We start from the raw sequence: 113,314 nt of genomic DNA on the forward strand, positions 1-113,314 counted from the left end.
CGCGAGCCAAAACATTTTGACCGAAACCTTGAGGCTTCTAACCGCAGGGACTGCGGGGATCGCCTAATCAATAACGGGCGGTTACGCCCGTGTTCTTAGGAATCCCCCACTTCAAATTTCTGCAAGGAAATTAAGTGGGGGTAGTTCAATCTATATGTTGAATCCTCTTTGGAAAGACTGGCCAAAACCGCTGGAGCCAGATGAATCCCTTAAAATAAAAGCTCTGTTAAACTTAGCTGTTGATTGCAGCTAGCAGGCATTCGCTCATCCAGGGACGTGCAGTGAGCCTCCTCCTCGCTTCGCGACTGCGGGGTCTCACCTGTCCCGTTGCTCTCAAGCTCCCGGTCTCACGCCTTCCGTCCCAATCAACATGTGTTAAAAGATCAACACACAATGCCGAAATAAAAAAAGGAATACCTGTCAGGCATCCCTCTTTCAGTGTTTTTTTACTTTTTGCCATGACCCTGAAAAGCGTCCTGTTCCTCTCTTAGGCCATCCGTTGTCAGAGAATTTTCTGCTCCGGCTGTCTCTTTATCCGAAAGGTCCCTCATGTTCTGCTGATATTCTCTTTCACCCGATACAGGACTGTTGAGCGCTTCATCCTCCTGTTCCTGAGCTGCTACGGTCCGTCTGGCATACGGGAGAGCTTCAAGGCGTTCGAACGGTATTTCCTTGCCTGTTTCCTCACAGATTCCGTACGTGCCCTCATCCATGCGCTCTAATGCGCCATTAATTTCATTAAGAACATCTTCATCTATTTCATTGAAAGTCTGCTGCCGCTCTCTGTCATATACTTCAGTCCCCTGATCTGCGGGATGGTTTTCCAGGCCTCCTGAAATCTCACCCGTTGATTCACTTAGAGACTGGTCGAGCTGCTCATCATCCGGCTTTTCTTCAATTTCGTTTTTCATATCCAGCAGCTGCTGCTTCAGCTGGTTCATCTGTTCTTTTGACAATGCCATATTATCCACTCCTTTGTCTGTATGAAGAATTTACCCTTTTTTCCCGTTATAAAACAAAGAAGACGGCTGAGGCAGGATTTGGCTGCTGCTTGCAGAGCGCCGCTCCTGTCTACAGGTGCAGGGAATCAACCTCATTCATTGACAAAGGGCTTCAAATCCCCTTTTAGATTCGGCAGCTGATTTCTCCTGTCAGAGGAGCGTTGTCCTTAAATACAGCCCCCAAAAAAGAGAGGCTGCAGGCCTCTCTGATTTGTGATCTATTTGGCAGTCTGCTCCTCCTTTTCATAAATTGGGACCCAGCCTTCTTTTGTTACAAAAATTCTGACCGCTACTACTTTTCTGTCCTCCTGAAGCGTAAAATAATGGCGAATATTTTCCGGTACAGAGATCAGGTCGCCAGGAGACAGTTCTACATTAAAAAAGGAGCCGTCCTTAGCCTGGATAATAAATACACCATGTCCGCTGACAATAAACCTTACTTCATCATCCGTATGATGGTGCTCCTGCTGAAAATTCTGCAGCAGCTGGTCCAGGTTCGGGTTGCTGTCGGAAAGGGAGATGATGTCCTGGGCCTGATAGCCTCGTCTTTGCGAGATGTCCTTGATTTCCGTCTCAAACGCTTGAAGGATTCCCGCTTTTTCTTCTTCGGTCAAATCATATTTTTCTTTCAGAGAAGCGGGAAGCTTACTTATATCCCACTGCTCATAGATTACTTCCTGCTCTGCCAAAAACGCTGCGACCTGGTCCTGATTGCTGATCCGCTCTTCCGTGCTTTGAAAATAAAGATTTGCCATGATTGTTTCCTCCTCTTATTATTGAAAATTTCTGCACTGCAGAAGTTTAACGTGATAGGAAAATAAAAATTCACACGCTTCCAAATATTTTTTTGCTTCAAATGCATCTCTGCCCCATACGGTAATGCCATGATTTCGGATCAGAACTGCGCCGGCATCTTCACGCACATGCTTTCCAAACTCCTTGGCCAATGCGGGTATATCCGCATAGTTTGGAATAATCGGTACGGTAAAGGATGCATCCTCATCCCAGAGCCCGAATGCTTTAATAATTTCCTGGCCTGTAAAAGTAACATAGCCTCTCTCCGCATAAAGTTCTGAAATGATATTGTTGTCAATCGTATGAACATGGAGACTGCAGCCAGCTTCTGTACGGCTGTAGACTTCTGTATGAAGGAGCGTTTCCGCTGATGGCCTTAAATCTGTTTCCTCTGCCGGCTGGCCGTGCTGATCTACAAGGAGAAAATCCTCTGCTGTTTCCTTGCGCTTATCCTTTCCGCTCGCGGTCACATAGAAGGTTAAAGGATTGCTTCCCGCTTTAATGGCCAGATTTCCGCTTGTGGCAGGAAACCAGTCCCTCTGCGCGAGCTCCCTCTTCACCTCTGCAAGCTCCCTCCAGCATGAATCCAGCTGTGTTCTCATACGGTCACCTTCCTTTTCTCAAGTATGCGGATGACATCAAAAAAGGTTTCAAACGGTTCATAGGGCAGAGCCAGTTCGCGTGCTTGATCGAGCAGATAGTCCCTCGCGATCACAAGGTCCGCCATCTTTGCAGCCTCCAGGTCCGTGACCGAATCACCGATCACGATGATCTCTTCTCCTGCTTCAGCCAGCTGGCGGATGACGGATGGTTTGCAGCAGCCGCATTCATTTTCACAGCTGTTCACGCACGGATGCGGCCATAAAATCTGAATCCGTTCTCCTGAAAAATCTGCGCTGTTGCAGTAAATCCGTTCCCTGCCTGTTTTGCCTTCCAGGAGCGGATGAACAAAAAAATCCATTCCGCCGCTGACGATGTAATAGTCCAACTCTTCTTTTTCCACATACGCTGCAAATTCTGTAAATCCGTCTCTGATTTCTGCCTGCTTTAGTATATAGGAGACAATTCCCGGTTTTTTCGAGGATGGGAGCAGGTTGAACATTGCTCCTACCCCTTCTTTGACAGACATGGTCCGGTTCAGCACCTGATCCTTTAAATAGATCCATTCCTGCGGTGCAAATTGCTTCATAATTTCAATAATGTTGTCATTCTTTGTGATGGTTCCGTCAAAATCACAAAATATCTTCATCTGGCAGCCTCGTACTGGCCCCACAGAGCGAGGGCAATTCTCAGCTGTTCATCCTTCTCTGCCTGTTCATCAAGAGAGAGGCCGGATAAGACTGCGTCCGCCGCAGAACTGAATGCGGCAGCACCGGCTGATGTGCCATTCGGGTGTCCATGAATCCCCCCGCCTGCGTTAATCACACAATCGGTTCCAAAATCCTTCATGAGGATTGGTACGAGGCCAGGGTGGATCCCGGCAGACGGCACCGGAAATGCCTCTCTGAATGGGGAATAGTCTGACTTGCACTCCCCGGCAATCGCAAGCGCCTCGGATTTTTCAAGGGCGACACTGCCATAAGGAGAAGGAAACAGAGAAAAATCGGCTCCGGCCAGCCGCACCAATTTTCCGAGGATCAGAGAATAAGCGACACCATAATGACCGGATGCTCCGAAGGCTCCGCTTACCGCTGGATGGGCCATAACCGGCACCGTTATCTCCGGGTCCTCTGCAAGTGCCTGAAGGACATCCAATCCATATGCATGGACATTGAAAAGCAGGGCAGATGCACCCGCTTCCGAAGCGCGCCTGGCTTTATCGCGAAGCTCATACGTTCTTCCGGTCAAATTGACGGCATACAAGGCTTTCCTTCCAGTCTCGTTTTCAATCTGATCGAGGACCGCTCTGCCCATCCGCACTCTTTCAAAGAAAGGCGCCTGGTCATTTTCGAAAAGGATTTCATCGTCTTTTACAAGGTCCATGCCGCCGGCCAGCTGTTCAGCCAGCTGATCCTTGAGGAAGGCGGTATCTTTGCCGATCACTCCTTTAAAAATACTCATCAGGAGCGGACGGTCATAAATGTTCAGCTTTTCCCTGATTCCTTTTATCCCGAATTTGGGCCCCGGAAAGTGCTGTGCGAACCCACTGGAAAATTCAAGATCGGTCAGCTTTACTTCTCCATCCAGCGACAGCTTCCCAAATACAGTAGTCAAGACAGCGGGCAGATCCGCACTGAAGTTAGCAGCCGGGTAAGCAATTCTGATAAGTCCCTTTGTCCGTTTCCCTCCAAAATACGCGTTCGTTTTCTCATCCTCTTCCAGCTTTTCAACAGAAAGGACAGTTCCTTTATGCTTTTTCAGCTGTTCCTTTTCAAGCTGCGGAAGATCTGTCCACGAACCGATCGTTAAACCGAGGGCGATTCCTTCCGCCTTTTTTTCAAGATCTTCCTTTTGGTCATGCACCAGGTACGTTGCAATTACTTCGCTCACATTTACTCCCTCACTTTTTAAACCAATTAAAAAGCCTCTTCATCGTGAGAGAAGAGGCTGTGCATAGCAATGCTTACAGTATCTTATCTCTCAGCTTTTCCGCTGCAAGATTTAGCACCGTGCCTGAACCACATTGGTTCGGGTCGGTTGCCGGGCTTCATAGGGCCAGTCCCTCCGCCTGCTCTTGATAAGGATGTGTTTAACCTGCTTCGTGCAGGCTAAATATTCAATTAATTTGGATTATTACAGGAATTCTGCCGGCTGTCAATCCTTTTTATCCTGTCAATTTGCTGAAGCTGTAAAAATCCCAAGCTTCGAAATCCTCTCTGCTGCCTCTTGAATACGGGTTTCGTCCGTGAGAAGCGCCGTTCTGAGATATCCTTCTCCATATTGTCCGAACCCGCTGCCCGGCGCCATTACAACATGTGCTTTTTCGAGGAGCAAATCAGAAAATTCCTGGGACGTATAGCCTTTCGGAACCGGAAGCCAGGCGAAAAAGCTGCCTTTAGGCGCTTTAAGCTCCCACCCTATTTCTTTGAACGACTGAACAAGAACGTTTCTCCTGTTTTCATACATCTCCGAAAGTCTCCGTACACTTTCCCCTTCATCCAGCAGCGCTGCAGCTGCAGCGTCCTGTACAGCCCCGAACACACTGACATACATATGATCCTGAAACAGGTTAAGGGCTTCAATTACGGAAGGGTTGCCAGCTGCAAATCCTACACGCCAGCCGGCCATATTAAACGTTTTCGACAGGGTGTAAATTTCGATTCCCACGTCCTTCGCTCCGGGAGTCTGCAGGAAACTAACCGGTTTTTCACCGTCAAAGCCAATCGCTCCATAAGCAAAATCATGCACAGTGCAAATATGATGTGCTTTTGCGAACTCGACGGTTTCCTCGAAAAAAGCTTTCGAGGCCGCTGCACCTGTCGGATTGTTCGGATAGTTTAAAAACATCAGCTTGGAACGGTCCAACACCGCACGGTCCAGCTGACGGTAATCGGGAAGGTAGTGATTTTCCTCGAGCAGCGGCATCAGATGCATGTTTGCACCTGCCATTTCCACTCCCGACCAGTAATCCGGGTAACCGGGGTCCGGGACCAAAGCGGTCTCGCCGGGATTGAGTAGGCACTGCGGCAGTTCTACTAAACCTGCCTTCCCTCCGAAAAGAACGGCAATCTCCGTTTCCGGATCAAGAGTGACCCCATACTCGCGCTTATAAAAAGCGGCTGCAGCTTCCTTTAGCGAAGCTTTGCCCCTGAATGGAGAATATTTATGATTTTCCGGCTGCTCTGCAGCCTCCTGTAAAGCTTTGATGATATGAGGCGGGGTTGGCTGGTCAGGGTTTCCCTGGCCAAGATTAATGATGTCATGTCCCTCTTGAACTTTTTGCGCCGCTTTAAGCGAGAGAGCGGCAAAAAACTGTTCCGGAAGACGGCTCAGCAATCGGGATGGCTCAAAATGCGTCATTTTTTCACCTTCTCTAAAAATTCTTGAAATTACAGTCCCAAATCATATAGTGTTATAGACAAATTGTAAAGCAAAATCTTGTAAAAGAAAGAGGACCTACCATGAAAATCAGCTGCATCCAGTTTGATCTGGCATTTGGAAATCCTGAAGAAAATAAACGCCGCGCTGCAGAGGGGATCAGTCAGGCGGCAAAGGAAAAGCCTGATATTGTGATCCTTCCTGAGCTTTGGAACACCGGCTATGATTTGGCAAGACTTGATGATATAGCCGATCCTGAAGCAAAGGACTCAAGGCTGTTCCTTTCCAATCTCGCTAAACAGCATAATCTGAATCTCGTAGCCGGATCTGTTGCTAAAAAGACGGGCAGCAGCGTAACCAATACGATGCTCATCTTCAACCGGGAAGGAAAAGAGATCCATGAGTACAGCAAGCTGCACTTGTTTAAGCTTATGGATGAACATCATTACCTGACGGGCGGAAGTGAGAGCGGGCTATTCGAGCTTGAGGGCACAGTATGCGCAGGATTTATCTGCTATGATATCCGGTTTCCGGAATGGATGCGCGATCATGCTGCCAACGGTGCGGAAATACTGTTCGTAGCTGCCGAGTGGCCACTCCCCCGGCTCGGGCACTGGCGTTCGCTGCTAATCGCACGTGCGATTGAGAACCAGGCATTCGTCGTTGCATGCAACCGTTCCGGTTCTGACCCGAAAAATGAATTTGCGGGGCATTCCCTTATCATTGATCCATGGGGAAACATTCTGGCGGAAGCTGGAAAAGAGGAAGAAATTCTTACCGCAGAGATCGATTTGAATGAGATTGCAGCCATCCGCCGGCAGATTCCTGTATTTCAGGACAGACGTCCGGAATACTATCAGTCCTTTATCAAAAAGCTCCGCTGATCTTTTGCTAAAGCATTCTGTTCGTAAGACTACGAGTTCAATAGCAGCATGACAGCCGGGACCCCGCAGTCGAGTAGCTGGAGAATTCACCCAATTTCCGCCAGCTGAAATCAGCAGCAGTGAATTATTAAGCCAAAAAAAAATGATTGACAGCCTCCTTCTTAAGCTGGTAACATTTGCATCAAGTGATTGCGAACAAACAAAACATTCAAAAAACTCTTATCGAGAGTTGGGAGAGGGAATTGGCCCGTTGACCCCAACAGCAACCGACCGTAAAACCATTGTGAAATGGGGCGCAGCAACAGGCGCCGGAGTACAGGACTCCATAGGGCACGGTGCTAAATCCGCCGGAAAGCAATATTCTTTCCGGGAGATAAGAGGTGTGGAGATGACTCTTCAAGCCTCTTTCTCAAAAAGAAAGAGGCTTTTTCATGTTCATTTTTACCTTCAGGAGGGATTCAATATGGCGTTGGCCAGCTCATCACTTTACGAACCGTTAAACGAAAGCTCTGCTGCTGCACTTGCCGCAAGACTTGGATTATTCGAAACGAACAGCGTGCTTCAATGCGAAGAAATCGGAGACGGAAACTTAAACCTTGTGTTCCGGATTACAGATTCTAAGTCAGGGCATTCCCTTATTTTGAAGCAAGCCCTTCCGTACGCTAAAGTCATTGGAGAATCCTGGCCGCTAACCCTTGACCGGGCGAGAATCGAGAGCAGTGCGCTCGTGAAACAGGCTGAGCTTGCTCCGGGACTCGTCCCGGAAGTGTGCTATTCAGATCAGACACTTGCTGTCACTGTTATGGAAGACCTTTCCCATCTGCAGATTGCCAGAAAAGCGCTGATCGAGAAAAAAAACCTTCCGCATCTGGCCGGGCAGATTGGCTCATTCATGGCGAGAACGCTATTTTATACAAGTGACTTTGCCTTAAAGCCGCATGCGAAAAAGCAGCTTGTCCTGCAGTATATGAACCCTGATTTATGCAAAATCACGGAAGACCTGGTGTTTACCGATCCATTCTTCGACCATGATTCAAACGATTTTGAGCCTGAGCTGCGTCCTGCTGCAGAAGCATTGTGGGCAGACAGTGAAGTAAAGCTTCATGCTGCAAAGCTTAAGAAGAAATTTTTGACTGAAGCAGATGCCCTTCTGCATGGTGATTTGCATACTGGAAGTATCTTTGTAAGCGAAGAAGAAACGAAAGTCATCGATCCTGAGTTTGCATTTTTCGGGCCGATTGGTTTTGATCCGGGACAGTTTATCGGCAACTTGCTTTTAAACGCTCTTTCACGTGAAGAAGAGGATCAGGATGTGATTTTTGAAGCCATCGAAAAGACATGGTATACATTCTCTGCAACCTTCGCTGCCTCTTGGAAACAGGACAGCCGTGAACGCTTCTCAGAAGTGGACGGCTATCTGGATCATACCCTCGGCCAGATTTTTGAAGATGCGATCGGATTTGCCGGGTGCGAGGTCATCCGCCGGACGATCGGGCTCGCCCATGTGGAAGACCTTGACGGAATCGAACCTTACGAAAAAAGAATACAAGTAAAAACCAGCGCACTGGAGCTTGGGAGAAAACTGATTAAGCAGCGGCATAACCTAACGGAGCCGGGTCAGCTGAAACGGTTTTTCCGCCATGCGATCCTGCGCTGACAGGAGGACACTGACTCATGACACAGCGCAGCTTTACCATTCCCCGTTCAGTTGAATGGAAGGAAACACATATACTATTGCTTGATCAGCAGAAGCTGCCGGCACTATCAGAATACATCGAACTATACAGGATTGAGGATGTATGGGAAGCGATCAAAACGCTCAAGGTCAGAGGCGCTCCGGCCATCGGCATCACCGCGGCATTCGGGCTGGCTCTATCCGCATCCCAATACGAAGAAGACAGTCTTACTGAATTTAAGGAACGGCTGCAAGAAGAGAAAGATTACCTTGCCGGCTCCAGACCGACAGCCGTCAATCTTACTTGGGCATTGAACCGGCTGGCTTCTGCCTGCAAAGGAGTTCAATCTGTAAATGAAGCTAAAACAGTCCTCATCCACGAAGCCATCCAAATCCAGGTGGAGGATGAAGAAACGTGCAGACAAATCGGCGCGCACGGCCTTAAGCTTTTCAGCCGCAACGAACGGATCATGACGATCTGTAACGCCGGCTCCATTGCCACAGCACGCTATGGTACAGCACTTGCGCCATTTTACCTCGCCCAGGAACAGGACTTTCCACTTCAAGTATACGCCTGCGAGACACGGCCGGTATTCCAGGGGGCCAGACTGACCGCCTGGGAGCTCATGCAGGCCGGAGTGGACGTTACTTTGATTACCGACAGCATGGCTGCGTTCACGATCCAGCAAAAAGGCATCTCGGCCATTATTACAGGCGCGGACCGTATCGCACGGAACGGGGACACAGCCAACAAAATCGGCACGTTCAACCTCGCCCTCCTCGCCAGAGCATTCGGGATTCCTTTTTACATCGCTGCTCCCCTCTCCACCTTCGATTTCAGCATCGAAACCGGAGCGGAAATACCGATTGAAGAACGGGATCCGGAAGAAATAACGTTCGCTGCAGGAACCCGTATCGCTCCAGAGGGTGTTGCCGTATACAACCCTGCCTTTGATGTAACGCCTGCCGAATTCATCACCGGCATCATAACAGAAAAAGGCGTCATTTCCGGTAACTACCAAGACGTAATATCCGGACTGTTTGCCCAAACTGCCGCAAACTGAAAAAAGCCGCGAATCTGCGGCTTTTTTAATGAATTTCGATTTCATGAAGGCAGTCCCGGATGCGTTTTTTTATATATTTGATGAAAGCAGTCCTATTTTCGGCTTTTTTAAATAAATTTCGTACAGGCAGTCCCGGTTTTTTCAATAATTTACTGCAAATCCGATCCTGATGGCTGTCTGGAATCCGGTTTCGTGCAGACAAATCTTTTTTATCTTCGAATTGTACGTTTTATCTCCGAAACTATTTTTTTATCTCCGAAACCGGGGCGTTATCTTCGAAATTCTGAATTTATCATCGAAAATCGCAGCATATCGATTATTTGGGAAGAATCGGCATTTTTCGGAGACGCGGCAGGCTAATTTGTCCCCTGCTCGATGGCTGCCCAAAGTTCCTTCGGGTTCAGCTCGTAAATACTGTTATCCCGGTACATGATTCCATTTACGATAAATTCGCGTCTAATCGTGGCAAAATCCTCATGAAAAAGTTTAATTGCTTCATTGAGTTCTTTCTCTGGATACTTGCGGCCGGGGGAAAAACTCTGTGCTATGTAATAAAGAACCATGAGCTTTCGCTTACGCTGAGACGGTATCGTTTTAAGCTTCCCTTCTTTATCAAGGTAATTATGGACAATTTTCATCTGCTCTCCTGTCAGCTCTTTCACGCGGACTTCCTCCCCGGGCTGGATTAATCGAATGATGTCACCAGCATAATTTTCTATTACCTTTTCTTTCAGATAGTAATAAATCGTGTTCTTCTCGCGCTTCTGATCGACGGCATTAATTTCTTTCAGTTTGCTGATATGATGAGTAATGGTCGGCGGAGTCAGTCCAAGAATTCCCGCCAAAGCCTGGCCATGCTTCGGGCCTCCAGCCAAAATGGCGATAATGCGCAAACGTGTAGGATCTCCAAGGGCTTTATGAAATTGTACAAGCCGGTTCAGCTGCATATCCACATCTCCTGTTTAGATACTTATCTAATTAGATGATATTCTAATCTCCTAAACCTGTCAATACCTGTTAATTTATATTGTGGTCGGTTTACTGCCGCTTCTATCCCGCTCAGGAATACACTCGGGAATGATGTGAGGCAAAGTTCTTTACTTCCCGCATTCCGTTCACTGTCCGTGGACTCAGCGCCTGCTTCTATACGTGTGCCAGCTTAACAGCGAATCCCGTCTTCAGCTATCCTTTTTCCGCCAAACCTGCTATTTTATTTGCTTCATAATTTCGTTCGCCTGCTGTTTAGTGACCAGATTCAACTTTGTAAAAACAGCTGTATATCCTGCAATCCTCGCTGTTCTTCCTGCTTTAAACATAAATGCCACCCCTTTCTTTCCTCAAGGAAACTTTTTTACCTTTGATAAATTCTATGTCGCTTGAGCAATTTTGTGACAAGCAAAAGAAAAACCGGATGGTTTCATCCGGTTTGGCTGGTTAGATTTTGTAGGCGATTTTTTCAAGATCGAGCATTACTGCTTTGAGATCGGTTTGTGTTCCTGCATAGCCCGTCAGTGAGCGGTTTTTGCCGATGACCCGGTGGCAGGGGATAAGGATTGGAAGCTTGTTTGCTTTATTGGCCTGTCCGACGGCCCGGACTGCTTTTGGACTTCCTGCTGCTTCGGCTATCTCTGCATAGCTAAGTGAGGCCCCATACGGAATAGCACGGAGCGCTTCCCATACTTTCATCTGAAAAGCAGTTCCTTGCGTTTTTAGAGGAAGCTCAAATTCTTTTCTTTTCCCGCTGAAATATTCCTGAATTTGTATTTTTGCTTCTTCAAGAACTTCTGCAGGCCGGCCGCCATCCTCAAAGACGGCTTCAGATGTGCCCGGAAGGTTTACCTTCGTGATTGATTCTCCATCTGATTCTACGGTAATCAACCCAAGCGGTGTTTCTATATGAATTTTATTCATGTATCTGTTCCTCCGGATCCGGCGGGCAGGGTAATGTAAAAAGTGGTTCCTTTTCCTACCTCGCTTTCGACAGTAACCTGTCCGCAGTGTTCTTCAATGATTTTATAGCTGACCATCAGGCCCAGTCCGGTTCCCCGGTCTTTTGTTGTGTAAAAGGGCTCTCCTAGACGTTTTAATTTATCCTCCGGAATGCCATTCCCTTCATCGCTGATCTGGATGCAGAGGTTTTGTGAATCCTTCATTTTTAAAATGGTTTTAACCATGCCGCCGTTTGGCATCACTTCAATTGCATTCTTTAAAATATTGATGAAGACTTGCTTCATTTGATTTGGTTCGCAGTATATGGATGGAATTTCCCCTGATTCGCGAAGCTCCAGCTGGACATTTGAGAAGATTGCCTGGGCGTTAAGAAGCTCCATTGTTTCCTTCATGATTTTTACGATTGAATTTTGTTCAAAATGCACAGCCTGGGGCTTAGCCAGCACGAGAAATTCTGTGATAATGGATTCGATTCGTGTCAGCTCTGATTTTATCACATTAAAATACATACTGAAATCATCTTTGACACTGCCTTCCAGAAGCTGAATGAATCCTTTAAGGGCAGTCATCGGGTTTCTGATCTCATGAGCGATTCCAGCAGCAAGCTCCCCCACCACATTCAGTGTATCTGATTTCCTGAGCCTGTCTTCAAGCTCCTTTCTCTCGGTGACATCGCGGAATATAGCCAGATGCATATTTTCGTTTAGGTTCAGTTTGATTGAAAAGTCGAGCACTCTTTTATGGCCGTGTCTGGATAGAAAGGTGATTTCCTCTTTTCTTTCCGCTTCTTCCTGGTAATCAAGCAGGAAATCAAAAGGCAGCTCGTTTTCATCCCGAAAAAGCAAAGAATGAAGATTGCACTCCTTCATTTGTTCATGGGTCATGTCAAAAATTTTAGCGGAAACAGGATTGGCAGCCAGGATGTTGTACTCGCTGTCGAAAAGGACGATCCCTTCCATCGCTCCATTAAAGATTTCGCGGAATTTTTCCTCACTTTGGCGGAGCTCCTTTTCCATGCGGATCCGGTCGCTGACATTGCGCAGAATGGTCAAATGCTGGCCCCCGAACACGTTCGCCTTAGAAGTGAACTCCAGCTCCTTGCATTGTCCATTAGGCATATGAAACCGGAGTTCACGCCGGATTGAGCCTGTCTTCACATAATGCTTAAAGGCCGATAAATACCTTGGATCCTCTGGATCGAGAAAGTCTGTAATCGTGCTTTTCAGCAAGCCTTCCATTGGCATTTCAAAAATTTTCGCAGCCCATTCATTCGCCTTAATGATTTTCCCGCTGTGATCCCAGATGACAATTGCATCCATCGCATTTTCGAATACTTCCCTGAAGCGGGCTTCACTTTTATTCAGTTTCGATTCCATTGTCCTTTTATCCGTAATGTCTCTCATAATCGCCATGAAATACCCATTCATTACATTTGCAGTCGTAGTGAACTCGAAGATCTTTCTTGTCCCGCTTTTAAGCCTTACCGGAAGGTCGCCTTTCGCCTTCTCCGATTTAGCCAGCAGAGACCATGAATTCTCTATTTTGAAGCTGTTGTCTTTGTCTATAAAGTCCTTCAGCCGGTAGGACGACAGCTGGTTTTTCTGCAGCTCGAAGCTCTGGCAGAAGGAGGTATTCGCATCCACAAGCCGGCCATGTGCATCATAGATCACGATTCCATCCGGAGCACGGTGGAATAGATCCTGAAACATTTTTTCATTAATGGATCGTTCTCTCTCAAGCAGCTTTTTTGAAGATACGTCCCTCATGATGGACAGATCATAGTCCCCAAAGGCTTTTCTCTTCGCTGAAAATTCAATAAATTTAAGCTGGCCGTTTTTCAGCTTGATGACAATCTCTTCACTCAAAACTCCTTTTTCGGTGAGAATGCCGCGCTGTCTAACCATTTCCTCATGAGGGAAAAGAGCCAGATAATCGTACAGCGAATGCTGCAGCAGCACCTCACGCTCTTCTGCAAACAATAAACAGGCTGCTTCATTTGCATCGATAAAATTCATTTCCTGGTCAAAAATAATGATGGCATCGAGCGCCTGGTTAAAAATGATTTTATGCTTTTCAAGTTCTTTATTTAAATCGGCATTTTCGTTTTTCAGCCGGTTCAATTCGGATTTCAGCCGGGCAATTTGCGCCTCTTCTGTTAATGGACCCATTTCCCCTTACACTCCTTCAACCTTTTTCCATATCCCATACATTAATTTCTACAATAACCTCCATTGTCCTTCCGGATTTAGCTGTTTTAAGACAGAATAAGGAGAATCTTTCCTGTTCTCATGTTTTCTACATATTTCTCATCTATGTAACAAACTCATTAAGTTATGCTGACAAATGGAACGGAAGGCTCCATCGCACCGTTTATTTGTTTTACACTCATCAGGCATGGGTAAAATTATCTTACAGGAAATTGAAATTCTGCAGATGAAAATTGAAATTTTACAGGCAGGTGATCTGAATTGAAAACGAGGGACAGCTATTTCGATAATGCAAAGTTTCTGTTAATCATCCTTGTTGTATTCGGGCATCTCATTCGTTCATTTATTGATAACAATGAAGTCATGCTCCACATTTATAAATTTATTTACACCTTTCACATGCCCGCTTTCATACTGGTCTCCGGTTATTTTGCGAAAGGCTTCAAAAAGAAAGGCTATGTAGGCAAGATCGCCAAAAAGCTGATCGTTCCTTATTTAATTTTCCAGGGGATCTATTCCGTTTACTACTACTTGATTGAAAAGCAGGATAAACTGGAGCTTAATCCGCTCGATCCGCAGTGGTCACTATGGTTTCTGCTCAGCCTGTTCTTCTGGAACCTGATGCTGTTTGCCTTTACTAAATTAAACTGGAAGGCTGCACTGGGGCTTTCATTCCTGCTTGGGATCGCGATTGGATACGCCGACTTCGCCGGCAACTTTTTGAGCATCGGCAGAACGTTTGTATTCTTCCCGCTCTTTTTGCTTGGTTTTTATATGAAGAGAGAGCATTTCTATATGCTCACTTCTGCTAAGGGACGGAGCCTGTCCGTACTTGTTCTTGCGGTTACATTCAGTATGTATTTCTTCCTCGAGTTTGATTTTGAATGGCTGTTTGGCTCTAAGCCTTATTCAGAGTTTGGAGAAGTGCTTGCTGCGGGGGCATTGATCAGGATGACGTTTTACATCATGACAGTGGCTGCCACGCTTAGTTTCCTGGCTATTGTTCCTACTAGAGAGTCATTCTTTACCTCATGGGGAACCAGAACGTTCTACGTCTATCTGCTTCACGGATTTATCATTAATGGAATACGGAACAGTCCGGCAGAAGAGGTTCTCCAGGATTACCAAAGCATCGCGATCTATGCTCTGGCGGCCATTATTTTCACGTTTATTCTATCATCCAATGCTGTAAAAACCGTAACAGAGCCGATCGTTGAGCTAAAGGCGACCAGCCTGAAAAGGAAACTGAAAGCGATACAGCAAACGTAAACCGGTTCATAAAGAGCCGGTTTTTTTCATGAAAAACGGTTTCGCTTTAATGGAATGTGTTAAAATGATTAATGCTTTATGCGCAGGCTGATCGAGCCTTCGCCTACTCTTTAAAAAAAGTGGTGTAAAAAAATGAACATTGTGCTCAGCACGTTAAATGCAAAATACATTCATACAAGTTTGTCGATCCGCTATCTAAAAGCTTATGCCCAGCCTGAATTCACTCCTCAGCTGGCCGAATATACCATTAAAGATCCCGCCATTAACATTGTGAGCGACCTGATGAAGCGGAATCCGGATGTCATTGGCTTCAGCTGCTATATTTGGAACATAGAAGAGACGATTAAAGTGATTGGGATGCTGAAGAAAATCCGGCCTGAATTAGTGATTGTGCTCGGAGGGCCCGAGGTTGCCTATGATGCAGCGGAATGGATGGAGAGGATACCCGGAGCGGATTATATCGTTCTCGGTGAAGGAGAACAAACCTTCAAGCAGCTCCTGCAGGCTATTGAGCAGAATTTGCCGGTCAGTACGGTTAAAGGGGTTGTTTACCGGGAAGATGGAAAAACACGGGTGCAGCCTCAGGGAAATAAGCTCGTTTTAAAAGAGCTTCCATCTCCGTACCGGTTTGAGGAGGACTTGGAAAGCCTTTCTAAAAGGGTCACCTACATCGAAACGAGCAGAGGCTGTCCTTTCAGCTGTCAATTTTGCCTTTCTTCCATTGAAGTTGGAGTTCGTTATTTTGACCGCGAAAAGATAAAGGATGATATTCGCTTTCTGATGGCAAATGGGGCTAAAACCATTAAGTTCGTAGACCGTACGTTCAACATCAGCCGAAGCTACGCGATGGAAATGTTCCAGTTCCTGATCGATGAACACCGTCCGGGGACCGTTTTCCAATTTGAAATAACGGCGGATATTATGAGGCCTGAGGTGATTCAGTTTCTGAACGATCATGCTCCTGTAGGCTTGTTCCGTTTTGAAATCGGTGTTCAGTCGACCAATGATGAGACGAATGACCTCGTGATGAGGCGGCAGAATTTCTCCAAGCTCGCCAGAACTGTAACGATGGTAAAAGACGGCGGGAAAATTGAACAGCATTTGGATTTGATTGCAGGACTGCCTGAAGAGGATTATGATTCCTTTAAGAAAACGTTCAATGATGTTTTTGCGATGAGGCCTGAAGAATTGCAGCTCGGCTTTTTAAAAATGCTCCGCGGAACCGGACTTCGCCTTAGAGCGGATCAGCACGATTATGTGTATATGGACCACTCTCCATATGAAATCCTGAAAAACAATGTGCTGAGCTTTGATGATATATCCAGAATCAAGCAGGTCGAGGATGTTCTAGAGAAGTACTGGAATGACCACCGGATGAATGAAACGATCGAATACCTCGTCCGTCACGTCTTCCCAAGTCCGTTCGATTTCTTCCAGGATTTTGGGACTTATTGGGATGAACAGGGCTGGAGCCGCATCGGACATCAGCTCGAGGATCTGTTCAAGCGTCTGCACAGCTTTATAAAAGCTGCTGCCCCTGAGCATCTGGAGACTGCTGCAGGCTTCATGACCTACGATTTCCTCAAAAATCAGCGCCATAAACCGAGGAAAGCATTATGGGAAGAAGAAGTTCTTTCAAAAGATCACCGGGAACGTTTCTATAAGGAGATCTTAGAGAGACCGGCTGTTCTTGGTGAAAGCTTCACTCTGAAAAAGTGGACTGAAAAGGAGCTGTACAAGCACACCATAGTGGAAAAGCTGCCGTTTGATCTCGCTGCCTACAAAATGGATGGTGTATTCATTTCGAATCCGACATGGGTCCTTTTCCATTACGACCCCGCCTCTGTTACACATGTGTATACAACGAATGAAAGCCCGGATCAGACCCGGGCTGTCTAAAGGTGAGAGCTATGCTCTCACTTTTTCTTTTTGCTGCAAGCAGATTGCTGTTTAAGTTCTTCTTTCAATTCATAAATTTTCCCTTGGTTCGCATCTCCGAATTCACTGCCGAATTCTTCTTCAAGCAAACCAGGATCCATTGGCTTTTTGTGATTTTGCATATCCTTGCTTTTCATATGCTTCCGGCTCATCGCTCATTCTCCGACTGGCCCTGCATTCCTTTTTTTGAATTGCGGTTTGCATACTTTTTAGGGTTTTCATGATTGTACTCTGCAGCAAATTCTGTTTTTGCCATGCTTTCAGACGGTGTGCTGTTGTTTTTTAATGCCTGGTGGTTTGCCGCTTTTCTTTTCATAAAAAATCCCCCCGAAAGTTGTTTGCGGGATAATCCCGCATTACTAGTCTGCTGCAGGGCGCCGGGGTTCATTCTTCCAGATTTTTAGTGCTCCTGGTGTTCATAGGCAATCAGGACAATCTCTTCACCTGTCCGGCTCCTGAAGTCTTCTTCAAATTGCTTGAGCCTGCTTAATTCATCTGACGTTAATTCTGCGACCGGAAACTGCTGATTTTCCAACATGGATCCCTCCCTTCCTTTCCATTGTTGCCTTGGAGAGAAAAAATATGAAAAAGCCCGGCATTAATGCCGGACCTTTTGAAAAGCTCTGTTAAACTTGGCTGTTGATTGCAGCTAGAAGGCGTTCGCTCCAATCAACAGGTGTGAAAAATCAACACTATGCTTTAACAAAGCCTTTTTGAGAAATATTCCAAGGTTCACAATGTTTATTAGAATGGTCCCCAGCAAAGTTATCCGATAATAATCCGTTCTGTCGGATACTTATAATTCGGTTCTTTGTCTCTTTTACCGAGCATCAGAAGAAAGGTCACCATGCCAATTCTTCCTGTAAACATCAGGACGATAATGATCAGCTTTCCAGGGGTGCTCAGGTCAGCAGTGATCCCCAGGGAAAGGCCAGTCGTTCCAAAAGCGGATGAAACCTCGAAAAGAATTTCAAGCATCGAGAACGGTTCGATCGCCATCAGGATAACTGTTGAGAAAAAGCAGATCATCATAGCCAAAATGGTGACTACGAGTGACTTTGTCACATCTGTATGATGCACTTCTCTTTTGAATACTTTTATCGACTTGTTCCCGCGTGCAAAGTGATAGATGAACAGAACATTAAGGGCAAGGGTTGTCGTCCGTATCCCCCCGCCAACAGAGCTCGGTGATGCCCCTATTACCATAAGGAAGCACATAAACAGGAGAGTGGCTTCACTGAATTCCGCTACGTCCATTGTTACCAGACCTCCGCTCCTCGTAGTCGAGGATTGGAACAGAGCGTAGAAAAACGCCTCATGCCAGGATTTCCCTTTTAAAAAATGCTGCGCTTCCAGCAGGATGATCCCAATTGTTCCAAACACGATCAACCCTAAAAAGGTAAGGGAAGTAAGCTTGGAAAACAGGGTAAACCGGTGTTTTTCTTTGTGGAGCAAATAGGCTTTCACTTCAATTAAAACCGGGAAACCGATCGCCCCAAGCGTAAGCAGGAGAATGTTAATGAACTGAATGAAATAGTCCTGCGCGAATGGTTTAAGCGATTCACCCGTAATATCAAAGCCCGCATTAGTCGTAGCACTGACAGAGGCAAAAAAGCCGTGAAGAAACGCATCTTCCCATGCCGGAAAATATTTCAGCATATAAGTGCCGAGGATTAATCCGCCAATCACCTCAATGGCGAGGATCAGGATCAGGATCTGTTTAAGAAGGTTCACAAGGCCAGACAGATTCGATTGATTTTGGTCTGTCATAATGAGCTTGCGCTCTTTTAGACCGATCCTTCTTCTTAACACAAGCCAGATGAATGTGCTGAGTGTCATAATGCCAATCCCGCCAAACTGAAAAATAAAGGCAAGGATGAAGATTCCCGGAGTTGTGAATGTATCGCTGATTGAAATCGTTGTAAGACCGGTTACGCTCACGGCACTGACAGAGGTGAATAACGCATCAATAAATGTCCATGGAGCTTCAGGGTTCCGGGCAAACGGAAGACTTAGAAGCACGATGGATACACTGACAGCAATGAAATAATAAGTAACGATAATTTTAGCAGGCGACAGCCTTTGTTTTCTAAAATATTCAGCAGCTCTCATAGCAAACATCCTTCTAGTTTAATCGGCTTGTTCTATCGTAAAGAATATTTCTCCATAAAAAAAGACTTCCGGTATAAGTTTTTTAATCTTTTTCTGTAAAACGTTTACATAACTGAAAATTTACTTTACAATATGTCACATAGTTATGAGTCTAAATGCCTGTGATTTCTACAAAAACTGACCGAACGGAGCCGAAAGTGATGTTTTTTCAGAAAAATTCCTCAATTGGCCGGAAATATGGCCTAGTCTTCTTCTCCTGTTTGACCCTTATTATTATGGCCTTTGTTTTTATTTTATTTTCCTTATCCTCAGCACTTCAAACAGCCGAAAACGCTCAGCAGAAATCGAATGACGCATTAAAATCAGCTGCAGCCGCCGGAATTTTCAAGCAGAAATATATAGTCATCACCGACTACATAACAAAAGGTGATCCCGCCAGTGAAAAAGCATACGGGGACGAATCGAAAAAGATAAACGGTGTTCTCCGGGAGCTTGACACAGATCGTGAGAATAAAGAGCAAACCGTTCTTATCAGAGCCGCTGCTGCAATGAACAAAGAATTGGATGCTTATTTTGAAAATGAAATCCAGCCGGAAATAAAAGATGCAATGGGCAGCGGAAATGCTGTAGATCCGCTAAAGCAAATTGAATTGCAGAACAGAGCAGCAGTCATAAGGGATGTCGGAATTGAAAAGCTGTCTGCTCTTGAACAGATGCTGTCTGTGGAGCGAACAGCCATGGTAAGAGGAGCAGAGAAAAATTCACAGAAGCAGATTCTGCTATCCTGTGCAATAATAGCTGTTTCTATTATCCTTTCCCTGATCTTGCTGACCATCGTAAGCCGCCGCATCCGCCGGCAGCTTACAATGGCGGTCAATATGTGCCGGGAACTCGCACGCGGGAACCTGATGACTGAGGATCTGGAAATCCGTTCGAAGGATGAATCTGCCGAAATTGCCAAGGCGATGAACACGCTAAAAAGAGAATTGAAAACTTCGATTGCCGGCATCTTTACCCTTTCTGAAAAAGTAAGAAGCATGTCTGTTCACTTAAAGGAGAATGCCGGAACAACTTCTTACGGCACAGAGCAAATCACCGATTCCATTCTACAAGTGGCGTCCGGTTCAGAAAAACAGCTGCAAAGCATAGAGTACGCCTCAGACTCCGCTCACTCAATCGCTGGACAGCTTGCGATTGCAGCAGCACAATCCAGGGAGGCAGCAAGCCTGAGCACCGCCTCTTCCAAAAAGATGGAGCAGGGAAGCCTGCAGGCAAAGCATGTGATGAACCAAATGGAAGCCATACTTGAACGCGTGGAAAAACTGGAACAGACCATTCATGCACTTTCTCATAAATCAGCAGCCATTACGGCAATCACAACGATGATCTCAAGTATTTCTGAACAGACAAACCTGCTTGCGCTCAACGCTGCCATTGAAGCAGCAAGGGCCGGAGAGCATGGGAAAGGTTTTGGGGTCGTCGCCTCAGAAGTGCGCAAGCTTGCAGAACAAACGGCCAGAGCAGCCGAGAGCATTCAGGAAATTCTTCTCACAACGAAAGAAGAAACTGCAAATGCAGAAAAGCTTATGACAGAAAGTTCATCGGCGATTGTAAAAGGCAATCAGCTCGTTCTTGAAGTAGAGGAATCATTCACCGCTATCGTAAAGGATATGGAAAAGCTCGAGGACAAGAGCCGTGAAGTTGAAGCTGCTGTTGCTGCAGCCGGGCAAAAGATGGATGGATTGAATGATTCGACAGGCAGGATTAAGGCCGTCAGCAGGCTTACGAATGAACATATTGAACAAATGGCCGCTGCTACCGAAGAACAAAGTGCGGTCATGCAGGAGATGCTCGATTCCGCCCAGACACTTGCCGAACTCGCAATCGAATTTCGTGATTCGTTTTCAGCTTATCGGATTTAGCCTTCGGCGCCGATGCATTCTTTCTGTTTATTTGGGAGAGTTGCCAGGACAGCTATAAATTGAAAAGAAGCCGGCACGAGGTGCCGGCTTCCTTCGATTGATCAGCGCTGCTCAAGCTTAGCAATCCGGTCCTGAAGATCCGGATGGGTAGAGAACAGAGAGCGTTTGCGTTTTGAATTAATTTTCAATGTGGCTAGCGATGAGTCATCATCTCTTGTGCGCTGTGTATAATGCTGAAGGCTTCTGAGCGCATGGATCATCTTATCTTTACCTGCGAAGTCGGCCCCGCCGCGGTCAGCGTGATATTCACGGTAGCGGGAAAATGCAAACACGACCAGGCTGCCGAGGATTGAAAAGAGGATCTGGAATACGAGGATGGCGATAAAATGGACAACGCCAGCCAATTCTTCACGTACAAACCTTGAAACAGCCCAAGCAGCAATACGGGCGAGGAATACGACGAACGTATTGACGACACCCTGCAGCAAGGTCATAGTCACCATGTCACCGTTCACTATATGAGCAATCTCATGGGCGATGACTCCGTCAATCGCGTCTTCATCCATTTCTTCAAGAAGACCGGTTGAGACAGCTACAAGTGAGCGGCTCTTGGAAGGACCTGTTGCAAAAGCATTTACTTCCGGAGAGCGGTAAATCCCGACTTCAGGCATTTTTCTCATCCCTGCAGTGCGTGCCAGACGATGCACCCGCTCCACAAGGTCACGTTCGATTGGAGATAGAGAGCTGTCAGGCTTTAATACCTGAACTCCCATCATCGTTTTTGCCATCCACCGTGAAATGGCTAGAGAAAACAGAGATCCGGTAAAACCAACGACCGCACTGAATGCAAGCAGGGTCGTGAGATCGATTCCACCCTGAGCCGTCATATAATTGCCAACGCCCAGCACTGATAGGACAATCCCAATCGTTGTAATGACCAGAATGTTGGTTAATATGAATAATCCGATTCGTTTAAACATTTTTCACCTCATAGTTTCAAGTTCATATGAACTTATTATACAATAATTATAATTCCCTTGTTATTGTATGACAAGCAATAGGAATTATGATGATTTTGCCAATGTGCTCATTAAAGAGGTGTGAGATGAGAGAACTTAAATTAACCAGGCTAGAATTAACAAGCCTTCTGCATGCAATTGATCTAAAAAACAAAAGGGAACTTGAAAATCTGGTCAGCAGCTGGAACCGGATTCCTTTCACTTCCCTCCCTGATTTTATTAACAGGGCGCTGAAATCAGAAGGAGTGCTGAACGGATTTTCAACGAATGATATTGTTTCGCTCGGGAATCTGTGCGAACTTACTTCCTTCAAGCCAACGTCTATTCAGAATTGGATCAAACGGGATGTGAAGGATCTGATCGGACCACCTGAATCAGGGAAAAAATACTCCCTGGACCAGGCTGTGCTGCTGCTTATTGTCAGAGATTTAAAATCCACTTACGACTTCAGTACAATCCGCGAAATGCTGAACCGTCTGTTCAATACCATTTCCGACCGCGCAGATGATTTGATCAATCCTGTAGATTTTTATGAAGCCTACTCCGTGGTCCTTGATAAGCTGATGTGCGAGTCCTTTCAATTCCCTCCGGCGGCGGATCTTGAACGAAAGATTGAAATGGAAGCTGAAATTGTCAGATCGGCTTTTCCTTCCTTAACGGACAACGCATGGGAAAAGATCAAACCGGTGCTTGTTTTGACTGTGTTTTCCGTGCTTTATTCACATCTCCTGACAAGGGCAGCCCAGTATAAAGAGAACTTTTTTCCTGATTCATGAGTTTCGCTTTGGTCTGGTCTGCAGATAGAGATCCAGGTCGCCGCTCCGCCCGCTGATGATGTGTTCGCAGATTATTTTCGACAGAACCATACTGTAAACCGTTCCATTGTCTCCGTATCCCATCAGGAAATAGCTTCCGGGCCAATCTTCATACATTCCGATGACAGGCATGCCGTCATGGGTGCCCCCGTAAAGCGCGCCTAAATAATATTCGGCTTTTGCATCGTATTCGGGGAAAAGCTTTTTCAGCTCGCTGAGCAGCTGATTTTTTTTCGTGACCAACACTGCGTCCCGCTCCTCGGGAATATTGGTTGTTTCATCCAGGCCGCCGATAATGATCCTCCGGTCAGGGGTAGTCCTTAAATAAATATACGGCCTTGCAGTCTCCCAGATCAGGCTCTGCTTATGCCACCCATTGAAATCCTTCAGCTGGTTTGTGACAATTGCATATGAACTGTTCATCACGGCATTTTTCTCTTTTTTCAGCTCGATGTTTTCATATCCTCCGCATAAAATAGCATGGCGCGCTGTAATGGTGCGGCCTTTTGAAGTATGAAACATATGCTTGTCTTTACCGGGCTTCATACCTGTAATAGCTGTATTTTCAAAGCAGTTCACTTTGGAACCGCAGCTCTGTATAAGCCCGTGCAGCAATTTATAAGGGTTGCACTCCGCATCATTTAAATAATAGATGGCGGCTTCTTTTGTAAAAGGATAGTGTGCAGCGATTTTATCTGAATCCCAATATTCACACGAAAAACCGTGTTTTTTCAAATAGCCGTATTCTTTTTTGAGTGTGTCTGTGTCTTTTGCATAACTTGCATAGTACAGGCTATCCCGCCTTTTGAATTCCGGATCAACCGGGAGCTGGGCGGATACCTCCTCGAGCTCACTAATGGCTTCCTCACATAGCTTAAGATGACGGACGGCGGTCTTTTCACCAAAGCTGCGGATCAGCTCTGTGAATGTTTTGTCCCCCGCGTATTGAATAAGGGATGTGTTGGTGGAGGTGCTCCCTTCCCCAAAAGTCCGCTTGTCAGCAATGGTTACATTGAGTCCTGCCTTTGCAAGACGGTAAGCACACTGAGCACCGGAACTCCCCCCTCCCACAATCAGAACATCGGTGTCGTGGTCTTCCTCTAATGCCGGATAATGGTTTGGGACAGTATACGTCTCAGGCCAATAAAATTTCCCATATTGAAGATTCATGGACATTCCCCTTTATATTCAGCTGATTGATCTTCTAAAGATCTGGAATGCGCGTGATGCATTTTTATTAGCATTCTCAATAAACGCACCAGCTATAAGCAAAATGAGAAATACCTTCCATGAATAGATTCATCCTTTCGATCAACAATAGGACTACAGCTATGATGGCTGGTGAACTGGAGAAAGGAGGAGAAATATATGGCACGCACGAACAAATTGCTCGTTCCGGGCGCAGAACAGGCCCTGAATCAGTTTAAAATGGAAGTGGCACAGGAATTCGGGGTTTCTCTTGGAAAAGATACAACAGCCCGTTCTAACGGCTCTGTAGGCGGAGAAATGACGAAGCGTCTTATTGCCCAGGCTCAAGGGCAGCATGGAAAAACCGAATAAAACATGAATCAGCCGCCGTGCATTCGCGCACAGCGGCTTTTTATTATGTATTTTATGTATTTGCCTGCAGCCCTCATCTGCTGCCGTACGAGTCGCAATCAGCAGGCAGTTCAGCTTCTGTTCAGGCTTGAGCTTTACTCTGCCGCTCTTTTCAGCAGGAAGCTTGATTCTTTCTGTTCCGGCTGCGAAACTGACGGTTATTTTGAAGGGCGGGACTCAGTCTGGTCCCCTTCCTTTTCCGGAGAAGGCAGTTCTCCCTGGCTCTCTTCCAGATCTGAAGAAGGCAGTTCTCCCTGGCTCTCTTCCTTTTCTGAAGCAGGAAGTTCACTCTGATCCTCTTCCCTATTTGAAGCAGGAAGGTCAGCCTGGTCCTCTTCCGGCGGAGGTGTCTTATTGCTCTTACCGGTTATCCCGCCGGAATCCTTCCTTTCTGTATCCCGCAGCCACTCTGCATACAGGCTGCGGTTCACATCCCCTTTTTCCAGCCTGAAATAGCTCTTCTCGAATTTGCGGTTTGAATTTTCTTTGTCTCTACCGGATTCATTCGGCCTTGAGGGTTTCTCTTTTTTTTTAGGTTCTTCGCTTTCGTATTCCCTGTTTTCCTCTTCGCGGTCTTCTGCTCTGTCATGATCACCGTCTTCGGAATCTTCTTGTTTACCTGGACGGTTTTTCTCATCCTTTGATCCGGTATCCGGCTTAGCATTACCATGAGGCTCTCCAGAACGCCTTTCGTCCCGGGCAGGCGGAGCATCCCGCTCAGGCGGAACTACAGGAGGCTGCTTGCCTTTTTTCTCCATTTCTTTCAATGCATCCGGATCCGGCTCCTGATCCTTTTCCTGAGGCTCCTGATCGCAGTCAGCACATGTATCCTCTTTTTCTTTTGAAGGAACACCAGGTTCTTCCTCTGGTTTCTTAGCAGGGTCCTGCTTCTCAGGCTGTTCCTGCGGGGTTCTTTCTTCCTGTTCAGGGGCAGCTGGTTTATCATTCCCTGAAGGCGGATGATTCCTGATATAGGTTCCTGTGGAAACCCCTTCAGATTTCGCCTTATTTCTCGTATCCATATCCGATTCTGCTGTCTCGACCGTAAGCGGACTTGTTTTAAGTGAGGTTTTGATTAACTGCACCCTGCTTAAAAGGTTCTGCTCAAAAACCTTATCATTTTTCCGGTCAATAATGGTTGTAATCAACACTTCTTTTCCATCTTTAACATATCCCATAGACTGGCTTTGGCTTATGATGCTTTGGACGACAGACTGAAATCCCTCCCCGCTCCAGTCGGGAAAAGTGGCAAGCAGCTTTTCACCGTCTTCATTCAGCGGATCAAGCTTCACAACTTCCATGTCTCCATTGATCGCAAGCTCAAAGCTGGGATTGATATCGATCGTCATATAGGCATACACTTTGTCTGAATTAAAAACCGGATACAGGCTGAAGAAAATTAAAATAATAGCAACGGCTGTAATAAATCCGATCCTTAATTGCTGAAGCACAGACAATCCGCGTCTTAAATAGGAGGAAACCCGGCTGGTCTCAGCCGCCTCAAAGGTGATTTCCTGCCCTAACTGATAGCGGCTGTCAGCATTTCTCGTTTTCACAAAGTGCCCGTCTGTAGTCAGGACAACAGCAACGTTATCCTTCAGATCGATGATGACCCCTCGTTTCATGCTTCAAGCACTCCTTTAATATAATCCTTTAAATAAAGATAGTCCCCAGTCAATATAATTGCCATGGCAATTATGTATTTACGGTTTCTTTCCACTGTCTTCCGGCTTACTGATACAAGCTTTTCCAGCTGCTTGACCGGAAGCTGCTTTTTTTGAAAAAGGATTTTCACCAATTCTTCATTTTCTGCAAGGATCTGGGCAACTTGAATAGCATTCTGCCTTGCATCTACATGTTTGGGGGAATGGTCAATTAAATCTGCAAGGGTCAGATGAAATTCCTTCAGAATTTGCTGAAAGTGAAGGATTTCTTCTTTTCTATGTTCCTGTTCAACAAGCTTTTGATACTCGTCTATGGACAGATCGGCCTCGATCCTGCTCTGGGAGGCTTCACCTTCCTCATGCTCCTGCATATCCATATTGATCGTCTGGGCGTTCCTTGCTTCTTTCCGGATATAATCGATCACTTTTCTTTTAATAATCAATTCCGCAAAAGCAAGCAGAGAATTCCCCCGCTCTTTTGAATATTTTTCAATCGCTTCGTTAAAAGCAATCAAACCAATGCTGAACTCATCGTCAGTCTCATCTATGTACCTCTTGCACACAGAGGAAACAGTTTTAGCTATAAAAGGTTTATACTGGTCAATCAGTTTATTTTGCAAATCCAAATCTCCATTTTGGATTTTGAACACACTGTCTTCAAGGGTATTTTTTTTCCTGCCAAATTTAAATAATAGGCTGAGCAACGGTTTCACCTCAGTTTCTCCCAATCATACTGCGTTAATCATAGCTAAATTATGATATGAGCGCAAAGGAAGAAATTTGGAATTGTCTATATAGACCGCACCATGCCTGCATTCAGTCCTTTTTCACATTCCCTCCAGAGAGAATAAAATGCTGATTTTTTGGGTGTATCACCCTCAAATACAGTGTTCATAAGGGTTCAACACTGCTTCTGTCATCATTTTGTAACCTGTACGCAACATTAAACCGCGAACATGCCCCTTCTTGCAAACCACTAAAAAAGACCAAATTACCCATTACTAATAAACCATTATTATTTGATTGAGATCAGCCGCTCTCCCACCTCCTACTAAAGCTTTCGCTGTTCTGTCTGGATTTGAGGGGTGAGAAGGAAAAAAATACTGAAATAAGTATATATACCCAAAATAACATTTCCCGCCTCCCCGCTCCCTCACTCCCCTTAACAAAGAAAAGCATGCTTTGTCATGATTTTGTAACGAAAGTAAAATATCCTCTACATTTAAGGGCTATTTTCCACTTCCGGCTTTTTAAAAAAAGGTCGGCCCGGTGGCTAAAGTCCTTCCCTGTACTTTCTGCTTCTATTTATGTTTATAGAGATCGTTCCCTGCCTTTGCAGGCTGCCAGGAGGGTAAGTCAGCAATTACTGTTTGAAAGTCAGCAATTATTCCTTTAAAGTCAGCAATTACTCCTTCAAAGTCAGCAATTACTCCTCTAAAGTCAGCAATTATTCCTTTAAAGTCAGCAATTACTCCTTCAAAGTCAGCAATTCCCCTACAAAGTCAGCAATTACTCCTTCAAAGTCAGCAATTCCCCTACAAAGTCAGCAATTACTCCTTCAAAGTCAGCAATTACTCCTTCAAAGTCAGCAATTACTCCTTCAAAGTCAGCAATTACTCCTTCAAAGTCAGCAATTCCCCTACAAAGTCAGCAATTATTACTTTAAAGTCAGCAATTCCCCTACAAAGTCAGCAATTACCCTTCAATGTCCATAGTTCCTCCTTATAAGTCAGCATTCACTCTTCTAATCTCAGCTACTGATCTCTGACTGACCCCTTTTTTAAATTCAGCCATTCTTTCCATGCCATAAAAAGTGCTCAGCACCCAGCAATCAGGCTGTTATGATCAACTACGGCCGCGGATGCGGAGAAATGGTGTTTCAGCAATCTGTCCTGTCAATGACGGGTCTATCAAGCTCCCATCGAGTCCTTCTGCCATTCTCATCCGCGGTGCAGCTCAACATTAGGACTGGCTTCTTTCCGAGTGAATCAGCTTCATTTCCCCTTTTATGATCTGTATCCGGCTGGATGATCCCAGAAAGGTAAAACCCGCTCCAATAAAAAAAACCTGCCGGGGGCAGGTTTTTGGTTATTTATTCGTTTTCGGCTTTCTTCAGTGGCGTTTCATCTGCTTCTTCGTTGGACTCATCTTTTGACAGGAACCAGCCTGCAACGGCAATTCCGACAAGAACTGTCCAGAAGATCCCTTTCCATAGAGGGGACTCTATGAAATGTTTGGAGATTAAAGCGATGTCTTTATGAGCGAGTGTATATAATGCCAGCTTGACCCCTACCCATCCTACAATGGCAAATGCAGCGGATTCAAGGTTAGGCCGTTTTTTCAGAAGTCTGACGAAAGCATTTGCTGCAAACCTCATGATGATAACTCCGATTAAACCTCCGGCAAAGATAATGATAAATTGTCCTCCATCGATTCCTCCGATTTCCGGAAGTCCGCTTGGAGAAAGGGTTACAGCCAGTGCTACTGCTGCAAGGATTGAGTCAACAGCGAATGCAAGATCCGCGAGTTCTACTTTAAGGACAGTTCCCCAGAACCCGGACTGCTTTTTCGGATTGCCGACACCGTCGTCATCTTTTTTAAGTATATGCCTTTTTACAAGGTGATTGATTGAGATGTAAAGAAGGTACAATGCTCCAATTGCCTGCACTTGCCATACATTAACGAGGAAGGAAATGGCAAATAGTGCTCCAAACCTTAATACGACTGCTCCTGCAAGTCCATAAAACAATGCTTTTTTCCGCTGGTCTTCCGGCAGATGTTTAACCATTACAGCCATAACCAGTGCATTATCGGCTGCCAGAATCCCTTCCAGCACAATCAGAATAAGTAATACCCATCCATACTCCAGTAATAATGATGCGTCCATTCTTCTCCTCCTAATAGGTTTTCTCCTCCCAGAAAATCCCATTAGAACAAAACAGACCTTTGCCGCTAATGGGCAAAGGTCTTGCTTAACATGCGAACATTCATGTCAACAAAGCCGATGGAAGTCACTCCATGTAATGACGACTTTGTTCTCAAGCCGCCAGCGGCATTGAGTAGCTACTCCCCTTTGACTGAGAGAAAATATATTATTTACAAATTAATAGTATAGGATACTCAGAGACTTGTCAAACAAAAGCCTGCAGAGTTCTAAAAAGAGGACAACTTCTCATAGGATGGAATGAAAGAGGGGGTGCCATCCAGATGACATGGCTAGAAGCAGCCATTTTGGGGCTGATCCAGGGACTTACTGAATTTTTGCCGATCAGCAGTACAGGACACTTGTATATCGGCCGGAAGATGTTTGGCCTTCAGGACGCGGGAATGTTTTTGGATACCATGCTCCATATTGGCACATTCATCGCCTTAATTGTTTTTTATAAAGATACGTTGTGGAAGATGCTGAAAAAACCGTTTAGCAGGGTTACGCTGCTTCTGTTTGCCGGAACGGTTCCTGCCGTACTTGCAGGATTATTGTTTAAAGATTTTTTTGATGGTCTGTCCAAATCAGGGATCACGATAGGATGGGAATTTCTGTTCACGGCGTTTTTCCTCTTTTTTGCAGAACGCATAGGAAAAGGAAGGAAGCAGCTCGAGGAAATCAGCATTCCGGATGCCTTGTGGATCGGTTCCTTTCAGGCACTTGCGATATTCCCTGCTGTTTCCCGGTCAGGGCTTACCATCGCAGGAGCTTTACTGAGAGGGATTGATAAAGAAACAGCAGCTTACTTTTCTTTTCTGCTATCTATACCCGCTGTGTTTGGAGCACTGCTGTTTCAGCTTAAGGACCTCGCTGAATACTCCGGTCCAGGCATCAGCTTTCTCTCGATGTTTTCAGCTACCGTATCGGCAGCCTTTTTCGGATACCTCGCTGTAGCCTTTATGATTTCTTTTGTAAAAAAGCATTCGATGAAATGGTTTGCGCTCTATGTTTTTGTGCTTGGAACAGCCATTTTACTCCTGCAGGGAGCCGGAATTTTTTAAAGGCGGGATACATAGGGTCCAGCAGCAGGCTTTAAGACAAAGTGATGAGCGAAAACGGTTATGCACACAATAAAGCCCATGAGACACGGGATCTCATGGGCTCTTAACCGTTACTTTGAATGCTTCATGATCGTTCTGAACGCCTGTGCTGCCTGCTTCCAGTTTTTTTCTGTTCCGTACACTGTCTGAAAGAGTGCCTTGAACGGCTTATATTTGCCGCGATACGGGAACCATTGGATCTCCGTGCCTTTTTTTCCCGGATCCGTCATGACTGATTTTTCGTGGCAGAAAATCCGGATTCCGTTTTCTCCATGATAGCTGCCGATTCCGCTTTGCTTCACTCCTCCGAATGGAAGATTCGGATTCATGACCGTCAGCATGACATCGTTGACGGACGCATTCCCCGTTACAATCCGTGATACGACGCGTTCCGCTCTTTCAAGATCCGATGACCAGACACTTGCATTCAATCCGTAAATGGTTCCATTTGCAAGTTCCACCGCTTCCTCTTCTGTATCAAACGGCATAATCGGCATGACCGGACCAAACGTTTCTTCCTGCATAATCTTCATATCCTGCTTCACATCGATCAGAAGAATCGGCCTGATATACATGCTGTCCTCTTCCATTTCTTCCGGAAGGTTCCCGGCCATCAGCTTGGCTCCATTATTGAGCGCATCTGCTACATGCTCCCGGACGGTTTGGATCTGACGGGGATCGGTCATCGTCCCGATGTCATCGTTTAGTGAGCTGCCTTGCTTTAGTGATACAGTCAGTTCCTGTACCTTGCGCACAAATGACGGATACACGGAACGCTGGACATAGACTCTCTCCGTGCTCATGCACACCTGTCCGCTGTTCGTAAACGATCCCCATACCGCCGCTTTCGCTGCCCGGTCAAGATTTGCATCTTCAAAAACGATTAATGGATCTTTTCCCCCGAGCTCAAGGGTAGTCGGGATTAGATCCTTTGCTGCCTGCTCTTGAATCACCTTGCCCGTTTTAACGGAACCGGTAAAAAAGATGTAATCGGGCTTTTCTTTCACGAGCGCTTCTCCAAGTTCCTTCCCGCCTTGGGCAACCTGCACAAGGTGTGGAGGAAAGCCTGCTTCCTTAAACAGCAGTTCGATCAGCTTGCCGGTGAGCGGAGTTACTTCGGAAGGTTTGAGAACTGCAGCATTCCCTCCTGCGAGTGCACTGAGTACGGGAACCATTGCAAGCTGGAGCGGATAGTTCCAAGGGGAAATGATCAGGATGGTGCCTCTGGCCATATATTCAATGTAGCTTTTTTTGCCCCAAAACATCATCGTTGTCGGCTTGTTCTGCTTGCTCAAAGCGGATTCAGCTGTCTTTTCGAGATGCTGAATGAAATCCAGCACCGGCACAATATCTGTTGCCAGAGCTTCCGGTTTCGGCTTGCCTGTATCAGCATGCAGAATCGTTGTCAGCGATTCAAGCTTAGATGCCATTAGAAGCCTTAGCGCTTTAAAATATTCGAGTCTTTCCTTGACCGGCTTGGCGTTCCACAGTTTCTGGGCCTGTTCTGCTTTCTGATAAAGTTCTCCTGCCTGGCTTAACTGAACCTCTTCGATTTCTTTAATTTGCTTTCCTGTTGCCGGGTTGATTGCTTTCAGCATGAATGTTCTCCTCCTTAAGCATGTTGGCTTTCTGATAAAACCGGACAAGATGGCCGGCATAATCCCTCACATTCGGGCACACAATTCCTGAGCCCTTCAAATGCTCCAATAAATTGGAGCAGTCGTAAACCGTATGATATTGAAAATAATCCAGTGCTTCTTTGCGGATGCCGAGCATTTCACAGACTTTTCTTGATGCGAGTGCTTTTTTTGCAGCAGCAGGCGGCAGTCTGCCGAACGGCTCTTTATGAAGGAGTTCCTTCATAAAGAGCCTGTAAAGCTCTCCGATGGATCCTGGTTCAGGATCTGTAACATGGAACGTAATTCCTGCAGCATCCTTTTTCATCGATAAATAAAGGACGGCGGCTGTGAGAAAGTTAACCGGAACCGTATTAAACGGCACCTCTCCAGAGCCAATCATCGGAATGACAGGCAGGTATTTCAGCCGGCTGAACAAATTCAGCATGTAATAAGGACCGTCAAATTTGCTCGTTTCCCCGGTTACGGAATGACCGGTTACGATACCCGGTCTGATAATGACGGCCGGAAGCTCAGGCATGCAGTTGCGGACAAGGACCTCTGCTTCAAATTTCGCTGCTTCATAATGATTTTTAAACCCTTCTGCCGGTTCCAGGTCTTTTTCGAATACCCGCCCTTCTTTTTTGCCGGATACGAAAGCGGTGCTGAAGTATGTAAAACATTCCAATCCAGCCTGGCCGGCCCATTTTAACATGTTCGCCGTCCCTGTAACGTTTACCAGCTCTGCAGATTTTTCATCAACACCCAGGTCGTAAATAGCTGCCAGATGATAAACATGGGTTACTTCCTGCTTCAGCACCTCCATGGATGCCGCTTCGATGCCAAGATGCTCTTTTGTAATATCTCCGGTGATCACCTTTGCTTTTTCCCCTGCAATCCCGGCGAGTTCCTTCTGCGCTGCTTCATAAAAATGAGGAAGCACCAGCACATAGTAAGCATCGAAAGCATTTTGGCGGACAGCTTCCTTGATTAATTCCCTTGAAATAAAGCCGGGAAAACCTGTTATGAAACATTTTTTCATTCCCCCATCCCCTTCTCGAATGAAATTCAGTCCCTTATACCATTCTCCGTAAAGCTTTTTTCCCCTTTCAGACGGATGAGTCACAGTGTGGCTTTTTGCATATTTTTCTACTTATTCTTAAGGACAGGCCAGCCAGAATAAACAGTAACTACCCATTAAAGGAGGCGGACATGTTGCATACAATGTGGAAGGGATCTATTCGATTTGGTCTGGTTAATATTCCGGTTAAGCTATTTGCAGCGACAGAGGATAAAGATGTTAAACTACGCAGTCTTCATAAAGAGTGCCACACGCCGATTAAATATGAAAAAAAATGCCCCAGCTGCGACCGCGCCCTCGAAGCCGATGACATCGTTAAGGGATATGAGTACGTAAAAGGGAAATATGTCATTTTATCTGAGGAAGAATTACAGGAACTGAAAGAGGTTCAGCCGGATAAAGCAGTAGAAATAATCGATTTTGTAAAACTTGAGGATATCGACCCGATTTACTTTAACCGGAGTTATTTTCTTGGACCTGGCGAAAACGGCTCAAAGCCGTATGCTCTCCTTCGGGAAGCACTTAAAACATCAGGCAAAATCGGTGTGGCAGAAATGTCCATTCGATCCAAACAGCAGATGGCGATTGTAAGGGTTTATCAAAATTGTCTTGTCATGGAAACCATCCATTACCCGGATGAGGTTCGGAACAGTACGGAAGTACCTGCCGTGCCGGATCAGGCGGAGATTCAGAAAAAAGAGCTGGATACGGCAATGATGCTGATCGACCAGCTTACAACAGCTTTTGATCCGGAGCAGTATAAAGATGATTACAGAGAAGCAATGCTCCGCCTCATACAAAGCAAGGTGGAACAAAATGATGATACGGCCGAGCCCGAAGAAGCCCCCCGCGGCAATGTAGTGGACCTAATGAGCCAGCTGCAGGCAAGCATCGAGAAATCAAAAGAAAAAGCATCTCCTAAAAAAGAGCAGCCCGAAAAAGGGACAAAAAAAGAAAGCACGCAAAAGAAAAAGCGGACTGCAAGGAAGAAAGCTTAATTCTTCGCGATGATCCACTCTGCCGCATCCCACAGGGACGGAAATTGAGCATCTGCAAGACCAGGCTGATCCCCGATCAGGATAACGGCCGTTCCTGCACTCCTGCCTGCAGCGATATCCGGTTCCCGGTCGCCAATCATATAAGATTCTGAGAGGTCGATGCCGTACCGTTCAGCCAGGTCAAAAAGCATTCCCGGTTCAGGCTTCCTGCAGCTGCATCCGCGGTCAGGCTTGTGCGTACAGCAGGCAATTTCCTGAATGATCCCTCCCTTTTCAGAGATCAGCCGCTCCATCTTGGCGTGGATGCGGGAAAGGGAGGATTCGCTCATGTAGCCGAGTCCAACACCGCCTTGATTTGTCACAACAAATACCGTAAAACCGCTGTCGTTGAACAGCTTTACTGCCTCTGCGGCCCGGTCAAGCAAATGCAGCTGATTTGGATGATTGACGAATTTCACCCGATCTGTCAGCACCTCATTCAAGACGCCATCCCGGTCTAAAAATACAGCTTTTTTCAAACTTATCCCTGCTTTCTGTTTAGGAGGTTTTCCCTTTTGAAGCCTATGCTCCCCACCTTATCTGCCCGGATTCCAGCCGGTCCCGATTGGGTCTGCGAAGTGAAGTATGACGGTTTTAGAGTTATTTTATACATTGAAAAAGGATCTGCTGTCCTCATGAGCCGGAACGGAAAAAACATGAACGCCCTATTTCCGGAGATCATCGAATGGCTCATGCAGCAGACTGAAGATCTATCGCCGTATCTGCCGCTCATACTAGATGGAGAGGCAGTATCATTAGCAAATGACTCTGCTGCTGATTTTCAGGAAATTCAAATAAGGGGCAGAATGAGATCAGCAGACCGCATCCTGCAGGCTGCAGACCGTAAACCATGCCGTTTGCTCATATTTGATCTGCTTTCAGAAAACGGACAGTCTCTCCAAAATGAGCCATACCTTGAACGGAAATCCCGTTTAGCGGCTCTTTTTAAAAATTTTGGGTGGCCGCTAGCACCTTCTGAAAGAGAATCCGCATTGATTCAGATGATTTCTTTTCACGAACAGGCCGAACAGCTTTGGAACAGGATTGAACTGTATGGCGGAGAAGGACTGATTGCAAAACACAAAAAAGGAAGATGGGAAGCCGGAAAACGCACGGAGTTATGGAAGAAAATAAAGAATTACCGGAAAGCGATCCTGTTTATCATAAGCTACGATGAGAAGAACGGATATTTCGGCACAGGTTTGTTTAAGGACGGAGCCGTATTTTCCCCCGGTTCTTTTTCTCACGGATTATCATCTGCAGACCGTGATGCCCTGATAAAAATCATTAAAGAACATGCAGTGGCTGTAAAGGATCAAGTGTACCGAATCGATCCGGCCATCTGTGTGAAAGTTACCTTTTTATCGTATGTCAACGAAATGAGGGAGCCATCCTTTGACTCTTTTCAATTTAACGCCGACCCTTCCCTCTGCACGTGGGAGAGATTTCAATTCGACGCTGCTCCTTTGCACCGGGATGTTCAGATCACTCATCCTGATAAACCGGTTTGGAACCGGCCATCTGTAAATAAGCTGCAGTATATCCACTTCCTCCTGAAGATTTCACCGCATTTTCTGCCGCTACTGAAGGACAGGCCGCTCACCTTGATTCGGTATCCTCATGGATCAGGCGAGGAAAGATTTTACCAAAAGAACGTTCCGGATTATGCACCCTCCTTCATCCAGTCTGCAAAAGCTGAGGGAATTGATTATATGCTGTGCAGCACGCTGTCCGACTTAATCTGGCTTGGCAATCAGCTTGCGCTTGAATTTCATCTGCCTTTTCAGAAAATAAACCAGGATAAACCAATGGAGATCGTTTTCGATCTGGATCCTCCTTCCAGAGAGGAATTCAGCCTTGCGATAAGGGCCGCCCGGGAAATCCATTCGGTCTTGCAGCCGTTCGGAATCCGTACATTTCCAAAGCTTTCCGGGGGAAAAGGCATCCAGATTCATATCCCATTAACTGGTACTTCTCTAACATTTGATGAAACGAGGAAGTTTACCTCCTTTATTGCCCATTATCTCACCGGGAAGTTCCCGGATCTATTTACTGTCGAGCGTTTTAAAAAAAACCGGAAACAGCGTCTTTATCTTGATTATTTGCAGCACGGGGAAGGAAAAACCATTATAGCCCCTTATTCACCCAGGGGTTCAGAAGGGGCTTGTGTCGCCTCGCCTCTTTTATGGGATGAAATAACCGAAGAGCTGTCCCCTGATCAATACAACGTGAACACCGTTTTTTCCTTCATTTCCAAACGGGGCTGCCCGTTTCAGAGATATTTCATCAGCCCCCAGGATGAAGCGGTTTCTGAAGTGCTTCAGTTTATTAGAAACCATGCCTAAAAAAGCAAAAACAGTGCGCTGCGGCGCACTGTTTCAGGAAATATAATGGCTGTTGAGCATTTGCGTCATCTGATCTTCCGGCAGCGGACGGCTGAAATGAAACCCCTGCATATGGTAGCAGCCGTGCTTTACTAGAAATTCAGCCTGCTTTTCGCACTCAACGCCCTCAGCGATCATTTGCAGCCCAAGATTTTCAGCCAGTCCGATAATGGATTTAATCACAATTTCATCCTGTTTGCTGCTGAGCATCTTCTGAACAAAGCTGCGGTCGATTTTGATCTTATCAAGAGGGAGCTGGGTCAGGTAGCTCAATGAACTGTACCCTGTACCGAAATCATCTATGCTCAACCCGATCTTAATTGCTTTCAGATCTTTTATCGTTTTTAAAAAAGAATCACTATTGTGCATGGAGAGACTCTCGGTAAATTCCAGTTCAAAGTGATCCGGCACAATCCGGTTTTCTTCCAGAACAGAAGACACCATCGACACAAGATCCGGCTGATAAAATTGTTTGACAGACAAATTCATGCTCAGGTTTAAATGCGGACATTTACTCTCCTGCCAGCTTCTCAGCTGCCGGCATGCTTCCTTCATGCTCCATTTTCCGATTTCGATGATCAGGCCTGTTTCTTCCGCGATCGGTATAAATTCAGCAGGAGAAATGATCCCGAGAGTAGGATGATTCCACCTTAGAAGAACTTCAATCCCAGTAATTTCCCTGTTTCTTGTATCGTATTGAGGCTGATAGTACAGAAGAAATTCTCTCCGGTCCAAAGCATGCATGAGTTCTTTCTGCAGTAAATAACGGCGCTCAATGGCCTGGCTCTTTTCGGCATTGTACGTGCTGAGAGCCGTTTCCTTATTGATTTTCAGTGCCAGGTCGCTTTTTTTCAGCAGCAGGTCCGGTTGGATGCCGTGATCAGGAAATATAGCTGCGCCAAAGCTTACTTTCACCTCATACTCCTGATCATCCGCTATATAGCGCCTTTTAAACTGCATCGCGAGTCCGCCTGCAACCGAATAAAAAAGCTCCGGATCTTTGAGATCTTCCACAATGACAACAAACTCATCATTGAAAAAACGGCCAACAAAAAAGGGATTTGGGACGATTTGCCTGAGCTCCTGGCCTACCTGGCTGATAATGCTGTCCCCTACCCGGTTTCCGAACATTTCATTGATGTATTTAAACCTGTCGATATTGACCTTGATTACAGCTGTCCTAGTACCGGAGTTCTCTGTGATTTCCTTAAGCTTTTTCATGACAAGAAAATTATTAGGGAGTCCGGTAAGCTTGTCGTACATGGAAGACCATGCTGCATGGTCCTGCGCACGCTTCATATCTGTAATATCCTTTAAGTTCAGGAAAAAGCTGCTGTTATCAAGCCCTGAAACAATAGGAAAAAGTGTTGCCCGAAAAATATTCCCGCCCGCTAGAATGATCTCACATTCCTCTGACAGAAGTGATTTCTTTGAATCCGACAGCAGAGATTTTATTTTCTCTCCCGCTTCTTCCTCAAAGGCACACGAATAGCTGCACCCGATCAGCCCGGAAGGCGGCGCATAAAAGAGCCGGGATGCCGCATCATTAAGAAAGGTAATGATCCCGTCTGCCGTTAGTTTGAATATGGCATCCGGGTGACAATGGGAAAATAGCTGAAAGGAGTAGTCCTGCTCCGTATTTAGTTGTTCAGGATTGCCCGTCTTCATGAGGCACTCTCCTCCAGTAAGCAGTTTATATTCCTTTTATCGGCATGATTCGGCAATTTTACAGTTTATATTGGTTAAAAATCGTTTATTTGCCAACACTACAAGTAAGTCTTTGATTCAGGAGATTCAAATATGCCTAATTTATTCTGGTACATTCTCCTTTTAGGTTTTTCCATCCTTGTTTATGCAGCCGGCAGCCGGAAAGAACCTGCGCTGTTTCTTCCTTTGTGGCTTTTTAATTCAGGGCTGTCGTATTTGTTTGAACTGATTGTCTATGTCGTTTTCAATTGTTATACGTATAAACCGGAAGTGTTTGATGACTCTTTTACTGACAGTACGTTCGGATCGATTTTCAGCCAGGGCATGTCCGTTCCTGTAGCTGCTGCTTTTTGTTCTGTTTTTCGCATAAGGCTTACGGGTGTGCTTCTGTTCAGCCTCTTTTTTTCATCCGTTGAGATCTGGTTCCTGCACATGGATATTTATGAGCACACGTGGTGGAGAACCAGCTATACGTTCCTGCTGATTCCTGTGTTATTTTACCTTTCCCGTTTCTGGTACTCACTGCTCCAAAAAAGGAAGCCGGCTGTCCTGCTGCTGACCCATCTATTCAGCATGATCACCATTTCGATCACAGTTACCTGGCTTTTGTACGTCATCAATCCGGTCATCGTCTTTAAGACGGGATGGTTTGAAGAGGCAAGCCGTGACCATACGTTTGTAAACGCCTTATATTCTATCGTCTCTTCCCTGCTGTATACAGCTGCTGCCTATTTGAGCCGCATGATTTATAAAGGCTGCTGCCTGGCAGCATTGATTGTACTGGACCTCATTCTGATCATGCAGGGAACCCTGCAGATGAAAAGCAATGAGGATCTCTTCTTTCTTTTATTGATGCACTTCTTTTTTCTGGCAGCAGCCGTATTATTCAAAAGGTTTTTGCAGAAAGGAAGCATGGTGATTTCCGGTGAAATGCATCAATGACGATCTTTGATTGATGACTTACAGTAAGCCGGCTTTTCATTGGCTCCATAAAAAGAAGGAACGCTGGATAAGCGTTCCCTTTTCTCATGCTATTAGCTCTGTCACATCACCCGCTGTTATCTGAACAGCAGATGCTGGCTGTGAAGGCCTGCTTTTTTTAAAAGCTGGCTGAGCTGTTCCTGTTCCTCGCTGGAAAGCCCTGAAAAAGCACGTGTAATCCGCAGTGCGTGAATCGGATAAATCTCATCCAGATAAGCTTCCCCCCGCTCTGTCAGTTTGGCATAAATTGAGCGCTTATCCCTTGGATCCTGCTCCCTGACAAGGTAGCCATTCTTCTCCAGTTTATCAATTACGTATGTGACATTCCCGCTTACCAGAAGCAGACGGGATCCAATTTGCTGCAGCTTTTGGGACCCCTTTGTATAGAGAAGCTCCAGTACAGCAAATTCCGTCGGGTTAAACCCATGCTCCTTGCTATCCCTGATCGAATGCTCCGAAATGCTTTTAAACGCTTTCGCAAAAACCCGCAATAAAGCCAAAGCACGGTCCGTCTCTTCTTGAGTATAAGAAAATCTCATCGCATCGCCATCTTAAATATTTTCAAAATTCTCAAATTTTATCTTTATTTTACTACGAACGAGTTAGGAATTAAAGAAGGTTTTGTAAAAAAACAGCTTCCTTTTTAAAAAATGCGCCTGAAACATGGATATCCTGCGATCGGGATCCCGATCACCGCAGAGGCAGAGCCGCCAGAATCCTGCAATTCCATTAACAAAAAAAGACCCGCCCATACTGGGGGATCCTTTAAGGTGCAGCCGGTTTTCTCTTAATTGCCGGAATGCTATGATAAAAATAAACATATTCATTTTTGAGCTCTGATATGGTCATTTTCTGCAATACTTCATCATTGTAAACTCCGATTGCCAGCAGCTTATGTGAATAATAGCTCCTCTGTTCATCCAGAGCAAATTTCAGCAGCTTGCTCATTTCACTTTCCCCTTTCATCTTTTTTTATCTTACTCCTACGATACCCAATCATTGTAAGCAGACCATTAATGGTTTGTAAAAATTGCATAGAGAGTTATTAAGATTGTTTAAAAGTATGGGAAAAAGCATGATGGTCAACAATGGTTCTATTCCAATCAGAAAGCGGGATGGACCGAATGCATCAGCTAATAGCCTATGATCGCCAGTTTTATTATTTTATCCTGGAGGACGAGCCGGAGAATTCCCGTTTAATGAAACTGTCAAGAGCTGGCCAGGATCTTGAATTGTTTGTGTATGGAAGAACCGGTTTTGAGGAGGTCACAATTTTGTATCATCCAGCCCTGCTTCGTTTATGGAATGGAAGTTTCCTGGAAAAAATCCAAATCAGGGAACGATCTTCAGGCTTTCCCGACCTTTCGGTTTTGGACGAGGCGCAGTAGTTCTCCGGCGTCTTTTCCGGCTGTCTTCAAAAATTCCTCGAGCAGCAAATCCCGTTTTACATCCATTTCTATAAGCCGCTGTGCCAATAAAAACGCTTTTCCTCGGTCCATGGCAGAGCCTCCTGTCAATTTGTATTGATCTGAGTGTACCGGATTAGAGGATGCAGCGCATGGAAGCTGATAGTAAATCTCACGCCTTATTTTCCCCTCTATATCTTTATTGTAAGAAAATCTTACACACACCATGAATTTCTTTCCATCGTCTTGTATAGTAGGGAAAAAGAGTTGGTTTCCTTAAGGAGTGAGCCTATTGCAGGAGGAGCGGTCTTACAAGGATAAAAAAGTGATATCGATTGGAACAGTCAGCGAGTTGACCGGTCTTTCTGTCAGACAGATCAGGTACTATGAAGAGCGCCAGTTAATCTCGCCGGAAAGAAGTTCAAAGGGGACCAGAAAATACTCGTTCATGGACATCGAAAGACTGATGAACATTGCCGATTTACGGGAGGAAGGGGTCCAGACGACTGAAATCCTGAAAGATATCCGGAAAAGGGAAGAAAAACTGAACAATCCTGCACAGCTGAGGAAAAAGATGCTGCAGGGACAGCTGAACGCCCATTTTCAATATAAACACAATTAAAAGAAGCAGCGGCGGCAGCCCTGCTTCTTTTCGTCAGCTTTTAAACTGGTTCACTGATTCTGCTAATTGATCTGACAGGCTGGATAAGCGGGCAGAGTTGTCACGGACGGTTTCCATCGTTTCATTCGCCTGTTCGGCTGCTGCTGCAGTTTGTTCGATGCCGGCTGCTGCCTCTTCTGCGACACTTGCAATATCCGTGATCGCTTCATCCATTTTCTTCCCTCTCATGAGGAGATCATCCAGTCTTTCTGAGATCATAGTGATGCCTGATGATACTTCTTCGATGTTTAAATGAATACTTGTAAAGGAACGGCTTGTCCGTTCAATCGAATACTTACCCTTTTGCACCTGTTCATACCCATCCTTCAGGTCGGCTGCTACCATTGCGGTTTCCCCGCGGACACTGCTGACAATCGAGTCTATATCCCCTACTGAGTAAGAGACCTGCTCCGCTAATTTCCGGACTTCATCCGCTACTACGGCAAACCCTTTGCCATGCTCTCCTGCCCGGGCAGCCTCGATCGCTGCGTTCAGGGCCAGCAGATTCGTCTGGTCTGCTACGGATTGAATCACTTCCATTAACTTTGAAATTTTGCGTGACTGTTCATCCAGACCCGCTACTTTTCCGACCGATTTTTTTATGAGTTCGTAGATTTTATTCATCTCTTCAATCGACTGATCCATTAAGCGGCTTCCCTCCCTTGTCTCGAGAAGGACCTTTTCTGCTGTTCCGGAAGAGGTCTCACCCTTTTGGGCTGCTTCGCTGATTTTCAGCAAAAATGCATTCATGTTCTCAGCCATATCTGCAGCCGTTTCAGCCTGATTTTCTGCACCAAGGGTCAATTCCTGCATGGTGGAGGCAATTTGCTCGCTTCCTTCCTTAACGTGAATTGAAGAAGCCTGCAATTTTCCGCTTTGCTGTTCAATCTCCAGAGCCGCACCTTTCATTTTTCCAACAAGGGCTAAAAGTGTATCATTCATTCTGTTCGCAGCCTCAATCAGAGTCCCTATCTCGTTGCTGCTGTCAGAGGGAAGCCGGTCAGCGGTAAGAATGCCGGCAGCGATTTCGTTCATCTTTGCCGTTAAACGGCCGATAGGGAACGCGATCATCCTCGAAGTTCTGAACGCGATGAACCAGCCGGCCCCCATCAGCAGCAAAGAAAAGACCAGGATGATGAGGGCAGTTGCTTCTCCGCTGCGGATGGTATCAGCTCCAGTCTCCATCATTTGACTCTCCCGTTCCTTGGCGACCTTCATGTAATCACTTATCAGTTCATTTGATAAATCCTGCGGCTCTTCTGAGAGTTTTTGAATAGCACTTACACGGTAGCCTCCCTCGTATTGTGCAATGACCTCCTCTTCCATCAGTTTTTGCCAGTCTGCAGTCTTCTTGATAAGAGTTCTCGTTTCTGGTGCATCACTGATTTCGAGTAAATCTTTCTGAAGCCGTGCGCCTTCCGCCTTAAGCTTTTCATATTCATTTTTATAGGAGGTGACATCATAGAGAAAATAGGCTCTGATTGCAGAAACCTGCTGGGCGAGATTATAGGACAGCTGTTCATCTAATATAAGAGCGGCCGCCTCAATGTTCACCATTTTTTCCGTATTCAGCTTCGTTCTGTAAATGCCGGCAACATTCACGGCAGCGAGAAGAACCGTAAGTGCAATCACGATTCCGAATCCGGTAACCAGCATTTTGCGGACACTTTTGACTTGCTTCTGTCTCTTTTTCATGAAGACCCTCCTAATTCTTTATCCCTATTTCCATCTTACTATTTGAATGTTCTAAAATAAATCATTTTTATGTATTTTCTGCAAAATCATAAAAAATTTGTCAGATTTTCTACTAATTTGTCTAACTTTTTTCCCTTAATCTGCTTATTCTTTTTATTATTGTTTCGATATAATATAGGCATAGATAATTTTGGATCAGGGGTGTTGACCTTGAATGGATACGAAACGGCTGTAGAGAGATCACGGAGGAAAATGATGGACATTGCCGTTGAGCATGGCTATACTGCTGAGGAAACCGTCAGAGCGAGCCAGCACTTAGATAAACTTCTAAATATGGTCAGCCACATCAACAATCACGGACCGTATCCGGCTTATCGTACGCCTCCATCCTATAAAAAAAAAGCTGATTCAGAATAACCTGAATCAGCTTTTTTTATTTAAGGTGCTGCAGAAACGAACTGGCGAGTCCAAAATAAATCAGCAGAGACAAAATATCATTCAGCGTCGTAATCAGCGGGCCCGAGGCGATGGCCGGATCGATCTTCAGCCGGTCGAGTAAAATAGGAATGACCGTGCCTGCCATCGTCCCGATGATCAGGGTCAGGAAGAGGGAAGATCCTACAACAAGACCGAGCAGCGGTGTTCCCTGCCAGATTACGGCGATGCCTGTAATGAGGATTCCGCAAACCATGCCGATTAGTAAACCGACTCTCAGCTCCCTGAGGATCAGCCTCCAAATCATTTTACTGTCCAGATCGTTCTGGGCGAGCCCCCGTACCACTACCGCTAGAGACTGGGTTCCCGTGTTCCCTGTCATTCCCGCAATCATCGGCATAAAAAAGGCAAGAGCTACCACTTCGTTCAGGGTTCCTTCAAAAAAACTGATAATACTGCCGGAAACGAGGCCGATGAACAGCAAAAGAATCAGCCACGGAAGCCTGCGGTATGCAGCCGTAAACGCCTTTGTATCAAAATCAATGGATTTTCCGGAAGCAGCAAATTTTTCATAATCCTCATTTGCTTCCTGAATGACGATGTCAATCACATCATCTACAGTCACGATTCCTACGAGTACATGGTTCTCTTCCACTACAGGCAATGCAAGGAAATCATAACGCTCAATGAGGCGCGCTACCTCCTCCTGATCTGCATCGGCCTGTATGGAAATGACCCTGGTATACATAATTTCCTCGATGAGCTCTTCCCGCTCCCCAAGGATAAGATCCCGGTAGGATATAACCCCCACCAGCTGTTTTTCTTCATTAATGACATACAAATAGTTAATGGATTCGGCAATCTCAGCAAAAGACTTTAATTTCGAGACGGCATCTCTCACGGTATAGTGCTTCGGAATCCAGACATACCGGTTTGTCATGATTCTTCCGGCAGTTTCCGGAGGGTAGTTCATGAGGGTCTGGACCGCTTCTGATTCCTTTTGTTCCATACTGGAGAGGAGCTGTTCCTTCAGTTCGGCATCCAGTTCCTCAAGAAGCTGTGCCAAATCATCATTATCCATTTTATTCATGACCTGAACGCCTTTTGCTTTCCCGACCTTGTTAAATAGGGCAAGCTGATAAGGACGCTCAAGCTCCTGGATAAGAGCCGTTATATCGTCTACTGTCATGAAGGAAAGGAAGCGGGCATAATGCTTCTCAGGCATTTCTTTAAATATGCTCGCCATATCATAAGGCTGCAGCTCTTCGATCAGTTCCCGGAAGTCCTTCCTTTTTCCATCTCTTAGAAGCAGGATGATTTTGAGCAACAGTTCATCATAAGTAATGTTTTCAATCATATAGGGCCTCCCTGTCCTTCCGCGGGAGCCTTTGAACTCTTTAAAGGGCCGGATGGCTCTCCCCCGCGGAATCTATACTATGAATTTCTGAATCTTCTTTCCCGTTTGTTTCCGATCGGGGAATCTCCATTCCAGCACCTCCCAAAATATCAGCTGCTATGCTATGATAAAGCAATAAAAAAACACACCAAGAATGAAGGCGTGTGAAAACAAGCATTCCATTCTCCCATCGTAGAGCTTTAGCACTGTGCAGCATAGGACAAAGTCCAGCTGCGTTAAAAATCACCTTAAGCCGATGATTTCTGTTGACCCATTGGCGTCTTTGGACATTTTTGGGCAGCAGCGTATCTCCACACAGGAGCCTCACCTAACGAAGAACCTATTCAGTTTTCACATTGAGATTACAGAAAAACTAAAATTCTGTCAACGGAACAAAAACGATTCAGCTGGCATGATCAGTATATGCCTCTACCCCATCCTTGCACAGCCCATTTTGAAAGGAAGTGACCTGCTTGAATATTGAATCCATAAGCAAAGGACGGCCGAAAAACTTAACGGACAGGAAAGGCCTCGCTTATACTTCCGGCATCCATAAGCAAAAGACAGACATGCTGGAGGTATCTTCCGAAATCATATCCGGAGATGAAGTAGCCAATCCTGCTTTTCACGGGGGACCGGACAGGGTGCTGTGCTTCTATCCCGTTGAACACTATTTTAAATGGAAGAAAGAATACGGCATCCAGCTGCTGAGTCCTGCATTTGGTGAAAACCTGACAGTGTCGGGTATGACAGAGGATACAGTATGCATTGGCGATCAGTTTCAAATTGGATCTGTCGTGGCAGAAGTTTCACAGGGCCGCTATCCTTGCGCTACCATCAACCGCCATACAGGGATTGACCAGCTCCTTGGCAGAATCATCGAGACAGGTTTCACAGGATACTTTATGCGGATCATTCAAGCAGGTACCATAAATGCAGCAGACCCCATTAAACGGATCAAACGTGTTTCTTCTGTCTCGGTTGCTGACATTCACCACACCTTTTTTCACAACAGGAGCGATGGAGAGTCGATCCGCCGGATTCTGGATCTGGAGCCGCTCGCAGAAGACTGGAAGAAGAAATTCAGGAAGCTCTCTGAACGCGCCGGATCATAAATTCAGAACTTGCATACAAAAACCCGGAACGGCAGACCGTTCCGGGTTTTCAGCTAGTTGCAGCCTTTTTTATTATAAGCGGGAATCTGAACTTACCAGCAGACCGGTGAGTACGAGCCGCTCCCCGGAGTTATTTTTCTCCCTCTTCCAAATCCTCAGAAGACAGCAGGTGGTACGATTCCTTCAGAAACAGAGCCACTTCGTCTTTGTTTTTAGGATGCTGTACATACTGAGCCTGATCGATATTCAATATCTGTTTTTCACTTTCCTGCTCTTTCAAAACAATCACTCCCAATCCATTTTTTTTAGTATTCCAATGGATGGAAGAAACATGCCTGGTTCATCAGCTTCTGGAATTCAGCTTGGACAGCAGGCGCAGGATCTCAAGGTACAGCCAGACCAAAGTGACCAGAAGAGCAAATCCGGCGTACCATTCCATGTGCTTTGGAAGCCCATGTGCAGCACCATATTCAATAAAATCAAAATCCAGGACAAGATTCAGCGCTGCGATGACAATGATGACAAGAGAAATAATAATTCCGATTATGCTCGAGTCATGAAGAAAGGGAACGGTCAGACCGAAAAAGCCAAGTACAAATGAGATCAGGTAAACCATGAAGACGCCAAGTGTAGCTGCCGCTACTCCAATACGGAAATTCTGCGTTACTTTAATGAGCCCGCTGCGGTAAACAAGCAGCAATCCAAGAAAAATCCCCATCGTAATCAGCACGGCCTGCATGACGATTCCATCATAAAGGCTCGCATAGTAAGCGGATATGCCGCCTACGAACATTCCTTCCAAAACAGCATACACCGGTGCAGTAACAGGTGAGGCTTTAGGCACAAAACTTGTGATCAGTGCGAATATCAAGCCTCCGATCGCGCCAATCAGCATCATTGGAGTCACATCATCCCCCTGAGCTGCATAATACCACGTAGCCCCTGCAGAAATAACAAGAATGAACAGGAGCAGAAAAGATTTATGCACGGCCCCCATTAACGTCATTCTCTTCCCGCCGGCATAGCCGATATTTTTCTCTAAAGATTTCATCGTCGGATTAGCTGTTCTCATTGTTCTTCCTCCTTTTTGCATACCCTATATACGTTACTGACGGTACAAAGTTTCAATTCCTGCATTTTTTCTCTTCCTGCCCATATAAATGGTTAAAAATGATTGGAGGAAAGACAGATGTCCCTTCATGGACCATGCAAGCCGGTGCTCGTTTTGGAAGCTGCTGCTGTTTTCCTGCAGCGCCGGTACGTGAGCAGAGCATACATTCGCTATCTGCTGAGCATTCAGGAGCAGGTTCTCGAGCTAAAGAACCTGCTTGACGCTTTTACATCCTTGGCACTAAGGCAGCTGGAGGTTCAGAAAGCTTTGCTTGAGCTAAAAAAAATCCGCTCAAACCTCCTGCTGGTGCTTTCCAAAGAATTTGTTTTTCCAAATGATCTGAAAGAAATGCTTCTGCATCAGACCATTCAGGATATGAAAAGATTATAACGTAAAGCATTTCCCGCAGAAAAGCTCCTTCCTTAATGGCACAGCCGTGCGTCATAACCATAGGCCCGTCCCTGGCTGTGCTGACCCCCTGCAACACCGGAATCCATGCTGCAAATCCCTATTTAAAGGTTCTTTTTCAGTTCCCCATCCTTGGCTGGTCATCCCCCCACTTTTTAATGCAAAAATAATATTTACCAAAATCCTACCCTCCTTACAAATAATTGAAACTTTAGTCCCGCATCTGGAATTTCTCCGGTCCCCTCTTTTCGTCTAATGCAGTTCAAATGTTTCAATCCGCTTTAAGGGTGGAACAGTCTGTATAGACAGACATTAGCTGAGGAGGCATTTCAATGCAGGAATTAAAGCTTTATATTAATGGTGAATATACAGAGTCCACTTCTAATGAGTGGATTGATATCCTTAACCCTTCTTCCGGAGAAGTGATTTCCAGAATGCCGGATGGTACGAAGGAAGATGCTGAAAAAGCAATTGATGCAGCATACGAAGCACAAAAAGAGTGGGAGCAGGTACCTTCTTTCAAAAGAGGCCAGATTGTCAGGAAGATTGGAGATGAAATGGAGAAGAGACGTGAGAAACTCATCTCCCTTCTTTCAGAGGAACAGGGCAAGCCGTATGAACAGGCATCTGCTGAGGTGGACATGGGAATCGATTACTTCCGGTATATGTCTGAATGGGCACGCAGAATAGAAGGCGAAGTCATTCAAAGTGACCGGCCTAACGAAAATATCTTTCTGCACAAACGTCCGATTGGCGTAATCGGGGGCATTGTTCCGTGGAACTTTCCGGTATTTATTTTCGCGAGGAAGGTGGCAACTGCACTGATCGCCGGCTGCAGCATTGTTTTGAAACCAAGCCAGCAGACTCCTAATACTGCTGCTGAGCTGACTGAAATCATTGCAGCACTCGACCTGCCGAAAGGTGTTTACAATATGATTACCGGTACGGGATCTACAATCGGAAATGCACTGGCAGGAAGCCCGAAAGTGGCAATGATTACAATGACCGGCGGCGTCGGAGCCGGATCAAAAGTGATGGAAGCGGCCGCAGCAAATATCACGAAAGTGAACCTGGAGCTCGGCGGCAAAGCGCCGGCCATCGTGACCAAGAATGCAGACCTGGACCTGGCAGTAGAAAATATTAAGACCTCAAGAATTACAAATGCCGGCCAGGCTTGTACGAATGCTGAAAGAGTTTATGTCCACGAATCTGTAGCGGATGAATTTATCAATAAATTAGCTGATGCATTCTCTAAAATTAAAGTCGGACATGCAGTCAATGACCGCGATGCAGAGATGGGCCCGCTCGTCAGTGAAGACCGCCTGAATACGGTTAAAGAAGCACTTGATAAAGCGGTGCAGGACGGGGCGATAATCGCCGCAGGCGGAAAACGTCCGGAAGGACTGGACGGCGGCTTCTTCCTTGAGCCAACGGTCCTCACAAACGTAACGGATGATATGGATATCATGCGGGAAGAAATCTTCGGTCCTGTGCTGCCGGTCACTACATACAGTGATCTGGATGACGCGATCCGCAAGGCCAATGATTCCATCTACGGGCTTTCCTCTTCCGTTTACACTGAAGACTATCACGAAGCAATGTATGTAACGAACAAGCTTCGTTTTGGAGAAACGTTCGTCAATCGTGAAAACTTCGAGGCGATCCAGGGGTATCATGCGGGAATGCGCCAGTCAGGTCTTGGCGGAGCTGACGGCAAGCACGGTCTGGAAGACTTTCTCGTAACACAGGTTGTGTATATGCAATACAAAACAGATTTCAGCTAAACAAAAGAAAACCCGCTGCCTGGCAGCGGGTTCTTTTGATGTTTTCACCTTTTCTTACCTCTCCCAAACAGCATGAAAGCTCCTTTGATTACAATTAAAATCCCCAATAACACTGCCACGGTTACAGCTGTCTTAGCAGCAAGCGGCACGTCCTCCATCCTGTTGACTGCAATTGCAGCTGTTGCCCAAATGAGTACGAGGCCGTAAGCCAGATCGTTTCTGTTTACAATCATATAGGCACCAAGAATGCCGGTGACAACGAGCATAATCAAAGTCCATGCCAGTTCTCCGAGTCCAAGGAAAGAACTGATTCCGTTGGATTTGAAAATAATAAATACATTCACGATTGAGGCCACTGAGATCCAGGCCATATAAATGGAGACAGGCACTTTTAGAAAAAAGGATGAAATACCCGAACGTTCGATGATGGAATACATTTTAATGAGAGTGAAAAGCATCCCGAATATGACGATGGCAGCAAGATTGAAAAGCTCGTAATGAAACAGTACGATCCATAAGGCATTCAGCAATGCATTGGCCGCAAACGTATAGCCAATGTCCTGGTATACTTGCTTTTCAGCAGCACTTACAAAGAATGCCCTGATGACCCATATAGCGAGCAGCAGATAAATAACGCTCCAAATGGAAAATGCATAGCTTGCCGGTTCAAATAATACTGGAACGCCTGCAGAGACTTCCCCGGTCGTCTGCCCGTTGATAGGCAGGGCATTGGCCAGAATGTTCATTCCAACCATAACTATATAGGCAAGTACATTAATAATAGCGATTCGCTTAATCATATTCATCGTCCTCTCTTTTACTATTATACATATCCTTCTCTTTACCGGAACATGTCTTAATCTTTTCCCGAATTGAAGCATACTCATCCCGAAAAGAGCAGATTCCAAAACGGGAACCCGGGGTATAGAATGGTAAGTTGCAATTGCAGGAGGAGAAATAATGATAAATCAGCAAACCGGTTCAGACCTGCCGCTCTATTCCACATCTTTCTGGAGACCCGTTGAGAGTGACTTTTCTTTCCCGCCGCTTGAGGAATCCATAGAAGTTGAGACCGTTGTTGTCGGCGGCGGCATTACAGGGATCACCGCTGCTTATTTGCTGCAAAAAGCCGGCATTCAAACAGCCCTCATTGAAGCCCGCAAAGTTCTGACCGGCACAACTGGCCATACGACAGCTAAAATCACCGCCCAGCACAGTGTTATATATGATTCTCTCATTCAAGCAGCTGGTGAGGAGAAAGCAAGAAAATATTATGATGCTAATGCAGAAGCCGCCCGATTCATCAAAAATACGATTTCCGAATTGAACATCTCCTGTCAGCTTATGGCGCAGGATGCTTATGTATATGCTTCTGATGCAAGCGGTGACAAGCAGATTCGAAAAGAATGGAAAGCCTATGAAAAGCTTGGCATTCCAGGTGAATTCCTGGATGAGACCGATCTTCCATACAGTGTGAAATCAGCGATCAGAATGCCTGATCAATCCCAATTCCACCCCGTTGAATACCTCTCAGAGCTGCTGAAGGAATTTGTTGCCTCAGGAGGGCACGTATATGAGCAAACGAGAGCAGCCGAACTTGAGAAGTCAGAAAAACCTGTCATTACTACAGCCCAGGGTTATACAGTTACATGCCGCAATGCAATCATCGCGACCCACTATCCTTTTGCTGATTTTACAGGTCTCCAATTTTCCAAACTTGAGCCTCAGCGCTCCTACATTATTGCAGCCAGAACGGCAGCACCTTTTCCAGAAGGAATGTATATTAGTGCAGATTCTCCCGTACGGTCTTTGCGGTCTGTATATGAAAACGGAGAACAGCTTGTGCTGATCGGCGGTGAAGATCACCGGACAGGAGAAGGAAACCGCGATGCAGCAGGGCAGGACACGGAAGAAATATATAAACGGCTTGCTGAATTTGGACGCGGGCAAATCGGGGTCACTGATGTTCTTTACAGATGGTCTGCCCAGGATCTACTGACACTCGATGGGATCCCGTATGCAGGGCCTATCACAGAGAATCATCCAAACATCCATCTTGCTGCCGGCTACGGTCTGTGGGGAATGACAAACGGAACAATGAGTGCCATGATTACTTCTGATGCTGTGCTTGGCAGGCAGAACCCTTACGCAGAGCTTTATTCCCCACAGCGCTCCATGAATAGAGTGGCAGCGGGGCAATTCCTCAAACAAAATATGGAAACGGCAAAAGAAATGATAGCCGGAAAACTGAGAAAATCAAAAGAAGATTTGGAAGACCTGGCATTGGACGAAGGTGCAAAAATCAAAGTGAACGGCGAGAAAGCCGGCGTCTACAAAGACGCTGCCGGTAATGTATCCCTTGTAAAACCGGTATGCACCCACATGGGCTGTGACCTGGAATGGAATAACGGAGAGCGTTCCTGGGATTGTGCCTGCCACGGTTCAAGGTTTAATGCTGATGGGCAGGTATTAGAAGGGCCGGCAGTCAAGCCGCTGGCGAAACTGGACGAGCCTGTTTATTCGGGAAATTCAAACAAAGAGTAACAGCAAGGACCAGCAGAAACATCTGTCATCGCCACGGTCCCAGATGATCCAGAAGGGCATTTCCTTCTGGTTTTTTCATTGGATGCAGATGCTTTAAAAAACGGCGAAGAAATAGAAAGATTGGCCCCTCTCTCTCATGTTCATGTTGCCCAAAAAGATCTGCTTGAAAGAAAAACGATTGTATATACTCTATCGTTCCCGCCAAGTTATAGATGATGACTGGAGAGCAGGAAAAGAGTATGATAGACAAAGAATGATATAAATATGAGCAACCGGGAATTCTTGTTTCCCAGAGGTGATAATCGTGGAGAACATCGTTCAAGATCTTATCAAAAAAGTGAAAGTAAAAAGTATAAACCCTCTTGATCCGGTTCATGTTTCGAACATTCCGGGTGATTGGCGGCTCATCGGCTGCGGAAATTATGCAGCGGTTTTTGAGCATCCCGGCTTTTCCGGTAAAATTGTAAAACTATATGCCGAGAACCGGAAAGGCGCCGAGAAAGAAAAACAGGTATACCGGCTGCTTGGGGATCACCCGGCCTATTCGGTCCTGTACGAAGCGGGCGAAAGACATCTGATCCTAAAAAAACTCGAAGGCCTGACACTCTATGAAGCTTTGCGAAAAGGAAAATACATTCCTGAAAGAGTGATCAAGGATGTCGATACAGCTTTACAATACGCCATCCGGATAGGGCTGAATCCGACTGACGTTCACGGCAAGAACGTCATGATGAAGGATGGAAGAGGCTACGTTATAGATGTATCTGATTTTCTGGAAGATTTCAATTGTCCGAGATGGAGAGATTTTAAGAAAGCCTACTACCGGCTCTACCTCCCCCTCTCCCGCTACCGGAAGCTGAAGGTTCCCCGCTGGATACTTGAACGAATCCGCAAAGGCTATCAAAAATATTTAAGATTGAGCGGTTATTACAAAAGAAAAAGACACAGCAAAGAAACAAAACGCCTGGCTAACCGCAGCTAGGCGTTTTGTTTGATTACCCGATAATTGCACTAAATCGGCGCGCTGCCTCTTTCGGATCCTGTGCCCTACTGATGCTCGAGATCACAGATACCCCATCTGCTCCGGATGCAAAGACAGGAGCCGCATTTTCAGCTGTAATACCGCCAATGCCCACCAGTGGAATCTGCATGCCTGCAAGTCTGATATCTCTGATCACTTCTGTTCCCCGTGCTTCCTTCGCATCCGCTTTTGAAGTCGTCGGGTATACCGGGCCGACTCCTATGTAATCAGCCCCATCCGCTTTAGCTTTTGCCGCTTCTTCTGAACTGTGAACGGACACACCGAGAATTTTCCCCTTCAATTTCGCACGGATCTCCAGTGCCTTTTCATCTTCCTGGCCTACATGGACACCATCTGCCCCTATTTTCACTGCAAGGTCAACGTCATCATTGATGATAAAAGGGATGGCCGCCTCCCTGCAAATGGCTTGCAGCCGGATGGCTAGTGAGACAATATCGTCCTTGGAATCTAAAGACCCTGGCCCTTTTTCTCTAAATTGAAACATTGTGATTCCACCCTCGATGGCTTGTCTCAATACAGTTTCAATACCTGCAGGACAATCCTGGGTTCCTGCTATAAAATACAGGGACAGATTTTCCTTTTGAAATTCCGCTCTCATATGCCTGTCCCTCTCTTCCGGTATGCCCAATGATTGGTAGGACCATGTCCTGATCCAATTTCAAGTGTATCTTCAATGGCTGCCTGGATAAATGTCTTGGCCGTCTCAGCTGCACGGCGGATCGCTCGTCCTGCAGCAAGTTCCGCTGCAAGCGCTGCTGAAAACGTACAGCCTGTCCCATGTGTGTGCCGAGTTTCAATCCTCGGACTCTTCATTTCATAAAACGCCTGGCCGTCGTAAAGCAGGTCAGAGGAATAATCTCCGTTCTCCTCATGTCCTCCTTTAATTAGACACGTTCTTGCACCCATTTGATGAAGAATCCGGCAGGCTTCCCTTTTATCTTCTTCTGTATGGATTTGGGTTCCAGTCAGTGCCTCCGCCTCCGGAATGTTCGGTGTAATAACCGCAGCCAAAGGAATCAGCACTTCTTTCATCGCTTGAATGGCTTCCTGCTGAAGAAGGGTGCTGCCCCCTTTTGCAATCATCACCGGGTCAATGACTACATTCTCCCACCTGTATTTGTTAATGGCCTCTGCTGCAGCCGCAATAATTTCTGCATTAAACAGCATCCCGGTCTTGACTGCATCCGGCGTAAGATCCTCTCCGATTGCATCAAGCTGGGATGCCACAGCAGCTGCATCCATCGGGTATACTCCGTGGACACCACGCGTATTCTGAGCCGTTACAGCAGTCACAGCACTCATCCCGAATACTCCAAGTTCCTGGAAAGTCTTTAAATCCGCCTGGATGCCTGCTCCGCCGCCACTGTCTGAACCAGCGATCGTTAGCACTTTTTTTATCATGTTAAAGCCCTCCTTTCTCAAATCTGGCCCGTTCTGCTAAATCTTGAGCCGTAACGGTTGAGAGCCGGTTAATGAATTCGATCTGGAAGCTTCCCGGACCTTTTCCCAAGGTGTCTGCAGCTGCAAGTTCAGCAGCGGTTCCATAAACCGCCAAAGCAGCCGATGCTGCATGAAGCATATTTTTTTCTATTGCTAAAAACGCAGCAACACTTGAGCTGAGAAGACAGCCGGTACCGGTAACTTTTGTCAGAATCGGGTCACCATTGTCCACTGAAACGACTTCTCTTCCGTCCGTAATGTAATCTGTTGCACCTGTAACAGCGATGATCGCATCGAGCTTCCGGGCTGCTCTCACCGCAAGGTCCTTCACATTCCCTTTGGAAGCACCGGCATCCACTCCCTTGCTTTCTGCACTTTCTCCTATCAAGCTTGCAATTTCTGCTGCGTTACCCCTGATCACTGAAACATTGACCTCTTTCAGGATCCTTTGTGCAGTAAGGGAACGAAGCTTTGTGACGCCGGCTGCGACCGGGTCCAGCACCACTGGGATCCCATTCCGGTTTGCAGCTTTTCCTGCAAGAACCATCGCTTCGGCTGTCCGCTCATTCAGCGTTCCTATATTCAATACCAACGCACCGGCAATGGCCGCCATCTCTTCCACTTCAGCCCGTGAATCCGCCATAACCGGGGATGCGCCAAGGGCCAGAAGGCCATTTGCCGTAAAATTGGTCACCACATAGTTTGTAATATTATGTACAAGCGGGTTCACTTCTCTTACTTTGTTCAATAACAAGCCTGCTTCCACTGCATTCATTTTCATCCATCCTCTCCGGAACAGGTGCGCTTTCAGCCATGAGCACGCAAAAAAGGCACTTCGCCTAAGAACGAAATGCCTTTTACGATACAAATGAATACCGCTGCATTCTCCCTACGCTGGCATTATCCAACAGGTTCACACGGTCTATAGCAGGATAGCTATACTCTCAGCCCGCTTCCGCAAGCTCCCGTTCCGTATATTTTACCGTAAGTTTATCCTGTAGCGGTTCAAAAATCAAGCGCTACTGCAGACTCTCTTTATCTTCATTTCTATCAGAAGCCATCTTGCCGAGTGACTCATTCATTTTGAACATGACCATTAGAAGCTCACAATAAATCCGGATTGCAAATGGACCGAAAATCAGGGTGATGAATCCCATCAAAATCTGCAATCCCGGTGTGTAAGACTGTCCGGAATTAATAATCATAATGAGTCCTGTCAAAATACTGATCCCGCTGCAAATGTAAAAAATAATGGTAATGATTGCCGGGGTAATCATCTTATCAAACTGAAGAAAATCTTTCATACTTAGCCCCCTCCAAATTTTCACTCTATATCAGCCTATGCGGGCCCTCTGCCCGCAATGCCAGATCCGGCTGTATTTCTGGAAAGGACATAATCCTTATAAAAAATGGAAAACCATCAGGAACTGGTTCATAAGTGACCCCCACCGCGAAAGGGCTTGAGCAGCTTTACAACCTTCTGCCCCTTTTTAAATTGGTTCATAAAAGCGCAACCATTTTCGAATAAAATAGGGTATAGATAAAAAAAGATTTGTAAAAGGGGAAACGACGGCAGATAAAGGAGAACATTATGAGGATCACCTCAAGGATTTGCATGATATGCTCCATCCTATCGGTTTTATTGTATTTTCTAGCAAAAATCATGTATTTTTCCGAGCTCGCCCACTATATGAATATCTCATCCATCCTGCTCGTATTCGTCATCATCCTCGCCTTCTTCTTCGATGATCATATAGGGTACTAAGAAAAGCGGAGGCGGCTTGCTCAGGCCCGACAAGCATAAGACAGTTCACCGGAGGAAGGTGAACTATCCTTCCGCAGGTGAAATGGCTTATGACCTCGAGGGCCTAGCCGCCGGAGCTGGACACTAGGAAAAGCGGAGGGCGCTTGCTCAGGCTTGAAGGACGGTGGAGCTCCTGACGGAGAGGCGCTCTTTGCCTCGACCGAAGGAGCGAAGCGGCCGAAAGCCTAGCGCCCGGAGCTGGACAATGAAAAGCGGAGGGCGCCATAGTAAGGAAGTTCTGCTAAGTGCGCGGCGTCCTGCCGCAGCGCAGAACGGACCTGCAACCCGCGGGCCTAAAGGTTTGGGACAGGAAATGGTGACATGCAGAAAAAACGTAAAAAGGGAACGGACCTGTGGCCATTCCCTTTTTTTTCACTATTTTTTAAAGTTCTTCATGCTTTTTGTGATTTGCTTCCATTTTGCTTTCTCTTCAGCTTGCGCCCGTTTGTCTTCTTTGCGGGCCAGGAAAGCAAGTTCTTTTTGGAGCTTTTGATAGCTTTCGTATCTGTGAGAGTCCAGAGTTTGAGATGATAGAGCCTGGCGGATGGCGCAGCCCGGTTCTGTTTCATGCCGGCAATCTGAGAAACGGCAATTAGAGGCAACCTCTTCTATATCCTCAAACGTACCGGACAAACCATCGTCTGCACTCCACAGCTGAAGCTCCCTCATCCCCGGAGTGTCGATCAGACAGCCTCCCGAGCTAAGGATAATCAATTCCCGGTGAGTCGTAGTATGTCTTCCACGGTCATCGTCTTCCCTTGCCGCCTGTGTTTTTAAATAGTCGCTGCCCAGAAGCTGATTTGTGATAGTCGATTTTCCAACACCTGAAGATCCAACGAGTGCGGCGGTTCTTCCACCAGTACAGTAGCTGCGCAGCAATTCAGCTGAAGTCAGTGCGCTGATGGCATGAACCGGCACACCAAAAGCGGCAGACTCCACTTCCTGTAGTTTCGCATCCAACTCTGTACATAAATCAGCCTTGTTCAGTACCACCACCGGATTTGCTCCACTTTCCCAAGCCATCACCAAGTACCTCTCGAGCCTGCGGATATTATAATCATGGTTCAGAGCCATAACGATGAAAAGCGTATCAATGTTCGCAGCGACGATTTGCTCATCAGCAGTAAGTCCTGCCGCCTTGCGTGAAAACTTGCTTTGACGGGGAAGGATCGTATGGATGGTCGCTTTTCCTTCCTCATGTCTCGGACGGATGACAACCCAGTCGCCAACGGCCGGATAATCCTCGCGGCCGGACGCCTCAAATCGCATTCTCCCTGCAATCTCCCCCAGCAGTTCCTGCTGTTCTGTTAAAATTCTGTACATTCTCTTATGCTCAAGGGCTACTCTTCCAATTTCAAAACCCTCTTCTCGATACGGCGCAAAAGCTTCCTCAAAAAAAGGGGACATTCCTAAATCTGCTAAATTCAATGTATTCATCCTCTCGATTTCATTCATCCATTTTAATTAGTAAATGATTGAATGCCACAGAGAGAGGACCGGCTACAGAATCCATCCCTCCGTGACGTGTACAGCAATCTGTAATTTTCTCATCATACATCACTCCTATAAAGGGATTCAGAGTTTGCAGCTCTTACCAGTTATTATACTCAAAACATACAGAAACAGCTGAAACAATTTAAAAATTGTGATTTTTCTCTGCCTGAAACTACTCCCATTCCATCCGATCTGCACAGATCATCAATCTATAGCATGTAAAAAGAGCCCGCCAACAGGCGGACTCTACTGATGATTCACCAAGGAGGCTGCGGTTTGTTCAAGTCCGCTTATGCTTGCCGCCATGCTGCTGATTCGTGTGTTTTGTTCTTCGGTGCTTGTTAATACTTCCTCTATTACGGCGCTCGTCTGATCGGTTACGGCTGAAACTGAAGCGGCCTCTTCTATAACCAGTGCTGTATTGCGGCTTAGATCCATCAATTGCTGCTCAAGTTCTGCAGAGCTTTCAGATGCTTCATGTACCCGTTCTAAAATTTGATTCATTCCGCTTTGCACAGAGCTTGCCACAGACAAACTGGAAGAAAAAGCATCATGGCCTTTTAGCATTTCTCCTGATGTCTGGTTCGTCTTATCCTTGATGCGATCCAGGATATCATGAATTCCCCCGGCTGATTTCTTCGAATTTTCAGCCAGCATCCGTATTTCCTTTGCTACTACAGAGAAGCCTTTGCCATGCTCTCCAGCCCTGGCGGCTTCTATGCCCGCATTTAGAGCGAGAAGATTTGTCTGTTCGGATAGATGGGTGATTGATTTAACAATCGATTCCACGTCCTTCGTTTCTCCCTGAAGTTCCTGAATAGAATCGGCTGCAATTTGAATCATATCAGACGCTTTTCCCATCTCTGCAGACAGTGTATTGATCTGAAGATGAATTTCTTCTACTGACCCTTTCGTCTCTTCAAACGATTCACGCATCTCCGCTGAAGCATTCCTGGCGTTTTCTGTATACGACCCAATGAGTTTAAGAGACTGGTCGATTTTAGCAGTGCTGGCGGCCTGATCCTCAGCTCCCGCCGCTATTTCTTTAAAAGCACCCGTGAGCCCTTCCGAAATTTCTTCAAGCGTGGAAGAGTCTGTTTTTAAATGACTCGTGTTTTTCGTCAGCTCTCCGAACGCAAGCTGAAGCTGGGCAAGCAGCCTCTCATTATTCCGGCTTTCCTCCTCGGCCTTTTTTAAACTGCTTTCAGCTGCAGTTCGCATTTTTTCACCCATAATACTCTGCAGGATCAGAGCTCCAATGATTAAGACCATGAACGAATTTAAGTTTACAGCCTCTATCCCCTTAACACCGGGGAACATCGTTTCGCCATGTATAAAATAAAAGTAATTCGTCATCGCCAGGCCGAATAACCCAGCCGCGATCACATGACGGTAATTGTGGAAAAGGGTGCTGATGGCGATAAGATAGTAAGCCATAAAATAAGATACAATGGTAGGCTCCATCTTCATCATAACTGCTCCAAGAACAGCAATGCTGACGATCGCCAGATAACTCATTTGGTTAACCAGCCATTTTTTCACCACCAGGAAAGTGAATACGGTTCCAACCGCGAGCCCAAAACCACCCAGCGTTAGCATGAAAGCAGTGCTTGCTCCTGTAATCCAGTAGGCTGCCAGGCCAAGAAGCAAGGAGCCCCAAATAATATACATCATTAGTTTATTCCGCTTTTGCATGTGCATTTTGCTGTGTTCCAAACCGGATCCCCCACCGCTTCTGTTTAATCGTTAAAATTGCCTTCATTATCTGTCTGATGCTATATGTCTAATATCGGCAGAATTGTGACATGTTTAAAGACAGAAACCGCGGAAAAGAGAAAAACAGTCCGCCTCGTAAGCGGACTGCCAAGTTTATCTTTGGTTCACTTCTGCTGCTGTTTTGCTTTCTGTTTCCTCTGCAGATTCTTCTGCCCTGAGGAAGATCATTCCGTTCCCCTGCGCTTTTTTAGACAGACCGATCGAAACAGTGTTTTTACAGAGCTGCGCATATACCTCAGGCTCTGTTAACCGCCTTCCAAATTCCTGCTCTTCCTTTTGAATCAGGAGAGCTGCGGCAGCCGAAGCATGCGGCGTTGCCATTGAGGTGCCCGAAAGTTTTGCATATTTATTGCCCGGGTAGGCAGATACGACATTTACACCCGGAGCAACCAGATCAATTTCGTCATTGGTGTTTGAAAACTCGGCCAGCTGCTTCTTTTCATCGATCGCGCCGACCTGAATGACTTCTTTGTAATAGCCTGGATAGGCTTTCTCGACCGTTTCTTCCCTTGAATCCCCTTCATTTCCTGCTGCACATATGACGAGGATGTCTTTTGCGACCGCCTCTTTAATCGCAGCATGGAGCTCAGGAACATCATCCGGGCCTCCGAGGGACATGGAAATAATACGGACCGTTTCTCCACTGTCGCCTTTCCATTCAGAAGCATACCGTATCGCCTCGATGATCCCTTCGTACGACCCGCTTCCGTCATCCCCCAGAACTTTCAGGATCAGCAGCTTTGATTCAGGTGCGCCTCCTGCTACCCCCTCGCCGTTCAATGCAGCTGCGATGGTACCTGCTACATGGGTTCCGTGAAAATGAGAATCACTGAAATCTCCTTCTTCTCCACCTGTAAAGTTTTTACCGCCGATAACGCGGTCTTTTAAGTCCACATGGGAGGTGTCGCAGCCTGTATCGAGGACTGCTACCACACAGTTCCCTTTTACTTCACTGTCCCATAGCTCGGGAGCGTTGATCAGGCTGATTCCATATGGGATTTCTTCCTGTGCTGAATCAAATACTTCTTCAAGCTTAAACGGTATTAAACGAACTTTGCTCATTTTCTTGTCCTCCTTCAGTTTTTTTGAAGAATCAAGTAACCGAACACTTGTTCTTATTATACCATATCCTGCTTATCAAAAACCATTTTATTTTTATTTCAATTTGCGTATGTCATCCATGAACCGATAGACCGGTAGCTTTTCACCAGGCTCTGATTTTATGAAGCCGAAGCTCTCATAGCTGTCCACAGATTCCGGTTCAAGTGAAAGGGAAAGCAGTCCTGCCTGCGGCTGGGCTGTAAGAAAAATGATGCTTCCTTTAGGAACAGTCACCTTTTCCTTCTGAACTTTCGTTTTAATTTTGCTGACTTCGATGCCTTCGTACTTTCCATCCGCTTCTTTTTCGGTTACCTGGAAAGTTTCCGCATCAATTACCAGATCTTTTTTTACAGTGAAACTTTTAAGTCCCTGATCTCTTAACTTGGCAGCTGCCAGTTCCTCACCCGTCTCAAGTATGTAAGCAGTAGGACGTTCCCTGGTCAGGACTGCTTTTGCCTTGGAGGCACTCTTATACTTAACGGGCACTTCCTTAACCGAGCCGGATTTAATATCCACCATTTCAAGGGTTTTCCCTTCAATCTCCTTGTTTTCGCTGTCGATCACAATCGGGTCCTTGTCATTTGCCATAAGACCTTTACGGATGAGCTTCAGCCTTTCTTTTACTACTTCTGTTTTCACTTTACCGGCTTGTTCAGCTGTGAGCCGAATGATCTTTTCATGTGTGGCGATCTGGGCAGCTGTTCTTCTGGAAAAGTTTTCTCTTCCTATGCCGATTCCCCTCGTTTCAACCAAAAACGAAACCGCCGGTGAGAGACCGAACGCATTTCTGCCGATTCTCGCCTCTGTACTGCCTTCTTCCACCTCAATTTCGCCGTTACTGTTCATGCCTGATGTATAGTAAGGTTCATTGGAAAAATTCTGCTTGTCCAGAGCCTCTTCTGTATTCTCAAGAAAATAATCGTCTGAGAGTGTTCTAATATTCTTGGGGATGTTTAAATTTTTCCCGGAAAGCAGCAGCAGGTCATGGTACTTTAGCAGGCCGATTTTTGCAAATTCCTGTCCTACACCGTATTCATGAGCATCGATCACAACCTCCGGCATGTATCGGTTAAATTCCCTGTGGACCGCCTTCACTTCTTGGGATTCAAGCTTGACATGATCCCGGTTTCCATCCAGTCCATTTTCAAGCTGTCTTTTAAAAAGGAATGAGCCGTCCGGATTTATACGCGGAATGATGATAACGTTGATTTTATCCAGTACTTCGTCTCCAAGCTTTCCAGACATTTTTTTTGCCATTGCCAAAACCGCTTCCCCTGCAGCAGGCTCATTCCCGTGAATTTGACCTTGAAGCCATACAGTAGGCTTTAGCGAAACCCCGGATTTGGAGATCTTCCGGTCCTTGGAAAAATACAAAGCGAGAATCGGACGCCCGGATTGGGATGTTCCAATCGATTTTACAGAAAGGTTCTTCGTTTCTTTCTTCAGCCCTTCCACATACTTTTCCAGCTCTTCCTGGGAGGTGAAAGAGTTTCCTTCTCTTGCAAAAGCAGGAGTCTGCACTTCTGGCGGTACCTCTGGGTAAAGCTTCAGCACCTGCTCAGGCTGGCTGTACTGTTTTCCGTAATAAGGGGTTTCTGCGGCGTCTGCAGCTGGATTTCCGGAAGCGAGGATCAGCCCTGCAGAGGCAGCAGCCAGTCCCCATTTTTTCCACTTCGTCATCTAAACACTCCTCTCCTTCTATATTTCCAGTATAGAGAAATTCAATAATTATCTAAATATTATGAAATATGTGATTTTATGATGAGGCTTTCTGCTCAGAAGGAGGAATACTGCCGAAAAAACGGGGAAAATGCCTCATTTAAGCAGGCTTTACGGCTCCGGCTTTAATAAAGGCAAGCTTTGCTATTGTCATGATCGAAAGGCTGAACAGGCTGCTCCCTAAAAAGAGCATAAGCACAGGCAGCATTCCTGCAAGAAGGTAAAACAAGCAAACCGCTGCAATCATGGAGAGCGAATGAAACGGATGTGACAGGGCAAATAGGAAAGCAAGTCTTACAGCCTTAACAAATCCTGCCTGAAAATGGACATAGACTGGAAAAACAAATAAAAATGCCAGAATGAAGATAAAAATCGAGATCGCCGCCAGGAAGTAAAGAACCATCCCAATCGTTCCACCCAATGTCATCGCAGCCCTTAAATAAAAATACAGGACAAATCCGGCAGCAAGAAAGCTCCAGCCAATCTGGTTGGCGATCAGCCAGTCCTTCCTCCACGTCTTTTTAAAGACAGCGAGAATCGGCACATCTGATTCCCCTTGCAGCCATTTTCTAAGAACCGTATACATGGACACAGTTGCCGGAAAAATTCCGGCTCCCCCTAAGCCAGCTAACGTAAATCCAAGCCATAGTACCTGTACATAGACCAGCTTCATTATCCATTCCATCGTCCGGTATAATCCCGTTGCCATCGCCATTCCCTCCTAAACAGAGAAGCCCGGCCGATAAAGACACAAGCCAGGCTGCTGCTGATTTTTATCCCTCTGTATAGCGCTTATAGGCGTCTTCATGAACCTTGATCAGCTGATCGACTCCCATTTCCTTCAGACGCTTTGTGAACTTGCTGAAATCAACCGGTTCTGCTCCCATCATCCATTTCTGAATCATCTCATCACGGTATGTCATGATTTGCAGGCCGATATCATTTTTTATTTTCTCTTCCTCTTCTGTAAAATTCAGAGCTGGAACTTCTTTGAGGAAGTAATCATTCTTCACATATTCCTCGACTCCTTTTAATGCAAGAGGTGCCATCCATTGTTTTTCATATTCAAAATCCTGCTGATAAGCGAACATGATTTGAGCGCCTTTTGCCCGCAGAGCACCCGGAACATCAGGAGAACTCAACACTTCTTTCGTGAATTTCGGCTCTCCGTTCTCAAGTGTGTACGTGTCGCCTTCCACCCCATAGTTCATCAGCCTGCGGCCTTCCTCGGTGAAGAAATAATCAAGGTACTTAATGGCAGCGACCGGATCTTTTACAGAGTGCCCGACGGCCACTCCCGTATAGTTGTTGAACGGAGAACGGATGGTCGGTTCCACACGCTCGCCCTTAGAGTTTTCCGGAGGGGCCATTGGAATCAGGTTAAAGTCAGGCGTATGCTTCTTGGAAATATCATTATACGTAACCGTGCTCGCGAACCAGTCATGTGTGGAGCCTCCAGTATTGTTGCCGAAGAGAACATCCCTTGAAGTTGCACCGCGGGTAAAGATTTCCGGATCGATTAAGCCTTCTTCATACCACTTTGCCAGGTTTTCCATCGCTGCTCCAAAGTCTTTTTCCATCGGCCCGTAAACGACTTTATTATCCTTTAGATAAAAATCACCATATCCGCCCCAAAGACTTGCCAGGTCAAAGATCCGCTGATTGATGCGGGTAAACAACGGGACTTCATCCGCTTTTCCATTGCCGTTTGGATCTTTTTCTTTAAATGCTTTTAGAACAGTGTAATACTCATCTACCGTCTGAGGGACCTCAAGCCCCAGTTTATCCAGCCAGTCCTGACGGATAAACCAGCCCTCTGCTGCTTCACCGTCGGCAATGAACGGGAGGTAATAAAGGTGCCCGTCAGCAGCTTTGGAAACTTTCATGATTTCAGGCATTTTATCCAGATAGCTTTGGATGTTCGGAGCATGCTCCTTGATCAGGTCTTCAAGCGGGATAAACGCCCCTTCTTTACCGTATTTGTTCAAGTTTTCCTTTTTCTCAAATACGAGATCCGGAATCTTGCCAGACGCGATCATCAGGTTAAAGGCTTCTTCGCTCTTCGTTGAGGACTTCGGTGCAACTCCTTTAAGGCTGACATTCGTCACTTCGGATGCCTTTTTAAAGGTGCTCCAATTGTCATCAAAAATAACCTGGCCGTCATTGTAATGAAGGTGGATTGTCATTTCGACCGGCTTGTCGCTTACCTTCGGCCCCTTTGATTCCGCATTCTCTTTTTGCTCTGTTTTCTCTTTCGGAGCGGTAGTGGTGCTGCTGCATGCAGTGGCTGTAAAAACAAGCATTCCTGAAGCTAAAACGAATGACAGCTTTCTTCCTTTACCCATTGCGGATCCCCCTTTAATTAGAAAGCATTATTCTTTAATCCCGCCAAGCATCGTCCCTTTAACAAAGTATTTCTGCAGAAACGGATAGACAATAAGAATTGGCAGGATGGATACAAAAATAGTCGCGTAAATAATGGTCTCCCGTGAAAATTCCATCATGACGTCTGCGGTGGCTAGCACCTGCTCGCTTACCGTCATTTCAACAATCAGCTTTTTCAGCATAACCTGAAGCGGGATCTTGCTTTCATCATTTAAGAGAACCATCGCCCAGAAATAGCCGTTCCACCTGGCTACTGCGTAGAACAGCCCGACTGTAACGAGAGCCGGTTTTGAGAGCGGCAAATAAATTTTCATCAGGATCTGCAGGTCATTTGCCCCGTCCACTTTCGCAGATTCTTCAAGCGAGTCGGGAATCGACTGAAAAAAGCTTCTCAGGATAAATACAAGAAAAGTAGAGATGGCGAACCCAACGATGATACTCGTTCTTGTATCAAGCAGGCCAAGCTCTTTAAAATTCAGATAAGTTGGAATGATGCCTGCCTGGAACCACATGGTAAACGCGATGAAGAAAGCGATAAACGCTTTGCCGCGCAATCTCTTTTTTGAGAGCGGATAAGCCCCGCAAATGGTCAGCAGCAAATTGACTGCAGTCCCAATAACCGTGTAAAAGATGGTGTTCCCATATGCGGTCCAAATCGCCGGGTCCTCAAGCACCTTTGCATAGGACAGAAAGGTAATCTCTTTTGGAAAAAGAATCACCTCTCCTGCAATAACAGACTGAGCCGAGCTGATCGATGCTGAAAATACATAAATAAACGGGTAGATACAGACAGCAGCCAGCAGGGCTAAAAAAATGTAAATGAGAAGATCAGTGAAGCGTTCACCTTTGCTTTTTTTCATTTGCCCCACCTACCATAAACTGTTTTCTGTGAATTTTTTGCTGAGCTTATTCGCGGTCACGACGAGAATCAGACCGACAATGGAATTGAACAGACCGGCAGCTGCGCCAATTTCATATTCTCCGCCCTGCAGTCCTGCACGGTAGACATAGGTATTGATTACATCCGCCGTCTCATACGTACTTGGCTGGTAAAGAAGAATGATGGCTTCATAGCCCACTTCAAGAAAAGCTCCGATTTGAATGAGAAAAAGAATGATGATGGTGGGAAGAATCCCAGGGATGGTCACGTGCCACATCTGCCTCCACCGGTTGGCTCCGTCCATCTTGGCTGCTTCATAAAGGGCCGGATTGATCCCGGCAATCGCGGCAAGATAGATGATGGCATTAAAACCGACATCCTTCCAGATGTTCATGCTTGTAAAAATGGTTCGGAAATACTCAGATTCTGTCAGAAAATATGTTTTTTCCCCTCCCAGTCTCTCAATGAGCAGATTGACGAGCCCGTTGGTCGGAGCAAGCATATTTGTAATGATTCCGGTGATGACAACGATTGAAATAAAATGAGGCAGGTAGGTGAGCGTTTGAACTGTGCTTTTAAATACTTTGTTTTTCACCTCATTAATGAGAATCGCAAGCAAGATCGGTGCCGGAAAGCCGAATACGAGGCCATAAATGCTGATCAGCACCGTGTTTGTTAAGGTGCGGATGAAATACTCGCTCTCAAAAAAACGGATGAAATTTTCAAATCCAACCCAGGGACTTTCAGCAATCCCCTTAAATAAACTGTAATCTTTAAAAGCAATCTGCAAACCGGCCATCGGTTTGTACTGGAAGATCAGGTACCAAAGAATGAATGGAACGAGCATCAAGTATAAATACCGGTCCCGGATCAAGCTGTTTTTGACTGATAGTAAGAAAGGAATTTTTTCCGGCTTTACTTTTACTTTTGGTGCTTTACTTTCCAAGACTGGCGACTCCAATTTCCCCCTCCTCCTTGTAAGCGCTTTCTATGTTGTCATCTTACATTCAGACGGGGCTTTCCTTCTATCGCAATTTTTCCGGTCAGTCTTCATTTCTTTAAAAAAGTATAAATAATGAGTGCAAAGTGAAAGTATTGCAGATAAATCCCCTGTTTATGAGCCTTCCGACTTCTCATATTGCCCGGGTGATAATCCCACGTATTTCTTGAAAATACGGATGAATGTATTAACGTTGTTATAGCCTACGAGCTTTGAGGCTTCATGGACTTTTATCTTCCGTCCGGCCAGCAGTTCCTTTGCTTTTTGAATCCGGTACCTGTTCAGATACTCTTTATAGTTTTCCCCTGTATGTTCTTTAAAAATAGTGCTGATATAGCTTGGAGTCAGCTGAAAATGATCCGATAAATCCTGGAGCGACAGATCTTGATGATAATGCGCTCTGATGTAGTTGACAATCTGCCCCGCTGCAGTTGCTCCCTGGCCGCTCGAAACAATTCGGTCAGACGCACTTGTGAATATTTTCACGATTTCTTCCTTCAGCGTTTCCCTGTCCTTGATGCCGCTCAGCTCAAGGTGGAGCATTTCATCCCTTGGTGCTTGAGAAGCGGACTGTACGATCCTGTTCACTGTTCCTGCCATCGCAAAAATAAACTGGGAGAGGGCAAATTTATCGAGGCTTCTCTTCTCCACGTTTTCCGAAACAATCCGGTCCAGGATCTGGAAACCTTCTTCTCTCCGGCCCTGAACAAAAAACTGAATCAGTTCCTTTTCCACTTCCAGCGGATAGAAAAAGGTCTGTTTTTGTTTGAGAAGCTCCCCTTCCCAGCATAAAACCTGTTTTTTCTCAAACATTATCCTGCTCCCCAGCAGATCAGCAGCCTGCTGAAAGGACAGATCAATATTTTCAAGCCCTGATGCTTCCCCCCCAATCGCAGCCGTTACAGAACGGCGGATGGCAGGGTCCAGCATCCCGAGAGCTGCCGACGTTCGATCCTTTAATTCGTCTGCGGATAGACCTGTTGTGATCACAGCAAACCGGGATGAATCGAGCTCGGCAGCTTCTGCATATCCATTGCTTCCGAATACATCCTTTAATAGTGCTGTGATTTCTTCTCTCAGTTTGCTTCTCCCCTGATTGGACATGGGGATGCCAAACTCGACGATCATGACGGAAACCAGGTTCTTATACGGTTCAAGCTGGTAAAGTGAAATCCCCTTTTGGATGGTTTGTTCATCTGCGAGTCCGTGCAGAGCATCCCACAGGAACTTGGCTTTAAGCGGAACCTGATGTTCCTCCATCAGAGTCGTTAATTCACGGTTGACCTTTTCTATATTCCTGGCAGTCTTCTGTACGAAAACAAATTCATCCTCACCGGCTTTCATGGCATGGTTCTCTTTAAAAGCAGAGACCATGCTGTACACGGGCTTGTATGTGTGCCAGATCAAAACCGAAGCGATAAGGACCCCTGCCAGCAGCAAGCCTGCCGGAAGCAGCGCCATTGTAAGCCACTGACCGTTTTGTTCCGTCTGAGGGGGTTTCTCCGGAGTAATGTATACGTAGGTCAAATCCTTTAGACTGCTGGAACCGGCGGAATGAATGATATGGCCTTTTCTTTTAAACTTTGAATAATGAGAGATTTGTTCATTCCTGCTGGCCATTTCTTTCGGAAGGTTTCCAAGGTCGACCTGTGCCCTTTTGTCCAGCGGAAGGACATTTTCTTCCGATACAAGCATAAGAGCGTCTTTCCCGTTTTCAAGAGACTCCGGCAGAAACGCTATTTTTTTAAAGGATAAAAAGAAAAATACTGTATTCTTGCTGCTTACACGGTATTTTTTAATCAGGGTAAGCGTGTCTGCCGCAGATGGCCCAGTTACCGTAATCGTCCGGAAATAGCTGGACCAGCTCGTATCTCTTGCAAAAGCTTCAAAATTCCGGACTGACTCCTTAGACATATCAAGCTGCTTGAAAAAGTAATCGGTTGGTAGCGTATAGGCAGATGTGATGACCGTGTTATCGTTATGCTGCATCATGGCAATATCATAGTCATAATTTGAAAAAGCGGTCTTGTTCCTCTGAATCTCCTTTAATACAAGACCCATGTAATAATTCTTCAGATTCGGTTTCGTGCCGGCCGTATACTGCTTGAAGGCATCACTCGTTTCAAGCTGGATCATGCCGTTCAGTGCCACCTGGATCCGCTGATCCATCATCTCCTGTGCCTGCTGCAGCAATAGCTTCTGCGTGCTGTTCCGCTCCATCTTTGCAATTTCATCATTTTTTGCATAATAGACGCCGAGAGCCCCGATTGTATAAAGAAGAATGACTGTACAAAAGGAAAAAATCAATGTCCTAAAGAACTTGCTTTTCCACAATTTTACCGCCCCCCATCCATTCTCTGTATGTTCTATATGTTCGATCTCCAAACTTCCAATTCCTTCTATTTTAACCCGGAAGCTTTTCTGCTCTGCAAGCTTTTCCTTTTGCTAAAGCATATGCTCACATATGCCATTCATTTGAATTTCAGCTCATTCTCTTGTAAAATATCAAACTGTGTTTGTATTGAACGGTATAAAAATAAAAAAGGAGGCGCATAACATGCTTCTTGCAGATACCAAACCGGTAAAAGCAGAAGAGATCCTCGAGGAAAAAGAAGAACTGGAGATGCAGCTATACAGAATGCAGGCCAATATAAAGGACATCGCAAAGGACACCAAAGGCGAAATCCTTGGAATTGACCAGACAAAAGAAGACAAATGGGTCATCGTACATGCTGTGGACGATGGAAATGCCTGCAAAATTATGATTAATGACTGTGAAACATCCTACCGCGGCAAGTGGGATTTTTCCATTCAGGCAACGTATAAATCGGAGGATACAATCAAAATCGGGGACATTAAAGGCCCCGCCGGCAAAGGCTATGGCTCGATCTGCATGCAATACTTAAAGCAGAAAGCGCATAAGCATAATATCCCCTACATCATCGGGGACATTGCCGAAAGAGACTGGAACCACCTCGACCGGCTGCTTCATTTTTACAAAAAGCACCACTTCGATGTAAAACTCGACCGTGACAGCAAATGCGGGAAAATTATATGGACAGGATGAAGCTGCAGCCATGCAGTTTTTTTTTGCAGGCAGATTTTTGAGCCTGCACATTGGCTGATAGTGATAAAGTCCTTTTCTATCCTATATGGGAGGGATTTCACTGCTCCTTCCCGTAGTGTATGGGGAGACGGCAGCGAAGGAGGAGAAAAATTGGACAACGAATTGGCCGCCATTTTGCAGCTCAAGGAAATCACAACAAAAGAAGACCGGTATGAGCCATACGCCTGGTACAGCCGAATGAGAGAAAACGAGCCAATACGGTTTGATGAATACAGACAGGTATGGGACGTGTTCCGCTATGAGGATGTTAAAACCGTCCTGGAGAAAAAAGACATATTCTCATCCAACCGCTCCAGAAATGCGGAAAGAGAAAAATCACCGATTGAACAAAGCCTGATCAGCATCGACCCGCCGAAGCACACGGCGATGCGTTCCCTCGTCAACCAGGCTTTTACACCAAAAGCAATGAAAAGCTGGGAACCAAGAATTGTACGAATCGCCGATGATCTGTTACGTCCGCTTCAGCCCGGGAGTGAAATCGAGGTCGTAGAAGCTCTTACCTATCCCCTGCCAGTGCTCGTCATCGCCGAATTAATGGGGGTGCCGTCAGATGATCAGGCCAAGTTCAAAGAATGGTCAGACTGGGTCGTCGCAGGCCCTAAAGACAATTCGCCCGAAGAACTGCAAAAGCTTGCCCAGAACCAAATGAGGACTTATCAGGAACTGCACAACTATTTTGCCGGAATCATCGAGAAGAAGAAGCTCGATCCTGCAGATGATATTATTTCGGTTCTGACTGCATCCTCAATCGACGGTGAAAAGCTTACAGATGAAGAAATCATCGGCTTCTGCATCCTCCTGCTTGTTGCAGGAAATGAAACAACAACAAACCTCCTGTCCAATACCCTTTACTCGTTTATGGAATATCCGGATCAATACCGAAAAGTAAAAAACGATCCGGACCGCTTTTTAAAAACTGCAGTGGAGGAAGGCTTAAGATTCCGTTCTCCTGTCCAGTCCATGTCAAGGCTTACAAAGGAAGATGTCGTGCTCTCAGGGCAGCATATTCCAAAGGGAAGTTTCGTATTCGCCTGGATGGGCTCTGCAAACCGAGATGAGACCATCTTCAAAGATGCCCATACATTTATGATTGACAGGAAACCAAACCCGCATCTCGCTTTCGGAAAAGGCATCCACTTCTGCCTCGGCTCTCCTCTTGCAAGAATGGAAGCGGAGATCGTTCTTAAAGGCTGGATGGATAAATTTCCGGATTTCCGTCTCAGCAGTTCCCATGAACTGAACCCGATTGAAAGCACTTTTGTCTACGGGTTAAAAGAATTAAAAATCAAAACTCTCTGACTGCTTCCAGTGTGTATAATGGAAGAAAAGGGGTGGGATGATGGGATATAATGCCGGAGACGTTCTCTTTCAGCTTTTCAGTTTCAGCCTGCTCTTCTTTGCCGGAGCTGTCATCGTAAGATTTTTCCGGTCAAGCTCACGCTCCAAACAGCAGCTCGGCCGAATCGAAAAAAAGCTCGACAGGCTAATGGAAGAAAGAAACAGCAGATTTTAGCATCCGGCCCACTGCGGCCGGATTTTTATTTACATAGGAAAAAGGGTAACACCCATACTAAATAAGGAAAGGAGAGATCGATTTATGGAATACGGCAAAGATTACAAGAAAATCCCTGCATTGTCCACCGCCAGCGGGTCAACATATGAGGCAGCTCCCGGAGTACTCGTTAAAACCGTCCAAATCGCTAACGTCTTTCTTATTCAGGATTTGATGGTAAAAGACAGCTGGTTCCTGGTCGACGCCGGAATGCCCGGTTCTGCTGACGCCATTATCTCTTTTTCCGAAGAAGTCCTGCCCAAAGGAGTCATACCAAAAGCCATCATCCTGACACATGGCCACTTCGACCATGTCGGAGCCATAATCGAACTCGTCCAAAAATGGAATATCCCAGTCTATGCCCACCAGCTCGAGATTCCATATCTGACAGGGAAAAAAGATTATCCTGAAGGAAGCACTCTTCCAGAAGGAATCATGGCCAAGCTTTCACCCTATTATCCAAATGAATCCATCAACCTCGGTGAGCACGTAAGCGAGCTTCCCCCAGATGGAACCATCCCGTTCCTGCGAGGCTGGAGATGGCTTCACACACCAGGCCACACTGAAGGCCACATCTCCCTCTTCAGAGAAGAAGACCGGGTAATGATTGCCGGCGACGCCTTCGTCACTGTCCGGCAGGAATCTCTTTACCATGTACTGATCCAGGATAAAGAAATCCATGGCCCTCCCCAATACTTTACATTCGAATGGGAAAAAGCAAAAGACTCCGTCATCAAGCTTCAAGAGCTGAAGCCATCAGTTTCCATCACAGGCCACGGTAAAGCAATGGAAGGAGCTGAGCTTGAAGACGGCCTACGTGAACTGGTGCTGAGGTGGGAGGAAATAGCGGTTCCTGACCGCAGGCAGAATATGTGATAAGGCATTCGAAAGATTCCGGACAGTCCTGAAATTCAAGGCTGTTTTTTGTGGGCATATTCAATCAGCCGCAGCTCGTAGGTGCGGCCTTTGTTTTTGCCGGAGGGTTTGAGGTTGAGGGATTGGAGGAGGCGGGTAGCTCCGGCCGAAGAAGGGATACCAAGGAACTCCCTTGCTGCTTTGTTTGAAATGACTGAATCAATGAGTAGTCCATAATCATCAATCGCATTCAGATGTGCTGTTTTGGACTTGCTTTTACACAATCTGCAAAACCAGTTCCCATGGATTCTTTCTGTTTTCCTGCCACATTCCTGGCAAAAAACACCCGAAATAATATCGCTTTTTTTAATCTCGAATCTGTCCATAATAGGCTGATTATTTTCTGTATGCTGTTTGTTCAGTGTTTTAACCATTCTTTTCAAATCTTTGTCAGTCAATATGCGTTTCTTATATGTTTTTTGAATCTCCGTCACAACGGAAAGCAGCTTTCCGGCATGAATAACAGTCTTTTTTAAGACATGCTCATAGCTGGATACCGTTTTAATAATGGTTCTTGGATTGCTTATAACGACAAGGTCGAGGATCGGAAGCTTTGTAAACTTATTCGTTTCAAGCCAGTCTCCAAAATGTTTTTCCAGGCGGTCGGCCTGAAGAATCGGATCGGCAAAAGCTGTCTCCACGCCATCTTTTGTACGAACAAATTGGTTGAATGCCGGATCAAAATGGATGGTTCCTGCGATATTCTTAATCTCGAGAATCAGTACGAAACAGGGCGTCAGGACTAAGCTGTCAATCTGAAAATACCTGGATTGTATTGGAAGCCGGAGATCATGCAAAATAGTCAGATTTTTATGATCAGCATAGGTAAGCTGATAATCTGCTGCAAGTTCTCCTTTGTACCCTGCAGTTCGTTTTAGGATTTCTTCCTGGATAGCTGAATACTTAGGATGATCGGGAGGGAGTCTGCGTGCTAATGCTTGCAGTTTGAGTAGGTATAACGGGGTTTTGCGTTCCTTGGCTATCATTCTGATGCTCCTTTTAGTGGGATACGTGAGTATTCTATGTTCGGTCGGCCAATTCCTTTGTAAAAACAGCGGTAATTTCAGCGGGATATTTGTTTATCTTCGAAATTTTGTCTTTATCTCCGAAATTAAAATTTTATCTTCGAAACGATTAATATTTCTTCGAAAAAAATCATTAATCTACGAAAATGAAGATATATCGATTTTTCGACAAAAACCGCGCGGCTCTGGAGCTGAGTTACGCCACACCCCATTACTTACGAACCTCGTTCAGTACACCACCCAACAAAAAAAAGCCGCTTACAAAGCGGCTCCTCCTGTTTCTCTTTGTACAGCTGCGTTTTTCCCGGTACTTTTCCTGCTTTTGCGCTCTCTAGACTCCAGCCTTCTTGCTACGAGAGATAGCGTGAAGTTGACGGCGAAATAAAGGAGAGCGGTCAGCAGGAAGATTGGAATGACGTAGTTGACGTTTTTGCCATTGATGATCTGGGCGTTGTGCATGAGTTCAGGCATGGCGATGACGACGGCAAGCGATGTGTCTTTGAGAAGCGAGATGAATTGGCTGACGATGGGAGGAACCATTCTCCGCAAAGCCTGCGGCAGAATGATGTGCCACATCGTCTGCATCCAGGTCAGACCGGATGAGCGGGCTGCTTCGATTTGTCCTTTTTCGATCGAATTCAATCCGCTTCGGACGATTTCAGAGATCATCGCCGACTCGAATACGATGAGTGCGGTAATCGCAGCGGTGATGACATCTAGCTTGATTCCGATTTCAGGCAAAGCGAAATATGTAAAGAAGATGATCAGCAGCAGTGGGAGGTTCCGGATGATTTCGACCCAGACCGCCGTGAGCTGCGACAGCACTGGAATTTTTGCGTAGCGCAAAATTCCGAGCAGGCTTCCGATGATAAAACTGAAGATGATCGCGATGACTGCCATAATCAATGTATTCAGCAATCCCGCAAATAAATAGCCAAGGTTTCCCGGTGAGTATGCTCCTATAAAGTCCATTCTTTGCTCCCTCCTTTATCCGCTTACTGCCAGGCGGCGTTCCAGGTAGCCGACAAAGAGACTGAGCGGGATGGTTAACACGAGATAGAACATGGCAACAAAAATATACGTATCAAAGGTGACATACGTTGCCGAGGCGACCGAATCTCCAAAATACATTAAATCCAGCCCGGCGATGACTCCGAGGATGGAAGAGTTTTTCACGAGATTGATAAACTGGTTGCCGAGCGGCGGGATAACAATTTTAATGGCCTGCGGAAGGATTACGAACCGCATGGACTGAAGATACGTGAGTCCGGATGCCCTGGCTGCTTCCATTTGCCCTTTATCAACCGACTGAATACCCGCACGGACGGCCTCTGCGATAAAAGCGGCCGTGTAGATGGTAAGAGCAACGGTTCCTGATTGGTATCCATCAAGCCTGGAACCTAATGCAGGGAGGCCGTAGTAAAAAAAGAAGGCGATCAGTATCAGCGGAATATTCCGGACAAACTCCACATAGATGGCGCCGGCAGCATTGAGAATTTTGACCGGGGCGATTCTCATGACTGCGATGATGACTCCGAGCACGAAGCTGCAGATGAGGGCAATCACACTGGCCTTTACCGTATTGCCGAAGCCTTCCAGGTACACGTCCAGATTGTTGGTCAGAATGGTAAAGTCTAGCATAGCGTCCTCCTTTCAGGCAGAAAACGGGCGGACATAGAGCCCGCCCTTGCCGCTTCTATTCTTCCTTGATCCATTTTTGCTTGATTTTATCGTATTCGCCGCTGTCTTTTAGCTCTTTCAAAAATTCATTCACATACTTGGTGAATTCATCGTCCCCTTTTACGATGGCAATTCCGTATGGTTCCTCTGTGAACGGTTCACCAGTCAGCTCATAGTTGGAATCCTGTGCAGCCATTCCGTATAGGATGGAGTTGTCTGTTGTCAGTGCATCTCCCTGTCCTGATTTAAGCGCGGTAAAGGCTTCCGCGTAGTTTTCAAATTCAAGAACCTGCGCATCTGGAGCTTTTTCTTTTACATTTGTAACAGATGTAGATCCTTTAACTGCAAGTACTTTTTTGCCCGCGAGATCTTCGACACTTTTGACGTCGCTTCCTTTCTTAACGAGAAGAGACTGGCCTGCTTCAAAATAAACATCTGTAAAATTCACTTCTTTTTTTCGTTCTTCCGTAATTGTCATAGTTGCGATGATGGCATCAATGTCCCCGTTTTGAAGCATTTGCACACGGGTTTTGGATGTAACTTCCTTCAGTTCAATTTTGCTTTCATCCCCAAGAATTTTCTTGGCAAGCGCTTTGGCGATATCGATGTCAAAGCCTTCAACTTTACCGCTTGCAGGGTCTTTGTAGCCGAATAGATTCGTATCATATTTTACTCCGACCACGAGCTTATCCCGGTCTTTAATCGCTTTCAGTGTGTCCTTTTTCTCACTTGATGCTGAATCGCTGCCTCCGCAGCCTGCTGCCAGAGCCAGGATGAAGACAAGAACCGCAGTGAAAATCCATCTCATTTTTTTACTCATTTTTTACATCCCCCTGTTATTTATATATTTGCTGCCGGGTGTCTGTGATCTAATGATTCAGCACCCTGCTTAAAAACATTTTGGCTCGTTCTTCTTTCGGATCAGTGAAGAACTCCTGAGGTTTGCTGTCAACAAGGATCCTTCCGTGATCCATGAAGACAATCCGGTTTGCCACTTCCCTGGCGAAGCCCATTTCATGGGTCACCACAACCATAGTCATGCCGTCTTTCGCAAGAGTTTTCATGACATCCAGCACTTCTCCGATCATCTCCGGATCAAGGGCTGAAGTTGGTTCGTCAAAGAGCATGATATTCGGCTTCATCGCGAGGCCTCTTGCAATGGCTACCCGCTGCTGCTGTCCGCCGGAAAGCTGGGATGGATAGGAATCCGCCTTCTCTGGAATCCCGACTTTCTCCAAGTAATACATAGCTGTCTGCTTTGCTTCCTGATCAGATACCTTTAGAGCTTTTTTTGGAGCAAGGGTTATGTTTTCAAGCACTGTTTTGTGAGGATATAAATTAAAGTGCTGAAAGACCATTCCAATGTTTTTCCGCAAGCGGTTAATATCGGATTTTGGTTCATGAACCGGCACTTTGTTTACGACCAGTTCACCATCCGTAATCGTTTCAAGGCGGTTGATGCAGCGGAGCATCGTACTTTTGCCTGAGCCGGAAGGACCGACTACGACTACAACTTCTCCTTCCTTTACTTCAAGATTAATGTTTGTCAATACTTGAAAATCTCCAAAGTGCTTATTGACACTGCGAAAAGCAATCAATCCTTCACCCCCATTTACGTATGAATAAAACTAGAAAAATATGAATTTTCTGACTCAATAAAGTATAATTCTGCCTATTTTTAAAAAATCCTTCATAGAAATTAGAAATTTCTTTAAATTTCCCTAAATTTTGTCATACTTCGCATAATAAAAAGCTCCGCACTTTGTGCAAAGCCTTATTTCCCTTCCCGATAACGCAAATAGCTGAAGTTTTCGGTAGGCAGTTCTTTTATGATTTGTCCGCTGGCATCTTTATATATTTCATACTCACGGTACGTTTCAACTTTATACGGCACACCTTTGTCCTGAATTTGTTTTGTACCGACCAGCCGGCTTTCCAGCTGAAAGGCACTTTCTTCTTCTCCATCCCCCAGTACTGCGGCCTCTTCTTCAGCGCTCAGCCGGACCGGACTGAAGGTGTCCTCTCTGCTGCTGTCCCATGCACTCATGTAAATTGAAGCAGCTATAATCAGCAAAGCCATGCACACAGCACCTAGACTTTTTTTCATCCGCTGCAGCCTCTCTTCTGTTTTTTTCTAATTTATTCAGGGAGAGAGAAAAACATGTCCAAAAGGAAAAGCAGATCCCGCCGGAATCTGCTTTTCGGATTAATTGATTAGATTTTCAGTTCCTTCGCCATTTCCTTCATCACGGTACTCAACCGCACTGCCGTCTTCAGCCCGGTGATAAATTCTGTAGCGTTCAATTGTGTTTTCAGGAGTATAGTAGATGAATACCTGTGCTTCGATTTTTCCTGCTTTAACAGCCTCAATGTCCGGATCAGCAGCAGCCGGCTCGTATCCTTCTTCTACCATATAATCATAGCGGTAGGCTTTCCCGTCCCCGGTTTCTACTTCTGCAGGACTTGTATTCTGAAGAACGGTTTCCGCCTCTTCTTTAGTCAATCCGATGGAAAGTTCGTCTCTCATTTCGAACGGGGAGACATAATGTGTAGGTTTTTCACTTTCCACTGGTTCTTCTGATTCCTGTTCCTCACCGGCAGCATCCGGTTCTGTACCCTTGTTTTCATCTGCCGGCTGTTCCTCGGATGCAGGATCTTCTTCTGAAGAAGCTGCTTCATCAGAAGATGCAGCTTCGTCCTGTGCCGGCTCTTCTGCCGGTGCGTTTTCTTCCTCAGACACAGGTTTCTCTTCAGGGGTCTCCGGCTGCGGATTCTCAGCCTGCTTGTTTTCTGTCTGCTTTTCTTCTGTCTCAGCAGCCGGCTGTGATTGTTTTTCGCCTGTCTCCTGTGACTGGCACCCGGCAGCCAGCATACATACTGACAGAAGTGCAATAATCTGTTTTACCATGATGATTCAGACCTCCCGAAATAATAATGATTCATTTACAGCTAAAAAAATGAAACAGTGGAAATACATTCAAGTTCATTCATACTATTTGTCGAAACATCGCACGAGATGGTTTCAGTTTTCATCCATTCTTTTTACCATATCAATATGAGGAATTCCGTCCTCGAGATATAATGCTGAAACATTCTTAAATCCATAGGATGTGTAGAAGCTGTTCAAGTATTCCTGAGCCTGAATTTTCACGGCAGTCTCCTCATTAGATAAGATCCGCAGCGCTTCTTTCATAAGTTCATGACCCAGCCCTCTACCTCTGTATTCTTTATGCACCATCACTCTCCCGATGGAGGCTTCTTTAAAAGAAACACCTGGCGGAAGAAGCCGGGCATAACAAGCGATTTTTCCGTCCTGCTCTTTATAAAGATGCCGGGATACAAGGTCTTTTCCATCTGCTTCCTGATAGGGACAGTTTTGTTCCACTACAAACACAGCAGTCCTCGCCTCAAGGATACTGTAAAGCTCAAGGGCTGATAATTGTTCAAACGTTTTTAGCGTCCAGCTCAAAAAGCGCCACTCCTTACCATTCTTTTTTGGAAAAAGGCTGCAGCCATTTGACCCCCTTCCGGTTCATCGGAAGGAGCTTTAGATCTGCAGCAAGATGACTGGCATAGCCCGCCAGTGAGGTATAAAACACACCATCCATCTGAAGATCCTGTTCGAGCAGATAGCCGATCCATCCAAAAAAGGCAAGGCCGATCAGCGAATGGGTAATTCCGCGATGCGGCTGCCGGGATGCGGCTGCAATGTAAATACCCATTAAAAGAATCCAGGTTTCATGCATAATAAAACCGGCTCCAAGAATCGCTGCTCCCGTCATAAACAGAACCGTCCGTTTTTTCATAAAGATCCTCGGAAGCACGAGCAGTCCTGCTCCGATCATCATTCCGGCCCATTGCTGTGTACCCCTCTCCGAAAAAGCACTGTCCCCTGCCAGCAAAGCACCGATAAGTGCCATTAGTCCATAAATCCATTTCTTTGAAGTAATTGTATTGGAGAGCTTCCCGTTCACGTCCAGGTCAGGCATTAATCCTGACAGCACCCCAATTCCAATCAATGATGCAGCTGTTACCGGATCTGCCTGCTGTCCATACGCGACAGCCATTCCGGCAGCACCGCCAATCAATGCATGTGAACTTCCTCTCATCTTCATTCCGCCTATTCATGCTGTTCTATGTACCTCTCTATTATAGCAAACATACGCTCGCATCTATAGTTTTTTCTTTGACGTTTATTAAGATATCGTTTATACTATTGTTCTGTGTCCCAGTAGCTCAGCTGGATAGAGCGACAGCCTCCTAAGCTGTAGGCCGTGAGTTCGAATCTCGCCTGGGACGTCAATAGAAAGGCCGCCATTTCATGCAGATGGCGGCCTTTCTTCTTTTATATCAGGCACCCATACAAGCATTAGCGGGCGGCCATCATATTCTATCGTAAAACGGTTTATTGGAGGACTACGGTGGAACCTATTAAATTTTCGATTATCGTCCCTGCGCATAATGAGGAAAAAGAGATTTCAAAGTGTCTGGAGTCTATTAAAGCAGCAGCAGCACCTTACGGAGAACAGGCAGAAATCATTGTTGTACTGAACCGGTGCACGGACCGCACGGAGGAGATCGCCCTCGCTTATGGCTGCACCACCATCAAAAATGACGACCGCAACCTGGCAAAAATCCGCAACGCTGGTGCCAGAGCAGCCCGCGGTGAAATCCTTGTAACGATTGATGCGGACACAGTTATGTCGAGCTTTATGCTGGCAGCTGCTGAAAAACTGCTCGCTACTGGACTGTTTATCGGCGGCGGCGTAACGGGAAAATTTGACCGGATGTCAATCGGGATCACCGCATCTGTTGCTGCACTTTCTGTGCCGATTATGCTGAAATACGGATTGATCTCGATCGGCATTTTCTGGTGCAGAAAAGCGGATTTTGATGCAATCGGGGGATTCAACGAAGGCATGCTGCTTGCAGAAGATTGTGATTTCGCCCGAAGGCTTGCTTTATACGGATTAAGAAATCAAAAGCTTTTCGGCACCATTCCGTTTGCCATGACGACTTCATCCCGTAAGTTTGATCAATACGGGGACTGGCTTCTGATTAAAAGACCAGAAATTATTGCAGCTTTTTTAAAAGAAAACGATCAGAAACTAGCCGATCAGCTCTATTACGATTTTGAAAACTAGCAGCCGGTGGCCGGCTCTTATCCTTTTCCCCCGCTTTCCTAACCTTATAGCGGGGGATTCACTTTGCAAACAAAAAAAGGCTGATTGCCAATGCAATCAGCCAGCCTTTCAGTCAGCGAGATTAGTCGTCATCGCCGTAGTCATCATCAAAGGAAGGGAAGTATGGGCAGCACGCATTTCCCCAGTAACCCATATCATCATCTTCTCCCAACACATTCCCTCTATTAGGAGAAACGTTTCTTACGTTCTGGACATCCTTGCGCTTTTTGTGGTGTCTGCAGGACATTCTGTCACCTCCTCAAAAGAACTGTTAGAGATCATCATGTCGCAATCGCATTAATTGTGCGGGCATTCACGCGCACGATGCTGCCGCCGATGCTGATCAGCACGGCATTGCCTTCAGTGCCCTGATAACGGCCTCTCAGAAAAAGCCCGCCATCATACGTCAATGTTACACGCTGGCCAAGTGCAATATGGCGAAAAATACAGTTTGAAAACATGATCATCTTTCCCTCCTTCTATCTAGCATCTACCTTATAAACAAGTGGCTTTCGCTTTGTTTATATTTGTAATCTATTCAGCAGCTCGAAATTGGTATAATGAAAACGACTAATTTTAAAAGATTTGGCTGATAGATTAAAAGATTGGCTGATGCGGATGCTGTCCGGAGCTTTCCCGTACTGCTATTCAACTCTTTTTTGGTGTGAATGCTCCTCTGAGTTCTAACCGCACTCTTCTAGGAGGATTCTTGCAAAGGAATTAATCTAGCATCCTCGCAAATCAAACCTTGTATAGTAAAAAATCAGGGATGCGTTCTGCGCACCCCTGATTTTTTACTTGCTGATAAACATTTGTGTCCAATATTGGCCTTCTGCGTTGTAGCCGACGCCGATCTCAGTGTAGGTCCCATTTAAAATATTCTTGCGGTGGCCTTCACTTTCCATCCATGCTTTTACAACTTCTTCGGGTGATTTCTGCCCCATGGCAATGTTTTCGCCGGCGGTTTCGTATTGCACTCCGAAGTCGCGCATCATGTCAAAAGGAGAACCGTATGTCGGACTTGTGTGGGAGAAGTAGTCCTTCTCTTCCATGTCCTTTGACTTTTCCCTGGCCACATCGCTCACCTGCTTGCTGGACTGCAATGCGGGCAAACCATTTTTTTCTCTTTCTTTATTGGTAAGGTCAATGACTTGAGCTTCAATGCTCGTGATGTCACCTGACGCAGGAGGTGTCTTTTCACCTGAACCGCTATTACCGCTTCCATCGCCCGGCGATGGTGCGCCATTTCCAGCCCCGTCCTGCTGCCTGTTCTGCCCATATCCGTTTTGTCCCATCCCGTCCTGAGGCATTCCGCCTTGTCCCGGGGCAGGCTCCATTCCGGCTCCCGGAGCTCCGTTTTCAGGAGGAACCGCTGTACCCGGTCCATACTCATACATCGGAGCTCCTTCATTTTGGACCTGATCCATATGCGGATACTTTGAGCTTGGCGTGTCTGTACTGTAAGGCTTACGGTCAACGGTAATCAGTCCGCCTTCACTTTTCATCGTATCTTTCGTGCCTGTCTTCATTTCTTCCTGGTTCCTGACGGGAGCACCCTCCTCGGTTCCGCATGCGGTCAGCATCAGAAACACTGCAGGTACAAGGATCATAGCTGTTTTCTTCATATACACTCTCCTTTCAAATTCAGCATATAGTTTGCTCTATGCGGCGGAGAATATTGCAGTTATCTTGCAGAAAAAGAATAAATTTGAGCCAGGAGCAGGACTTTAAGGCAGAAAATCTATTGTAAGACTGGAACAGTTCTGAGGTCTGTACCGTTCCGGACTTGTATTTGGCCGTTGCACTTGTTATTTAGTCCGTCGCACCACAATATTTGTCCGTCGAATTTAATTTGTCCGATCCTGCCCCTTATTTGGCCGTCGCACCTCTTTTTTTGTCCGTCCCATCCCGTTATTTGTCCGTCACCCTGCTTAATTCGTCCGTCGAATTTAATTTGTCCGATCCTGCCCCTTATTTGGCCGTCGCACCTCTTTTTTTGTCCGTCGTATCCCGTTATTTGTCCGTCACCCTGCTTAATTTGTCCGTCGAATTTAATTTGTCCGATCCTGCCCCTTATTTGGCCGTCGCACCTCTTTTTTTGTCCGTCACCCTGCTTAATTTGTCCGTCCGATTTAATTTGTCCGATCCTGCCCTGTATTTGGCCGTTGCACCCCTTATTTTGACCGTTGCACCCCGTTTTTTGTCCGTCGTCCTGCCTAATTTGTCCGACCGATTTTATTTGTCCGGACCTGCCCTGTATTTGTCCGTTGCACCTCTTTTTTTGTCCGTCACATCCCGTTATTTGTCCGTCATCCTGCTTAATTTGTCCGACCGATTTTATTTGTCCGAACCTGCCCCGTATTTGTCCGTTGCACCTCTTATTTTGACCGTCGCACCCCGTTTTTTGTCCGTCACCCTGCTTAATTTGTCCGTCGAATTTAATTTGTCCGATCCTGCCCCTTATTTGGCCGTCGCACCCCGTTATTTGTCCGTCATCCTGCTTAATTTGTCCGTCCGATTTAATTCGTCCGATCCTGCCCCTTATTTGGCCGTTGCACCTCTTTTTTTGTCCGTCGCATCCCGTTATTTGTCCGTCATCCTGCTTTATTTATCCGATGCGCGTCTCCCAGTAATTCATTCGTTTCTCTTCACGAAAAGGGCCGGCGCCCGGCGCCAGCCCTTTTTTATTTTCCTCCTGTAAAGGAGATTCCTTTTACGAAATATTTGTTGAAGAACGCGTACAGGATCAAAATTGGCAAGGTAAATACCATGGATGCGGCCATGATGTAATTCCAGTAGCTGATGAACTGCCCTTTAAAGGAGTTCAATCCTAGTGTTAAGGTGAACATTTCAGGGTCTGCCAAAATAACGAGCGGACGCATGAAATCATTCCAGAACGCCATGAAAACGAAGATGGTTTGGGCGGCAAGCGCCGGCTTTGCAAGAGGCAGAACAATGCGGAAGAAGGTGCCGAATTTTCCGAGTCCGTCGATGGCGGCTGCTTCTTCCACCTCTTTTGGAAAGTTAATAAAAAATTGCCTCATCATAAAAATGAAGGTTGCATTTACTGCACCGGGAATGATCATGCCCTGATACGTATTCAGCCAGCCTAATTCCTTCAGAAGTAAAAAGTTCGGGATCAGGGTGACTTGAAAAGGGATCATGAGCACAGCCAATATGATGATGAAGATGCTTTTTTTACCTGGAAAGCTTAGCCGCGCCAGAGCGTAGCCGGCCATTGAGTTAAAGAGCAGATTGAGCAGGGTGCCGATAACCGCAATGAACAGACTGTTAAACAGCCAGCGGCCGAAAAGCGGCTCTGTCGTGAAGATCTGCCTGTAGTTATCAAAGGTAAAATCTTTTGGGATAAAATTGATTGTACCGCTTACAATTTCACCTAGCGTTTTAAAGGACGAAGACAGGGCCCATAAAAACGGGATAACGGTGACGATGGCATATCCAATCAGCAAAATATAAAGTATGCTTTTTCCGGATGAGCGCCTTTTCATGGAATCCCTCCTCAGTAAAGTGTTTCTTCTTTTGAAAATTTGCGCTGAAGCAGAGTGGCGGCCAGGATGATCAGCGCCAGCATAAAGGCGAGTGCTGTAGCATACCCCATTGTGCCAAGTGTTTTAAAAGCATATTGATAGATCAGCAACACGACCGTCAGTGTAGAGTTGTTCGGCCCGCCGGACCCTCCTGAGAAAATATAGGACTGGTCAAACAACTGGAAGGTTCCAATCAGCCCCATGATGACAACAAAAGAGGTAACCGGGCGGAGGTGCGGAACGGTAATATGCCGGAACTTTTGAAACGCATTCGCACCATCCAGCTCTGCCGCTTCATAATAGCTCTCAGGCACATCCTGCAGGGCGGCCAGATAAATGACCATATAAAAAGGTGCGGTGGCCCAAATGTTCATGATCATAATCGCAATCAGTGCTACATCCGGATCCCCGATCCAGTTATAGGTCGGCAAATGCAGGAATTCGAGGAATTTGTTGATCAATCCGTTCTGGTTGTACATCCACATGAAGATAAGGGTCAGAACGGCTGAAGAAGTCAAAGTAGGCAAGAAGTAAACAATACGGAAAAATTTCTCCCCTTTCATTCCTGCGTTCAAGGAAGCAGCCAGGACAAGTGCGAGCAATGTTTGTACAGGCACTACGATGACGACATAAAAAGCAGTGTTCTTCAAAGCAATCAGCGCCCTGTCATCGAGCGCTACCTTGGCATAGTTATCAAGACCGCGAAATTCAAACGATGATGCACCAATCAGTTCCACCTTGTTAAGGGACAGGAACACAGCATATAAAATCGGTGCCACTACGAATAGTCCGATGATGATCAGGGCCGGGGACATGAATAAATATCCCTGGCCTGCTTCTCTTTTTATTTTAAGTGGTTTCAAGCTGACACCCCTTTTCCGTTATTCCGTTACTTTTATTTCTTTGTTCGCTTGTCTTTCGGCATCCTTTAGTGCATCTTTCAGTGAGCGTTCTCCCAAATAGGCACTGAGGAATTGGTTGTTAAAGTTATTCATGACGATCGGAAGGAAAGGTCCATCCTGCCATACTGTTGCATATTCGGCTCCATTTACGAGCGGGCCGCGCAATTCGTCCTTGTCAAAGCCAAGCTCTGCTGCAACTGATTGTCTTGTAGGAAGGGCAAATCCTTTGCTCGTCCACTTTTTCATTCCTTCCTTGCCGGTCAGGTAGGAGATCAGTTCCCATGATTCTTTTTTATGCTCCGATTCCGCGTTCATCGCATAGCCAACGGTAAAGGACATTGTTCCTTTTTTCCCATTAACTGTTGGAATTTCGGCTGTCCCGTAGTCAATATCCGGGAAGGTTTCTTCAAGATAAGGAATATTCCAGTTCCCCTCCATGACCATCGCTGCCTTCCCTCTTCCGAACATTTCACCTGCGTTGGATCCAGCCCCCACCTCAGAGGGCTGGGCAGCCGATTTGTCCTTCAGCCGCATATCAATGATCGGCTGAAGCTCCTTCACAACGCGATCATCTGCAAAAGCAGCTTTGTCACCTTTAATCACTTCTCCGCCGCCTGCTTCCGCCATATAATACATTCTTTCGATGTTTGGAAGGACGCCAAGCCCGTAGACATCATCTGTTGTCAGCTTTTTGGCTGCTTCCTGAAGCTCGTCCCATGTTTCGGGAGGTGAAGCAATTCCCGCTTCCTTAAACAGTTTCTTATTGTAAAACAGCGCGAGGGTGGAATAGTCCTTAGGAACTCCGTACAGCTCGTCTCCCTGCTTAAAAGCATCAAGCATCGGCTTCTCAAAGTCGTCAAGATCAAACTCTTCGGTCACATACTTGTTTAGCGGTTCGACGGCTCCGGTTTCAAAAAGTGCCGGCGCTTCGAATGCGTCAAGGTAAAATACATCTGCTGCTGTACCGCCGATCAGTCTCGTTTTCAGAACGTCCATATACTGATCATTGATGACGTTAAATTTCACATCAATGTGCGGGTGAGAGGCCTCAAAGTCAGCAAGGACCTCTTCAAGAAGCTTCTTCTCCACCGGATTTCCGCCCCAGCCGCTCATGACGATCTCTGTTTTTTTGGCATTCGTGCCGGCTTCCTCGCTGCTGCAGCCGGTCAATGAAGCGGAAAGAGCAAGAAGAGCTGTTATCCCAATCGCGGACAAACTTTTTTTAAACTTCACTCATGGAGCACTCCCATCTGGTCACAGGCGACTGTAAAGCCTGTTGTATTTTCGATTACACGGACTTCGGTTCTTCCATCTTCACGTAAAAGCTTTACAGAAAGCTTTCCTTCCCCGATCCGGATTCCGCTTACTTCAAGCTCATTCATTCCTACTGCCAAGGTTGGAGAAAGAGAGATTTTTTTCTGCAGGCTGTCCGGGAATAATCCGAGCATGGATTGGATGAATACGAGCGGTGTTCCTGCAGCCCAGGCCTGGGGGGAACATGCCACCGGATATTTTACTGCTTTGCCCAAAGAAGAAGAGTAGCCGCAGAACAGCTCAGGCAGCCTTTCATATTCAAAATGGTCTGCTGCTTTAATTAATCCGTTCATGACTTTTGCCGCCTGTTCGTGCTGGGCGAGCTTGCTCATTCCAAGGAGAATCATGCTGTTATCGTGCGGCCAAACGCTTCCGTCATGGTAACTCATCGGATTGTAGCCTGCTTCCTCTTCTCCCATTGTCCGGATCCCGTAGCCGGAAAACATTTTGTCTGATACGAGCATGTCAGCTACAGCATCAGCCCGGTCTTTCTCAAGCATTCCGGAGAAAAGAACATGTCCCGGATTGGAGGTAATCGTCCCTACCTGTTTTTTATGCTGATCAAGGGCAATGGCGTAAAATTGCTGATCCTCCATCCAGAATTCCTTCTCAAACCGGCTTTTCAGCTCTGCAGCTTCCCCTCTGAGCTTTCCGGCATGCCCGCCTTCGCCCAATGCATCAAAGATCGAGGCAATTCCGGTTTTCGCCTGATACACATAGCCCTGCACTTCTGAGAGAGCGATGGGGGTTTCTGCGTAATCACCATTGCGGTGAACGATGGAATCACCGGAATCCTTCCAGCCCTGATTGGCGATTCCTTTGCTCGATTCCTGGTGGTACTCGACGAACAAATCACCGTCTCTGTCTCCGTAGCTGTCTATCCAGTCCAGTGCTTTTTGGATGGAGTCCATCAGCTCTTCAGCGAGAGCGAGATCTCCGGTCCATTTTATATATTCAGTGATTAAGATCAGATAAAGCGGAGTCGCATCAATGGTACCGTAGTATGGAGTGAACGGGATCTGGTTCGTGTTGGCCAGTTCCCCAAACCGGATTTCATGCATGATTTTCCCGGGCTGTTCATCCCTCCATGGATCCACGTTTGTTCCTTGGGTGCTTGCCATCGTACGGATGGTGCCCTTCGCTACTTCAGGATTGAAAGCGAGCATCTGCAAGGCTGCGATTAAGCTGTCTCGTCCAAACGGAACCCCGAACCACGGCAGACCTGCTACCGGAAAGCTTCCATATCCGATGTCTGTCATCAATACTCGTAAATCGCCGAGACCGCGGTCTACCAGTTTTTGAAGAGCAGGCAGATCCGTTTTGACTGAAGCGGTGGTCTCTGCCCAGTGCTCATATGAGGCAGTTAGGTTTGCGAGGGCTGTTTTTGCATCAAGCACAGCGCCGCCGGACTCTTCTCCCGCCGTCCCCTGAACTTTAAAGGTGATCGATTCTTCCTGGCTGTGTGAGAGGTGGAAACGGTACGTTAGCCCGCCTTCTTCCGTAACTTCATCAGGCTTGCGGTCCCAGGAGACGTTTGTCGTACGCTTTATGTCATCTGCTCCTGCGTATTCGACTTTGAAGGCGGTTTCATCATAAACCCTGTTTATGATGCTTCCTGTCTTTCCAGTCTGAAATCCTCTGACGATGAACATGTCTTTAAAATCAGCATCAAAGGATAAGCTGATGTTAAAAGAAACGGGCTTCGGATAGTAATTTTTCAGAGTGACCGTTTCATAGAGGACATCGTCATAAATGAAACGTTCGCGCTTAATCTGAATGGATTCTCTCCATAAAATCAGTTCTCCGTCTTGTTCCATATGGGGGTTCGTAAGCAGAACCTGTGAAACCCTGTTGTCCGAACCGTCAGACGAGAGCAGGATCGGCTTTTCACCGTTTATTTTCAGCTCCCACTTGCTCAGGAATCTTGTATCCTTCGCATATAGCCCCAGTCCGTACGCATGGCCTTCCGTCAGATCTCCATTCGGTTCTGAAAGCATAAATAAGTCATTTTCTTTAATCACTAAGTAGTCCATGTGCTCCTCCTAAATTCATCCCGAAACGTTTCGGATTTTACTTAAACGTTTTGGATTTTATTGATGGAAAAACCGTTAAGAACGGTTTCTGGCTTGTGCGGTTGTCTGTCTGATTTTTAATTTGGTTTCCAGTACTATATGCTTGGGGGCACTTTCTTCCTGCAGCATTTCTGTCAGCAGCCGGGCTGCACTGAATCCAAGCATCTGGCGGTCCTGTGCAATGGTCGTCAATCCGGGACTGAAGTATTCTGCCAGCAGGATATCATCATAGCCAATAATGGACACATCCTGCGGGACCGACATTCCGAGAGTGGAGACTGCCTTAACAGCACCAAACGCCATCAAGTCACTGGCACAGAAAACAGCCGTGATCTCCGGGTACTTCTTTAAAAGCTCGAGCGCTGCCTTCTCTGCTTCCTTTTCCGTAAATTCACCGTTGACTGCCCATTCTTCCCGAAAAGGAATGCCATGTGCACCTAAACCCTGCTTAAAGCCTTTCAGCCTCTCCCTGCTGACAAAAGCATGATCATGCCCATTGATCATCGCGATATTCCGGTGACCTAGCTCGATCAGGTGATTCACTGCTTTTTCGGCTCCGAGAACGTTGTCCGTAGAGACGAAGGCCACGTTATCCGTTTCCACGGGAATATCAATCAAAACACAGGGAATATTGCTTTCCACAACCTCCTGCAAATACGGATCATCTGTCCGGATGCCCTGAAGGATCACCCCGTCCACTCTCCGTTCCCGGCAAAGCTGAGTATACGTTTTCTCCCTTTGCATCGTGGAATTTGTATTAAACAGCACGAGATCGTAATCTGTTTCCGCAGCATACTGATTAATCCCTGCGAGAACTTCAAATGTAAAATTGTCTTTTATGCTTTCCTTGCTGAATCCTGAAACAAGCAAACCGATCGTTTTGGATTTGTTCATGACAAGACCCCTGGCGAGAGTGTTCGGGCTGTAGTTAAGCTCTTTGGATAACTCGATAATTTTTTTCCGGGTCTTCTCGCTTACATCGGAATATCCATTCAGGGCTCTGGATACAGTCGTAATCGAAACTCCTGCTGCCCTTGCGATATCTTTTATTGTCGTCATTAAATCCATACCTCCAAAACGTTTCGGAAACTGTTTACAAAACCATCATACTCTTCCCCGTAAGCGATTGCAATTGTATTTTATAAAAGAATCTGCAGTCCGCCCTTTTGGTCAATGTAAGCAGGAAGCTGCTTTATCCTTTTAAAAGTCCACCCTTAAATGCAGAGGAATAATCTGTTCTTCTCAAAAAACACCCCTAAACTGCAGATCCAATGGATGCAATTCGGGGGTTGTTTCTGCATTTATCAATCTGCTGCTGCACGGATGCAGATTTCATTTCTCAACTGTTCAAGCGGTTCTATTCTGTCAAATATACCAGGACAACCTAAAGGGTTTGCCTTGTGACATTTTTAACGGATGTCAAGAACCGTTAACCGTTCTTCCGGCTGAAAAACTGAAACTTGATTTCCACCAAGCTCTTTTGCTTTATACAAAGCTTCATCTGCCTGACCGATCAACTGATGACAATCTTCTATCTTCACAGGTGTTCCTCTTGCTGTTCCAATGCTGATGGTGACCCCGGGAATCCGGCTGCCATTAGCGTTCATCCGGATGTCTGCGACCGCTCTTCGTATTTCTTCCGCCATTTCAGAGACGTATGTATCAGAGCGGTTCTTAATGACGGCAATAAACTCTTCGCCCCCATATCTTGCGGCCACTGCTCCAAATTTATCAGCGATATCCCTGATTCGTCCGGCAGTCAGTTTTAAGCACTCATCCCCTGTCAAGTGTCCGAACCTGTCATTGTACACTTTAAATGAATCAAGATCTGCCATCACAATCGATAGCCCCCTCAAATCCTCAAGCCTAATTTCAGAAAGATACGTATAAAAATAACGGCGGTTATAAAGCTCCGTGAGGGGATCCCGGTTTGAGAGATTCCTGAGCTTTTCGTTCGCTTCTTTCAAATTCTTTATCATGGACAAAAGCTTGTGTCTCTCAGCATGCTCATTGGGTTCTTTTTTATGAAGCCTGAACAGCAGTTTGCTTCGGGTAAGTGGCTCCACGATGTAATCGTCTATCCCCGCATTATAAAGCCGGTCAATTTTTTCAGGGCTTTCAGATTCCAGGAGTGTGATCATCCGGCCGTTTTCCTTCAGTACCCTTTTCTTTAACATCAATAAAGATTCCGGTTTCTCCCGATACCAAATTTTTTCAGATAAAAGAACTGCATCCACCCTTTGTGCAGATTCTGAAACAGCCTTAAGCGATGCTGCTGTCTGTATGGCAAAAGGCCAGTCCATTTCTGCTGCACCTATATCCTGGTCACCTATGTACAGGGTTTTCAATGCTACTCACCTCTTCAGCCAATTCCATTCTTTTCCTAGATTCTTTGTTCTACCCCTATTTTTCATTAACCACACACCGGGAATCTGTTTTGGTTCATTTATCATATAAAAAACATCCCGCTTGCTCCAGCCGGATGCCGTATTTGTTGCAGTAATATTGCTTCTTTTTTATTCAAAGGACTGGTATTCCCTTACAGGAATAAAAGGGATAACCAGGCTTTCCATATCGTCTCTACTAACGCATGCACAGGTGGCATCTATAAACAGACACTCCCCCTTCTCATCCTGGACAGGTTTGGCCAGCACCAGCAGATAAATGTTCCTGTTCAGATGGGGAACAGCATAATACACGGCCGTTTTCCCGCTCCAAACCCGGTTGAAGACGGCATTTAAGAATTCCACTGCTTCTTTTTTAAAATAGGAAATCTCTTCTAATGGCGTTCCGCAGTAGTCTTCAGTAAAGCCGGTCAGTTCTTTTAGCTTTGAATTCATTGAAACAATTGAAAATTTGCCGTCTCTTTTTTCAGCAAGATAATGAAGCGGATGAAAATTATTTTCATATTCGAGAATTAATTTTCCGACAAATGATACAAGATCGATATTCATTCCTGCCCCCCATTTTCCTCATTCATTCCCAGTCATTTTATGTCCAAATATTTTGGTTCATTACACCAATATAAAAATATATTTATTACACATGTATACGGCAGTTTAGAACAAAATAAACTGTTAGTATCCCGTGTATTCGGGTAAAATTCCTCCTACAAGGCAGGGGATCGTGCCGTGAAAAAAATAAAAGAATTGCGAAAAAACCATGGACATACATTGAAGGAATTGGCGGAGCTTGTGAATTATGATCCGAGCAACCTGTCTAAAATAGAAAGAGGCATCAACCAGCCCTCTTTATCCCTTCTCACTAAAATTGCAGCTGTTTACTCAAAAGATTTAAATTATTTTGTCGACCAGTATACGGATGCAGAAAAGACTCTGCTTCATGAAATGGATCTTTCCTCCCAAAATGTATTAAGTGATTTTAACTTCTATATAGACGGGAAAAAAGTGTCGGAAGAGGAATTGGAGTTTATGCTTGAACTCACACGAAACTTAAGAAACATTGTAAAAAAGAAAAAAGGGTAACAGCAATCCGCTCAGGAAAGGCTACCCTTTTTTCTTATGAACTCATGATCTGATTCTTTTTCTTAACCTGCTTCTGCCAGCCAATGGTTATAAACAGTGTAACGAGCAGCAGAATGAAGCCCAGTCCGAACGGATACAGGATTTGAACATCATAGAGAAAACCGGCCAAAGTCGGGCCAAGAATGTTCCCGATGCTCATATAGGAATTGTTCAGTCCCATCGCAAAGCCTTGTTCATTTCCTGCCATTTTTGAAATAAGGGTGTTCAGCACCGGTCTTAGAATAGAAGTCGCAAGGAAGATCAGCAGTGTAATCACAAAAAACAGTACATAATCCTTCGCGAAAAGTGAGAAAAGGAAACCTGCTGCTGCAACTCCGAGAAACACATTCAAAACCGCACCTTCTCCAAACTTCTGAACCACCCGGTCGACGATGAAAAGCTGCACAATCACACTGATGATTCCCGTCGAGGTAATCATCAAAGCAATATCCTGCGGGGAAGCCCCGAATTGGTTATCAATGAATAATCCGAGCACTGATTCGTAAGCCATTAACCCGAAGCTCATAATCAGGGTGATCACGAGCGGGATGAAATAAGGTTTTTTAACAGAAAGTGCTAGCTTTGTAAGCATGGATTCTGTATCAGGAACCATTCCCGCTCCTTCAGATTCCACTTTTGTCTCCTTAAGGAAAACGATTGAAAAAATAACTGCCGCCAGGGAAACAATCGCTGAGATTAAGAATGGCATTTTAAGGCCAAGATCAGCTAAAAATCCTCCTATACCAGGACCAATAACGATTCCTAGAGACATTGCAGCGGAAATGTAGCTATTCCCTCTTGCTCTCTGTTCAAGCGTTGTGATGTCTGCAATATAAGCAAAAATGGCTGGAATAAGAAGGGCCGCACCAACCCCTCCGATGATCCTTGACGCATACAGCCACCAGATGCTGTCCACCGCATAAAACACAAACATCGACAGAGTCAGGCCCGCCAATCCGTATACAATCATTTTTCTTCTGCCGTACTGATCAGCCCATCTCCCGGCTATTGGGGAAAAGACGAGCTGTGCTCCGGCAAAAATAGCAATCATTAAGCCTGCCGCCGCCCCTCCCTGATCAATCGACTTCAAATAAGCCGGCAGGATCGGGATAATGATTCCGAAACTTCCAATTGCAATAAACATGTTAATCATTAAAATGATGAGCTGCTTCCTCTGATTCCCACTCATGGTGAAATCCCTGCTTTCTTGAAAAAATAATAACAACCAGCCTCCATACCATTCACTGGTACATCTGCCTATCGGCAAAAAAAAAGCCGCCATCAGACTTGGACAGCAGGCCGTATGCAAGCAGTAGAGCGTAAACATCCGCCTTCACAAAGACAGCGCTCTTCTGCTGCATATATATGGACACACACCGTTCCTATCTTATAAACGAATCATGAAGATAGGATTAGCTGATCATGGCGATTTAATCACTCTTCCATAATTTCTCGTGTTCATCATATCCTATTTTGGAAACCAGCGCAATTGAGAAACCCCGCTTTTTTTCAGCAGCTTTGCTATAGCCTTTATTTCGCCTGTGTGGAGGGATTCATGCAGCACAGCATATGACGCACATTCTTCATACGTTTTAAAACCTCCGGCTGCCGGTTCCGCCAGCCCTTCTTTCCAATTTTCTACCGGAACCCGGTCAAACCGCTTAAGCTGTTCCTTTAAGTCTTCGATGAGCTTTGCCGTCTCCGGAGGATTTCCCTTCCAGTCAGAAGGCTTGGTCCCCGGTGCAAACCACTCATTATAAGACGATCCCCTGAAGGGGCTGTCCATATGAAAACGGAATATAAAATACTCCGCAGCTGTAAGGATATGTCCAAGCTGCCATTGGATAGTATTGTTCAGGTCTTCAAGCTGAACAGAGGTCTGCTCTTGCGGAATGGATTCTGCTGCCTCGATTGTCCATTTCCGCACCATTTTAAACTGTTCTGCTGCCGGATGTTTCAATCCAGTCCCTCCTCTTAGATGTATGTATGGATAGCTACTTCTCGACTATTCACTAAAATTCCTGCCTGAAATCAGATGCAGTGCCGGATAGGTAGATTTAAAATCCCCTGAGCCGGATGACATTTCAGGGGATAGATAAGATTTCAAAAATAAGTTCCTGCTAGGAGCGGATTTTGCCCCCTCTGATCAAGGTTATAAAATCATATTTATCATTCACATATTTCAGCGGCAATTCTACTCTAGCTGTTTTTTTCGGGTTAACTGCCTGGCACACTTTTAGGTCTCCTGCTACAGACACAAGACTAATCGCATCTTCTTTGCTGAAGTTCAGTTCCCGCTCGAGGAAAGCGGCCATTTTGACTACTGCCTGCTGCGCCGCATCATCCAGCTTTTCATTTGAGGAAAGGGTCATAACGTGGGTATCTGTAATGATCATTGGTGCTGGAATCCGTTTGTCTTTTACAAGATCCAGCCTGACTGTCACTTCTCCGGCAACCTCAACTCCGCAAACTGCCGCTTCACCGTCGGCCATGGCGGCATGAAGATCACCTAATGCTAAAAGCGCTCCATCCACATGAACAGGAAGCAGTAGTGTGGCACCCTCTTTTATCTCTTTACAGTCCATGTTGCCGCCATGTAAATCAGGGGTCCCGCACGATATAGCTTCGTAGGCAGGTGCCGTTCCAATAACTCCTATCATTTTATTGACCGGGACGCTAATTGAATCGCTGAGATGAACCATTCCGTTTTCAATTGGAACCATCCGAATTTTATTCTCTTCCAGCTGATCACCCAGAAGCCCCATCCCGGGACCAGTCACCATTACCCCCTGATCGGCCGTCTTAATGCTTTCAATTGTAACAGACAGCAGATCACCCGCTTTAGCCCCTTCTATATACACTGGACCGGATGCAGGGTTGATTCTGTCCCAGTTCAGAGTTCCAAAAGAATCATCACTTGACTGAATCTGATTCGTAAAGCAGTCATATGTCTCAAATACGACCCGTTCTCCTGCCTTTACCTTCAGCACGGGAGTATGATCCGGGCTCATCGCGTAAATGCTGTCCTTTTTCATGACTCGATTCATCCAATCATCCCTTTCTGACTATTTCCTACTACATTACTAAGGACTGCCAGACATTTCAAATATTTCAGTTCTTTGTTAAGAAAGTAATGTGCTTTTTCTGCCTATGTATAACTCATGTATAACTTTTATTCGTAATTGGTTCCATTCAAAATGTTTAAATAACGAACACTCGGGTATTGTAAAACATACCAAACATTAGGAGGAATTTGAAAATGGCTAACATTAATAATGTTGATGAGAAAGTTGACCAAATGGACTCCGAAAAAAAAGACCGGATTATGCAGGACTTCGACCAGTTTAAGAGTTATTTAGCGGACAAGGTGCACATGGGCGAGAAAATGGGACTGAATGAAGAGCAGCTCGCAAAAGCAGCAGAGAAAGTTTCCGATCATCTTGCCAGAAAAGAAGAGCCGCGCAACTCAGAAGAATACTTGCTGAACCAGTTATGGAACGTAGCAGACAAAGAAGAGCAGCATGCGCTGGCACACATGCTCGTAAAGCTTGTAAAATAAAATGGCCAAAATCCTTCAGATATTAGCTGAAGGATTTTTTTTATGAAAGGACATTGTGAATACAGGAGGTCGATATTTTTTTGCTAACGAGCTAAGCCGGCTCCGGCTTAGTTCATTGGGGCAGAAGGTTCACTGTCCGCTCAGATGTCAGGAGCAGTAATGAATTGTGATTTTTGAGAGAAACATTTTCCAATCCGGAAAAAAGTCGGCAGGAGGAAAATCTCAACGCTATCCCGAAGGAAAGAATAGATAAAGAAAGGAGAATGCTTATGTCTAAAGAAGTACTGATCACCGGGGCAGGTCCCGCCGGACTCGTTCTTGCTCTCCGGCTCGAAAAGCATGGAATCCCTTTTAGAATTATCGAAAAAAACAGCGGGCCAGGAACTTCGTCACGAGCCCTTGTCGTACATGCGAGAACGCTTGAATATTATCAGCAGCTTGGATTTGCAGATGAGCTGATCAACCTCGGGATTGTCATGAAGTCCGTTCATATTCTGGAGAGCGGCAGTGAAAAGGCTGAGCTCCGTCTTGCTGATCTTGGGGAGGGCTTGAGCCCCTATCCTTTTGTTTTAAGCCTGGCCCAGGATGTACATGAGCAGTTTTTAGTGAGAAAGCTCGAAGAAAAAGGAATTCAGATTGAGTGGAATACAGAACTTGTTACATTTAAAGAAGATAGGGATGGAATTGAAGCTGTTCTGAAAAAAGGAGAAAACACGGAAACCTCTACTTTCTCCTACGTGTGCGGGTGTGACGGAGCCCACAGTACGGTCCGAAAGACTTTAGGGTTTGATTTCCCGGGCGGAACATATGAGGAACTTTTTTATGTAGCAGATGTAAAAACAGAGGGACAGGAACATGAAGAAGATGGATTTTACATGTTTATCGACGAAAAGGGGTTTTGCGCATACATTCCAGTCCGAACGACCGGCATGCGGCGGATCGTCGGCATCGTCCCTCCGCAAGAGGTTCCCGCCTCCTCCATCACCTTTGACAGCATTCGTCCTTATGCAGAAGAACAGATCGGACTTTCGATCAAAGAAGTCAACTGGTTTTCCACATATAAAGTGCACCACAGGGTGAGTGAGCATTTCCGGAAGGGACGCGCTTTTATCGCTGGAGACTCGGGGCATATCCACAGCCCTGCCGGGGGACAGGGGATGAATACCGGGATCGGGGATGCTGTGAACCTTTCCTGGAAGCTCGCCGCCGCAATAAAGGGGGAAGCGCACCCGGATCTATTGGATACATACGAGAGCGAACGGATCGCATTCGCGCGCCTGCTTGTTTCAACAACTGACCGCGTTTTCAAGCTGATCACTGGAGGAGGTCTTCAGGGTAAGCTTGTGAGAAAAGGCATGTTTCAGGCTGTGCTGCCGAATTTGCTCCGTTACAGAGCTGTCCGGAGAAAAGCTTTTCACCTGCTTTCCCAGACACGGATCTCCTACCGCGGCCTCGGCCTGAATGAAGGCCGGGTTGGAAAACTGCACAGCGGGGACAGGCTTCCATGGATCCAGATTGGTGCATCGGATAACTATGAAACGCTCACCTCACTCAACTGGCAAATCCATGTATACGGTACAGCGTCCGACAGCCTCCGCACATTCGCGCTCAGCCATTCTCTGCAACTGGCAGAGTTCCAGTGGACGGATAAAGCAAAAAAAGCAGGCTTCACAAAAGATGCTGTCTACTGGATCCGTCCTGATGGGCATATTGGATTCGTTTTCAGCAAAGAGCAGGAGAAGGAGATCAGAGCAGTACTGAATACAAATTAAAAGGGAAAAGCCGGCCGGTCAAAGGTAAAGTGACTGGCCGGCTTTTTTATGAACTTCATCTGCAGGATCCTCTAAAGACAGAAAGCCTCCAACTCCCTTAATAATGACTTCTTTTCAACCTTTCACGCCTGCCTTCTGCTAGTTACTAAAATTGTAACATCCATAACTTGAGAGGGCAGGTATTAATCCAATAGAATGTGATATACTATTAACTTGTTGATGACTTATGAACTAGTAAACAATGAATACCAGTTTTAATTTACTTGATTTTTTAAGTTTATGAAGGAGGCATCCACCTATGGAAGCTATAATCTTACAAATGATCGAGGCTTTTAAAGAGTTATCCTACCTGGGCATTATGCTTTCATTAACATTTGAATTCATTCCTGCCGAACTCGTTCTTCCGCTTGCCGGATATTGGGTTTATGAGGGAGACATGAATTTATATGGAGCAATTTTTGCAGGTTCTGTAGGCGGTGTTCTGGGACCCCTTACCTTATACGCTTTGGGCCGTTATGGAGGCAGAGCCGCGATCATTAAATTCGGAAAATATTGTTTTATTAAAGAAGAGCATATTGCAAAATCAGACCAGTTCTTCGTTAAGTATGGAGGAAGTGTTGCTTTTTTGGGACGGTTTATTCCAGGAGTCCGGACTGCAGTTTCAATTCCGTGCGGAATGGCTAAGATGAATGTCTGGAAGTTTATTTTTTACACCTATATTGCGATGCTTCCTGTTACAGCAGTCTACGTTTATCTCGGATACGCTCTGGGAACGCAGTGGGAACAAGCCGGTGAAATTTTCAGCCAATATGCCAACTACCTTTTAATTCCGATTGTCCTGTTTATTGTATGGATGGTTGTTAAAAGAAGAAAGATGAACTTACAGCAGTAACGCTGTACCAATAAAAAAAAAGACTGCCCTCAGGACTTATAACTGCTGTCCTTGAAGCCAGTCTTTTTTTATAGGAAATGGGGTCCGTAAATCAGAAGCAGAATGCCGGCAGCATAACAATAGAAGGCAAAGTACTTTAGGTTCCCTCTCGCCATAATCCCCATGAACCATTTCATCGCTGCGTACGTCATAATCAAAGCCGCAAAAAACGCGGCGAGATAAGGAACGGCTAAGCCTTCGAGTCCCGGTCCCCTCGTGTATTCGAAAAACCCCAGGATCATCCCCCCAAGACTAACCGGAATATACAGCAAAAATGAAAAACGTAATGCGGTATCCTGCTTCATGCCGACGGCGATACTAGCGATAACAGTTGATCCTGAACGGCTGATCCCTGGTACAAGTGCCACAGCCTGAGCGAGTCCGACGATTGAAGCATCTTTAAAGGATAAGTCCCCGTCTCTTTTTCTCCCCTGAAAATTTCGAATCAGCCAAAGTGCAGTTCCGGTAATTAATAAAGTAACCGCGATCGTATGGATGGAAGTGAAATAATCCGCAATGAGATCGCTGAACAGCAACCCCAAGACAGCTGCAGGAACAGTCCCAGCAGCAACATAAACCACAAACATGAAATCAGATTTGTATTCGCTGTTTCTTGTCCGGATAAATTTCACTGCATGGACGACTAACCGTTTCAGGTCCTCCCGGTAAATAAAACAGATTGCAATCAGAGACGCTGTATTGGTGAGGATTTCAAATTGCAGTCCTTTTTGTTCGATTCCCAGTAATCTCTGTCCTATGATTACATGGCCGCTGGATGAAACCGGGATTGGCTCAGTGAACCCCTGGACTAAACCTAAAATCAGGTATTTTAGAACAACTTGCCATTCATAAATTTCCATAAGAAATTACCTGCCTCCAAAAAAATATGTAAAAATAAACAGGGAATGTCTTTTCACGGACATTCCCTTCTGATTTGAAAAGCGGTTGGAACAAAACCTGATCCGAATGAACAGAGTGCTTACGCTGCCAAACTATGTTGTCGCAAGCATCCCTTTTCCATCTAATTCGTCTCTTATCTCTCCAACAATTTCTGACAAGATATCTTCCATAGTGACAAGACCGGTGACAGCACCCTGTTGGTCAGTCGCTACAGCCATATGAATATGGGTTTGCTGCATTTTCAGAAAAACGTCTTTAATGGAGACAGATTGCTTGAAACGGGGAATCTCATGAGTGAAGTGCTCGATTCCACCCTTTCTTCCAGCCGCAATGCTTGTCAGCATTTCTTTTGTATTGATAAATCCAATGAAATCTTTCTCTTTATCATTTACGTCGCGTACCGGATAACGAGTAAACTCATACTGATCGATCACATCAATCATTTCCTGCAGCGATTGCTGCTTTTCAAGCTGAACGATGTCTGACTTCGGAATCATAATATCCTTCAGCTGTCTTTCATCAAAGGCGAAGATATTTTTTAAATAATCAAGCTCTGTCTGATTGATTTCTCCGCCTTCAAAGCTTTGCGCAACAATGAGCTTCAGCTCTTCCCCGGAATGGGCCGTATCATGTCCAGCCGGTTTAACCCCGAACAGTTTCAGAAGCTGTCTGGCAGAACCATTCAACACACGAATTACCGGGCTCATAATGAATCCAAACCAATAAAGCGGGGGAGCAAGCAAAAGCGTCACTTTTTCTGAATATTGGATGGCCAAAGTTTTTGGTGCAAGCTCTCCTAATACTACATGGAGCAAGGAAACAACAGACAATGCGATACCATAGGAAAGCACTGTGGCGACTGCTGCCGGGATATTAAATTCGTTGAACACCGGTTCAAGTATTTTCTGCACGGTTGGTTCACCAAGTGCACCAAGGACTAGAGCAGTTATCGTAATTCCGAGCTGGCAGGCTGAGAGATAGTAATCCAGCTCCTTTGCTACTTTCTTCGCAAGCTTAGCTTTTTTGTTTCCTTCTGAAATCAGCTGATCGATTCTTGACATTCTCACCTTCAAAATCGCGAATTCTGCACCAACAAAAAATGCTGTCAGTAAAATAAACAATGCGATCATCACTAAGTTAAATATAATTATTCCGTCCAATTATTTCCCTCTTCTTTGAGGGATTCACCTCCGGGTTGTTTAAATGAAAGAGATTGAATCTTCTTTAGATGTTTCCTGTTTTTCATATTGAATAAATACAACCTGTTTGATTTGGAAGCTGTCTACTAGATCGACCCTCCAAAGATGGCGCCCATGCTCAATTTCATCTCCTGACTGTGCAGCACCGGATTGTATATGCTGAATCCAGCCCCCGATCGTATCAAGATCTTCACTGTCTTCAAATTTCAATCCAAACTTGTCTTCCAGTTCGGAAAGAAGGACGCGCCCGTTAATTAAATACTGATTATCACTAGTCTTTTGTATATCCGGGACCTCATCTGAATCAAATTCATCCCGTATTTCGCCGACAATCTCTTCCAAAACATCTTCAAGCGTTATAACACCTGATGTTCCTCCATACTCATCCATGACAACAGTCATATGAACCTGAGCCTTTTGCATTTTGAGAAAGATTTCCTGAATGCTTGTTGACTCAAGCACATGCGGCATTGTCAGAATAAAATCATCCAGTTTGCTTTTTCTGCCGGCAACAATATGGTTCAGCATTTTTTTCGCATTAACGATTCCGATAATTCGATCCTTATCCCCGTTCTCGACGACTGGATAGCGGGTAAAATTATGCTCATCGAAAATTTCAATCATTTCTTGGTAGTCCATTTCTTTGTCAATTACAACCAGTTCCGTTCTTGGCACCATGATATCCTTAGCTACCCGCTCATCAAATGAGAAAACATTCTCCATGTACTTGAGCTCAGTCTGGTCGATCTCTCCGCCTTTAAAGCTTTGAGCCATAATAATTTTTAATTCCTCTTCCGAATAAGCCTGTTCATGTGCTGCTGCAGGAACACCAAACATACGGAGGAAAACGCGGGAAGTTCCGTTTAAGGTTTGAATCAGTGGATACATGATTTTACCGAACCAATATAAAGGACCTGCTAGAAGCAGTGTAGTTTTTTCAGAAAACTCAATAGCAAGGGTTTTTGGAGCCATTTCTCCGATTACAACGTGCAGGTACGTGACCACTGAAAGAGAAATAGCATAGGAAATGATAGACGCTGCCCCATCGGAAACATTTATCCACTCAAAAACCGGCCCCATTAATTCTTTCACAAAAGGCTTACTGAAAGCTCCGAGCCCCAGCGCGGTTACCGTAATACCCAACTGGCAGGCTGATAAATAGTAATCCAGATCGTCTACAACCTTTTTAGCTATGGAAGCCGTTTTGTTCCCTTCTGCAATTAATTGGTCGATCCTGGATGACCGGATCTTAACCACAGCAAATTCTGAAGCTACAAAGAATGCTGTTAAGGCAAGCAGCGCTGCCAGCAATAACACGTTAGAAAGTACATATATGCCCAATTATTCCCCTCCGAAAGAGGGATTCACCTCCAAAATTTGTGTAAGCTTTTCCGTTTGAAACAAAACGTCCATCGAGAGAAAACAGGATTTGACACTCAAAGCAATACGTTACGCTCTAAGCAGCGTGCCGGCTATGACACACAAAACTATTAGATTTTGTACACCTCTCAATATTCATTTTGTTCTTGTTAATCAAAACCATAACGTTATGGTTACGGATGATTATACAGAAAAACCGGCTGTCCTGGCTACTAATACGTCTGGATTGTAATAAATGTTTCACATTTGTGAGATGGGCTTCAATAAAAGATGATGTAAGTTTCCCCTATAAGACACAAAAAAACTCAAAGCTAATCTGAATAAAAACAGAATAACTTTGAGTGTTGGGTGTCTTATGTATATGAAGCCGTTACGTTTACATTATGGTGGGACGTACTGGGATTGAACCAGTGACCCCTTGCCTGTCAAGCAAGTGCTCTCCCGCTGAGCTAACGCCCCATATTGCTGACTTTCTCTATTATATTTTTCTAAACCGCTTCTGTCAATCACTAATTCATATAAATGTTATTCTTTCTGCATTTTGCTAATATAAGAGTATCAGCTGTAAGGAGGAACGTATTTATGACAGTTAAAATTCAAGTGTATTCTGATTTTGTATGCCCATTCTGCTTTATTGGAGAAGAGCCGCTCAGGCAGGCTGCAGATGGAAGAGATGTTGAAATAGAGTTTATGCCTTTTGAGCTTCGTCCTTATCCAATGGAAGGGATGTCTCCGAAGAGCGACTACATTCAGCAGGCCTATAAGCAGTCTGTCCAGCCGCTCGCCAAGCGTTTTGGAGTCGATATGGAGCTGCCGATGGATTTGGATCCGGTTCCCTCTACTCATCTTGCCCATCAGGGATACCAGTTTGCCCGCGAAGAAGGCGAAGGCAGAGCTTATGTGGATGCCGTATTCAAAGCGTATTGGCAGGAAGGGCAAAACATTGGGGATATGAATGTCCTGACCGGCATTGCTCGGGAGCTCGGCCTGAATGAGGCTGCTTTTCAGGATGCGATTACAGGCGGTACATACGTTCAGGATCATAAAGAAGCACTCGGCCGGGCACGGGCTGAAGAAATTCAGGCAGTTCCCACTTTTATCATCGGCAATCAGAGGCTGCAGGGCCTTCACTCTAAAGAAGCGATTGAACTGGCAATTGACGAGCAGTCTAACGCCGGAATAAAACCGGGAGAAAGCTGCGGCCCTGAAGGCTGCTGACTTTATTTTCCTAAAAGGAGTGGCACAATGGCTAAACTAGAGGCATACACCGATGCCATTTATGATGTAATTGAATTCGACGGAGATCTAAAAAGCAGCCGTTCGTTTATTATAGAAAAGGCTGCGAAGCTTGGAATCCGGCATGATTTGGTTGAATACCAAAATCATTATGAAAGCAGCTATAATGAGTTTGAAGCCTGGCTGTCTGATTTGCTGCAGCAAAAAAAGCCGCCTGCGGATCTCGAGGCGCTCTGCTTCTCCCTTTATGAAACAGCAGAAACAGTAACGATGTTTATTGCCGGAGCTGAAGAATGGGACGAGGAAGGCGACTGGGCGCTGGCGAAAGATTATGCCCCGCTATCCATTGAACCGTATTTTCCGGTATTTAAAGAAATCTATCCGCTGCTGGAGGAAAATCTGCCGGCCGGGCTGTTCCTGGGCACCTCTACCATTATCGCTTTTGCCAAGGAATTTGCCGCACATCATCAGGACCTTTTCCCCGAAGGAGTCATTCTTGGTGCCGGCTACGATGGCGGAGATGTATTTGATTTTATGGAAGTATGAAGACGGACTGTGTGGTCCGTCTTTTTTTTTATCTTGCCATAGGCCCGCAGATGGGATAAAGTGGTTAAAATGAGAAAAAGGGGTGTCCCGATGAATCGTAAAGCGGCGCTGTTGTTAAGTTCGATCGGGATTTCAAATCTCGGAGACTGGATTTATTTTATTCCTTTAAATTTTATGGTCTATCATATGACCGGGTCTGCTGCTGCAGTGGCTGCTCTTTATGTGATCCGGCCCCTCGCCGCTCTTCTAACCTCCTTTTGGGCAGGCAGTATAGTGGACCGCTTTTCACAGCGGAACCTGATGATCGGACTTGATCTCGCACGGGCCTCCCTTGTCCTGATCATGCTCCTCTCCCCTCCTGTTCCAGTACTCTACTTCCTTGTGTTTATCATCTGCATGGCGGATGCCATCTATGATCCAGCTGCTTCAGCCTTTATGGTGAAGCTGATCCCCCAGGAGCAGCGGAAGGTATTCAACTCCTATAAAAGCCTCGCTTGGTCAGGCGCCTTCATTTTGGGGCCCGCACTTGCCGGGCTGCTCTACATATCCGGACTTCCTTACCTGGCCTTTACTGTGAACGCGGGATCATTCCTAATCTCGGCGCTGATGCTGTTGATGCTGCCGAACCTCCTCGGCAATACAGATGGGAAAAATCTATCACTAGCTGTTTTAAAAGAAGATTGGCAGATTGTTCTCCGGTTTATGAGAAAAGCAAAATACGTCATGGTGATCTACCTCCTTTTTAATGGTGTAATGGTTATGGCTGCAGCACTCGATTCTCAGGAAGCCGTTTTTTCATTAAACGTACTTCAGCTTTCTGAGAGCACGTACGGCTTACTTGTCAGCATATCCGGTGCAGGCTTATTAGCCGGGTCCATCGTTAACCGTCTCGCTGTAAACCGTTTATCTGCTTCGCTTTTAATTGGAGTGGGCGGAGTTATGATTGCCTCTGGATATCTCATTTACTCTGTCTCTCTATCCTTCGCTGGCGCGGCAGCCGGTTTCTTCATTCTCGCTTTTTTCATGGCTTTCGCGAATACAGGAGTCTGGACCTTCTACCAGGACCACGTACCCGTTGATATCATGGGACGTGTCGGAAGCGCACTTGGCATGGTCATTTCGATCGTCCAAATGGCAATGGTCACCGCAATCGGTTTTGCCGGCGATCTTCTCCCAATCCGGCCTGTTATTATTTCAGGGGCCGGAGCGATGGTCTTTTTGGCGCTCCTGCTGTTTGCCGCAGCAATGAAGCCTTCTGCCGAATACAAACAGGCGATGGGAAGACTTGATCAGGAGGTGATCAAATGACTTTCGTGATTCTGGCCATCCTGATTGTTTATCTATTTGATTTCACAAAGTTCAGGCAGCAGAACCGGACGATGATCGAGCAGAACGAGCGGATGATTGCGCTGCTGGAGGAAATTAAGAAGGGTCAGGAAGGGAATAAGTGATATGATGGCGGCAGGGCAAGCTAAACAGTTTTACTAAGGAAACCACGGACCGCTTGCCTGCTCACTTCCCTATGCGGACACGGCGGCGGTTACTGAATCATTTTGACCACTTTCACCAGTTTCACGGACTCAGGGGACGCTATTTTGCTCCTTTTCGGCTCTATGACAAGGTATAGCGGAACCTCCGTCCGCTGAGCCGGCCAAACCGTGCTTTTTTAGAAACATAGCGGGCCGGGTGTCCGCAGTTTTCAAAGCGGACGCTGCTATTTGAGCGAAACGAGCACCCTGATATGCCGGGATCGCTTCATCCCATGCCAGTTTGTATGATTTACTGGTAAAACTCATGCCTTTTCCTGTCAATCGGAGACTCAGACAGATTAATTGCTGATATTATGTGATTTATTGCTGACTTTCATAGGATAATTGCTGACCTTTTTACAACAATTGCTGACTTTTTTTAATAATTGCTGACTAAATCCAATTAATTGCTGACTTCGGTTTTTCGTAACCCTACACCACTACTCGGTGGGGGTTACTAATGGCACTCCCACCTATTCCTGCCCCCATCGCGTGCAGATCACCGTCCGTTACCTGCTGCTCCCTCCAGAAAAACTGCCTGATCCAAGGTTCACTTCAGCAATCCAGACAAAAACCCAGGGACCCCCGGCCCCTGGGTTTCTCGGCATTATTTGACAAGCGTCCGCTCCCCGCCTCTTTTCACAAAATCCAATCCGTGCGCTTCAAGCATTTCATCGAGGATCTGTTTCGCCTTCGTATCAGATGGAACGAGCGGGTTGATGGACATGGCGAGCAGCGCGGTATGGTAGTCCTTTGTTACGGCTGCTTCGGATGCGATGCGTTCGAATGATTTGATTTGCTGAACGAGGCCCCGGACCGGTACAGGAAGATCGCCGATGGCGATTGGTTTCGGGCCGTCTTTTGTGATGACACAATTGATTTCGATGGCGCTGTCGTCCGGGATGCTTGCGATTGCTCCTCTATTCATCGTATTAACCGGCTGAATGTCCTGAAGGTCGTTGTACATAGAGTCGATCAGACTGCAGGCGGCATCACTGTAAAAGGCACCTCCGCGTTTTTCAAGCTGTGGAGGCTTCACTGCAAGCTCAGGGTCTTCGTACAATTTGAACAGCTCTCCTTCCAGCTGCTGGACCACCTCCGCTCTTGTGCCGCTTTCGGCTGCAGCCTGCTTCTCCTCCTCAAACATTTTCTCTGTTTGGTAGTAATAGCGGTGATAGGGACAAGGCAGCAGGCGAAGGGCCTGAATAAAATCAGGTTCCCACCCTAAGTCAGCGATGTTTTTCATCGTCATTCCTTTATCAGGATGAGCCAGTTTGCCGATTACTTCATCGAGGACCGGCTTTCCATCGAGGTAGACATTTAGTCCGTACACCATGTGGTTAAGACCGGCAAAATCAATGCTGATTCTTTCGGGTTTCACGTCAAGCAGCTCGGCCACACCCATTTTCATTCCAATCGGCACGTTGCACAGGCCAACAATCTTTCTCCAGTTGCTGTGCCTGAATACAGCTTCCGTTACCATGCCTGCCGGATTTGTAAAATTGATCAGCCACGCTTCCGGGCAGAGTTCTTCCATATCACGGATGATGTCCAAGATGATCGGGATGGTCCGCAGGCCCTTGAACAAACCGCCGGGACCGTTCGTTTCTTGGCCGATCACTCCATATTTCAATGGAATGCGCTCATCTTTCGCCCTTGCATCGAGCAGACCCGCTCTGAATTGTGTCGTGACAAAATCTGCGTCCTTTAATGCCTCCCTTCGGTCAAGGGTGAGGCAGATTTCCATCGGAATGCCGGCTTTTTCAACCATTCTTCTTGCCAGCTGGCCAACGGTCTCCAGTTTTTTCTCTCCCTTAGGAATATCCACAAGCCACAGCTCCCGAACCGGAAGTGAATCATACCGCTTGATAAATCCTTCCACAAGCTCGGGGGTATAACTCGACCCCCCACCTACCGTAACAATTTTAATTCCCTCTTTCATGCCATCTCCTCCATTGTCAGTGATGTGTAAGTCTTTACTATCACTCTCTTTTCAGCAAGCATCTCTCCAAACTCTTCTGAGAGGAGAATCTCCGTTTCTCTTACTCTTTCAAGAGTATAGGAGCTGCTTTTCAGCAAAAATGCATCCGCATATCCCGGGTGGCACATTACCTCCAGCCATTCTTCGTTTTCATTTTTTTCTAAAATTTCCGTTAAGGACTTCAGGCTCAACTTTCCATAGAATTCCTGATTCAGGCGGCACTTTACATAAGAAGACTGCCCCGGCAGCTCGTTGTTCAGCGGATCTCGGATTGGAGCACCGACTGTGTCCGCCATCTCTTTCAGCACTTCCCATACGAGCGGATGGCGGTGTACATGATGGTGGGAATCAAAATGGCTTGGTTTTAAGCCTTCTTTTAAAAAGGCAACAAGCTGTGCCTGCAGCTCCTCCCGTATGTCTTGAACTTCCAGTTTCTTTCCCCAAAATTCTGCCTGGGAGAAAAATCTTCCGTCCGGCCCTCTCAAACTGGCTGCCTCTGTGAACGGTATGCCGGCAGTCAGGACGAAATGGACGCCAATCGCTTTCAGCTTATGAGTCTTTGCCAGCTTTACAGCATGGTCAGTACCCGGCATATTCATCATCATGGTGGCAGAGGATATCCTCCCGTTGTCCAAGCAGTCGGTAATCGCATAATTGACTCCGGGGCAAAGGCCAAAATCATCAGCGTTCAAGATCAATTTAAGCGGAGTCATAGTAGCACCCTCTTTTTTCTAAAAATTTAGTCAATTATACATACACCAGCATGTATAATAGAAGAAATGGCGAATAGGACCTGAGGTGAAATCATGTTTACAAGCAAGCAGCTTGCCGAATTATCAAATCTGGAGTACTTACTGTATAACTACATCATTACAAATGCAGAAAAGGTCATTTATATGAGAGTCCGGGATCTTGCTTCCCTGACCCATGTATCCGCGACAACCATCATGCGGTTTTGCAAAAAACTTGATTGCGACGGATTCCCTGAATTTAAAGTAAAACTGAAGCTTTACCTTGAAAAGACCAAAACCCCCAACCTTACTTCAGCGCAAAATGCATTGACTGAGTTTATGGAGCGGATGCTCAAGACCGATTACAATGACCAGATCCGCAAATCAGCTGAGTTCATTTCGAAGCGCAAAAACGTCCTGTTTATCGGCACCGGCAGTTCCGGAATTCTGGCTGAATACGGAGCACGCTACTTTTCAAGCCTCAAGAAGTTTTCCCTGCATATTAAGGACCCCTTCTTTCCGCTGAATGGGCAGTTCCTGTCAGACAGCGTGACAGTCGCCCTGTCTGTATCCGGCGAAACGGAAAATATTCTTTCGCAGGTTAACAGCCTGAAAGAAAATGGCAGCACGATCATCAGCATCACCAATAACAGCCACTGCACCCTTGCCAGCATTTCCGATTTCAATCTGCCCTACTATGTAACGTCTGAATTTGTAGGACTCGCTAATGTGACGACCCAGATCCCCGTTGTCTTTCTTCTCGAAAGCCTGGCAAAAGAACTGTTTGCGATCATTGAAAGCTCATCAGAAAACGAATTGAACATCGGTGCCAGAGAATCCCTCTGACACCTTTTTATGTTCCACTCTTGATTAGCCGCGATTATTTAAGAACGGCGAAATTCCTTGTACATATGAATCATTTCCTTCACCATTTCTCCCATTGTTTCTGTAGTGATCATCAAATCTTCAGCGTGGACCATTAAGAGCGTCACCTTCACTTCCTCGCCCGCCGCTTCTTTCTGGACAAGTCCGGCATGAACTTTATGGCCAGCTGATAAATAGGCTTGTGCTTCCAATACTTTTTCTTTCGCCTCTGCGTATTCACCTTTGCGTCCATGCATGAGTGCTTCCATAAAGCTGCTTCTTGCAGCCCCGACCTCACTGATGATTTGGAAGGGAATGAGCTCCAGATCCTGCACGATTTTTATCCTCCTCTTTTCCTGTACCATGTAAATGGTGGTACAGGGCGCCGATCATGCCGGCGTGATTTTTATACAAGCAAGTATCAAGCTCCACGTCTGCTTCTGTGAGACCGAGATAGTGCAGCTGCTCCCACAGCTCACGGATTAAAGCAGTCCGGTTGCTGACCGCCCCTCCAATCAGGATCTTTTTTGGATTCAGACAGTAGATTAAATTGTATAGGCCGGTCGCGATGTTCAGCAGGAAATGGCGCACGAGCCCGGCTGCTGCAGGATCTCCGGCTTCGTATGCAGCAAAAACATCCAAACCTGACACGTTTTCAAAGGCCTTTCCCGTCATCTTCGCATAATGGGTCCGCAGGGAGCAGATAGAGCTCATCCTGCTTAATGTACTTTCGTGCGGCGTGTTCACTGAAGTACCGTTCGTAATCATGTAGCCAAACTCTCCAGCCCGGTTTGAATGCCCTCTATAAAGCTCTCCATTTAAAAAGAGGGCGCCTCCTATTCCGGTGCCGATTGTCATGCAAAGAAAATCCCTGTCATGCATTGCGTTTCCTTTCCATTTTTCAGCAAGCGCCGCACAGTTCACATCATTTTCAACCGAGGCAGGAATACCGCTGAACGCTTCAATGTACTCCTTCAGCTGAAAACCATGAAAGGCGGTGATGGCCCCTCCGTTGCTCAAATAGCCCGTATCCGGATCGACAAATCCAGGAGCACTCACCGCAATTCCCCTTACATTGGGATAACGGGCTGCAATTTCTTTCATTCCGTTCAGGATTGATTTCCCTGATGCTTCTCCAGAAGAAAAAGCAGCGGGGGCAGCGAGATTGCCCGCTGCATCCGAAAGAGAATATTTCACCTCTGTCCCGCCTATGTCAAAGCATAAATAGCTCATTCATTTCACCCGCTAATTGTATTTGAGGCCTGATTTTCGATGGATTCCTCCGCATCCGTTTTTGCTGTCTTATTGGCTGCAATGACGAAAGGAAGATAAACAATGGTGGAGATCGCTAAACACAGGAACCCGACAAGAAGTGCTACCCAGTTTCCTCCTGTACCAAGGAACGGAATCAACGGTCCAGGTGTCGTCCACGGCACGGCGTAAGCAATTGGCGGAATGAGGTTGAACTCGATAAATAAATACCCGACAAACGTATTTATGGCTGGAACGAGGATGAAGGGAATAATGAAGATTGGATTCAGTACAATCGGCAGCCCGAAGATAACCGGCTCGTTAATATTGAATAATCCCGGTCCGATTGAAAGCTTCCCGATTTCTTTAAATTCTTTACGCCGTGAAGCGATAAAAATAGCAATTATCAAACCGAGAGTCATCCCTGAACCGCCGTAGTTGGCGAAAGCATCATTTAGCGCCCACGTTTCCGGATATGGAGCTCCCCAGGCAGAACCAGTCTTCGCTACATAATTCAGGTTATCAAGGTTCGCTTCTGTAAAGATGGTTTCCCGGATCGCTGCGATGGTGTTCGGACCATGTATTCCAAAAATCCATAGAAAGTTCGCAACGACACCGAGGAAAATCACCGTTCCGATGTTCGTCCCCATGTCTTTTAGCGGAGCTTGAAGCACTGTATAAACGAGATTGTGCAGCCCGTCTTTTGCAAACATGGAGATGATGAAGCTCAGTACCGCAAATCCCACTGTAATGATGACAATCGGAAACAGTACTTTAAATGTACGGGCAACAGCTGGCGGAACTTGGGGAGGCATGTTGATCTGCAGCCTTTTGGCATGAGAAAGGCGCCCGAACAACTCTCCGACGATGATGCCGACAATCAGTGCCACAAACAGACCTTGCGGCCCAAGCCACTTAGTGGTGAGAAAAGACTGATTTTCCACAATCGTATAAGGGGTATAAATGATAAAATAACAGGACACTGCGGTAAGGCCGCAAAGCAGCTCATCCGCCTTCATCGCTATGGCCATATTCCTGCCTACAAGGTACACAATAAATATGGCCATTATATCCAGAGATCCGCGCAGGACTGGTGTGAATACTGCCTGTGCGTCCGCGAGGTTCGGGAACAGCTTTTCAAGGAACAAAATGTTGGCGATGAAGCCATCAGGTGATAAAATCGCGAAGTTTAACAGGATAATGATTGAACCGGCCATAATGATAGGAAAAGAAAGGATAAAAGCATCGCGGATTGCGCAAATATGCCGCTGAGAATTTAGTTTGGTCGCAATGGGAACGAGGAGCCGTTCCACAACGGACTCAAATTTTTCCATGAAGCTCATTCATATTCCCCCCTGGACTCTATTGGTTTACAAGCTGCAAAGCACGATCGAGAACAGCCTTGCCGTTCATCGTTCCGTAATCTCTCATATTGATGACCTCAATTGGAATTCCTGCAGGCACGATGGATTCCACCTGAGATTTCTGATACCGCACCTGTGGTCCGAGCAGAACGACATCCACCTTATTTGCCACCGTGCTGCATTCGGAAATCGGCAGCGCGAAAATCTCAATCTGCTCACCGATCGAGTCCGCATATTCTTTCATCTTATTTACAAGCAGACTCGTAGACATCCCGGCTGCACAAACGAGTAAAATATTCTTCATGGTTTCTCCCCCTCAAAGGCTTTCTCCATTAGATTGGATGACATCTTGATACCAGAAATAGCTTTTTTTCCGGATCCGCTTCAGGTCCTTCTCATCCGTTTCATCCCGGTTTACATAAACAAACCCATATCGTTTCTGATAGCCGTTCAGCCAGCTGAGCAGATCAGTGAAGGACCATGTGCAGTAGCCGATCACTTCGGTCCCGTCAGAGATCGCAGACTGGATCGACTCTGCATGGGATTTCAGGTAATGAATCCGGTAATCATCCTCCACACAGTCTCCTGGAAGCAGCTCGTCGTATTCTCCGAGCCCGTTTTCTGTAATTAGAATCGGCAGCGCATAGCGATTCGCAATTCTCCTTAAACCAATGTGCAGCCCGTCCGGATCGATTTCCCAATCCCAGTTCGTCGCTTCAAGATAAGGGTTTTTAACAGTCTTAAAAAGTCCAGGTATTCCGTGCTCGTCAGAGGTTCCTTTTTTTCCTGTCGTATTCATCTTTCCTTCAGCTATTCCATCCAGAGGATTGCTCGCAACCGTCGTGGAGCGATAATAGTTCACTCCCATAAAATCCGGCTCTGCTTCCTTCAGCAGCTCCCGGTCTCCCTCTTCCATATCCGGGGCAAGACGGTGTTTTTTCAAATATTCGAGCATGACCGGCGGATAAGCTCCCCAGCAGTAGATGTCCATCCACCAATGATTGTTCAGCTCTTCCGCATTTTCAAATGCGAGTACATTTTCCGGATTAGCATCATACGGGTAGATGGGAGAATACGCGAAGCTCGGGCCAATTTTACCCTCAGGCACTAATTCTCTAAAAGATTGAATGGCAGCCGCATTCGCCAGGTTCGCATGATGATTGGCTTGATACATCCTCTTTGCATCTTTTACTCCGGGAGGATGGAGCCCCGCTTTATACCCGAGCCCAATGAACACATTTTGCTCGTTCAAAGTGACCCAATACGTCACCCGGTCCCGAAAACTCGTAAACAATGTCCGGCTGTACTCATTAAAATCGTTGATGATTTCTCTCGATTCCCACCCCCCGTAAGCATCCTGCAGCGCCTGCGGCAGATCCCAGTGGTAAAGAGTGACGATTGGCTCGATGTTATGTTTCAGCAGCTCATCGATCAAATCACTGTAAAATCGAAGCCCGGCTTCATTGATTTCCCCTCTGCCCTCCGGATAGATCCGGCTCCATGCAACAGAGAAGCGATACGCTTTCAAACCCATTTCCGCCATTAAAGCGACATCTTCCTTATAGCGTCCATAGTGATCCACCGCTGTGTCCCCGTTCGTATCCCGGTACGTTGTCCCCTCTTTTTTTGAAAATGTGTCCCATACTGAAGGCCCTTTCCCATCCTGATCCCATGCTCCTTCCACCTGGTAAGCGGCAGAAGCAGATCCCCACAGGAACCCTTTCGGAAACGGGTTCTTTCTTTCATGCTGCATCCGTTAAACCTCCCTTGCTGACCGCAAAATGCTTATCCTGCTTGAAGTACTGTTGCTGCCCTTAATGTTAGCGCTTACATTTATTCCAGTAAATGCTTTTCAAGCATTTAGATATTTGTTACAGAGGTTTGGTAACTGTTTCGGATATGGTACATAGCGTTCCATATCTCGCAATAGAAAAACCGGACAAGGAGCTGTCCGGCAGAGAGATTACGTATCAATAGTAGTTGTTACACCTAAGGTATTGGATGCAGCAGATGAAGAGGTCACGTTACTGAAATCCTGAAACTCAAGCACGACTGGAACCCCAAGAAGGATACCGGCATTGATCGCTAAACTATTCGCTGTCAGCGTCGAAAGCTCTCCCTGCTGCAGAACCCCATTTACAAATACGTTAAAGGCAGAAGAAGCATCCGGAACGGGCAGGCCTCCAGCAGGAACCGGATCCCCGTTGTCATCCCTGAAAGAAGCAGCGGGAATGGTCGTGACTCCACCTAAAATCATTAAAGCCGTGACATTGGCAGCATAACGGGAAATCACCGGTGAAACATCTGTTGTCGTACTCACAGTCACGTCACCCGTAACTGTATTTGCAGCGGAAAGCACCAGTTTAATCAGCTCGGCAGGCAATTTTCCTGACCCCTTTCTTAAATGAACATAACAAACTGAATAATAATCGCCGTCCCCTTAAGCGGAACATCGCTTGTACAAAGAGAAAACCGCCCTTGCTCAATCACATAGTTTTGCTCCGGCTGGAGAACCGCATTAATGAAAACATTCAGATAGGAAACACTGCAGGGGTTCAAGATCATAGAACTGCTTCCAGGAAAAAGAGCATCTTCATCTGTATAAGTCCTCCTCCGCCCGTCAGAAACCGCATAATAAGAAAGAACTACAGCCTTCCTCGGCATTTTTTTCCGAATGCAGTCTGGTTCCAGTTCAGGAATAAATAGTACCGGATGCTTCACTTTCCAGCCCCCTTGCATTTGCTACCTGTAGTTAGTTTATTTTGCACAGATTAAAGCGTTCGTGCTGAGTAAACCACAGCTGTATGAGGGGTTGGCGGGTATTACCCATTAATGTGATTAAGTGAGTTTGCAGCGCGCGGGATCGAAGTCCTGGACCGGAGTCTGGTGTTGTTTTTCGTGCCGGAATTGACGGGGGATGTGCCGGAAACACTGGGTTATGTGCCAATTTGATTTTACGTGCCGGACTTAGTGTTTTTCGTGCCCGAACTGACGGGGATGTGCCGGAAACACTTGGTTTCGTGCCGGAACTGACGGGGGATGTGCCGGAAACACTTGGTTTCGTGCCAATCTGATTTTACGTGCCAAACTGCGGGAGTTTCGTGCCAGACTTAGTGTTTTTCGTGCCGGGACTGCCTGGTTCTCTTGCCAAATCCCTAAAAATCGATAAACAGAAATTTTCGGAGATAAAAATTTTATTTCGAAGATATCTTATTGTTTTCGTAGATAAATCGTAAGCGTTAAATAAACCACACCTTCAGTCTAAGTTTCCCCCATGAGATACTCTTTTTAACTTCTATCTGAAAGGGG

The 113,314-nt window shown here is 46.0% G+C and carries 112 protein-coding genes, 2 tRNA genes and 4 riboswitches; of the genes, 36 read left to right on the top strand and 78 right to left on the bottom strand.

Features of this window, described 5'->3' with window-relative positions; genetic code table 11:
- Positions 1–446: 446 nt before the first annotated feature.
- The 6 genes from GKZ89_RS12810 to GKZ89_RS12835 all read right to left on the bottom strand — a co-directional run bounded on the left by GKZ89_RS12810 (position 447) and on the right by GKZ89_RS12835 (position 5,756).
- Complete coding sequence (locus GKZ89_RS12810) at positions 447–962, bottom strand: TraR/DksA C4-type zinc finger protein (protein ID WP_155112803.1); 516 nt, start codon at positions 960–962, stop codon at positions 447–449.
- Between the two features lie 257 nt (positions 963–1,219).
- Positions 1,220–1,756 (bottom strand): 1,2-dihydroxy-3-keto-5-methylthiopentene dioxygenase, encoded by a 537-nt coding sequence (locus tag GKZ89_RS12815; protein WP_155112804.1) that lies wholly within the window; start codon positions 1,754–1,756, stop codon positions 1,220–1,222.
- 18 nt (positions 1,757–1,774) lie between these two features.
- Positions 1,775–2,398, bottom strand: a complete 624-nt coding sequence (locus GKZ89_RS12820; RefSeq protein WP_155112805.1) for a methylthioribulose 1-phosphate dehydratase — start codon at positions 2,396–2,398, stop codon at positions 1,775–1,777.
- The gene (locus GKZ89_RS12825) at positions 2,395–3,045 is read right to left on the bottom strand and encodes a 2-hydroxy-3-keto-5-methylthiopentenyl-1-phosphate phosphatase (RefSeq protein WP_155112806.1); all 651 of its coding nucleotides are present in this window, start codon (positions 3,043–3,045) and stop codon (positions 2,395–2,397) included. The genes GKZ89_RS12820 and GKZ89_RS12825 overlap by 4 nt, the downstream gene beginning before the upstream one ends.
- On the bottom strand, positions 3,042–4,286 hold the full coding sequence (gene mtnW / locus GKZ89_RS12830; protein ID WP_162356830.1) for a 2,3-diketo-5-methylthiopentyl-1-phosphate enolase: 1,245 nt from the start codon (positions 4,284–4,286) through the stop codon (positions 3,042–3,044). Before mtnW ends, GKZ89_RS12825 begins: the two co-directional genes overlap by 4 nt.
- 80 nt (positions 4,287–4,366) lie before the next feature.
- Positions 4,367–4,480: riboswitch (SAM riboswitch) on the bottom strand.
- An 88-nt stretch (positions 4,481–4,568) separates the two neighbouring features.
- Positions 4,569–5,756: a pyridoxal phosphate-dependent aminotransferase gene (locus tag GKZ89_RS12835; RefSeq protein ID WP_155112807.1), complete on the bottom strand. Its 1,188-nt coding sequence runs from the start codon at positions 5,754–5,756 to the stop codon at positions 4,569–4,571.
- A gap of 101 nt (positions 5,757–5,857) precedes the next feature.
- Between GKZ89_RS12835 and GKZ89_RS12840 the strand changes: the two genes are divergently transcribed.
- The 3 genes from GKZ89_RS12840 to mtnA all read left to right on the top strand — a co-directional run bounded on the left by GKZ89_RS12840 (position 5,858) and on the right by mtnA (position 9,397).
- Positions 5,858–6,658 carry a carbon-nitrogen family hydrolase gene (locus GKZ89_RS12840; RefSeq protein ID WP_155112808.1) on the top strand — a complete coding sequence of 267 codons (801 nt, stop codon included), beginning with the start codon at positions 5,858–5,860 and terminating at the stop codon, positions 6,656–6,658.
- A gap of 216 nt (positions 6,659–6,874) precedes the next feature.
- Positions 6,875–7,038: riboswitch (SAM riboswitch) on the top strand.
- A gap of 83 nt (positions 7,039–7,121) precedes the next feature.
- Positions 7,122–8,315, top strand: a complete 1,194-nt coding sequence (gene mtnK, locus GKZ89_RS12845) for an S-methyl-5-thioribose kinase (RefSeq protein WP_155112809.1) — start codon at positions 7,122–7,124, stop codon at positions 8,313–8,315.
- Positions 8,316–8,332: 17 nt separating this feature from the next.
- Positions 8,333–9,397, top strand: a complete 1,065-nt coding sequence (gene mtnA / locus GKZ89_RS12850; RefSeq protein ID WP_155112810.1) for an S-methyl-5-thioribose-1-phosphate isomerase — start codon at positions 8,333–8,335, stop codon at positions 9,395–9,397.
- 356 nt (positions 9,398–9,753) lie between these two features.
- Here mtnA and GKZ89_RS12855 read toward each other — a convergent pair whose 3' ends face one another.
- From GKZ89_RS12855 to GKZ89_RS12865, 3 genes are all read right to left on the bottom strand, one after another.
- Complete coding sequence (locus GKZ89_RS12855) at positions 9,754–10,344, bottom strand: DUF2087 domain-containing protein (protein WP_155112811.1); 591 nt, start codon at positions 10,342–10,344, stop codon at positions 9,754–9,756.
- Between the two features lie 487 nt (positions 10,345–10,831).
- Positions 10,832–11,308, bottom strand: coding sequence for a methylated-DNA--[protein]-cysteine S-methyltransferase (locus GKZ89_RS12860; protein ID WP_155112812.1), 477 nt, complete (start codon positions 11,306–11,308; stop codon positions 10,832–10,834).
- The gene (locus GKZ89_RS12865) at positions 11,305–13,515 is read right to left on the bottom strand and encodes a PAS domain S-box protein (RefSeq protein WP_155112813.1); all 2,211 of its coding nucleotides are present in this window, start codon (positions 13,513–13,515) and stop codon (positions 11,305–11,307) included. The genes GKZ89_RS12860 and GKZ89_RS12865 overlap by 4 nt, the downstream gene beginning before the upstream one ends.
- Before the next feature lie 300 nt (positions 13,516–13,815).
- Between GKZ89_RS12865 and GKZ89_RS12870 the strand changes: the two genes are divergently transcribed.
- Positions 13,816–14,823, top strand: coding sequence for an acyltransferase family protein (locus tag GKZ89_RS12870; RefSeq protein ID WP_155112814.1), 1,008 nt, complete (start codon positions 13,816–13,818; stop codon positions 14,821–14,823).
- Between the two features lie 132 nt (positions 14,824–14,955).
- Entirely contained in the window at positions 14,956–16,722 is a 1,767-nt protein-coding gene (locus GKZ89_RS12875; RefSeq protein WP_155112815.1) for a B12-binding domain-containing radical SAM protein, read from the top strand.
- Positions 16,723–16,739: 17 nt separating this feature from the next.
- Here GKZ89_RS12875 and GKZ89_RS20995 read toward each other — a convergent pair whose 3' ends face one another.
- The 4 genes from GKZ89_RS20995 to GKZ89_RS12885 all read right to left on the bottom strand — a co-directional run bounded on the left by GKZ89_RS20995 (position 16,740) and on the right by GKZ89_RS12885 (position 18,873).
- Positions 16,740–16,913, bottom strand: a complete 174-nt coding sequence (locus tag GKZ89_RS20995; protein WP_164502882.1) for a hypothetical protein — start codon at positions 16,911–16,913, stop codon at positions 16,740–16,742.
- On the bottom strand, positions 16,910–17,077 hold the full coding sequence (locus GKZ89_RS21000; protein WP_164502883.1) for a hypothetical protein: 168 nt from the start codon (positions 17,075–17,077) through the stop codon (positions 16,910–16,912). Before GKZ89_RS21000 ends, GKZ89_RS20995 begins: the two co-directional genes overlap by 4 nt.
- 84 nt (positions 17,078–17,161) lie before the next feature.
- Positions 17,162–17,299, bottom strand: a complete 138-nt coding sequence (locus GKZ89_RS12880) for a hypothetical protein (protein WP_155112816.1) — start codon at positions 17,297–17,299, stop codon at positions 17,162–17,164.
- Between the two features lie 227 nt (positions 17,300–17,526).
- Entirely contained in the window at positions 17,527–18,873 is a 1,347-nt protein-coding gene (locus GKZ89_RS12885; RefSeq protein ID WP_155112817.1) for a TrkH family potassium uptake protein, read from the bottom strand.
- Positions 18,874–19,073: 200 nt separating this feature from the next.
- Here GKZ89_RS12885 and GKZ89_RS12890 point away from each other — a divergent pair, with 200 nt between their 5' ends.
- Positions 19,074–20,795: a methyl-accepting chemotaxis protein gene (locus GKZ89_RS12890; RefSeq protein WP_162356832.1), complete on the top strand. Its 1,722-nt coding sequence runs from the start codon at positions 19,074–19,076 to the stop codon at positions 20,793–20,795.
- 101 nt (positions 20,796–20,896) lie between these two features.
- Here the strand turns inward: GKZ89_RS12890 and htpX are convergent, their stop codons facing one another.
- Positions 20,897–21,775 (bottom strand): protease HtpX, encoded by an 879-nt coding sequence (gene htpX / locus GKZ89_RS12895; protein WP_155112819.1) that lies wholly within the window; start codon positions 21,773–21,775, stop codon positions 20,897–20,899.
- A 125-nt stretch (positions 21,776–21,900) separates the two neighbouring features.
- Here htpX and GKZ89_RS12900 point away from each other — a divergent pair, with 125 nt between their 5' ends.
- On the top strand, positions 21,901–22,590 hold the full coding sequence (locus GKZ89_RS12900) for a DUF1836 domain-containing protein (protein ID WP_155112820.1): 690 nt from the start codon (positions 21,901–21,903) through the stop codon (positions 22,588–22,590).
- Here the strand turns inward: GKZ89_RS12900 and GKZ89_RS12905 are convergent.
- The gene (locus tag GKZ89_RS12905; RefSeq protein WP_155112821.1) at positions 22,585–23,799 is read right to left on the bottom strand and encodes an NAD(P)/FAD-dependent oxidoreductase; all 1,215 of its coding nucleotides are present in this window, start codon (positions 23,797–23,799) and stop codon (positions 22,585–22,587) included. The two genes, GKZ89_RS12900 and GKZ89_RS12905, sit on opposite strands and share 6 nt — an antisense overlap.
- Positions 23,800–23,997: 198 nt before the next feature.
- Between GKZ89_RS12905 and GKZ89_RS12910 the strand changes: the two genes are divergently transcribed.
- On the top strand, positions 23,998–24,189 hold the full coding sequence (locus tag GKZ89_RS12910) for an alpha/beta-type small acid-soluble spore protein (RefSeq protein ID WP_155112822.1): 192 nt from the start codon (positions 23,998–24,000) through the stop codon (positions 24,187–24,189).
- A 197-nt stretch (positions 24,190–24,386) separates the two neighbouring features.
- Here the strand turns inward: GKZ89_RS12910 and GKZ89_RS12915 are convergent, their stop codons facing one another.
- The 3 genes from GKZ89_RS12915 to GKZ89_RS12925 form a co-directional block, all read right to left on the bottom strand.
- Positions 24,387–25,853 (bottom strand): anti-sigma-I factor RsgI family protein, encoded by a 1,467-nt coding sequence (locus tag GKZ89_RS12915; protein ID WP_155112823.1) that lies wholly within the window; start codon positions 25,851–25,853, stop codon positions 24,387–24,389.
- Positions 25,850–26,605, bottom strand: a complete 756-nt coding sequence (sigI, locus tag GKZ89_RS12920; protein ID WP_162356834.1) for an RNA polymerase sigma factor SigI — start codon at positions 26,603–26,605, stop codon at positions 25,850–25,852. The genes GKZ89_RS12915 and sigI overlap by 4 nt, the downstream gene beginning before the upstream one ends.
- A 1,379-nt stretch (positions 26,606–27,984) precedes the next feature.
- A complete protein-coding gene (locus GKZ89_RS12925) occupies positions 27,985–28,779 on the bottom strand; it encodes a TerC family protein (protein ID WP_155112824.1) in 795 nt (264 codons plus the stop codon).
- A gap of 87 nt (positions 28,780–28,866) precedes the next feature.
- A riboswitch (yybP-ykoY riboswitch) is annotated at positions 28,867–28,976 on the bottom strand.
- Positions 28,977–29,099: 123 nt separating this feature from the next.
- Here GKZ89_RS12925 and GKZ89_RS12930 point away from each other — a divergent pair.
- Positions 29,100–29,879 (top strand): undecaprenyl-diphosphate phosphatase, encoded by a 780-nt coding sequence (locus GKZ89_RS12930; RefSeq protein WP_155112825.1) that lies wholly within the window; start codon positions 29,100–29,102, stop codon positions 29,877–29,879.
- Between the two features lie 110 nt (positions 29,880–29,989).
- On the opposite strand, the gene GKZ89_RS12935 is transcribed toward GKZ89_RS12930, so the two are convergent.
- Together GKZ89_RS12935 and GKZ89_RS12940 are read right to left on the bottom strand one after the other, a co-directional pair.
- Positions 29,990–31,516, bottom strand: a complete 1,527-nt coding sequence (locus tag GKZ89_RS12935; RefSeq protein WP_155112826.1) for an aldehyde dehydrogenase family protein — start codon at positions 31,514–31,516, stop codon at positions 29,990–29,992.
- A complete protein-coding gene (locus tag GKZ89_RS12940; RefSeq protein ID WP_155112827.1) occupies positions 31,476–32,576 on the bottom strand; it encodes an SDR family oxidoreductase in 1,101 nt (366 codons plus the stop codon). Before GKZ89_RS12940 ends, GKZ89_RS12935 begins: the two co-directional genes overlap by 41 nt.
- A 173-nt stretch (positions 32,577–32,749) precedes the next feature.
- Here GKZ89_RS12940 and ku point away from each other — a divergent pair, with 173 nt between their 5' ends.
- Positions 32,750–33,613 carry a non-homologous end joining protein Ku gene (gene ku, locus GKZ89_RS12945; protein ID WP_155112902.1) on the top strand — a complete coding sequence of 288 codons (864 nt, stop codon included), beginning with the start codon at positions 32,750–32,752 and terminating at the stop codon, positions 33,611–33,613.
- On the opposite strand, the gene GKZ89_RS12950 is transcribed toward ku, so the two are convergent.
- Positions 33,610–34,131 (bottom strand): D-glycero-alpha-D-manno-heptose-1,7-bisphosphate 7-phosphatase, encoded by a 522-nt coding sequence (locus tag GKZ89_RS12950; protein ID WP_155112828.1) that lies wholly within the window; start codon positions 34,129–34,131, stop codon positions 33,610–33,612. The two genes, ku and GKZ89_RS12950, sit on opposite strands and share 4 nt — an antisense overlap.
- A gap of 45 nt (positions 34,132–34,176) precedes the next feature.
- Here GKZ89_RS12950 and GKZ89_RS12955 point away from each other — a divergent pair, with 45 nt between their 5' ends.
- Positions 34,177–35,997, top strand: a complete 1,821-nt coding sequence (locus GKZ89_RS12955) for a DNA ligase D (RefSeq protein WP_241680250.1) — start codon at positions 34,177–34,179, stop codon at positions 35,995–35,997.
- Positions 35,998–36,030: 33 nt separating this feature from the next.
- Here GKZ89_RS12955 and GKZ89_RS12960 read toward each other — a convergent pair whose 3' ends face one another.
- Positions 36,031–37,704: an EAL domain-containing protein gene (locus GKZ89_RS12960; RefSeq protein ID WP_155112830.1), complete on the bottom strand. Its 1,674-nt coding sequence runs from the start codon at positions 37,702–37,704 to the stop codon at positions 36,031–36,033.
- A gap of 132 nt (positions 37,705–37,836) precedes the next feature.
- Here GKZ89_RS12960 and GKZ89_RS12965 point away from each other — a divergent pair, with 132 nt between their 5' ends.
- Positions 37,837–38,685, top strand: a complete 849-nt coding sequence (locus GKZ89_RS12965; RefSeq protein ID WP_155112831.1) for a hypothetical protein — start codon at positions 37,837–37,839, stop codon at positions 38,683–38,685.
- A gap of 116 nt (positions 38,686–38,801) precedes the next feature.
- Here GKZ89_RS12965 and GKZ89_RS12970 read toward each other — a convergent pair whose 3' ends face one another.
- The 3 genes from GKZ89_RS12970 to GKZ89_RS21005 all read right to left on the bottom strand — a co-directional run bounded on the left by GKZ89_RS12970 (position 38,802) and on the right by GKZ89_RS21005 (position 40,223).
- Positions 38,802–39,263 (bottom strand): MarR family winged helix-turn-helix transcriptional regulator, encoded by a 462-nt coding sequence (locus GKZ89_RS12970; RefSeq protein ID WP_155112832.1) that lies wholly within the window; start codon positions 39,261–39,263, stop codon positions 38,802–38,804.
- 226 nt (positions 39,264–39,489) lie between these two features.
- Positions 39,490–39,672, bottom strand: coding sequence for a Fur-regulated basic protein FbpA (locus GKZ89_RS12975; protein WP_155112833.1), 183 nt, complete (start codon positions 39,670–39,672; stop codon positions 39,490–39,492).
- A 398-nt stretch (positions 39,673–40,070) separates the two neighbouring features.
- On the bottom strand, positions 40,071–40,223 hold the full coding sequence (locus GKZ89_RS21005; RefSeq protein WP_164502884.1) for a hypothetical protein: 153 nt from the start codon (positions 40,221–40,223) through the stop codon (positions 40,071–40,073).
- Between the two features lie 199 nt (positions 40,224–40,422).
- Between GKZ89_RS21005 and GKZ89_RS12980 the strand changes: the two genes are divergently transcribed.
- Positions 40,423–40,752, top strand: coding sequence for a MerR family transcriptional regulator (locus GKZ89_RS12980; RefSeq protein WP_155112834.1), 330 nt, complete (start codon positions 40,423–40,425; stop codon positions 40,750–40,752).
- 33 nt (positions 40,753–40,785) lie between these two features.
- Here the strand turns inward: GKZ89_RS12980 and GKZ89_RS12985 are convergent, their stop codons facing one another.
- On the bottom strand, positions 40,786–42,486 hold the full coding sequence (locus GKZ89_RS12985) for a methyl-accepting chemotaxis protein (protein ID WP_155112835.1): 1,701 nt from the start codon (positions 42,484–42,486) through the stop codon (positions 40,786–40,788).
- 210 nt (positions 42,487–42,696) lie between these two features.
- On the opposite strand from GKZ89_RS12985, the gene GKZ89_RS21255 reads away from it, so the two are divergent.
- Positions 42,697–42,903, top strand: a complete 207-nt coding sequence (locus tag GKZ89_RS21255; protein ID WP_241680244.1) for an aspartyl-phosphate phosphatase Spo0E family protein — start codon at positions 42,697–42,699, stop codon at positions 42,901–42,903.
- 16 nt (positions 42,904–42,919) lie between these two features.
- Here GKZ89_RS21255 and mgtE read toward each other — a convergent pair whose 3' ends face one another.
- The gene (mgtE, locus tag GKZ89_RS12995; RefSeq protein WP_155112837.1) at positions 42,920–44,278 is read right to left on the bottom strand and encodes a magnesium transporter; all 1,359 of its coding nucleotides are present in this window, start codon (positions 44,276–44,278) and stop codon (positions 42,920–42,922) included.
- A 217-nt stretch (positions 44,279–44,495) separates the two neighbouring features.
- Positions 44,496–44,660, bottom strand: a riboswitch (M-box (ykoK) riboswitch).
- Positions 44,661–44,790: 130 nt separating this feature from the next.
- On the opposite strand from mgtE, the gene GKZ89_RS13005 reads away from it, so the two are divergent.
- Complete coding sequence (locus GKZ89_RS13005; RefSeq protein WP_241680245.1) at positions 44,791–45,432, top strand: MOSC domain-containing protein; 642 nt, start codon at positions 44,791–44,793, stop codon at positions 45,430–45,432.
- Between the two features lie 130 nt (positions 45,433–45,562).
- On the opposite strand, the gene GKZ89_RS13010 is transcribed toward GKZ89_RS13005, so the two are convergent.
- Positions 45,563–45,712 carry a transcriptional regulator SplA domain-containing protein gene (locus tag GKZ89_RS13010; protein WP_155112839.1) on the bottom strand — a complete coding sequence of 50 codons (150 nt, stop codon included), beginning with the start codon at positions 45,710–45,712 and terminating at the stop codon, positions 45,563–45,565.
- 63 nt (positions 45,713–45,775) lie between these two features.
- Positions 45,776–46,504 (bottom strand): Bax inhibitor-1/YccA family protein, encoded by a 729-nt coding sequence (locus tag GKZ89_RS13015; RefSeq protein ID WP_155112840.1) that lies wholly within the window; start codon positions 46,502–46,504, stop codon positions 45,776–45,778.
- Positions 46,505–46,621: 117 nt separating this feature from the next.
- On the opposite strand from GKZ89_RS13015, the gene GKZ89_RS13020 reads away from it, so the two are divergent.
- Both GKZ89_RS13020 and aldA read left to right on the top strand, forming a co-directional pair.
- A complete protein-coding gene (locus GKZ89_RS13020) occupies positions 46,622–46,933 on the top strand; it encodes a hypothetical protein (RefSeq protein WP_155112841.1) in 312 nt (103 codons plus the stop codon).
- A gap of 350 nt (positions 46,934–47,283) precedes the next feature.
- A complete protein-coding gene (aldA, locus tag GKZ89_RS13025) occupies positions 47,284–48,735 on the top strand; it encodes an aldehyde dehydrogenase (protein WP_155112842.1) in 1,452 nt (483 codons plus the stop codon).
- A gap of 44 nt (positions 48,736–48,779) precedes the next feature.
- Here aldA and GKZ89_RS13030 read toward each other — a convergent pair whose 3' ends face one another.
- A complete protein-coding gene (locus GKZ89_RS13030) occupies positions 48,780–49,535 on the bottom strand; it encodes a TspO/MBR family protein (protein ID WP_155112843.1) in 756 nt (251 codons plus the stop codon).
- Between the two features lie 160 nt (positions 49,536–49,695).
- Between GKZ89_RS13030 and GKZ89_RS13035 the strand changes: the two genes are divergently transcribed.
- On the top strand, positions 49,696–51,279 hold the full coding sequence (locus GKZ89_RS13035) for an FAD-dependent oxidoreductase (RefSeq protein WP_155112844.1): 1,584 nt from the start codon (positions 49,696–49,698) through the stop codon (positions 51,277–51,279).
- Between the two features lie 304 nt (positions 51,280–51,583).
- A complete protein-coding gene (locus GKZ89_RS13040; RefSeq protein WP_194201633.1) occupies positions 51,584–52,261 on the top strand; it encodes a serine/threonine protein kinase in 678 nt (225 codons plus the stop codon).
- A gap of 13 nt (positions 52,262–52,274) precedes the next feature.
- Here the strand turns inward: GKZ89_RS13040 and thiE are convergent, their stop codons facing one another.
- The 4 genes from thiE to GKZ89_RS13060 form a co-directional block, all read right to left on the bottom strand.
- Positions 52,275–52,919: a thiamine phosphate synthase gene (thiE, locus tag GKZ89_RS13045; RefSeq protein ID WP_155112845.1), complete on the bottom strand. Its 645-nt coding sequence runs from the start codon at positions 52,917–52,919 to the stop codon at positions 52,275–52,277.
- A complete protein-coding gene (thiD, locus tag GKZ89_RS13050) occupies positions 52,916–53,722 on the bottom strand; it encodes a bifunctional hydroxymethylpyrimidine kinase/phosphomethylpyrimidine kinase (protein WP_155112846.1) in 807 nt (268 codons plus the stop codon). The genes thiE and thiD overlap by 4 nt, the downstream gene beginning before the upstream one ends.
- Position 53,723: 1 nt before the next feature.
- Positions 53,724–54,536 (bottom strand): hydroxyethylthiazole kinase, encoded by an 813-nt coding sequence (thiM, locus tag GKZ89_RS13055; protein ID WP_241680246.1) that lies wholly within the window; start codon positions 54,534–54,536, stop codon positions 53,724–53,726.
- 244 nt (positions 54,537–54,780) lie between these two features.
- Positions 54,781–55,065, bottom strand: a complete 285-nt coding sequence (locus tag GKZ89_RS13060) for a DUF4282 domain-containing protein (RefSeq protein ID WP_155112848.1) — start codon at positions 55,063–55,065, stop codon at positions 54,781–54,783.
- A gap of 287 nt (positions 55,066–55,352) precedes the next feature.
- Between GKZ89_RS13060 and GKZ89_RS13065 the strand changes: the two genes are divergently transcribed.
- Complete coding sequence (locus GKZ89_RS13065; RefSeq protein ID WP_155112849.1) at positions 55,353–55,526, top strand: hypothetical protein; 174 nt, start codon at positions 55,353–55,355, stop codon at positions 55,524–55,526.
- Positions 55,527–55,940: 414 nt separating this feature from the next.
- Here GKZ89_RS13065 and rsgA read toward each other — a convergent pair whose 3' ends face one another.
- From rsgA to GKZ89_RS13110, 9 genes are all read right to left on the bottom strand, one after another.
- Complete coding sequence (gene rsgA, locus GKZ89_RS13070) at positions 55,941–57,002, bottom strand: ribosome small subunit-dependent GTPase A (protein ID WP_155112850.1); 1,062 nt, start codon at positions 57,000–57,002, stop codon at positions 55,941–55,943.
- 303 nt (positions 57,003–57,305) lie between these two features.
- Positions 57,306–58,775 carry a methyl-accepting chemotaxis protein gene (locus tag GKZ89_RS13075; RefSeq protein WP_155112851.1) on the bottom strand — a complete coding sequence of 490 codons (1,470 nt, stop codon included), beginning with the start codon at positions 58,773–58,775 and terminating at the stop codon, positions 57,306–57,308.
- Positions 58,776–58,928: 153 nt separating this feature from the next.
- Positions 58,929–59,897 carry a S8 family peptidase gene (locus GKZ89_RS13080; RefSeq protein ID WP_155112852.1) on the bottom strand — a complete coding sequence of 323 codons (969 nt, stop codon included), beginning with the start codon at positions 59,895–59,897 and terminating at the stop codon, positions 58,929–58,931.
- A gap of 93 nt (positions 59,898–59,990) precedes the next feature.
- Complete coding sequence (locus GKZ89_RS13085; RefSeq protein ID WP_155112853.1) at positions 59,991–61,616, bottom strand: M14 family zinc carboxypeptidase; 1,626 nt, start codon at positions 61,614–61,616, stop codon at positions 59,991–59,993.
- A gap of 139 nt (positions 61,617–61,755) precedes the next feature.
- Positions 61,756–62,364 (bottom strand): YesL family protein, encoded by a 609-nt coding sequence (locus tag GKZ89_RS13090; RefSeq protein ID WP_162356840.1) that lies wholly within the window; start codon positions 62,362–62,364, stop codon positions 61,756–61,758.
- A gap of 64 nt (positions 62,365–62,428) precedes the next feature.
- The gene (locus GKZ89_RS13095; protein ID WP_155112855.1) at positions 62,429–64,000 is read right to left on the bottom strand and encodes an extracellular solute-binding protein; all 1,572 of its coding nucleotides are present in this window, start codon (positions 63,998–64,000) and stop codon (positions 62,429–62,431) included.
- Positions 64,001–64,027: 27 nt separating this feature from the next.
- Entirely contained in the window at positions 64,028–64,900 is an 873-nt protein-coding gene (locus GKZ89_RS13100; protein WP_155112856.1) for a carbohydrate ABC transporter permease, read from the bottom strand.
- Between the two features lie 9 nt (positions 64,901–64,909).
- Positions 64,910–65,866, bottom strand: a complete 957-nt coding sequence (locus GKZ89_RS13105) for an ABC transporter permease (RefSeq protein ID WP_241680247.1) — start codon at positions 65,864–65,866, stop codon at positions 64,910–64,912.
- Between the two features lie 168 nt (positions 65,867–66,034).
- Complete coding sequence (locus GKZ89_RS13110) at positions 66,035–68,254, bottom strand: helix-turn-helix domain-containing protein (RefSeq protein ID WP_155112857.1); 2,220 nt, start codon at positions 68,252–68,254, stop codon at positions 66,035–66,037.
- Positions 68,255–68,477: 223 nt separating this feature from the next.
- On the opposite strand from GKZ89_RS13110, the gene GKZ89_RS13115 reads away from it, so the two are divergent.
- From GKZ89_RS13115 to GKZ89_RS13130, 4 genes are all read left to right on the top strand, one after another.
- Positions 68,478–68,987 (top strand): GNAT family protein, encoded by a 510-nt coding sequence (locus tag GKZ89_RS13115; protein WP_155112858.1) that lies wholly within the window; start codon positions 68,478–68,480, stop codon positions 68,985–68,987.
- A gap of 150 nt (positions 68,988–69,137) precedes the next feature.
- Positions 69,138–70,346: a cytochrome P450 gene (locus GKZ89_RS13120; RefSeq protein ID WP_241680248.1), complete on the top strand. Its 1,209-nt coding sequence runs from the start codon at positions 69,138–69,140 to the stop codon at positions 70,344–70,346.
- A gap of 40 nt (positions 70,347–70,386) precedes the next feature.
- The gene (locus GKZ89_RS13125) at positions 70,387–70,560 is read left to right on the top strand and encodes a DUF4083 domain-containing protein (protein ID WP_155112859.1); all 174 of its coding nucleotides are present in this window, start codon (positions 70,387–70,389) and stop codon (positions 70,558–70,560) included.
- A gap of 84 nt (positions 70,561–70,644) precedes the next feature.
- Positions 70,645–71,475, top strand: a complete 831-nt coding sequence (locus GKZ89_RS13130; RefSeq protein ID WP_155112860.1) for an MBL fold metallo-hydrolase — start codon at positions 70,645–70,647, stop codon at positions 71,473–71,475.
- A 35-nt stretch (positions 71,476–71,510) separates the two neighbouring features.
- On the opposite strand, the gene GKZ89_RS13135 is transcribed toward GKZ89_RS13130, so the two are convergent.
- The 9 genes from GKZ89_RS13135 to GKZ89_RS13175 all read right to left on the bottom strand — a co-directional run bounded on the left by GKZ89_RS13135 (position 71,511) and on the right by GKZ89_RS13175 (position 78,328).
- Positions 71,511–72,500: a nuclease-related domain-containing protein gene (locus tag GKZ89_RS13135; protein WP_155112861.1), complete on the bottom strand. Its 990-nt coding sequence runs from the start codon at positions 72,498–72,500 to the stop codon at positions 71,511–71,513.
- A 297-nt stretch (positions 72,501–72,797) separates the two neighbouring features.
- Entirely contained in the window at positions 72,798–73,511 is a 714-nt protein-coding gene (locus tag GKZ89_RS13140) for an amino acid ABC transporter permease (protein ID WP_155112862.1), read from the bottom strand.
- Positions 73,512–73,526: 15 nt separating this feature from the next.
- The gene (locus GKZ89_RS13145; RefSeq protein ID WP_155112863.1) at positions 73,527–74,180 is read right to left on the bottom strand and encodes an amino acid ABC transporter permease; all 654 of its coding nucleotides are present in this window, start codon (positions 74,178–74,180) and stop codon (positions 73,527–73,529) included.
- Between the two features lie 55 nt (positions 74,181–74,235).
- Positions 74,236–75,027 (bottom strand): transporter substrate-binding domain-containing protein, encoded by a 792-nt coding sequence (locus GKZ89_RS13150; protein WP_155112906.1) that lies wholly within the window; start codon positions 75,025–75,027, stop codon positions 74,236–74,238.
- A gap of 61 nt (positions 75,028–75,088) precedes the next feature.
- Positions 75,089–75,817, bottom strand: a complete 729-nt coding sequence (locus GKZ89_RS13155; protein WP_155112864.1) for an amino acid ABC transporter ATP-binding protein — start codon at positions 75,815–75,817, stop codon at positions 75,089–75,091.
- Between the two features lie 176 nt (positions 75,818–75,993).
- Positions 75,994–76,326: a hypothetical protein gene (locus tag GKZ89_RS13160; protein WP_155112865.1), complete on the bottom strand. Its 333-nt coding sequence runs from the start codon at positions 76,324–76,326 to the stop codon at positions 75,994–75,996.
- 99 nt (positions 76,327–76,425) lie between these two features.
- Positions 76,426–77,127 (bottom strand): hypothetical protein, encoded by a 702-nt coding sequence (locus tag GKZ89_RS13165; protein WP_155112866.1) that lies wholly within the window; start codon positions 77,125–77,127, stop codon positions 76,426–76,428.
- 114 nt (positions 77,128–77,241) lie between these two features.
- Positions 77,242–77,688, bottom strand: a complete 447-nt coding sequence (locus GKZ89_RS13170; RefSeq protein ID WP_155112867.1) for a GNAT family N-acetyltransferase — start codon at positions 77,686–77,688, stop codon at positions 77,242–77,244.
- Positions 77,689–77,701: 13 nt separating this feature from the next.
- Positions 77,702–78,328, bottom strand: a complete 627-nt coding sequence (locus tag GKZ89_RS13175; RefSeq protein WP_162356842.1) for a metal-dependent hydrolase — start codon at positions 78,326–78,328, stop codon at positions 77,702–77,704.
- Positions 78,329–78,444: 116 nt separating this feature from the next.
- Between GKZ89_RS13175 and GKZ89_RS13180 the strand changes: the two genes are divergently transcribed.
- Positions 78,445–78,518, top strand: a tRNA-Arg gene (locus GKZ89_RS13180).
- 86 nt (positions 78,519–78,604) lie between these two features.
- Positions 78,605–79,363, top strand: a complete 759-nt coding sequence (locus GKZ89_RS13185; protein ID WP_162356852.1) for a glycosyltransferase — start codon at positions 78,605–78,607, stop codon at positions 79,361–79,363.
- Positions 79,364–79,484: 121 nt separating this feature from the next.
- On the opposite strand, the gene GKZ89_RS13190 is transcribed toward GKZ89_RS13185, so the two are convergent.
- The 3 genes from GKZ89_RS13190 to GKZ89_RS13200 all read right to left on the bottom strand — a co-directional run bounded on the left by GKZ89_RS13190 (position 79,485) and on the right by GKZ89_RS13200 (position 81,027).
- Entirely contained in the window at positions 79,485–79,649 is a 165-nt protein-coding gene (locus GKZ89_RS13190) for a hypothetical protein (RefSeq protein WP_155112869.1), read from the bottom strand.
- 34 nt (positions 79,650–79,683) lie between these two features.
- A complete protein-coding gene (locus GKZ89_RS13195; RefSeq protein ID WP_155112870.1) occupies positions 79,684–79,869 on the bottom strand; it encodes a hypothetical protein in 186 nt (61 codons plus the stop codon).
- Positions 79,870–80,196: 327 nt separating this feature from the next.
- Complete coding sequence (locus GKZ89_RS13200; protein WP_241680249.1) at positions 80,197–81,027, bottom strand: CAP domain-containing protein; 831 nt, start codon at positions 81,025–81,027, stop codon at positions 80,197–80,199.
- Between the two features lie 209 nt (positions 81,028–81,236).
- Between GKZ89_RS13200 and GKZ89_RS13205 the strand changes: the two genes are divergently transcribed.
- The gene (locus GKZ89_RS13205; protein WP_155112871.1) at positions 81,237–82,103 is read left to right on the top strand and encodes a hypothetical protein; all 867 of its coding nucleotides are present in this window, start codon (positions 81,237–81,239) and stop codon (positions 82,101–82,103) included.
- On the opposite strand, the gene GKZ89_RS13210 is transcribed toward GKZ89_RS13205, so the two are convergent.
- The 7 genes from GKZ89_RS13210 to GKZ89_RS13240 form a co-directional block, all read right to left on the bottom strand.
- Positions 82,087–82,911 (bottom strand): carbohydrate ABC transporter permease, encoded by an 825-nt coding sequence (locus GKZ89_RS13210; RefSeq protein ID WP_155112872.1) that lies wholly within the window; start codon positions 82,909–82,911, stop codon positions 82,087–82,089. The genes GKZ89_RS13205 and GKZ89_RS13210 overlap by 17 nt on opposite strands.
- Positions 82,912–82,922: 11 nt before the next feature.
- Positions 82,923–83,765 carry a carbohydrate ABC transporter permease gene (locus GKZ89_RS13215; protein WP_155112908.1) on the bottom strand — a complete coding sequence of 281 codons (843 nt, stop codon included), beginning with the start codon at positions 83,763–83,765 and terminating at the stop codon, positions 82,923–82,925.
- Between the two features lie 66 nt (positions 83,766–83,831).
- Entirely contained in the window at positions 83,832–85,085 is a 1,254-nt protein-coding gene (locus GKZ89_RS13220; protein WP_162356844.1) for an extracellular solute-binding protein, read from the bottom strand.
- Positions 85,082–87,199, bottom strand: a complete 2,118-nt coding sequence (locus tag GKZ89_RS13225) for an amylo-alpha-1,6-glucosidase (protein ID WP_155112873.1) — start codon at positions 87,197–87,199, stop codon at positions 85,082–85,084. The genes GKZ89_RS13220 and GKZ89_RS13225 overlap by 4 nt, the downstream gene beginning before the upstream one ends.
- A gap of 75 nt (positions 87,200–87,274) precedes the next feature.
- Positions 87,275–88,297: a LacI family DNA-binding transcriptional regulator gene (locus GKZ89_RS13230; protein WP_155112874.1), complete on the bottom strand. Its 1,023-nt coding sequence runs from the start codon at positions 88,295–88,297 to the stop codon at positions 87,275–87,277.
- Between the two features lie 350 nt (positions 88,298–88,647).
- Positions 88,648–89,586, bottom strand: coding sequence for a GGDEF domain-containing protein (locus tag GKZ89_RS13235; protein WP_155112875.1), 939 nt, complete (start codon positions 89,584–89,586; stop codon positions 88,648–88,650).
- A 168-nt stretch (positions 89,587–89,754) separates the two neighbouring features.
- Positions 89,755–90,192, bottom strand: a complete 438-nt coding sequence (locus GKZ89_RS13240; protein WP_155112876.1) for a hypothetical protein — start codon at positions 90,190–90,192, stop codon at positions 89,755–89,757.
- 177 nt (positions 90,193–90,369) lie between these two features.
- Between GKZ89_RS13240 and GKZ89_RS13245 the strand changes: the two genes are divergently transcribed.
- Positions 90,370–90,723 (top strand): helix-turn-helix domain-containing protein, encoded by a 354-nt coding sequence (locus tag GKZ89_RS13245; RefSeq protein WP_155112877.1) that lies wholly within the window; start codon positions 90,370–90,372, stop codon positions 90,721–90,723.
- A 34-nt stretch (positions 90,724–90,757) separates the two neighbouring features.
- Here the strand turns inward: GKZ89_RS13245 and GKZ89_RS13250 are convergent, their stop codons facing one another.
- The 3 genes from GKZ89_RS13250 to GKZ89_RS13260 all read right to left on the bottom strand — a co-directional run bounded on the left by GKZ89_RS13250 (position 90,758) and on the right by GKZ89_RS13260 (position 93,809).
- Positions 90,758–91,951, bottom strand: a complete 1,194-nt coding sequence (locus tag GKZ89_RS13250) for an MFS transporter (RefSeq protein ID WP_155112878.1) — start codon at positions 91,949–91,951, stop codon at positions 90,758–90,760.
- 279 nt (positions 91,952–92,230) lie between these two features.
- Positions 92,231–92,722, bottom strand: coding sequence for a DinB family protein (locus GKZ89_RS13255; protein ID WP_155112879.1), 492 nt, complete (start codon positions 92,720–92,722; stop codon positions 92,231–92,233).
- 160 nt (positions 92,723–92,882) lie between these two features.
- On the bottom strand, positions 92,883–93,809 hold the full coding sequence (locus GKZ89_RS13260; protein ID WP_155112880.1) for an acetamidase/formamidase family protein: 927 nt from the start codon (positions 93,807–93,809) through the stop codon (positions 92,883–92,885).
- Positions 93,810–94,021: 212 nt separating this feature from the next.
- On the opposite strand from GKZ89_RS13260, the gene GKZ89_RS13265 reads away from it, so the two are divergent.
- The 3 genes from GKZ89_RS13265 (at position 94,022) to GKZ89_RS13275 (ending at position 96,985) form a co-directional block, all read left to right on the top strand.
- Positions 94,022–94,321, top strand: coding sequence for a DUF3243 domain-containing protein (locus tag GKZ89_RS13265; protein WP_155112881.1), 300 nt, complete (start codon positions 94,022–94,024; stop codon positions 94,319–94,321).
- A 269-nt stretch (positions 94,322–94,590) separates the two neighbouring features.
- The gene (locus GKZ89_RS13270; RefSeq protein ID WP_155112882.1) at positions 94,591–96,093 is read left to right on the top strand and encodes an FAD-dependent monooxygenase; all 1,503 of its coding nucleotides are present in this window, start codon (positions 94,591–94,593) and stop codon (positions 96,091–96,093) included.
- 298 nt (positions 96,094–96,391) lie between these two features.
- Positions 96,392–96,985 carry a DedA family protein gene (locus tag GKZ89_RS13275; RefSeq protein WP_155112883.1) on the top strand — a complete coding sequence of 198 codons (594 nt, stop codon included), beginning with the start codon at positions 96,392–96,394 and terminating at the stop codon, positions 96,983–96,985.
- Positions 96,986–97,053: 68 nt separating this feature from the next.
- On the opposite strand, the gene GKZ89_RS13280 is transcribed toward GKZ89_RS13275, so the two are convergent.
- From GKZ89_RS13280 to GKZ89_RS13295, 4 genes are all read right to left on the bottom strand, one after another.
- On the bottom strand, positions 97,054–97,884 hold the full coding sequence (locus GKZ89_RS13280) for an undecaprenyl-diphosphate phosphatase (RefSeq protein ID WP_155112884.1): 831 nt from the start codon (positions 97,882–97,884) through the stop codon (positions 97,054–97,056).
- 132 nt (positions 97,885–98,016) lie between these two features.
- Positions 98,017–99,084 (bottom strand): hemolysin family protein, encoded by a 1,068-nt coding sequence (locus GKZ89_RS13285; RefSeq protein WP_155112885.1) that lies wholly within the window; start codon positions 99,082–99,084, stop codon positions 98,017–98,019.
- A 39-nt stretch (positions 99,085–99,123) separates the two neighbouring features.
- Complete coding sequence (locus GKZ89_RS13290) at positions 99,124–100,464, bottom strand: hemolysin family protein (RefSeq protein ID WP_155112886.1); 1,341 nt, start codon at positions 100,462–100,464, stop codon at positions 99,124–99,126.
- 423 nt (positions 100,465–100,887) lie between these two features.
- Positions 100,888–100,962: transfer RNA gene (locus GKZ89_RS13295), tRNA-Val, on the bottom strand.
- A 123-nt stretch (positions 100,963–101,085) separates the two neighbouring features.
- Between GKZ89_RS13295 and GKZ89_RS13300 the strand changes: the two genes are divergently transcribed.
- The 4 genes from GKZ89_RS13300 (at position 101,086) to GKZ89_RS21010 (ending at position 103,736) form a co-directional block, all read left to right on the top strand.
- Entirely contained in the window at positions 101,086–101,721 is a 636-nt protein-coding gene (locus GKZ89_RS13300) for a DsbA family oxidoreductase (protein ID WP_155112887.1), read from the top strand.
- 27 nt (positions 101,722–101,748) lie between these two features.
- Entirely contained in the window at positions 101,749–102,285 is a 537-nt protein-coding gene (locus tag GKZ89_RS13305; protein WP_155112888.1) for a hypothetical protein, read from the top strand.
- Between the two features lie 90 nt (positions 102,286–102,375).
- Positions 102,376–103,593, top strand: a complete 1,218-nt coding sequence (locus tag GKZ89_RS13310) for an MFS transporter (RefSeq protein WP_162356846.1) — start codon at positions 102,376–102,378, stop codon at positions 103,591–103,593.
- Positions 103,590–103,736, top strand: coding sequence for a hypothetical protein (locus GKZ89_RS21010; RefSeq protein WP_164502885.1), 147 nt, complete (start codon positions 103,590–103,592; stop codon positions 103,734–103,736). The genes GKZ89_RS13310 and GKZ89_RS21010 overlap by 4 nt, the downstream gene beginning before the upstream one ends.
- A gap of 685 nt (positions 103,737–104,421) precedes the next feature.
- Here GKZ89_RS21010 and GKZ89_RS13315 read toward each other — a convergent pair.
- A complete protein-coding gene (locus tag GKZ89_RS13315; protein ID WP_155112890.1) occupies positions 104,422–105,756 on the bottom strand; it encodes a 6-phospho-beta-glucosidase in 1,335 nt (444 codons plus the stop codon).
- Entirely contained in the window at positions 105,753–106,508 is a 756-nt protein-coding gene (gene chbG / locus GKZ89_RS13320; RefSeq protein WP_155112891.1) for a chitin disaccharide deacetylase, read from the bottom strand. The genes GKZ89_RS13315 and chbG overlap by 4 nt, the downstream gene beginning before the upstream one ends.
- Before the next feature lie 93 nt (positions 106,509–106,601).
- Here chbG and GKZ89_RS13325 point away from each other — a divergent pair, with 93 nt between their 5' ends.
- Complete coding sequence (locus GKZ89_RS13325; protein ID WP_155112892.1) at positions 106,602–107,372, top strand: MurR/RpiR family transcriptional regulator; 771 nt, start codon at positions 106,602–106,604, stop codon at positions 107,370–107,372.
- A 38-nt stretch (positions 107,373–107,410) separates the two neighbouring features.
- On the opposite strand, the gene GKZ89_RS13330 is transcribed toward GKZ89_RS13325, so the two are convergent.
- From GKZ89_RS13330 to GKZ89_RS21430, 7 genes are all read right to left on the bottom strand, one after another.
- Entirely contained in the window at positions 107,411–107,725 is a 315-nt protein-coding gene (locus GKZ89_RS13330) for a PTS sugar transporter subunit IIA (RefSeq protein ID WP_338324929.1), read from the bottom strand.
- Positions 107,685–108,623 (bottom strand): ROK family protein, encoded by a 939-nt coding sequence (locus GKZ89_RS13335; RefSeq protein ID WP_155112894.1) that lies wholly within the window; start codon positions 108,621–108,623, stop codon positions 107,685–107,687. Before GKZ89_RS13335 ends, GKZ89_RS13330 begins: the two co-directional genes overlap by 41 nt.
- Before the next feature lie 5 nt (positions 108,624–108,628).
- A complete protein-coding gene (locus GKZ89_RS13340) occupies positions 108,629–109,984 on the bottom strand; it encodes a PTS sugar transporter subunit IIC (RefSeq protein ID WP_155112895.1) in 1,356 nt (451 codons plus the stop codon).
- A gap of 19 nt (positions 109,985–110,003) precedes the next feature.
- Positions 110,004–110,309 carry a PTS sugar transporter subunit IIB gene (locus GKZ89_RS13345; RefSeq protein WP_155112896.1) on the bottom strand — a complete coding sequence of 102 codons (306 nt, stop codon included), beginning with the start codon at positions 110,307–110,309 and terminating at the stop codon, positions 110,004–110,006.
- 12 nt (positions 110,310–110,321) lie between these two features.
- The gene (locus tag GKZ89_RS13350) at positions 110,322–111,758 is read right to left on the bottom strand and encodes a glycoside hydrolase family 1 protein (RefSeq protein ID WP_155112897.1); all 1,437 of its coding nucleotides are present in this window, start codon (positions 111,756–111,758) and stop codon (positions 110,322–110,324) included.
- 210 nt (positions 111,759–111,968) lie between these two features.
- Positions 111,969–112,388 (bottom strand): DUF4183 domain-containing protein, encoded by a 420-nt coding sequence (locus tag GKZ89_RS13355; protein WP_155112898.1) that lies wholly within the window; start codon positions 112,386–112,388, stop codon positions 111,969–111,971.
- A 17-nt stretch (positions 112,389–112,405) separates the two neighbouring features.
- The gene (locus tag GKZ89_RS21430) at positions 112,406–112,726 is read right to left on the bottom strand and encodes a DUF4183 domain-containing protein (protein WP_162356848.1); all 321 of its coding nucleotides are present in this window, start codon (positions 112,724–112,726) and stop codon (positions 112,406–112,408) included.
- Positions 112,727–113,314: the final 588 nt, after the last annotated feature.

Origin of the sequence: Metabacillus mangrovi, assembly GCF_009711125.1 — a bacterium.
GTDB lineage: Bacteria > Bacillota > Bacilli > Bacillales > Bacillaceae > Metabacillus_B > Metabacillus_B mangrovi.

Excerpts from the sequence above, each read along its gene's own strand:
- GKZ89_RS21005 (WP_164502884.1), bottom strand. The coding sequence starts at position 40,223 with ATGGACCGAGGAAAAGCGTTTTTATTGGCACAGCGGCTTATAGAAATG.
- GKZ89_RS13340 (WP_155112895.1), bottom strand. The coding sequence starts at position 109,984 with ATGAGCTTCATGGAAAAATTTGAGTCCGTTGTGGAACGGCTCCTCGTT.
- GKZ89_RS12855 (WP_155112811.1), bottom strand. The coding sequence starts at position 10,344 with ATGCAGCTGAACCGGCTTGTACAATTTCATAAAGCCCTTGGAGATCCT.
- GKZ89_RS12890 (WP_162356832.1), top strand. The coding sequence starts at position 19,074 with ATGTTTTTTCAGAAAAATTCCTCAATTGGCCGGAAATATGGCCTAGTC.
- GKZ89_RS12985 (WP_155112835.1), bottom strand. The coding sequence starts at position 42,486 with ATGAAAAAGAGACAGAAGCAAGTCAAAAGTGTCCGCAAAATGCTGGTT.
- GKZ89_RS13305 (WP_155112888.1), top strand. The coding sequence starts at position 101,749 with ATGGCTAAACTAGAGGCATACACCGATGCCATTTATGATGTAATTGAA.
- GKZ89_RS13065 (WP_155112849.1), top strand. The coding sequence starts at position 55,353 with ATGAGGATCACCTCAAGGATTTGCATGATATGCTCCATCCTATCGGTT.
- GKZ89_RS12860 (WP_155112812.1), bottom strand. The coding sequence starts at position 11,308 with ATGAATAAAATTCATATAGAAACACCGCTTGGGTTGATTACCGTAGAA.
- GKZ89_RS13270 (WP_155112882.1), top strand. The coding sequence starts at position 94,591 with ATGTCTAAAGAAGTACTGATCACCGGGGCAGGTCCCGCCGGACTCGTT.
- mtnA (WP_155112810.1), top strand. The coding sequence starts at position 8,333 with ATGACACAGCGCAGCTTTACCATTCCCCGTTCAGTTGAATGGAAGGAA.
- GKZ89_RS13060 (WP_155112848.1), bottom strand. The coding sequence starts at position 55,065 with ATGAAAGATTTTCTTCAGTTTGATAAGATGATTACCCCGGCAATCATT.
- GKZ89_RS12810 (WP_155112803.1), bottom strand. The coding sequence starts at position 962 with ATGGCATTGTCAAAAGAACAGATGAACCAGCTGAAGCAGCAGCTGCTG.
- GKZ89_RS13015 (WP_155112840.1), bottom strand. The coding sequence starts at position 46,504 with ATGAGAACAGCTAATCCGACGATGAAATCTTTAGAGAAAAATATCGGC.
- GKZ89_RS13195 (WP_155112870.1), bottom strand. The coding sequence starts at position 79,869 with ATGATCATGTTTTCAAACTGTATTTTTCGCCATATTGCACTTGGCCAG.
- GKZ89_RS13280 (WP_155112884.1), bottom strand. The coding sequence starts at position 97,884 with ATGGAAATTTATGAATGGCAAGTTGTTCTAAAATACCTGATTTTAGGT.
- GKZ89_RS21010 (WP_164502885.1), top strand. The coding sequence starts at position 103,590 with ATGACTTTCGTGATTCTGGCCATCCTGATTGTTTATCTATTTGATTTC.
- thiM (WP_241680246.1), bottom strand. The coding sequence starts at position 54,536 with ATGAATGCAGTGGAAGCAGGCTTGTTATTGAACAAAGTAAGAGAAGTG.
- GKZ89_RS13275 (WP_155112883.1), top strand. The coding sequence starts at position 96,392 with ATGGAAGCTATAATCTTACAAATGATCGAGGCTTTTAAAGAGTTATCC.
- GKZ89_RS13150 (WP_155112906.1), bottom strand. The coding sequence starts at position 75,027 with ATGAGATGGATTTTCACTGCGGTTCTTGTCTTCATCCTGGCTCTGGCA.
- GKZ89_RS12865 (WP_155112813.1), bottom strand. The coding sequence starts at position 13,515 with ATGGGTCCATTAACAGAAGAGGCGCAAATTGCCCGGCTGAAATCCGAA.
- aldA (WP_155112842.1), top strand. The coding sequence starts at position 47,284 with ATGCAGGAATTAAAGCTTTATATTAATGGTGAATATACAGAGTCCACT.
- GKZ89_RS12840 (WP_155112808.1), top strand. The coding sequence starts at position 5,858 with ATGAAAATCAGCTGCATCCAGTTTGATCTGGCATTTGGAAATCCTGAA.
- GKZ89_RS13130 (WP_155112860.1), top strand. The coding sequence starts at position 70,645 with ATGGAATACGGCAAAGATTACAAGAAAATCCCTGCATTGTCCACCGCC.
- GKZ89_RS13315 (WP_155112890.1), bottom strand. The coding sequence starts at position 105,756 with ATGAAAGAGGGAATTAAAATTGTTACGGTAGGTGGGGGGTCGAGTTAT.
- GKZ89_RS13230 (WP_155112874.1), bottom strand. The coding sequence starts at position 88,297 with ATGACGACAATAAAAGATATCGCAAGGGCAGCAGGAGTTTCGATTACG.
- GKZ89_RS12905 (WP_155112821.1), bottom strand. The coding sequence starts at position 23,799 with ATGAATCTTCAATATGGGAAATTTTATTGGCCTGAGACGTATACTGTC.
- GKZ89_RS21000 (WP_164502883.1), bottom strand. The coding sequence starts at position 17,077 with ATGAAAAGAAAAGCGGCAAACCACCAGGCATTAAAAAACAACAGCACA.
- chbG (WP_155112891.1), bottom strand. The coding sequence starts at position 106,508 with ATGACTCCGCTTAAATTGATCTTGAACGCTGATGATTTTGGCCTTTGC.
- GKZ89_RS12935 (WP_155112826.1), bottom strand. The coding sequence starts at position 31,516 with ATGCTGAAAGCAATCAACCCGGCAACAGGAAAGCAAATTAAAGAAATC.
- rsgA (WP_155112850.1), bottom strand. The coding sequence starts at position 57,002 with ATGAATACATTGAATTTAGCAGATTTAGGAATGTCCCCTTTTTTTGAG.
- GKZ89_RS13035 (WP_155112844.1), top strand. The coding sequence starts at position 49,696 with ATGATAAATCAGCAAACCGGTTCAGACCTGCCGCTCTATTCCACATCT.
- mtnK (WP_155112809.1), top strand. The coding sequence starts at position 7,122 with ATGGCGTTGGCCAGCTCATCACTTTACGAACCGTTAAACGAAAGCTCT.
- thiE (WP_155112845.1), bottom strand. The coding sequence starts at position 52,919 with ATGAGAGCGGAATTTCAAAAGGAAAATCTGTCCCTGTATTTTATAGCA.
- GKZ89_RS13250 (WP_155112878.1), bottom strand. The coding sequence starts at position 91,951 with ATGAGTGGGAATCAGAGGAAGCAGCTCATCATTTTAATGATTAACATG.
- GKZ89_RS13140 (WP_155112862.1), bottom strand. The coding sequence starts at position 73,511 with ATGGACTTTATAGGAGCATACTCACCGGGAAACCTTGGCTATTTATTT.
- GKZ89_RS20995 (WP_164502882.1), bottom strand. The coding sequence starts at position 16,913 with ATGAGCCGGAAGCATATGAAAAGCAAGGATATGCAAAATCACAAAAAG.
- GKZ89_RS13335 (WP_155112894.1), bottom strand. The coding sequence starts at position 108,623 with ATGAGCTATTTATGCTTTGACATAGGCGGGACAGAGGTGAAATATTCT.
- GKZ89_RS12885 (WP_155112817.1), bottom strand. The coding sequence starts at position 18,873 with ATGAGAGCTGCTGAATATTTTAGAAAACAAAGGCTGTCGCCTGCTAAA.
- GKZ89_RS13265 (WP_155112881.1), top strand. The coding sequence starts at position 94,022 with ATGGCTAACATTAATAATGTTGATGAGAAAGTTGACCAAATGGACTCC.
- GKZ89_RS13160 (WP_155112865.1), bottom strand. The coding sequence starts at position 76,326 with ATGAAAAAAAGTCTAGGTGCTGTGTGCATGGCTTTGCTGATTATAGCT.
- GKZ89_RS12925 (WP_155112824.1), bottom strand. The coding sequence starts at position 28,779 with ATGGACGCATCATTATTACTGGAGTATGGATGGGTATTACTTATTCTG.
- GKZ89_RS12930 (WP_155112825.1), top strand. The coding sequence starts at position 29,100 with ATGACATGGCTAGAAGCAGCCATTTTGGGGCTGATCCAGGGACTTACT.
- GKZ89_RS12900 (WP_155112820.1), top strand. The coding sequence starts at position 21,901 with ATGAGAGAACTTAAATTAACCAGGCTAGAATTAACAAGCCTTCTGCAT.
- GKZ89_RS13325 (WP_155112892.1), top strand. The coding sequence starts at position 106,602 with ATGTTTACAAGCAAGCAGCTTGCCGAATTATCAAATCTGGAGTACTTA.
- GKZ89_RS13080 (WP_155112852.1), bottom strand. The coding sequence starts at position 59,897 with ATGAGCAAAGTTCGTTTAATACCGTTTAAGCTTGAAGAAGTATTTGAT.
- GKZ89_RS13225 (WP_155112873.1), bottom strand. The coding sequence starts at position 87,199 with ATGGACTACTTAGTGATTAAAGAAAATGACTTATTTATGCTTTCAGAA.
- GKZ89_RS12975 (WP_155112833.1), bottom strand. The coding sequence starts at position 39,672 with ATGAGCAAGCTGCTGAAATTTGCTCTGGATGAACAGAGGAGCTATTAT.
- thiD (WP_155112846.1), bottom strand. The coding sequence starts at position 53,722 with ATGATAAAAAAAGTGCTAACGATCGCTGGTTCAGACAGTGGCGGCGGA.
- GKZ89_RS12970 (WP_155112832.1), bottom strand. The coding sequence starts at position 39,263 with ATGAGATTTTCTTATACTCAAGAAGAGACGGACCGTGCTTTGGCTTTA.
- GKZ89_RS13085 (WP_155112853.1), bottom strand. The coding sequence starts at position 61,616 with ATGACGAAGTGGAAAAAATGGGGACTGGCTGCTGCCTCTGCAGGGCTG.
- GKZ89_RS13260 (WP_155112880.1), bottom strand. The coding sequence starts at position 93,809 with ATGAATCGAGTCATGAAAAAGGACAGCATTTACGCGATGAGCCCGGAT.
- GKZ89_RS12815 (WP_155112804.1), bottom strand. The coding sequence starts at position 1,756 with ATGGCAAATCTTTATTTTCAAAGCACGGAAGAGCGGATCAGCAATCAG.
- GKZ89_RS13030 (WP_155112843.1), bottom strand. The coding sequence starts at position 49,535 with ATGATTAAGCGAATCGCTATTATTAATGTACTTGCCTATATAGTTATG.
- mgtE (WP_155112837.1), bottom strand. The coding sequence starts at position 44,278 with ATGATTGAAAACATTACTTATGATGAACTGTTGCTCAAAATCATCCTG.
- GKZ89_RS12940 (WP_155112827.1), bottom strand. The coding sequence starts at position 32,576 with ATGAAAAAATGTTTCATAACAGGTTTTCCCGGCTTTATTTCAAGGGAA.
- GKZ89_RS13095 (WP_155112855.1), bottom strand. The coding sequence starts at position 64,000 with ATGGGTAAAGGAAGAAAGCTGTCATTCGTTTTAGCTTCAGGAATGCTT.
- GKZ89_RS12910 (WP_155112822.1), top strand. The coding sequence starts at position 23,998 with ATGGCACGCACGAACAAATTGCTCGTTCCGGGCGCAGAACAGGCCCTG.
- GKZ89_RS13210 (WP_155112872.1), bottom strand. The coding sequence starts at position 82,911 with ATGAAAAGGCGCTCATCCGGAAAAAGCATACTTTATATTTTGCTGATT.
- GKZ89_RS13145 (WP_155112863.1), bottom strand. The coding sequence starts at position 74,180 with ATGCTAGACTTTACCATTCTGACCAACAATCTGGACGTGTACCTGGAA.
- GKZ89_RS13100 (WP_155112856.1), bottom strand. The coding sequence starts at position 64,900 with ATGAAAAAAAGCAAAGGTGAACGCTTCACTGATCTTCTCATTTACATT.
- GKZ89_RS13020 (WP_155112841.1), top strand. The coding sequence starts at position 46,622 with ATGTCCCTTCATGGACCATGCAAGCCGGTGCTCGTTTTGGAAGCTGCT.
- GKZ89_RS13165 (WP_155112866.1), bottom strand. The coding sequence starts at position 77,127 with ATGGTAAAACAGATTATTGCACTTCTGTCAGTATGTATGCTGGCTGCC.
- GKZ89_RS12960 (WP_155112830.1), bottom strand. The coding sequence starts at position 37,704 with ATGAAGACGGGCAATCCTGAACAACTAAATACGGAGCAGGACTACTCC.
- GKZ89_RS13200 (WP_241680249.1), bottom strand. The coding sequence starts at position 81,027 with ATGAAGAAAACAGCTATGATCCTTGTACCTGCAGTGTTTCTGATGCTG.
- GKZ89_RS13115 (WP_155112858.1), top strand. The coding sequence starts at position 68,478 with ATGCTTCTTGCAGATACCAAACCGGTAAAAGCAGAAGAGATCCTCGAG.
- GKZ89_RS13345 (WP_155112896.1), bottom strand. The coding sequence starts at position 110,309 with ATGAAGAATATTTTACTCGTTTGTGCAGCCGGGATGTCTACGAGTCTG.
- GKZ89_RS13135 (WP_155112861.1), bottom strand. The coding sequence starts at position 72,500 with ATGATAGCCAAGGAACGCAAAACCCCGTTATACCTACTCAAACTGCAA.
- GKZ89_RS13350 (WP_155112897.1), bottom strand. The coding sequence starts at position 111,758 with ATGCAGCATGAAAGAAAGAACCCGTTTCCGAAAGGGTTCCTGTGGGGA.
- GKZ89_RS13125 (WP_155112859.1), top strand. The coding sequence starts at position 70,387 with ATGGGATATAATGCCGGAGACGTTCTCTTTCAGCTTTTCAGTTTCAGC.
- htpX (WP_155112819.1), bottom strand. The coding sequence starts at position 21,775 with ATGTTTAAACGAATCGGATTATTCATATTAACCAACATTCTGGTCATT.
- GKZ89_RS12820 (WP_155112805.1), bottom strand. The coding sequence starts at position 2,398 with ATGAGAACACAGCTGGATTCATGCTGGAGGGAGCTTGCAGAGGTGAAG.
- GKZ89_RS13300 (WP_155112887.1), top strand. The coding sequence starts at position 101,086 with ATGACAGTTAAAATTCAAGTGTATTCTGATTTTGTATGCCCATTCTGC.
- GKZ89_RS13240 (WP_155112876.1), bottom strand. The coding sequence starts at position 90,192 with ATGAATATCGATCTTGTATCATTTGTCGGAAAATTAATTCTCGAATAT.
- GKZ89_RS13215 (WP_155112908.1), bottom strand. The coding sequence starts at position 83,765 with ATGTCCCCGGCCCTGATCATCATCGGACTATTCGTAGTGGCACCGATT.
- GKZ89_RS12965 (WP_155112831.1), top strand. The coding sequence starts at position 37,837 with ATGCCTAATTTATTCTGGTACATTCTCCTTTTAGGTTTTTCCATCCTT.
- GKZ89_RS12880 (WP_155112816.1), bottom strand. The coding sequence starts at position 17,299 with ATGTTGGAAAATCAGCAGTTTCCGGTCGCAGAATTAACGTCAGATGAA.
- GKZ89_RS12915 (WP_155112823.1), bottom strand. The coding sequence starts at position 25,853 with ATGAAACGAGGGGTCATCATCGATCTGAAGGATAACGTTGCTGTTGTC.
- GKZ89_RS13090 (WP_162356840.1), bottom strand. The coding sequence starts at position 62,364 with ATGGCAACGGGATTATACCGGACGATGGAATGGATAATGAAGCTGGTC.
- GKZ89_RS12955 (WP_241680250.1), top strand. The coding sequence starts at position 34,177 with ATGCTCCCCACCTTATCTGCCCGGATTCCAGCCGGTCCCGATTGGGTC.
- GKZ89_RS12835 (WP_155112807.1), bottom strand. The coding sequence starts at position 5,756 with ATGACGCATTTTGAGCCATCCCGATTGCTGAGCCGTCTTCCGGAACAG.
- GKZ89_RS12875 (WP_155112815.1), top strand. The coding sequence starts at position 14,956 with ATGAACATTGTGCTCAGCACGTTAAATGCAAAATACATTCATACAAGT.
- GKZ89_RS13190 (WP_155112869.1), bottom strand. The coding sequence starts at position 79,649 with ATGTCCTGCAGACACCACAAAAAGCGCAAGGATGTCCAGAACGTAAGA.
- GKZ89_RS12825 (WP_155112806.1), bottom strand. The coding sequence starts at position 3,045 with ATGAAGATATTTTGTGATTTTGACGGAACCATCACAAAGAATGACAAC.
- GKZ89_RS13310 (WP_162356846.1), top strand. The coding sequence starts at position 102,376 with ATGAATCGTAAAGCGGCGCTGTTGTTAAGTTCGATCGGGATTTCAAAT.
- GKZ89_RS13175 (WP_162356842.1), bottom strand. The coding sequence starts at position 78,328 with ATGAGAGGAAGTTCACATGCATTGATTGGCGGTGCTGCCGGAATGGCT.